The sequence below is a fragment of the Roseobacter litoralis Och 149 genome (assembly GCF_000154785.2).
GTDB classification, from domain to species: Bacteria; Pseudomonadota; Alphaproteobacteria; order Rhodobacterales; family Rhodobacteraceae; genus Roseobacter; species Roseobacter litoralis.
The window spans coordinates 1-93,578 of record NC_015741.1; the positions used below are offsets into that span (position 1 = coordinate 1).

Consider the following 93,578-nt stretch of genomic DNA (forward strand, 5'->3'; position numbering starts at 1 on the left):
GCGTTTTTTTCAAAACAAGCGTAAATCATAGAGTATAACGATTTTGCGTCCCCGCGGGGACAAGGCAATTCAGCAGTAAGAAAAAACACACAGGCAAGCGATGTTCACACATAAAGATCTGACCCAGTTGCAGGCGCAATCGCTCAAGATGCAGGGGTTCATCCGTCAGCAAACCTACAGCCCCCAGAACGAAAAGACGCTGCGGCGGTTCTCCAGCTGGGAGGTGGCGGAACTGGTCTTCAAGGTCAATCAATCGACGATGCGCGGGCGCTTGGCCGCGGACCCCACCTTGCCACAGGGCCAGGTCGAGGAAGACGGCCGCCAGCGTTGGTACAGCCTCGACGAGATCAACGAATTGCGCCGCCGTCTGAAATTCAACCGGCGCTCTTTGATGCCCTACCGCCCGGCTGGCAAACGGGCAATCCGCGCGGCGATTGCGAACTTCAAAGGGGGGGCGGGCAAATCCACGGTCGCGTTGCACTTTGCCCATGCGGCGGCCTTGGATGGCTACCGTGTGCTCTGCGTTGATTTCGACCCGCAAGCGACGCTGAGCCATTCGATGGGCCTCAGCGATGTGGCGGAGGAATACACCGTCTGGGGCATCATGGCGCGCGATCTCGCGATTGAAACGGGCCGTATGAACCGCGCAAGCCAGGGCGCGGAAAGCGGCACCGCCCTGCCCCAGCGTCGCCTGCCGTTGAGCATCAGCGACATGGGTCTGGCCGATCTGCGCGCAGCGGATTTCGTCAAGCAGACGAATTGGCCCACAATTGACATCGTACCTTCCTGCGCCAATGCGGCCTTCGTCGAATTTGCCTCTGCGCAGTACCGGCATATGAACCCCGAATGGTCGTTCTTTGCCGCCGTGTCGCGGTTCCTAGACCAGCTCCCGGCGGATGCCTATGATCTGGTGCTGTTCGATTGCCCGCCCGCCATTGGCTATCAGTCGATGAATGCGGTCTTTGCGGCGGATGTGCTCTATGTCCCCTCGGGTCCGGGGTATTGGGAATACGATTCCACCACGTCTTTTATCGGGCAATTGGGCGAAGCGCTGGAAGATCTGAGCCGCTTTTCGGGGCTTGTCCCCGCGGGGACAATGAACCTGCCCAAGGCGTTTCTGGATCTGCGGTTCCTGCTGACCCGCTTTGAGCCGAACAATGATCTGCACCGCGCGATGCAGCAAGCCTTTGTGAAAGTCTGGGGCGATAGAGTGGCCACACACCCGATTGAGATGACCCGCGCCGTTGAGCAATCAGGCCGGTTTTTGTCATCCATCTACGAGATCGATTACCGGGATATGACGCGGGAAACCTGGCGGCGCGCGCGGGCAAGTTTCGATCAGGCCTATGAGGAATTCCGCGACCATCTGGGCGTGGCTTGGGACCAATTGGAGGATGAGCAATGAGCAAACGGCGGGTTTTCGATATTGATTTTGACGATGCTGCTGTCCCTGAGGTGTCGGAACAACCAAGTGAAACGCGGCGCGGTCCGATGGCGGCTGCGATCACGGAAAACGCGGATGCCTTGGGTGTGCGTCAGCAGGCTGAGGCCGCGATAAGAGCGGAAAACGACCGGCTCGCGCACGAATATGTCGCGTTGAAAAAGAATGGGCAGATTGTCGGTCTGGTGGCAACGGACAAGATCAGCGCAACTAAGTTGTTGCGCGACCGTTCGGATCAGCGCGACGCCGAACTCGATGAACTCAAGGCATCGATACAGGCCGTTGGCCTGTCCAACCCGATCCATGTGGAAGAGGTCGAAACGGGCTTTGAGCTCATTCAGGGGTTTCGCCGGCTCAGCGCCTACCGCGAGCTTCTGGCGGAAACGGGCGATGAGAAATACGCGGCCATCCCCGCGACCTTGCAGGCGCGCGGTGCGCAGGTGGAACATCTGTATCGCCGGATGGTGGACGAAAACCTTGTGCGGCGGGATATCTCTTTTGCCGAGATGGCGCAGCTTGCGATGTCTTACGGGGGCCGGACCGGCCAGACGATTGGCTATGCGGGGGACCCTGTTGACGTGCTATTTGCCTCTGCCGGGCGTCAAAAGCGCAGCTACATTCGTCACTTTTCCTATCTGCTTAAGGGGATCGGTGATGCGCTGCGCTTTCCCGAAGCCATCCCGCGCGCGACTGGTCTGAGCCTTGTGAAGCTGATGGATGGGCACCCGCGCTTTGCCGGGCAGCTGCGCGCCATGCTCGAGGGCCATCCGGATCGGGACGCGGCGGCTGAATTGTCATTACTGCGCGGCGCGATCGCGGCCGGAGCAGCCAAGCCTAAAAAGGCCAAGGCGACGGCGCCTAAAACGTCTGCCCGCACGACTATCAAGTTGAACCGACCCGAAGGCACCGCACGGTGTACGGCTGCGGCGGGCAAGTTCGAGGTTCTGCTGGATCGCGATTTTGGTGCGGTCGATCCGCGCCGTCTTGAGCTTGCCGCGCGTGCGTTTCTGGATGCCCTCAAAGACTAATCGGACAGGAATGTCAGGATGAGCTTTGCAATTTCATCCGGGGCCTCTTCATGCGCCAGATGACCAAGGTGTTCAAGATGTATGACACGCGCATTCTGCAGGCTTTGTGCCGCTTTGTCCGACACGCTGGACGGAACCGTTGCGTCCTTGTCCCCGACAATGAACAGCGTGTGTGTCGTTATATTGGGCCGGTCGCGCAGCAGGTCGTCCAGCGTCCATTGCGCCATCATCATCAAAGTGGCATCCGCATGGTTCCGGTCGCTGATCAACCGTTGATAATAAGACAGCCCTTGGGCATCCAAATCAGAGCCTGTGCTGCGTATCAGAGCCGCTATTCGACCCGGAGAGGCAGATGCAGAGGCAAAGATCTGCGCGGTGAACGGCACGGCGGCCAGCAGTTTCGCAAGCACCGGAAACAGCACACCTGCAAGGCCTTTGAAATTGTCCAATGCGGGGTTGATGCCAACAACTTTCGGGGCCTGTCCCTGCGGGGACACAAGTTTTTCCGACAAGCGCAATGCAAGGGCGCCGCCTGCTGAGTGCCCAATTAGCGCATCCGGTTGCCAGCCTTCCTGCGCACACAAGGCCACGATATCCTCGGTCGTTGATGTGAGGCCGGATCTGTGGCGCGCGCCAAGTCGGGTGTAGCCCTGTCCCGGCAGGTCAAGTGCCACTACATGATGGTTTTGGGCAAGCGCTGTCGCCAGATCCCGAAACGAATGGGTGCTGCCGCCTGCCCCATGCAGCATTAGAATCGTCGGACCTGACCCGAACTGTTGCACGTGCCATCTGTGGGGATGGCAAAAGATTTGCTGCGAATGATCGGCATTTGGCCAGTCTTTGGGTGGTGGCCAGCGCATCTAACTGTCCAGCGCCGCGCTGACGGCCCCTGTGAGCCGCTCCGCGTCCGCGCGGGGCAAAGCAAGGTACGGCGCGCCCAGACGTGCTGACAGGGCCCTGAGCGGCTCTTGTGGGCGTTTGGACATATCAATTACCAATGCGGCAATATTTTGGGTCTGGATAAGCTGCGCCATCTGTTCTGAATCGGCCTGCGCTGCTGCCCGGTCTGGCGTGCCATCCAGCGCAATATTAGCGCGCCCGTCTGTCAAAACGACAACTGTCGGGGTCAGCCCTTTTGAGCGGCTCTGCTGGGCCAGCAGAGCGGCTTGTTGCAGGCCTGCGGCCAATGGGGTGCCGCCGCCGCCGGGCAAGCTGGCCAGACGGCGTTTCGTTTGCACCAGAGAACGCGTGGGCGGTAACAGTAATTCCGCGCCATCCCCACGAAAGGCGATCAGCGCCACATGATCGCGTGCGGCATAGGCCTGCGCGAGCAGCAGTTCGACGGCACCTTTGGCTTCGTTCAGACGTGACATGGCTGCCGACCCTGACGCATCGACAGTGAAAATGAGCAACCGGTCAGATTGTTCCTGATAGCGTTTCAGCCGGATGTCCGAGGGTCTGATGTGCAACCCTGTCCCCGCGGGGACAGCCTGTTTGCGCAACGGTTGCCACGGGGCGGCCGCACGCAGCGTTGCCACGAGATCAATGCGCGCGCGCCCATCGAGCCGGCCCGGACGGGAGGGCAGGGGGCGTCCACGACGGTTGCCTTTGCGTTTTTGCCCGGCCCCTGCGCCGCTTGTGCCGCGTGATGTCCCCACGGGGACAAGACCCGCCAGCAGGTCGGGTGGCAGCAGGGCTTTGACCGCCTCCACAAGCATGTCGCCTTCGGGCAGCGACAGGGTGTCGCTGTCGCCAGCCTCATCATCTTCTGGCGTATCGTCGGGCGGGGCAGGGGGCTCTTCGGCTGCGTCGGGTTCCTGTGGGACGCGCGTGGCGCGGTGCGGATAGGTCAGTTCAGCCGCCGCGTTGAGGTCAGCGTCGGTAACAGTGGTTCGACCGTGCAGCGCCGCATGGGCCCGAGCCACCCGCAGCGCCAATAAAGGCGCGCGCAAACTGTCGATACCAAAGACTGCGGCGATCTCGGCCAGCGCCTTGATATCCTGCGCGGTGGCTGTCACCTTTTGCGGGTCGATCAAGCCTGTCCCCGCGGGGACAGGTCGCCATCCCTCAGGCATACGCCCTTCGGGTTCGATGTGCAGCGCAAGGCGGTCCGCAAGGGCTGCGGGCGCATGTTCATCCGCTTCGGCCCCTTCATCGAGCGCGAGCAGCATGTGCCCTGCATCCCTGTCCATAACTTGCGCCAGTTTCGCGGCAAGCTCGGTGCCGCAGCGCTCTGCCATGACAAGTAAGGCATTCGTTTTTGTATGAAAAAATGACCTATTTTCAACGAGTTGCGAGTTTTCAAGCGTCGCAGCCAGATCAAGCCCCCCAAACAGTTGGTCATCGGTGATTGTGGGGTGGATTTTGCGCAGGTTGAGCCCCTGCAGCGCGGCCAGCACCTGATCCCGCGCGGGGCTGGCGCGCATGCGGATAACGGCCCCGCCAAGGTTTGCGTTTTCAACCGTCAGCAGCCGGAGCGCGAGGGTCGCGCGGTCCCAGCTGTCAGCATCATGGCTCACCCCAAAACCTCGGCCACGATGCGGTTGACGCGCGCGCCGGATCCTGCCTCGTCCAGCGGGTCGCGCCGCAGGCGGTGTGACAGGGCGGAGGGGGCGATATCGCGCAGATGGGCACGGGACAGAACCTTGTCGCCCTGATATGCCGCCAACGCGCGGGCTGTGCGCAAGAGCGTCAATTCGCCCCGCAAACCGTCAGAGCCAAGCGCGATGCACAGGGCGGCGCAGTCATGCAGAATATCATCGGGTGTTTTGATTTTTGCCAGCCGTTTGCGGGCCTTGAGAATCGTGTCGCGCACCTTGGTGTCTTCGGCGCTGTAATGGGCCATGAAGGTGTCGAAATTGCTCTCAAAGGCATCGCGGCGTTTGATGACTTCGACCCGTTCAGCCACGTCATTGGGGGAGCGCACCTCGACAGACAGACCAAAGCGGTCAAGCAGTTGGGGGCGTAATTCGCCTTCCTCGGGGTTGCCGGAGCCCACAAGCACAAAGCGGGCAGGGTGGCGGATCGACAGACCTTCGCGTTCGACCACATTCTCACCGGATTGCGCCACATCAAGCAGCAGATCGACGATGTGATCCTCCAGCAGGTTCACCTCGTCAATGTAGAGATATCCGCGATTGGCGCGCGCCAGCAGGCCCGGTTCAAACGCCTTTTCGCCACGCGTCAGGGCGCGTTCAATGTCCAACGCGCCGACCACGCGGTCCTCGGTGGCACCCAAGGGCAGGTCAATCACCGGAGTGGGGCGCGTCATAACCTTTTTCGACCCTAACTCGGCCCATTCCGGGCAGTCCGTTGTCTTTTCAGAATTCACGGGGCAGCTTTCGACGGCGCGAATAGGCGGCAACAGGGCCGCAAGCGCGCGCACGGCAGTTGATTTCCCGGTGCCCCGGTCGCCAAAAACCAGCACGCCGCCGATACCGGGGTCAACAGCCGTCAGCACCATGGCCTGTTTCATTTCATTCTGGCCGACGATCGCGGAGAAAGGGAAGGGGGTCTTCATACGTGTATGTCCAATTTTGCAAGAGGGCTTGCGCCCTCCCATGAACCTGTATCGCCCAATATGGCGAAACGGGCGTAGAGTTCTTCGGAAAACCAGTCCTCGTCGCGAACGGCCCGAATGGCGGAGGCATGTGGCCCGTTATGTCGCGCAAAGGCGGCCATGGCGTTGGCGTCCGGCCAGATCGAAAAGGTCACCTGATGCAGCAATGGCACCTCTCCGATGCCGATCTTGAAGGCCACATTGTTATCGCTGCCGATCATCTGGCTGATGTCAGGGACCCGTCGCCAGAACTTGAGCGCAAGGGATGGCTTTACGGTGGCGCGCGTCAAAGCTGCAAGCGGGCCGGTGATTTTCTGGCCAGTGGGGTGAAACGGCGTGTCCCCGGACCAGACGCCGCGCACAGAGCTGGTTTCGAGAAAAACGGTCCAGCTTTCGGATGCCTTGCTGCGGTATTTGTCGAAAATCGGGGCTCGGTCGATTTGCGTGCGCGCTGTTTGCTCGTCTGGCCAGGTGGCGAGGATTGCGAAAACGGCGGTGTTGGGCAGGGGGGTGAAACCTTCGCCACTGCCGGAGCCGCAGAGTTTCCAGAAACCGATTCCCGGAACCGAGGGCAGGGACAGGCGCGCCCGTCCCATCATGTACAGTGCCCAAATACGCGCCGTGATCCGCGAAAAGCGGAAAAAGCTGATGGTTACAACGGGTCGTTTGGTCATTTCGCGCACAGGTTCTTTCGCAAGTGTCAACTTAGTCTGACACCAATTCCGCCAAAATGGAAGATCACAATTGTCAAGTCAACTAGACACATCTACTGTGGGTATATGATGACACGTATTGATACTATCGAATCTGTTGAAAGTGGCGAACGCGCGGGCGCGCGCGCCATCGTGATTGGCGCGGGACTGGGCGGGCTGGCAGCGGCCATGCGGCTTGGGGCGAAAGGCTACCGCGTTACGGTGATTGACAAACTGGACGTTCCCGGCGGGCGTGGTTCCGCGATCTGGAAGGACGGGCACCGCTTTGATCTGGGCCCGACGATTGTCACGGTGCCGCAGCTTTATCGTGAGTTATGGCAGGCCTGTGGGCGTGATTTCGACGCGGATGTGACGCTGAAACCGCTGGACCCGTTTTACGAAATTCGCTGGCCGGACGGCACGAAATTTGTCGCCCAGCAGGACACTGAAAAGCTGCGGGCTGAAGTGGCCAAGCTGGCGCCGGGTGATCTGGCGGGGTTCGACAAGTTTTTGGTGGATAGCTCGAAACGCTATTGGTTCGGGTTCGAAGATCTTGGCCGGCGTTCCATGCACAAGCTGTGGGATCTGGTGAAGGTGCTGCCGACGTTTGCGCTGCTGCGCGCGGATAAATCGGTCTATGCCCATGCCGCGAGCCGGGTGAAGGACGAAAAGCTGCGCATGGCGCTGAGCTTTCATCCGCTGTTCATTGGTGGTGATCCGCTGCACGTGACGTCGATGTATATCCTCGTGGCCTACCTCGAAAAGGAGTTCGGGGTGCATTACGCCATGGGCGGTCTGGCCGGTATGGCGCAGGCGATGGGGCGCGTGATCGAAGATCAGGGCGGTACGCTTTTGATGAACACCGAAGCGGACGAGATCGTGGTGCGCGATGGCACCGTCACCGGCGTCAGGCTGGAAAGCGGGCTGGAAATGGGCGCGGATGTGGTGGTGTCAAACGCGGATGCGGGCCACACCTATACGCGGCTGATGCGCAACCACAAAAAGAAACGCTGGACGCCTGCCAAGCTGAAAAAGACGCGTTATTCCATGAGCTTGTTCGTATGGTACTTTGGCACGAAGGGCACGCGGAACGACTGGAAGGATGTGGGGCATCACACGATCCTGAACGGGCCGCGCTATGCCGGATTGCTCAAGGATATCTTTATCAAGGGCAAGCTGTGTGACGACATGAGCCTTTATGTGCACCGCCCTTCGGTCACCGATCCGAGCGTTGCGCCTGAGGGCGATGATACGTTCTATGTGCTCAGCCCTGTGCCGCATCTGGGGCACGACAATGGGGTCGATTGGGCCGTGGAAGAGCCCAAGTACAAGGCCAAGATGCTGAAGGTGTTGGAAGACCAGCTGCTGCCCGGTCTGGCCGATAAGATCAGCACCGAGGTCGTCTTTACACCCGAGACATTCCGCGACCGTTACCTCAGCCCGCTGGGGGCGGGGTTTTCGATTGAGCCGCGCATCCTGCAAAGCGCGTGGTTCCGCCCGCATAATGTCTCGGAAGAGGCAAAGGGGTTGTATCTGGTGGGCGCGGGCACGCATCCCGGGGCAGGGGTGCCGGGGGTGATTTCGACCGCTGAGGTGCTGGGCAAACTGGTGCCTGATGCGGAGACAGTGAAATGATCGCGCCCGCGGATATGGAGCACTGCCGCGAGGCGATCCGTCATGGGTCTCTGTCCTTTCATGCGGCGTCCAAATTGCTGCCCGCGCATGTGCGGGACCCGGCCTTGGCGCTTTATGCGTTCTGCCGTTTGGCGGATGATGAGGTCGATCTGAAACAGGACAAGGTCGCGTCGGTCTTGCGGCTGCGGGATCGGCTGGATCAGGTCTATGCGGGGCGGCCCAAGAATGCGCCGACGGATCGTGCTTTTGCGGCCATCGTGGAGGAATTCGAGATGCCCCGCGCGTTGCCTGATGCCTTGCTCGAAGGGCTGGCATGGGACGCGGCAGAGCGTCGGTATGATACCCTGTCCGGTGTGAAAGACTATTCCGCGCGGGTGGCTTCGGCCGTTGGGGCGATGATGTGCGTATTGATGCGGGTGCGCGATGCGGATGCTCTGGCGCGGGCCTGTGATCTGGGCGTTGCCATGCAGTTGACCAATATTGCCCGCGATGTGGGCGAGGACGCGCTGGAGCGGCGCATTTATCTGCCGCTGGACTGGCTGGAGGAGGCCGGGATAGAGGTCGAAGCCTTTTTTGCCGACCCCGAGGCCACAAAGGCCGTGCGGGGCATGGTCAAGCGTCTGGTGATGGAGGCCAACCGCCTTTACATGCGCTCCGAAGCGGGTGTTGGCGCATTGCCGCGCGGGTGTCGTCCGGGGATCTATGGCGCGCGGTTCATCTATGCCGGTATCGGCAGCCAGTTGACGCGCATGGGCTACGATTCAATATCCGCGCGGGCGCGCACGAATAAATGGCAAAAGATCGGCTGGCTGGGTCAGTCCATGTTGCTGAGCGGTGCGAGCATGATCATGCCGAAATCCTCAGTGCTCTATGCGCGACCCTTGCCGGAAGTGCAGTTTCTGGTGGATGCCACGGCGGTGGGTGCGCCGCAAAGCTCACGCAGTGATGCACTGATTTCTATCCTTTCGACCCTCGAGTCCCGGCGTCAGGCGCAACGTGCCGAGTTGACAGGCTAAAGCGTTAGCCCTACCAGACAGTCATGTTCTGGCTTTTATTCAGTTTATTTCTGGTCGCCTGCGTTGGCGCGGGCCTCACCGGTGGGTTGTTCCCGCCGGGTCCGTGGTATCGAAAACTGGAAAAGCCGTGGTTTACCCCGCCCGACTGGGTATTTCCCGTTACTTGGAGCGTGCTTTATGTCTGCATCGCTGTGGCGGGCGCACGGATCGCGATGGCTGAAAACAACGCGGTGGCGATGGCTTTCTGGACCTTGCAGATCGCGTTCAACGGGTTGTGGACGCCTGTGTTCTTCGGGATCAGGAACATCAGGTTGGGCATGGCGGTCGTTTCTGTTCTCTGGTTTGTGGTGCTCGGTGGGATCATCGTGATGTGGTCTGTGGATCAGATCGCAGCCCTCTTGTTCATACCCTATCTGGTCTGGGTGACAATTGCCGCATCCCTCAACGCCGGTGTGTGGTGGCTGAACCCGGATGTGGCGCGCAACCCGCCACATGTCGCGACCTGAAACCTGCCAGAGCTGTGGTCTAGACAGCAAACAGCACGTGTCCCGCCCGCAGGTCTTTACGGTTAAAACCTGTAGGAAACGCCCAATACCGGTCCTGTTTGTTCCAGCTGGAAATCATCGCCGTCATTGTCCACGTTCAGATACCGATACCCGGCGCGCGCCGTCCAGTTTTCTGCGAATTCATAGTCGAATGTAACTGTGAACTGATAGGTCTCGCGGTCGTTGATGAAATTGCCGTAATCGGCAGAGATCGTGGTGCTCCATGTATCGGATAGCTTAAAACGTCCCATCGCTGCGATGATCGGGTCGGTCCAGCTGTTGTCGTCGCCGACCGTTCTTCCGGGCTGGGTGCCGGGGCGCAGCCGCAAGGTTGTATCGGTGTTGAAATACCTCAAGCCGCCCCCGAGGTGGAGCGAATACGTTGGTGCATCCCGCATTTTGTACAGCGCCAGAGCGTTGAAAACGGTGGTCTTGGAGGACGTGTCGAGGCGCGAAAACGCGTCACCCGGTGTGCTGTTTTCAAAGCCGAGGTTGAAATACATCAGATCCGCGATGAACGTCCACTGACCGTTGCTGGCCGCAAACGCGCCCATGCCTGCAAATTCCAGATTATCGAGCGCATCGGAAAAGCTGAGTTCGCCCTCGAGCCCGCCGACGTTCAGCGTCGTCTCCGAAGCGAAAAGATAGAACGACCCCTCGTAGGTCCAAGCACTGCCCTGCGCGACTGCGGGTCCTGCGGCGAGGGCCAGCAGTCCTGCTATGGTGCCGGCTTTGATATGATACATGTTCTGATCCTCAGGCTTGGGTCGGGTCGATTCAGTTTTGACGATCCAATACACCCTGAGTAGAAATTTTACATTAAGAGCGCAACCTGAGAGTTTCTAACGCTACCGAACGCCTGTCTTGCAGTGCAGGGAGGCCGGTCAGTCCCAAATCCAGTTTTTCCGGCGGGGCACGCGCACGGCGAGCATGGGTTTTAAAAGCGGGGATCGGAACCGGGTCAGATCAAGCGCTTCGTGCACGCCGGTTGTTTCCTCGCCGTCGATCTTCGTGCGCACGGCAGAGCGGGAATAAAACGGAGCGTCGAGCATGCTCATCACCTGATGGGGTTTATAGCCCGCATCGGCGCGCGTCTCGCGTTTCACGGCCCAGAGCGTTCGGCGAAACCCGGTTTTCGGGGGCATTTCAATATCGCGCGCGTTGCCGTCATGATCAAAGGCAAATCCTGCTGACAGTTCCGTGCCATCAAGACGCGTGGCGTCGTAGAAACAAGTGGCGCCCTTTGCGGTCGGGAACCGGCCCCATGTCCAATAGCTGAAGTCTTCTTCCAGCGCGCGGGATCCGAAATTTGCATCGAAATAGCCCTCGCCCTGCCATTGCCAGCCGGGGCGGTCGATATCGACGCTGATGCGTGCGCGGGGCGCAAACGGTCGCCAGATGTGGGCACCATCCGGCGTCAGGGGCAGTTCGACATTGGTGATGGCCGAAGGGGTGACGCGAATTTCGCCCTTGATGCGGTTGATCAGGGGCGGGCTGGACACCTCGTTGATTTCAATGACCAGATCGTTGCCATCCCAGCGCATCATCGACGGGCCGACCTGCAGCCGGGAGGCGGTCTGGCGCAGCGCGCTTTGCCCCCGGTCGGTCATGGTGAACCGTCCGCCGGGCCCGTAGGTGGCGACATTGATGCAGACGTGATCCTGCGGGCATTTGCGCCCGGACCAGCGATACCACGGCGAAAACACCGATCCGATAAATCCGATGACGGAAACCGCGCGCGTGCCGCAATCGCTCAGCCCGTCGACATACCACCAGGCGTAGCCGTTGGGGCCGACAGCGACGTTGAAGTTTGGGCGCGCAAGATCGCCTCTGCCGCGTGCCGGGCGGAGAGTGTCGCCATCGGGACCCCCGCGCCCGGATGCGTGCCGCCCCCCGCGAGCCAAAGCCCCGCGATCGGTGTCTGTGCCGTCGGACGCTGAAGCGCTGCCGTCAGCCCATGCGGCGTCTGGCCGTAAAGCGCGCCGAGCGTTTCGGGAAAGAGCGTCGCGAAGTCCTGCGGCGTTGTGAGTGTCGCTGTTGTCGGCATCGGTGTGAAAGTCACGCCCATATCCGCCATCTGTCGCATGATCTGCTGGTGCCATTTTTCAATCTCCTGTGGGGGAGTGTGTTTGTCTGTTGCGGGAGCGTTCGAGATCATCTCGAAACGCTCAAGGTTGGGGATGTCTGCGCCGTGACCTCGGTCTTCGGCACAGAGATACAGTGTGGGATCCGCGGGCATGCGGCCTGCCATCAATTCGGTAAACTCGCGATCCGGGTCTGCTGCAAAGAAGACATTGTGATGGGCCAGATCATGGCCCTGCGGGGTTGCCGCAAAGCTGTGGACACGGGCCGAGAAAGATCTGGGCAGTTTGGCGGTTTGTGGGGCGACGACCTTTAGGTCCGTACCCATGCTGCCAGTGGCCAAGGCGCGGGGGTCGCCTGCATAGAGGATGGCGTCGGCTTCCAGCAGATAGGTGCCGTCGATTTCAACGCCCACGGCGCGCCCGCCCACTGTTTTGATGCGGTCCACGTGGGTGTTGTAGCGGATGTCGACACCTGCGTGTCGCGCCAGTTTGGCGATGGCGTGGGCCAGTTTGTGCATGCCGCCCTCAACCACCCAGACGCCTGCGGCCTCTGCCTGCCAGATCAGCGACAGGATCGCCGGGCTGAGATGCGGCGCACCGCCCACATATGTGGCATAGCGGCCAAAGAGTTGTGAAAGCCTTGGGTCGCTGAAGGCGCGGCCCAGCGATGTTTTCAACGTCGACAGCGGGGCCATCGCGGCAATCAACTGCGGTTGTTTGAGGACATGCGGGACAAGTTCACGCATCTTGGGCGTGGGCGCCTGCATCATCGGCGCGTCAAACGCATCAAACAGCTGTTGGGTGCGTCTGTTGAAACGCATGAATTGATCTGCGGCCTTGTTTCCGGCGAAGGCGGCTATGGCGTCGCGGGTCAAAAGCGGGTCTGCGTGCAGGTCCAGCTTGCTGCCATCGGGCCAGAAGTGCCGCGCGAGGACGCTTTGTGGCACAAGCGTCACATGGTCCTTGAGCCGCGTGCCCGCGCAGGCGAACAGATCATCAAAGACGTGGCGCATGGTCAGGACGGTGGGCCCGGCATCAACCGGTCCTGCCGCACTGTGTACGGTTCTGATTTTCCCGCCGGGGTGGTTGTGCCGCTCAAGCAAAGTGACCTGCATGCCGCTGGTCGCAAGGCGCAGCGCGGCGGCAAGACCTGCGATGCCCGCACCAATCACGATGGCGCGTGGCCTGTCGGGAATAAGGGGGGCTGTTGAAACATGCATAAGGGATTGTTGACTCGAATGACGAAAGTGTCCAGTATGATTTACACTTTAGTGTCGGAAAAAACTGACACTTGCGCTCGAAAGGATCTCCACATGGGCATGAATTCGCGAATTGAAGCCGCCATTGCGCAAGCTGTCGCCGTTGGGCAGGGGCGGGGGGCTGTGCCTGTCAGGCTGTCATCCGCGCTTGGATATGCGACTGCGCCGGGGGGCGCGCGCATCCGGCCGACGATTCTTACGTCCGTTGCGATGGCCTGTGGCGATGATCAACCCAAGCTGACAGATGCGGCTGCTGCTGCGCTGGAACTGATCCATTGTGCCAGCCTTGTGCATGATGACCTGCCTTGTTTTGACGACGCGGATATGCGCCGCGGCAAGCCCTCGGTGCACAAAGCCTATTCTGAGCCGCTGGCGGTGCTGGCGGGTGATAGTCTGATCGTGCTGGCTTTCGAAATTCTGGCGCGCGAGTCCGGCCTTGCGCCCGACCGTGTGGCGCAAATGATTCTCATTCTTTCACAACGCACTGGCATGCCGGGCGGCATCTGCGCCGGGCAGGGCTGGGAGAGCGAGGCGGAGATTGATCTGTCCGCCTATCATCAGGCCAAGACCGGGGCACTGTTCATTGCGGCGACGCAGATGGGGGCGGTGGCTGCCGGTCAGGACGCTGAGCCATGGTTTGAACTGGGTGCGCGGATCGGTGAGGCCTTTCAGGTCGCAGATGATTTGCGCGACGCTCTTTATGACGCCGAAACACTGGGCAAGCCTGCCGGTCAGGATGATCTGCATGGGCGGCCCAATGCGGTGACGCTCTTGGGTGTTCAGGGGGCGATTTCGCGGCTCAAGGATATTCTGGGTGGGGCTATTGCCTCCATCCCATCCTGCCGGGGCGAGGCGCAACTGGCCGATATGGTGCGCAGATATGCAGAGCGTCTGACGCCTGTGGCCCCGAATGTTGCGGCCTCGCGCAGTAATGTCTGACATAGCAAGGCCGGACCATGCGCAGGACATGCCGGAGTGGCGCGGCGGTTGGCTGAACCGTCTGGTTGCCAGCCCCGGTTTTCAAAGTTGGGCGAGTTGGTTTCCGCTGACACGCGGACAGGCGCGCCGGGATGGTGCGATCCTTTTCGATGTGGTGCAGGGGTTTGTGCAAAGCCAGGTCTTGATGGCTGTGGTGGAGCTTGACTTGCTGCGTCGTCTGCGCGGTGGGCCGCAATCGGCGGAGGTGCTGGGGCGGGCGACGGCGATCCCGCCCGAACGGATGCAGGTCTTGTTGCAGGCCGCAGCCGCGTTGAAATTGCTCAAGCGGACGCGGAACGGGCAATATAGTTTGGCGCGCAAGGGCGCGGCTCTGATGGGGGTGCCGGGGTTGGAGGCGATGATTCGTCATCACCGGGCCTTTTACGCAGACCTGAAAGATCCCGTCGATCTGCTACGCGGACCGGAGCGCACGGAGCTGTCCGAATTCTGGCCCTATGTATTCGGCGCGCGTGGTGAGATCGACCCGCAGGTGGCCGAGGCCTATTCCGATCTGATGGCGCAGAGCCAGCTTTTGGTGGCGCAGGATACGTTGCGCACGGTGTCACTGAAAGGCGTGCAGCATTTGCTGGACATCGGTGGGGGCACGGGCGCGTTTTTGAAGGCGGTGGGGGATGCTTATCCCCGCCTGAAAATGTCCCTCTTTGATTTGCCGCAGGTCACACCCGGCGCCACGGCGCGGTTTGAACTGGCGGGGATGATGGATCGTGTCACCCTGCACCCCGGTTCGTTCCGCGATAACCTCTTGCCGGATGGGGCAGATGCGATTTCCCTGATCCGGGTTCTGTATGATCACGCCGATGACACGGTGGCGACGCTGCTGGATGACGTCTTTGACGCGCTGCCGGATGGCGGGCGGCTGATCATCTCGGAACCCATGGGCGGCGGCGCGCAGCCGGATCGGACGGGGGATGTGTATTTCGCCTTTTACACAATGGCGATGCAGACAGGGCGCACACGGTCAGCCGAAGAGATCACAGCGCTGTGTCAGGCGGCTGGTTTTACCGACATCCGCTGCCCCCGCCCGGCGCGTAATTACGTGACGCGGGTGATCTCGGCACGCAAGCCAAATCAATGACGCAAAATGTGTCAATTATAGTTGACACACTGACGTGTAAGTTTAAACTGACATGTAACGAAGCCAGAATCTGTGAGTCTTGCTGGACAGTATTTGCCCCAGGACTCAGCCGGAAGGAGCCAAACCAGTGGACACCACAGCCGTTCTTCTGAAAGGTCCCAAAGACCTCGATGTTGACACCCTGCAGCTACATGCGCCGGGTGACGGGGATCTTGTGGTCGAGATTGAACACTCCGGTATTTCAACAGGCACGGAAAAGCTTTTCTGGTCCGGAGAGATGCCCCCATTCCCCGGCATGGGTTATCCGCTTGTGCCCGGCTATGAAGCGGTGGGCGAAGTGGTTGAGGCCGACAAGGCCACAGGGTTCAAGGTTGGCGAACGTGTGTTTGTCCCCGGTGCGAATTGCTATGATGGTGCCTTTGGTCTGTTCGGGGGGGCGGCGTCGCGTGTCGTTACCGCGTCGGATCGTGTGACCCGTATTGATGCGGGGCACGGTGCAAGCGGCGCGCTTCTGGCGCTGGCCGCGACGGCGCGCCATTCCATGGCCGGTCTGAACAAATCCGTCCCCGACCTGATCGTGGGTCACGGTGTGCTGGGCCGTTTGCTGGCGCGTCTGACAATTGCCGCCGGTGCGCCTGCGCCGATGGTTTGGGAAATTGACGAAAGCCGTCGCAAGGGTGCGCAAGGCTATGAGGTGATCGCGCCCGAAGACGATCCGCGCCGGGATTATACATCGGTCTATGATGCTTCCGGTTCGGTTGAGGTGCTCAACGATCTGGTGGGGCGTCTGGCCAAGGGCGGTGAAATCGTGCTGGCGGGGTTTTACACAACGCCGATCAGCTTTGCCTTTCCGCCTGCCTTTATGAAAGAGGCGCGGTTCCGTGTGGCGGCTGAGTGGACACATGACGATCTTGCAGCGACGCGCGCACTTGTCGAGGGCGGATCGCTCAGCCTCGATAATCTTATTACACATCAGGCCAGCCACCTGAATGCACGGGCGGCCTACGCTCAGGCATTCACGGACCCGGACTGTCTCAAGATGATATTGAACTGGAAGGACGTGGCATGAAAGATGAGGTTCCAAACCTGAAGGACTTCGACAAACGTTTGCGTGACGAAGCGCAGGCTGAGCCTACGCTGGAAGTCCCGCAAGGCGAGCCCACATCCAAGACGCAGATCATCGCGATCTACGGCAAGGGTGGTATCGGCAAATCCTTTACGCTCGCAAACCTCAGCCACATGATGGCCGAGCAAGGCAAGCGCGTCCTGTTGATCGGCTGCGATCCGAAATCTGATACGACCTCGTTGCTCTTTGGGGGCAAGGCCTGCCCGACGATCATCGAAACCTCGACGCGCAAGAAACTTGCAGGCGAAGAGGTCAAGATCGGTGATGTCTGCTTCAAGCGCGGCGGTGTGTTCGCGATGGAACTTGGTGGCCCCGAAGTGGGTCGCGGCTGCGGTGGTCGTGGGATCATCCACGGGTTTGAGCTGCTGGAAAAGCTTGGCTTTCATGACTGGGATTTCGACTACGTCCTGCTCGACTTCCTCGGCGACGTGGTCTGCGGCGGCTTTGGTCTGCCCATTGCCCGCGACATGGCGCAAAAGGTGATCCTGGTTGCCTCGAACGATTTGCAGTCTCTCTATGTGGCGAACAACGTCTGTTCCGCCGTTGAGTACTTCCGCAAGATGGGCGGCAATGTCGGTGTTGCAGGACTGGTCATAAACAAGGATGACGGCTCAGGCGAAGCGGCGGCCTTTGCCAAAGCGGTCGACATTCCGGTTCTCGCATCCATCCCGCAGGACGATGACCTGCGCAAGAAATCTGCAAACTACCAGATCGTCGGCACCAGCAAATCCCAGTGGGGCGATATGTTCGCAGCCTTGGGTGATAATGTTGCTGTCGCCCCTCCGGTTCGGCCAACGCCGCTGGATCAGGACGGATTGCTGGACCTTTTCGACGCCTCTGAAACGGGGGGCGACTATGTTCTTGTCCCGGCCACGGATGTGGACATGCGCGGCAAGAACGCTGAACCCAAGCCTTCGCTGGAGGTTGTCTATGACGATGCGTGAGCGCTTTGCAAAATCGCAGCGCGCAATTGATCGCGGACATTTGCGCGGGGTCAAATCCCTTTGCATGCATGAGGTCGCGCAGGAAGCCATCGAACAGACCCGCGAATTGCTAAGCAGCGTTTCGCAGATGGGCATTAAGCTAGAGGAAACCGGCAAGTGAAAAACGAAGTCACATATGACGATGCCGCCGACGTGGAGGTGATCAAAGGTCACCCGCATGGTGATGTGTCCCGTGTGGCAAGCGACGCACCTGCCGATGCGATGGGCTGTCATTCCGGTGGCGACATGGCGGAGGCTGCGCGCAATGCCGGCCAGTCCGAACTGCTGGACAAGTTCAAGGCGGATTACCCTGTTGGCCCGCATGACAAACCACAATCCATGTGCCCGGCCTTTGGCAGTCTGCGCGTTGGCCTGCGGATGAAGCGCGTGGCGACAGTGCTCAGCGGCTCGGCCTGCTGTGTCTACGGCCTGACGTTTGTGTCCCATTTTTACGGCGCGCGCCGCTCGGTCGGGTATGTGCCGTTCAACTCGGAAAGCCTTGTGACCGGAAAGCTCTTTGAGGACATTCGTGATAGTGTCCACGAGCTTGCCGATCCTGATCGCTATGATGCGATTGTTGTAACCAACCTTTGTGTGCCGACAGCCAGCGGTGTGCCGCTGCGTTTGTTGCCCAAAGAAATCAATGGTGTCCGGATCGTCGGAATCGACGTGCCCGGATTTGGAGTTCCCACACATGCAGAGGCCAAAGATGTTCTGGCCGGTGCAATGCTGAACTATGCCCGCGCTGAAGCGACAGCGGGGCCGGTGGCGGCACCCGTGGGTGGGAAATCTGCACGTCCAACCGTCGCCATGCTGGGGGAGATGTTCCCCGCTGATCCGATGATGATCGGTCAGATGCTGGCGCCGATGGGGCTTGCAGCAGGACCGGTGCTTCCTTGTCGGGAGTGGCGCGAGCTTTATGCAGCACTCGATTGCGCTGTGGTGGCCGCGATACATCCATTCTACGTGGATACGGTCCGTGAATTCAAAGCCGCCGGGCGGCCCGTCGTGGGCTCTGCCCCGGTTGGTTATGACGGGACGGCGGCGTGGCTCAAGGCCATTGGCGAAACACATGGCGTGTCTGCCGAAGATATCGCTGCGGCGCAGAACGCTGTGCTGCCTGCGATCAAGGGCGCGCTTGCCGCAACGCCGATTAACGGGACGATCACGCTGTCGGGCTATGAAGGTTCCGAACTGCTGGTCGCGCGTTTGCTGATCGAAAGCGGGGCGAATGTTCCCTACGTCGGCACCGCATGCGCCAATTCACCCTGGTCTGCGGATGACGCGGCATGGCTGGAAGCCAAGGGCGTCAAGGTGAAGTACCGCGCATCACTCGAAGATGATTGCGCGGCCATGGAGGCGATCCAGCCCGACCTTGCCATCGGGACAACGCCTGTTGTGCAAAAAGCCAAACAGCTCGGCATCCCCGGACTTTACTTTACCAATCTGATTTCGGCGCGGCCCCTGATGGGTGTTGCCGGTGCGGGATCGCTCGCGACAGTCATAAATGCGGCCATGAGCAACAAAGAGCGCATGGCGCATATGAAGGAATTCTTTGAAGGTGTGGGCGCAGGCGATACCGCCGGTGTCTGGGAGGGCGCGCCAAACCTGCGCCCCGACTTCCGTGCGCAACACCAGAAGAAAATCGACAAGCTTGCGCGTGCCGCCAAAGCGCAGGAGATGATTTAGTGACTGCGCAAAATTCATATTTTGCGCAGAGTGCGCGGCAGTGGGTTTTGATAAAAACCCGCGTGCGCACCCCGTTGATCGGAGGTGGCTCGTGCTAGTCACAGATCATGATCGCGCGGGCGGCTATTGGGGCGCGGTTTACGCCTTTTGCGCTGTCAAAGGATTGCAAGTTGTTATCGACGGTCCTGTGGGCTGCGAAAACCTGCCCGTCACATCCGTCTTGCATTACACCGATGCCTTGCCACCCCATGAGTTGCCCATCGTGGTAACCGGTCTGGGCGAAGGCGAAATGGGTGCCGGTACGGAAGAATCCATGAAGCGCGCGTGGGAGACACTTGATCCTGCACTGCCCGCCGTCGTGGTGACCGGATCAATTGCCGAGATGATCGGCGGTGGCGTAACGCCACAAGGCACAAACATTCAGAGATTTCTGCCACGCACCATTGATGAGGATCAATGGGAAGCGGCAGATCGGGCGATGACCTGGATCTTTACCGAGTTCGGTATGACCAAGGGTCGGATGCCGCCCGAGAAAAAACGCGGGGATGGTGCGCGTCCTCGCGTTAATATCCTCGGTCCGATGTATGGCACGTTCAACATGCCATCCGATCTGGCCGAGATACGGCGACTGGTCGAAGGGATCGGTTGCGAGGTCAACATGGTGCTGCCTCTGGGCGCCCATGTGGCCGAAATGAGAGATCTGGTAAATGCGGATGTGAACATCTGCATGTACCGCGAGTTCGGGCGCGGGTTGAGCGAGCTTCTTGCCAAGCCGTATCTACAAGCCCCGATAGGGGTCGAGAGCACTACGAAATTCCTGCGCGCACTGGGGAATTTGGTGGGCCTCGACCCCGAACCTTTCATCACGCAAGAAAAGCATTCGACCATTAAACCGGTCTGGGATCTCTGGCGTTCCGTCACGCAGGATTTCTTTGCCACCGCCAGCTTTGGCATCGTGGCAAATGAGACCTACGCCCGTGGCATTCGGCAGTTTCTTGAAGACGACCTTGGGTTCCCTTGCGCCTTTGCGGTCGCCCGCATTGCTGGCAAGAAGACCAACAATGAAGAAGTCCGCGCGATGATTGGCCAGAAAAAGCCATTGATCGTGATGGGGTCGATCAACGAGAAAATGTACATGGCCGAGCAAAAGGCGGGCTTTGGCCCGGCACCGGCCTTTATCCCGGCGAGCTTCCCGGGCGCGGCGATCCGCCGTCATACGGGAACGCCTTTCATGGGCTATGCGGGGGCCACCTATCTGTTGCAGGAGATTTGCAACGGGTTGTTTGACGCACTTTTCCACATCCTGCCGCTTGGCACGGAGATGGATGCAACGGATGCGACCCTGACACCGCTGCGGCGCGACTTCCCCTGGGATGTGGACGCGCAGGCGATGCTCGACTCGATCGTCGAGACGCATCCGATTTTGACACGAATTTCAGCTGCAAAAACATTGCGTGATGCAGCAGAGAAAGCGGCATTGGCCGCAGGCGACGAACGTGTGGTGCTCAGCACTGTGCGCGCGTTGGACCCGGCAATAGCCGGCCCTGATTTGGAGGATCAGACATGAGCGATATGACATCAGACATGATGGACACCACCGTGCAAGCCCCCGCGCATTCGCGCGAGCATGTGAAGCGCAAGAATGGCGTCGAATTCAGCGTCTATTTCGCAATTATTTTCGTGGCGACCTTGCCGCTTGCGACCCTGACATGGGCCATGCACGCGATCAAGTCCCGCAGCTTTACCGACAAAGGCCCAATGGCCCGCGCGTGGAGCCAGGCCCGGATCATCACGCCGATGATCTTTTCGGCCTACTAAAACTTTTCGTTTGGATTGCATGGCAAGCATGTGATCCGACCCGAATTCTCGACATGTGTGCGCCTGTCGAGTCCAGAGACTGGAACCCTGGGAACAGGTTTTCAGAGCCCGGAGGGAGGCAACTCCCAAAGGACCCAGCCGTGGGGTGCACGGCGTCAGCATAACGTTCCGGAGGAATATTTATGGCTGATAATACCGACCTGTCCTTCACAGGTCTTACAGACGAACAGGCGCAAGAATTGCATTCTGTCTACATGAGCGGGCTTTTCCTGTTCGCGGCAGTTGCTGTGGTCGCTCACTTGGCGACTTACATCTGGCGTCCGTGGTTCGGTTAAGGAGAGAAAGATATGGCAAAGTTCTATAAGATCTGGCTGATCTTCGACCCCCGTCGCGTTTTCGTGGCACAGGGCGTTTTCCTCTTCCTTTTGGCAGCGATGATCCACCTTGTGGTACTCAGCAGCGGCCTGAACTGGTTCGAGGCGGCAGCCGCCGCAGGCGGTCAGTAATCTGGCGGCGCATCGTAAGATGCGCCACCGGAATACCGGCTTTCAGACTATCAATGCTGCGGGCGGTCTTGTGTATGCGTTACACGCCCGCAGCGAACTCGTAACTTAATTTATCGACGGCCTCCGCCTTGGATGCATGTCGACAAAGCGGTCCCTTGCGCATCTCGCGCAGCCCTTTGTCGTACCGGTTCGAAACAGGCGTGCCGCACACGCGGAGAATAGAAGATGGCGTTGCTCAGCTTCGAAAGAAAATATCGCGTCCGCGGAGGGACGCTGGTCGGAGGCGATCTGTTCGACTTCTGGGTGGGGCCTTTTTACGTTGGCTTCTTTGGAGTGACGACCGCCTTTTTTGCACTACTCGGGACAATCCTGATTTTCTGGGGCGCTTCCCAGCAAGGGACGTTCAACCCCTGGCTTATCAATATCGCCCCCCCCGACCTGAGTTACGGTCTGGGTCTGGCACCGCTGCTTGAGGGTGGGTTGTGGCAGATCATCACGATCTGTGCGACAGGCGCGTTCATCAGCTGGGCGCTGCGCGAGGTTGAGATTTGCCGCAAGCTCGGCATGGGCTATCACGTGCCCTTCGGTTTTGCCGCAGCGATCATCGCTTATATGACGCTCGTGATCTTCCGCCCGTTGTTGATGGGTGCCTGGGGACATGGTTTCCCCTATGGGATCTTCAGCCACCTCGATTGGGTGAGCAACACAGGCTACGCCTATCTGCACTTCCATTATAACCCGGCGCATATGCTGGCCGTGACGCTGTTCTTTACCACGACACTGGCCCTTGCGCTGCATGGCGGCCTGATCCTGTCAGCCTGTAACCCCGAAAAGGGCGAAGAGGCCAAGACGCCCGATCACGAAGACACGTTCTTCCGCGACTTCATCGGTTATTCGGTCGGCACACTCGGCATTCACCGCGTCGGTTACCTGCTGGCCATCAATGCCGGTCTTTGGTCGGCGGTTTGTATCATCATCTCTGGTCCCGTCTGGACGGCTGGTTGGCCCGAATGGTGGAACTGGTGGCTGGATATGCCGATCTGGGGTGAACCCATCGCTATCGTAGGGGGGATGTGAAATGATGTATCCTGACTATCAAAACATCTTCACGCAGGTTCAGGTCCGTGGCAAACCCGAAATGGGCATGGACGACGCTGGCAATAACATGCACGAAGAACGGGTTGGAAAGCCATTCTTCAACTCGCTTGCCGGTCTGATCGGCAACGGGCAGATCGGGCCTTATTACTGGGGCTGGACCTCGATGGTCGCTTTCGGCACCGGTTTGGCATGGTTCGTGATCGTGGGCTTCAACATGCTGGCACAGGTCGGCTGGTCGATCCCACAATTCATCCGGCAGCTGTTCTGGCTGGCACTTGAGCCGCCCTCGCCTGAATATGGGCTGACCATGCCACCGCTGAACGATGGCGGCTGGTACATCATCGCCAGTTTCTTTTTACTGGTGTCGGTCATGACGTGGCTGCTGCGCGCGTATCTGCTCGCCGAACAGCACAAGATGGGGAAACATATCTTCTGGGGCTTTGCGGCTGCGGTCTGGTTGTTCCTCGTGCTGGGCCTGTTCCGTCCGATCCTGATGGGGTCCTGGTCTGAGGCGGTGCCTTACGGTATCTTCCCGCACCTTGACTGGACGACAGCGTTTTCGATCCGCTACGGCAACCTTTACTACAACCCGTTCCACTGTCTTTCGATCGTGTTCCTTTATGGCTCTGTCCTGCTGTTCTGTATGCATGGCGGCACCATTCTGGCGGTGACCCGTTACGGCGGCGACCGCGAGCTGGAGCAGATCTATGACCGTGGTACAGCCACCGAACGTGCGGCATTGTTCTGGCGCTGGACCATGGGCTTTAACGCCACCATGGAAGGCATCCACCGTTGGGCATGGTGGTTCGCGGTTCTGACCCCGATCACCGGCGGTATCGGAATCCTGCTCACCGGCACAGTCGTGGACAACTGGTTCATCTGGGCACAAGAGCACCATTTCGCGCCAATGTATGACGGTTCATACGGCTACGAAGACTACGGCTCCTACGAAGCCTTTATCGGTAAGGAGAACTGATCATGTTTCCCAAGTGGTTTGACAAATGGAACGCGGATAACCCGACCAATATCTTTGGTCCGGCCATTCTGGTCGGTGTCCTTGGGGTCGCTGTCTTTGGTGCCGCTGCGATCGTGAGCATCGGCAATCCTGCACAGACGGCCAGCATGCAAACTGGCCCACGCGGTACGGGCATGTCGGTACCGGAATTCAATGTGGCCCGGTTTACGCCGGACCCCACGATTGAAGGCTACTACACCGAAGAACCCTATATCCCCGAAGGTGGCGAAGATCTGGCCAAGGACATTTACGAAAATGTTCAGGTGCTGGGTGATCTGACAGAGGATAACTTCAACCGTGTCATGACAGCCATGACGCAGTGGGTGTCTCCAGAGGAGGGCTGTGTCTACTGCCATGGTGAAGGTGATCTGGAAACCTATGGTGCGGATGACCTTTATACCAAGGTCGTGGCGCGGCGCATGATCCAGATGACCCAGAACATCAATGAAAACTGGGATGGTCACGTGAATGCCAACGGCGAGGTCGGTGTAAACTGCTACACCTGCCACCGCGGGGAAAACGTGCCCTCAGAGATCTGGTTCAACATAACGCCCGTGACCGAAGCGACCGCCGGTTGGGCGTCGGTTCAAAACCGCGCCACCTCACTGAGCCAGTCCACATCATTGCCGTCAAACGCGTTGGAAATCTATCTGACGGAATACGAAGCGGTGAATGTGCACGATCTGGAAAGCCGTGTGGCCGGTGTGCCCAACGACATCGAAGTCGCGTCGATCCAGAAGACCGAGATGACGTTCTCGCTGATGAACTACTTTTCCAACAGCCTTGGGGTGAACTGCGTGTTCTGTCACAACAGCCGCGCGTTCTATGACCCTGAACAGCATACGCCCCAATGGGCGACGGCACTGCTGGGACGTCAGATGGTGATCGAGATGAATCAGGAATACCTGATCCCGCTCGAAACCGAATATCCTGAAGATCGCCTTGGACCGGTCTATGCAGATGCGCCCAAAGCGGCCTGCAAGACCTGCCACAAAGGCTATCAACAACCCATGCAAGGCATGAATGCCATTGCAGACTGGCCCGAACTCGCGACCACCGAAGCGCCAGTTTACGAATAAGAGGTTGGGCGACCGCGTGGTTGCCCCCTTTTAGCCTCGCACGGACCATTGGCTTCCTTGGTCCGGGCACGGGGTCTCAACACCCCGGTTCCCTTCCTGTTGGCTACAGGAACCTGGGGTCGTAGCGGGCTTATTCTCGATGCGACCCCTTCCTTCTTCCCCGGTGCGGTATACGGGCTTTGGCAAGAGCCTCCTGCGCCGAACACTCAGGAGACGTGCGCTATGACCGATACAAAAACCCCAACATTAGACCGTGTCGCGGGACCTGCCGATTTACGCAGCATGAGCGATCTCGAACTGCGCACTGTGGCTGATGAGCTGCGCGCCGAAGTTGTCGAGGCGGTCAGTCAGACCGGTGGGCATCTTGGTTCAAGCCTCGGGGTTGTGGAACTCAGCGTTGCGATCCACGCGGTGTTCGACACGCCGCGCGACAAACTGGTGTGGGATGTGGGGCATCAGTGCTACCCGCATAAAATCCTGACGGGTCGGCGCAAGCAGATGCCCACCCTGCGGCAGGGCGGGGGGATCAGCGGTTTCACCAAACGGTCGGAATCTGAGTATGACCCATTCGGTGCGGCGCATTCCAGCACATCAATTTCCGCCGCACTGGGGTTTACCGTCAGCCGCGATATGGGTCAGCCGACAGGGGATGCGGTCGCGGTCATCGGTGACGGATCGATCAGCGCGGGCATGGCCTATGAGGCGCTGAACAATGCAGGCCACGAGGGCCGACGCATGTTCGTGATCCTGAATGACAACGAAATGAGCATCGCGCCGCCTGTTGGCGCGATGTCGTCCTATTTATCCAGCCTTTCCGAGCTGTCGCGCGTGGGCCCCTTTGGTGGCCTTGTCGCCATCGCGGAAGGCATGGAGCAGCTGGCACCAAAACCCGTGCGTGATGGCGCCCGGCGCGCCCGTGAGCTGGTGACGGGGCTTGAGAGCCGCGGTACGTTTTTTGAGGAACTCGGCTTTGATTACATCGGGCCGATTGATGGCCATGATATGGAGCAGTTGCTGAGTGTCCTGCGCGGGGCCAAGGCACGCGCGACCGGACCGGTTCTGATCCATTGCTGCACCGTCAAGGGCAAGGGCTATGCGCCCGCCGAAGGGTCGGCAGACAAATATCACGGCGTCAGTAAATTCAATGTGGGCACCGGCGTTCAGGCCAAGGCCAAAGCAAACGCGCCCTCTTACACGGCGGTGTTCGGGGATGCGCTCACATCACTGGCCGAAGAAGACCCTTCCGTCGTGGCGGTCACGGCGGCGATGCCCTCGGGCACAGGGGTTGACCGGATGGCCAAACGGTTCCCGAACCGGGTGTTCGACGTCGGTATTGCCGAACAGCATGGCGTGACATTTGCCGCTGCGATGGCGGCAACGGGGCTGAAACCGTTTTGCGCGATTTACTCGACCTTTTTGCAGCGTGGCTACGATCAGATCGTGCATGATGTGGCACTGCAGGGTCTGCCGGTGCGCTTTGCCATAGACCGGGCGGGTCTTGTGGGCGCTGATGGGGCAACCCATGCGGGGTCTTTCGACATCGGGTATCTTGGTGCCTTGCCGGGGATGGTGGTGATGGCCGCCGCAGATGAAGCAGAGCTTGTGCATATGGTCGCCACGGCGGGCGCGCATAACGATGGCCCGATTGCCTTTCGCTATCCGCGCGGCAATGGGACCGGCGTGCCGCTGCCCGAAATGGGCCGTGTTCTTGAAATCGGTAAGGGGCGCATGATCCGCGAAGGGGATGGCGAAGTTGCGATCCTGTCGCTGGGCACTCTGCTGTCGGATTGCGAGGCGGCGGCCCGCATGCTTGAGGCCGAAGGGATCAATGCCACCATCGCGGATGCCCGTTTTGCCAAGCCGCTGGATATGGAGTTGATCGCGAACCTTGTTCAAAACCACAAGGCGCTCATCACTGTCGAACAGGGTGCCATGGGTGGCTTTGGCGCAATGGTGTTGCAATCCATGGCCGCCGAAGGACTGCTGGATCTGGGCTGCAAATTGCGCACCATTTGTCTGCCGGACCGCTTCATTGATCAGGCGTCGCCAACGGAGATGTATCGCGAAGCGGGCCTTGATACGCTTGGCATTGTTGAACAGGTCACCCGCGTTTTGGGCCGGGACCTCAAGGTTGTGAACCTCAACGCAAACCGCACTTAAGGCGCAGACAAATCCTGCCAGCTTGGTAGCAGATCACCCGGCTTTGGCGTCGCGGCGTACACAGCGCGGGCAATCGCGCGGGCCAGACAAAGCGCTGCGCCATGGCCGATCAGGCTCAGATCCGGCAATGGATTTTTCAAGGGCTTTGCACCCATAGCCGCCGCGAAAACCAGATCACCATCCATGGGCGTATGGCTGGGCACAACTGCGCGCGCCATCCCATCATGCGCGGCAATCGCCATGCGCTGACATTGCGCTTTATCAAGGGCCGCATCGGTCGCGACAATCGCGATTGTGGTATTCGCACCCTCGCCGGTGCCATGCATCGTTTTGGTCTGGAATGGTAGGCCGTGCCCCTTGGTGGGGTCTGGGCCCAGCCCTGCGAACTCGTCACCCATTTCATAAGGCGCAGCAAAGAAATGGCGACTGCCGGGTGTCGTAACAGCACCAAATGGGTTCGCCGCGACCAGTGCCCCGACTGTTATGCCATTGTCCATCACGAGGGATGCGGAGCCAAGACCCCCTTTCAGGGTGGCCGTTGTTGCGCCGGTCCCGGCACCGGTCGTTCCGATCTCAAACAGGGCGCTTGCGGTTTCTAGCGCACGGCGGCCCAAAGCGGAGTAGGGGTTAGTGTCCCAGTCTTTCGCCCCGCCATTCGTCAGATCAAAGAGGATCGCACCCGGAACGATCGGCACGATGGCGGACCCCAGCACAAAGCCGCGCCCCATCGCGCGCAAACCCTCAACAACGCCGCTGCACGCCTCAAGCCCAAAAGCGGAGCCTCCGGAAAGGACCAGCGCATCGACCGATGCGACAGATTTATCCGGGGCCAGCAGGTCGGTTTCGCGGGTGCCGGGCGCGCCGCCCATCACATGAACAGATGCGGTAAACGGCGCGTCAGCCGTCAGGACGGTCGTTCCTGATTTCAACCTGTCGTCCTGCGCATTGCCGACCCGCAGGCCAGCAACATCCGTAATCAGGTTGCGGGGGCCGGGCCGCATGTCAGATGTGCGGCTTGGCGGCAGCGGTGGCAGGATCGCCGGTATTTGGCTCGCCCTTGGGTTCGATCAGCAGCACGTGACACTCTGCTTCGGCACGGGGGCGATGCATCACGCCTTTGGGCACAACGAAAAGCTCGCCCGCTTTGACCACATGGGAAGCGCCCTCAAGGTCCATGGTCATCTCGCCCTGCAACACCAGAAAGAAATCATCCGTGTCTTCATGCAGATGAAAAGGAAATTCACCCTGAAACCGAACGACCATGACATCGTTGTCGTTGTACTGCGTGACCACATGCGGGTCCCAATGAGAGGTGAACTGTCCCAGTTTCTCGGCCAGATTGATGGGCTTCATATGCAGCGACCTCCGTCGACTTCCATTGCAACACCAGTGATCATGGACGCCTCGTCCGAGCACAGATAACAGGCCGCATTGCCCATATCCTCCGGTGACGAAAAACGTCCCAAGGGGATCGTGGACAGAAACTTGGCGCGCATCTCTGGCGTGTCTTCGCCCAGAAAGGTTTTCAGCAACGGCGTTTCTCCGGCAACCGGGTTCAGCGCGTTGACGCGTATGCCGTTGGGCGCAAGTTCGACCGCCATGGTTTTGGTCGCGGTGATCATCCAGCCTTTAGAGGCATTGTACCAGTTCAGGTTTGGTCGGGGCGACACGCCAGCGGTGGACGCTACATTCAGGATAACCCCACGACCGCGCGCTTTCATATGTGGCACGAAGGCTTTCGCGGTCAGATAGACAGCCTTTACGTTGACGGCCAAAACCCTGTCGAAATCGCTTTCGCTCACGTCTTCCATCGGGGCGGGCAAATGGGTGACGCCCGCATTGTTGATCAGGATATCAACATCACCCCAGACCGCGCGCGCAGCCTCGGCCATGGTATCGACCGAAGCGCCATCAGACACATCGACCTGTTGCGCCACTGCGTTCTCGCCCAGTTCAACGGCCATTTCGGCGGCGGCGTCGCCATTGATATCGGCGATTATGACGCGGCAGCCCTCTGCGATGAATTTACGTGCAATACCCGCGCCAAAACCCGAAGCGCCCCCGGTAATAATGGCGGTTTTTCCAGACAGTCGCATGAAATACTCCTCCAGTTACAACTGGTATTTCAGCACGATCCTGTCATGTCCATCGCTTTGTGGTGTCGCGGGGGCATCCCGGTGATGGGTAAACCCTTCGCGATGCCAGAACTTGAGCGCGCGGGGATTTGCCGCCAAAACCGCGAGTTTGAGCAGAGCGATACGCCGTTCACGCGCTCTTTTATTGATGTCTGACAAAACTTTACGCCCAACACCTTGGCCGCGAAACGCCGGATCAAGCAGCAACAGCCCGATCCACCAGTCATCGGGGAATTCATATCCCTCGGCGATGCAGATTATGCCCACCATCGCAGGACCTTCCATGATCCCGAAATGCATGAGGCAGTCCGGTTCCAAGTCTGGTGGCACGGCGGTAAAAAAATCAAGGATATACGCGTCATCAGGGGCATGCCCTACCTCAAGCGTGGCGTAGTCCGCAGCCCGCATGGCAAGGTCCAGCGCATCCTCGCTGTGCTGTGCCTGATTGATAGGTTTCAGGATGATTTCATCCCGCATGGGTCCCGCCTTTCGTGGCTGCCATTTCAGATTGGCGTGACGCAGCATCGATGCTTGTTTTCGCTTATTAACGTTTCAGAATGGTAAACACCCTTTCACCCCGCTCTGGGCTGTGTCGTTTTGATATAAAGGCCAAATGCGAAATCGTAGTCTGATATAGTGTCATGATCGTATCAAAGGGCGGCTGTTTCAGCATGTTTGACAGGATACTGCCAAGGCTTTCCGTGTTGCGTATTGTTTCCCGGGCTTGCAGAGCCCGTGCTGCGTGTTAGCTCAGACGGATGACTGCGCCGCGCCTGATAGGAGCCGAGATCTTTCGACACTCGAGCTATGGACGCTGGCATCCTTTGCGGGTGCCGCGTGTGTCGACGGTTATGGACTTGTCGCGTGCGATGGGCTGGCTGCCGCCCGAACAATTCATCACCGCGCCAAGGGCCAAGCCCAAAGCGCTGCTGGCATGGCACACGGCGGAATATATTGCCGCCTTGCAGCGGGTAGAGGAGACGCAGGAACCGACACCGCAGGATACGCAGCGCCATGACATCGGCACGGTCACCAATCCCGTTTACCCCGAAATTTTTCGACGGCCCGCGACGGCGGCCGGGGGCTCCCTGCTGGCGGGCGAATTGCTGCGCGACGGGGGCATCATCTATAACCCGCCCGGGGGGACGCATCACGGGATGCCGGATCGGGCGAACGGGTTTTGCTATCTCAACGATCCGGTGCTTGCCATGCTGAGCCTCAGGCGCAATGGCGTGCAGCGCATTGCCTATGTGGATATTGACGCGCACCATTGTGACGGCGTCGCGGCTGGTTTTCATGGCGATCCACAGTGTCTGATGATTTCGGTGCACGAAGAACGGCTTTGGCCCAGAACCGGGTTGTTGGATGACACAGCAGGGGGGGCTGGCCTGAACCTGCCGGTGCCGCGTGGCCTGAACGATACGGAAATGGCCTATATCCGCGACAGGTTGATCATTCCGCAGGTTGAGGCGTTCAGGCCTAATGCGGTGGTGCTGCTGTGTGGTGCGGATGGCGTGGAAGAAGACCCGCTTGCGCATCTGAGCCTCAGCAACAATGCGCATTGGGCCATAACCAAAGCCTTGATAGGGATCGCGCCGCGCATGCTTGTGCTGGGAGGCGGTGGATATAACCCGTGGTCGGTCGGGCGGCTTTGGACCGGGGTTTGGGCGACGCTCAACGGGCATGACATTCCGGATCACCTGCCGAACGAGGCGGAAGCCGTACTGCGCGCTTTGCGTTTTGACGGGAACCGTCGCGGTAAAAACCCGCCACAGCACTGGTTCACGACGTTACGGGATGAACCCCGTCCCGGGCCGCTCAGGTCTGAAATAACGGATCGGGTTGCAGAGCTGTCACGCCGCGCCGCGTCTCTGCGCCTGGATGTCTGATGATGGGACCGACGGATGCTATTCGCGGGCCGACTTCGCACTATCGACAGGTCGGATTAGCGGACTACAGCAGCCATTCGCACCTGTTTGGATTGGGTCAGACCGGCATGTTGTCGAACATGTCGTCCAAGGCTTCGTCTTTCAGCGTGTTGTTGATCCGGCGCAAACGGCCGCTCACGGGGGCACCACGCATTGCAAGGGTGCTCAGCACGCGGTCGATCTGGGGCTGTAACATCATACGTTCAGCGTGAGTTGCCTTTTCAGCCCGATCTGCAAGTTTAGAAGCCTGGATTTCAAGATCAGTCATCGGTCTCTCCCATTGCACACTATCAAATCCGTCTCAGTGCCTGGATTGATCGCAAAGCGACTCACTAAGACCTTAGTCGTAAGTATACCATAGAGGACAACGGTATTCACGCTATAGTTGAGGAAATAACAGGCACGTTTGCCAAAATGGTCAGATTTTGACCAATCAATCGATGCGTTATGTTTAGTTTAGCGGTGGGCTCGCGTCAGAAGTCGAAGCTGACGGCAATAAAGGGGCCTTCCATTGTCGCATCGATCAAAACCTGATCGTCGTCAAAATCCAATGACAGATACCGATATCCGGCAGAAAAGCTGGTGCGCTCTGTCCACGGCCAGTTGACTTGTGCGATCGCCTCAACCTGACGGTCAGATCCGAAGTTGCTGCCGCCAATATTGGCCAGCCCGTGGAAACTGAAGCTTTGTCCCAATGGTGTTTCCACGCGTACACCAATCATCGGATCAACGAATGTGCTCGTTTTTGAGGCTTTCAGATTGGACACTTCGGTCGATGTCTCCAGATCCCAAGCCCTGATGCCACCGATGGCTTCAATGCGTGTGTCGGACTCGTCGTAAAAGGCATAGCCCGCTGCCAAAGATACCATTGTACCTTTCATGCGCCATTCGGCACGGGGGTCTGTCGGCGCAATGCCAAAATCGTCAGAAAGGTTTAGGTAATTGAATTCGCCCAGAAACGACCAGCGCCCTCTGCGCGCCTGACCCTGCAACAACAGCGCCCCATCCAGAACGTCGAGCATGGATACATCGCCGCTGACCGGCGGATTGGGCCCGACATCAAGATTCAGATCAAGCGCGGGTGCCCAGATGTAAGGAGTGATCGTGTAGTCCCAGTCATCGGATAGTCCGGGGGTTGCGAGCACGATCGCGAAAGGTATGCCGAGTATCGTGGCGCGAAAGAGATCTTTCGTGCGACGGCGCTTGTTCTTGAACGAATTTGGCCACTCCATCATTGGAATCAGGCCCTCTCACTTGTGTTCTTTGAAAAACGATAAACGAACCGGATGCAAAATAAAGGCTTTAACATAGCAAATTGAAAACACTTTGTCATCTTGGCGCGTTGCCGAGGCCTGCACGGCACGCCCTTCAGTCGCAGTGAGACTGGTGTTTTCCGTCGTATCAGGCCATATGCCAGCGCAAATATGCCTCACCCGGCGATCTGTCGGCTGTTGAACGTGGATTTATGTCAAAACCCTTGGTATTGGAACGGAACATGCAATCGGAGATGCGCGGATGAGTGCGACCGCCAGACAGACAGCCCCCATGCCTGTGGACATAAAGTCCCGCAAAGGCGGCGAACCTATCGTGAGTTTGACGGCTTACACCACCCCGATGGCGCAGATGATGGATGCGCATTGCGACATCGTTCTGGTCGGGGACAGCGTGGGAATGGTGTTGCATGGGCTGCCGTCGACGTTGGAAGTGACGATGGAGATGATGATCCTCCACGGTCGCGCCGTGTCCCGTGGGTTGAGCCGCGCGATGATGGTGATCGACATGCCATTCGGCAGCTATGAACAAAGCTCTGAGCAAGCCTTTGAAAATGCGGCGCAGCTGATGCGGGAAACCGGGGCCGGCGCGGTCAAGCTGGAAGGCGGGCAGCACATGGCGCAGACCATTGAATTTCTGGTGCAACGTGGCATTCCCGTGATGGCGCATATCGGGCTGACCCCGCAGTCCATCAACACCTTGGGGGGCTACAAGGTGCAGGGACGCGGCCCGCAGGCCGATGTGCTGATGCAGGATGCCAAGGCCGTCGCAGCGGCGGGTGCTTTTTCGGTTGTGTTGGAAAAAACACCGCAGGGCTTGTCAGATGAGATCACGGCAAGCATCGACATTCCAACGATTGGGATTGGAGCATCAGCGGGATGCGACGGGCAAATTCTGGTGGTGGATGACATGCTGGGCCTTTTCACCGCCTTCAAGGCGAAATTCGTCAAACGTTATGCTGACCTTGGCGATCTGGGCGAGGCAGCGATTGCCGCCTATGCCGCCGACGTGCGGGCACGCAGGTTCCCGGGACCCGAACATGTCTTTGCGGACGCAGCGCCCAAGGTTAAAGCGGCACAATGACGGTCCCCATATTACGAACTTTGAGCGCGTTGCGCAGTGCGACGCGAGAGTGGCATGCGGCAGGCGAGACGATTGGCGTCGTGCCGACGATGGGTGCCTTGCATGACGGACACCTCAGTCTCGTGGCTGCGGCCAAGGCAAGCTGCGATCGGGTGATCGTGACGATCTTTGTGAACCCCAAACAGTTCAACAAGGCCTCTGATCTTGCGAGCTACCCGCGCACCGAAGAAGATGATGCCCGCAAGCTGGCCCGATTTGATGTGGATGCGGTCTATGCGCCTGATGTCAGTCAGATTTACCCGGAGGGATTTTGCACGAACGTCTCTGTGGCGGGCATGACGGATGTGCTGTGCGGGGCGCACCGGCCCGGCCATTTTGATGGTGTTGCGACCGTCGTGACCAAGCTCTTTACCCAGACGTCAGCAGACAAGGCATTCTTTGGCGAAAAGGATTTTCAGCAGTTGATGGTTGTGCAGCGCATGGCGCGTGATCTGGATATTCCGATTGAAGTTGTTGGCTGCCCGACCATCCGCGAAGAAGATGGCCTAGCGATGTCCTCGCGCAATCTGTTGTTGTCGGACCGCGCGCGCACCATGGCGCCCCGGATGAATGAGATCATGCAGGAGGCTGCCACTGCCTTGTCACAGGGTGTGCCCTTTGATGCGTTGCAGGCCACGGCGCTCAGTCGGTTGACCGGCGCGGGGTTCATCGACGTGGATTATTTCGAACTGCGCTCCTGTGCGACGCTATCGCTTCTTGATCACGCATCCGAACCTGCGCGCCTGTTTGCTGCGGCATGGCTCGCAGGGGTGCGGCTGATCGACAATATCGACGTGCCGGTGGCGCGCTAAAGCGTCATGCGAAAAACCTGAATCACGTTACGCTGCCTGAAATCATAGATTTCAACGTGTTAAGTAATGTTTCAGGTATTTCGTCAGACGCGCTAGCCCTTGCCCGTCAACAGCGTGACCAGCGATTGCGCCATCACCTGCGCGCTGTCGATCATGTCATCGACGCCGACATATTCATCCGGCTTATGCGCAAGCTCAAGAATCCCCGGCCCATAGGCGATGCAGTTTTTCAGCTTGCCGATCCGGTCGATGTGTTTCTGATCATAGGTGCCGGGGGAGGCCACGTAGTCCGGGGCCTTGCCGATCACCTCTTCAATCGCCTGTGCCACGACGCGAACAATCGGCGCGTCCCGGTCGGTCATCGAGGGCAGCACAGAATTGATTTCCGTCAGCGTATACTCAAAATCCGTGCGCGTTTGTTTCAGGTTTTCAAGCAGGCCGGTGACTTCGGCACGGACCTGATCCAGCGGCTCTTCCAACAGGAAACGGCGGTCAATCACGATACGGCAACTGTCCGGTACGCAATGCGCGGGCAGCCCGTCAAAATCGGCATCCTGCTCGGCTTGCCCGCCATGGATCGAATTGATGTTCATCGTGGATTGCCGTGCGCCATCGGGCACAACGGGCATATCGGTCCGACGTAGGGCCATGGCGGGGAACAGCTTGTCTTCGAATTCAGACAGCACTGCACCCATATGGCGCACGGCACAATCGCCCAGGAAAGGCATGGAGCCATGCGCAATTTCACCATGGGTTTCGATCTCTGCCCACCAGCCGCCCCGGTGCCCAAGGCAGATGCGGTCCTTGTTCAAAGGTTCCGGGATGATCACATGCTGCACACGCTGCGGGTCGAAATACCCCCGCTCTGCAAGATAGGCGACACCGCCATATCCACCTGATTCCTCATCCGCCGTGCCTGAAATTTCGATGGCACCGGCGTAATCGGGGTAGGTGTCGATGAAGGCTTCAACCGCGATGATCGACGCAGCAAGCCCGCCCTTCATATCACAAGCGCCACGGCCATATATCCGACCATCCTGCAGCGTGCCGGCAAAGGGGTCATGGGTCCAACCCTGCCCCACCTCGACCACATCGATATGGCTGTTGAAATGCACGCACTCACCCTGCGTGGCCCCTTCGTGCCGGGCTACAACGTTCCACCTTGGGTATGTGTCACTGTCGCCGGGTGTTCCCCTGGCGCGGATCATCTCAATGGCAAAGCCGCGCGCCTCAAGACGGGACGCGATAAACTGGCAGATCGTGTGATACTCACGGCCCGGCGGGTTCAGCGTCGGAATGCCGATCAGCGCCTGTGTGAGGGCGATCAGGTCGTTTCGTCTGTTTTCTATCGTTGCGGCAAGTTCAGTGTGCATGACCTTAGTCTTGGCCGTTGCTGTTGAAATGGCAAGCCTACTTGGCTCCGGCGGCGATATCTTTCATGGCCGCCAGAAAGGCCGAGACCTCGGTGAGGGTGTTGTAATGGCACAGCGAGACGCGCACCGCTGACGTCAACCCAAGGGGGGACAGAATGTTGCCCGAATAGTGATCCGTCTTGCGAATATGCGTGCGGATGCCCTGCGCATTCAGCTTTTCGACGATCTCAACTGCCGGGACGTGATCCAGCGCAAAGCAGACAAGCCCCTCGCGCTTTGGATTGTCCGCCCCGCCAAGGATCGTCACCCCCGGCAGTTCCGCAAGGCCGGGCAGATTGCCGGTACCCTGCAGCATCGCGTGGGTCAAAACCTGTTCATGGGCATGGATCGCGCCGCCTGCCGCCTTGATCCGCTGCTGCCTGTCGTCGCTGTCGGTATGTTGCGTGCCAAGCCATTCGAAATACTGCACCACATCGGAAAACGTCGCATAGGCCCCGGTGTCCCGCGTGCCCATTTCCCAAGAGGCGCGCGGCCCGTCGATCAGTTGTTCAAGCGGCAGGGCGGTCATGCGATCTGACACCCATGCCACGCCATAGCCATGCCGGGAAAACACCTTGTAGGGTGAGACGACATAGCCATCTATGTCATACCCGGCGATATCAATCCGCCCATGGCTGGCGTGCTGAATACCGTCAACGATGATAAAGGCATCCGGGGCCACCGCGCGGATGGCTGAACTGATGCCTGCCACATCATTTGCAATCCCGGTCACGGGAGAGGTGTGCAGGATGGTCGCGACCCTGATATCCGGGGTCATCAGCGCCGCGTAGGCTTGCGGCGTGACAGCCCCCGTCACATCGTCATGCGGCACCGAGATATAGGGTTTGTCCGCCTGTTCCGCCCAATGCCTGGCCGCTGAACGTGAAGCGGGATGCTCAACCGTGGACCCGATGATGGACCCCGCACCGCTGCCCATCGCCGCCGTGCGGATCAGGCGAAAGGTCAGTTCGGTGCCGCTTTCCCCGACAAAGAACTGTCCCCCTTGTGCGTTGAAAAACAGCGCCATATCGGATTTAGCACGGTCGATAATCTTGACCAAAGCATGCGCTGCCGGATTGTCACGCCCCTGATTGTCGGGAATGGCCGCGAATTTCGCCGAAGTCTCAACAGCTGAATTGAGGGTCAGCGCGCCGCCTGCGTTCTCGAAAAAAACGCGCGGGCCCTGAAAGGGGCAGGCATCTACATGAGCAAAGCGGCTGCGAACTTCTTGCATAAGACCGGGGGTGAATTCAGGCATTATACTGTCCTTGTGGAAACTATTTTTGACTGCTTGAGCGGCAAACAGGCCTGCGTCAAGTCGCGTTTACCCAAGCAAAGTGGATTTAACAGAGGGACGTGTGCGCACGAGGATCACACACCCTAAAATTCAAAGGGATGTGGGATGCAACTGCTTAGACACAAAAGACGCAATCCATGGTAGAAATCAGGGCATTTTCCCTTTAGGTTCGCAGGGTAGGGTCGCGCCCTTTATTGCGAGATCGCCCGCAGTACATTTCTGAATTTGCTCAGTTTTATGTGTGCTGGTGCTGCGCCGTTTTTGATTTGTGGCTGCGCTGAGAGGATAAAGAAAAATGATATCACGGATTTCAGTTGGCCTGCTTGGCAAAGCGCTCTTTGCTGCAGTCGGACAAGTCGGACGCAGCAATCTGGCGCTGATCGCGGCTGGGGTTGCGTTTTATTCCATGCTGTCCATTTTCCCGGCGCTTGCGGCCTTGATTGCCGTGCTGAGCCTGATTGCCGACCCCGAAGTGGTCATCGTGCAACTGTCAGAGTTACAGGAGCTTATGCCGGATGATGTCTATGACATTCTGAATGCGCAGATCGTCGGGCTTGTCAGCACAAGTTCGGACACGCTGGGATGGACGGGTATTGTATCGGTACTCGTCGCGCTGTGGTCCGCGCGCGCAGGCGTGGGTGCGATGATGCATGGGTTGAATGTGGTCTATGCCACCGACAGCCGGGGCACATGGCGTCATTACCTGCGCGCTGTCTTGTTGACCATCAGTCTGGTTGCCGTCGGGATCGTCGCGCTATTGGCGCTGGTCATTGCGCCGGTCATTCTTGCGTTTCTTGCGTTGGGTGGGTTCACATCCGTGATCATTGACCTTTTGCGTTGGGGCCTCGGGATTGCGGTGATCTTTGCGGGTATCGGCATGCTCTATCGGTTCGGACCGAACCGGCGGCCTGAAAACACCAGATTTCTGACACCGGGGTCGGTTTTCGCGGCAGTATCCTGGGCGGCGCTTTCCATTGCGTTTTCGTATTACGTCACGCATTTCGGAAATTACAACGAGGTCTATGGATCAATCGGGGCGGTCATTGCGATGCTTGTCTGGCTCTGGATCAGCAGCTTTCTGGTGCTTTTCGGCGCCGCGCTGAACGCCGAAATCGAGGCGCGTACGGAGCCAACCCCGGACGAACCCGTCGCCGAGAATCCTGTCGAAAACCCAGATGCCGCAGAACTTGCACCCACAAGCTGAGCGCACAGGCTCAGGTGGTGAGTGTTTCAGTCGATGAGAAAAACATCGCCTGACTGACGGAGGACACGACCTGATCCTCTGCATAGGGTTTGGAAATCAGGAAGGCGGGTTCGTGTTTTTCACCGGTCAGCAACCGCTCCGGGAAAGCCGTGATAAAGATGACCGGACGCTCGCCCAAGGCTTCAATCAGGTCGTTTACCGCATCAATACCCGACGAATTATCCGCAAGCTGTATGTCAGCCAGAATAAGGTCCGGTGCATCGGCCTTGCCCAATGCGACAGCTTCCGCGCGGGTCGAGGCAATGCCGGTTACACGGTGGCCCATTTCGGACACGATGCTTTCCAGATCCATGGCAATGATCGCTTCATCCTCGATGATCATCACCGAGCCAGAGGCCGCATCTGCCATTTCACGCCGCGCGATGGAGACCAGCGCCTCGGCCTCCATTTGTTCAATTCCGATGATATTTGCAATCTGGTCAAACCCAAACCCCTCAAGCGTGTGCAGCAAGAGCGCTTCGCGGCTGTTATCGGTCAGCTTGGCCATGTGTTTTTGCGCCCGCGCCTTCAAGCCACTTTCGGCATCATCAACAGGCGCGCCGGCACTGGACCAGATGCGATACAATACCCGGAACAGCCCGGTTTTGACGTCACTGCCATCAAGGACCGATCGGTCGGTCAGGATCGTCTCCAGAGCAGCCGCTGCAAACCGGTCACCGCTGGACTGACTTCCGGTCATCGCACGGGCAAAACGGCGCAAATAAGGCAGATAATTCGCCAACTGGCTGCTGATATCTGTGGTGTCTGAAGGATTTGACATAAACCGTGTCCTTTTTTTCGGCGCAACGTGAACCATATAGAGAGTTGTGGTGTTTAGATACTGCCGGCAGCAATAGTTGCAACCGCTTTAGGGAATTTTGATCAGTATGGCTCAGTCAGGTGCGCAGCGGAAACGGGATTCGATCATCGACCAGTCCCTCAAGCAGGCCTATGAGCAGGTCATCGACGAAGGGGTCCCCGACCGTTTTCGTGTCTTGCTGGATGCGCTCAAGGAACAGGAGCAGCAACAGGGTCGTTCCAAATGAACGCTGCCGATCCACGCTCTGCGCTGTTGGATCATTTGCCCGCCATGCGCGGTTTCGCCACCAGCCTGACCCGCGATCCTGTAGCCGCAGATGACGTGGTACAGGACGCCGTGATCAAGGCGTGGACACATTTTCATCAGTTTCAACCCGGGACCAATCTGCGTGCCTGGCTTTTCACGATCCTGCGCAATACGTTTTACTCCTCTCAGCGTAAGTCCGGGCGAGAAGTGGCCGATGTGGATGGCGTACACAGCAGCGCGCTGGCTGAAAAACCTGCGCATGACGGGCGGTTGCAAATGACGGATTTCCACACTGCCTTCGCGCAATTGCCTGATGAGCAACGCGAGGCGCTTTTGCTTGTGGGCGCATCCGGGTTTTCCTATGAAGAGGCAGCCAAGATGTGCGGCGTTGCCGTAGGTACCGTCAAAAGCCGCACAGGTCGCGGACGTCAGCGTCTCGCAGAATTGATGCAACTCAGCGATGAGGACGCGCTTGAAATGACCGATGACGCGACGCTTTCTGTTTTGACGGCGGCCAAAGCCGCAACGTTTTAAAATGACGGGCGGATTTCTGGACGGTGATGTTTTTCGCGGCCTCGCGTTCAGAATTCTTGTGTTTCTGACGCTGGCCCTTTTGCCGTTCGGATTAATTGCCGTTTTCCAAACGCGTGAGATTGCACGACAAGCCAATTCAAATTCCGAGTTATCTCTTCTGGCGCTCACGGATCAGGCTGCCAGTGCAGAACGTTCGATCTTTCAGGAAGCCTTTGGGGCGGCGGAAGCGCTGAGCGCGCTGACGCAATTATACGCAAGCGATGCACGGGCATGTTCGTCTTTTCTAAGTGCTTATCGCCGCGCCGTTGGGCTCTATTCCTTCATCAGCTATTTGCCCCCTGACGGGATCGTGCGCTGTTCATCGGCGGGTGGGTCCTATGATTTCAGTGACGCGCCCGGCTTTGCAAGGGAACTGGAAAACCCCAGACGCCAGATTACCGCCAACCCAAGCGGCGAGATCAGTGCAGAACCTGTGCTGGTTCTGTCGCAACCGTTTTTCACCCGCGCAGGGTTTGCCGGGTTCATTACAATGTCGGTGCCGCTGTCGGTTTTCAGTGCCGGCATGGCGACCCCGCTGGATGGGATGCCGGCGCATCTGGTGACATTCAATGCAGACGGGAAAATTGTGCGTTCCGATCGCACGGATGACGTGACCAAAGTGGACTTGCCTGCGGATAAATCCCTGCAGGCATTGGTCGGGCAGGAGTCCGTTGTGTTTCAGTCTACCAACACCATCGGCGAGGCGCGCATCTATGCGGTTGTGCCCGTGGTCCCGGATGTCGCCTATGCGATGAGCATTTGGCGGCCCGATGAAATGGAGGAAAGCCTGCAACAATCCATCGGGCTTAGTCTGGCATTGCCGGTGATCATGTGGTTGGCCAGTCTGGTGGTGGCATTCTGGTCGTTGAACCGTCTGGCTGTGCGCCACATCAAAAAGCTGGGTCGGCAGATGCGCCACTTTGCTTTTAACCGCCGCGTGCCGCGTACCACCCTGGGGCAGGGCGTACCGCGCGAACTTGCGGAAATACAAAATTCATTCGTGCGGATGGCAGATTCCATTGTGCGTGATGAGGCCGCGCTGGAAGACACGCTGCGCGACAAGAACATCCTGCTGAAAGAGGTCCACCACCGGGTGAAAAACAATCTTCAGCTGATCTCGTCCATCATGAACATGCAGATCCGGCGCGCAGAATCCGACGATGCGCGTCAGGTGCTGAAACGCTTGCAGGAACGTATTCTCAGCCTCGCAACGGTGCACAAGAACCTCTATCAGACGGAAAACCTCGATCGCGTCGATGCCGGTAAATTACTCGAAGAAATCATCGGTGAATTACTGGCGATGGGGCTATCTGCAAGTGCTGGTGTGCGTGTGACGCAGCACTATGCCTCGATTCAAATGGATGCTGATGATGCCGCACCTTTGACCTTGATGGTGTCAGAGGCGTTGACGAATGCGCTCAAGTACCTTGGAGAGCCAGAAAGCGGTGGGCCTGCGCGGCTCGACATTACCTTTGAGATGAGCGCGGAGAACACCGCATGTTTCCGGATCGCAAATTCCACCGCCGGCGCGCAAGGCAGTGCGGGCACCGGTCTGGGCACGCAGCTGATCAGTGCCTTTACCCGGCAACTCAACGGTACGGTTGAGGTAGGGTATCAGCAGCAAGAACATTGGCTTGAGGTCAGGTTCCCTTTGAGAGAGCGTGTAAAAGGCACTTACGATTTCTGAACCAATTCCGGCTAGCGTGATCAGGTGAGCATCAATCCAGCGGAGTTAGGAAACATGACGATCGAGATTTTTGCAATAGGATCCAGCGGTTTGGCACTGGTTGTCGTCATGCTGATGGTTGCGACAAGAGGTGATGTTGCCATCCCCAGCGATGTCAAGAAACACCGCGCCGGGAAATAGGCTGAATTAAAAACCCGGTGCCGCGAAACTTGCAGCATCGGCACGATGCCACCGCGTGCGGTAATCTTCCAGAACCGGGGAGCCTTCTTGATTGTTCTGTAAGAAGCCTTCGGGCAGATAGGCAAAGATATCGCTGGCTTCGGCCATTTTCTTGTCGCCAAGTCTCAGCATCATATGCTGTGGCATGAAACAACCGGGGTGCTCCAATCCGGCGGCGCCTGTCATTTCTCCCAATGCCTTGAGCGTGTTGCGATGATACCGGGCCACGCGTTCTGATTTTGACCCCACATCGAGAGCGCGGGCGCGCAAAGGGTCCTGTGTGGCGACGCCCACGGGGCAGTGGTTTGTATGACACGCCTGTGCCTGAATGCAGCCGATGGCAAACATGAACCCACGGGCCGAATTGCACCAATCCGCCCCAAGCGCGAGTGCCCGCGCCACATCAAAAGCGGAAACGATTTTACCCGCCGCCCCTATCTTGATCTGATCCCGCAGACCCGCCCCGCGCAATGTGTTGTGCACGAACGCGAGGCCCTCAACCATTGGCATTCCGACATGGTTGGAAAACTCTACAGGTGCCGCACCCGTACCACCCTCGGTGCCATCCACGACGATAAAGTCCGGCACGATCCCGGTCTGCAACATGGCTTTGACCATACACATGAACTCACGCCGATGACCGATACAGAGTTTGAAACCGACGGGCTTACCGTTCGACAAGGATCGCAGTTGCCCGATGAATTCCATCATTTCAAGCGGGGTTGAAAACGAAGAGTGTGCAGCAGGGGACACACAATCAATCCCCATCGGGATGCCACGCGCCTCGGCGATCTCTTCGGTGATCTTGGAGGCTGGCAACATGCCGCCATGCCCCGGTTTCGCGCCTTGGCTTAACTTGACCTCGATCATCTTGATCTGATCGAGGCTGGCCGTTTCGCGGAACTTATCGGGATTGAACGTGCCATCTTCATGCCGGCACCCGAAATATCCCGACGCCACCTGAAAAATCAGATCACCGCCACCGATCTTGTGATATTTGCTGACCGACCCTTCACCTGTATCATGCGCAAAACCGCCCATCTTTGCGCCCGTGTTCAGCGCTTCGATGGCATTGCCGGAAAGCGAGCCAAAGCTCATCGCCGAAATATTATAGATGGATGCGCAATAAGGTTGCTGGCACTTTGGCCCGCCGATGGTGACACGAAAATCCGTGTCTGCAATGTGGATCGGGTTGACCGAATGTGTCACCCAGGCATAGCCCGCGTCGTAAACCCGCATGCGGGTACCGAAGGGACGTTTGTCTTCCTGACCCTTTGCGCGCTGATAGACCAATGAACGTGCATCCCGCGAAAACGGTTCCTCATCCTGATCGGATTCGATCAGATACTGGCGGATTTCAGGCCGAATGCCTTCGAACAGAAACCGCATATGCCCCAGAACCGGATAGTTGCGCAAAATCGAGTGGTGCGGTTGGCGCAAATCATGAACGCCCAGCAAAGTCATGGCCGCAAAAACGAGAAACGGAACGATCAACCAGGCGCTCCAGATCATCGCCGCGAGCGCGCATGCAACGGCCAGCGCCGCCACAACAGCCATTGTCGTGAAGCGCAGCATCGGTTCAAGAAAGTGCATCCGTTTTCTCCGTTTTCGGGCATCGTTGTTTGGTCGCGGATCGTATAGCTGTTTTTGATCGTGTTCTATTGTGCGCAGTGAAGCAAGCCGTTGTGTGCCCGAATAAATTCAGCGGCACTACACAACGCTTCAACAATTGCTGATCTGGCGTAGGGAGCCGTGCAAATGGAAAAACTCAGGCAGGAAAGAGACCGGGAGTTGAAAAAGATTGCCGTTGTCACCGGTGCTGCGGGTGGTTGGGGGTACGTGATGCAACCTGCTGAAGTCGCCGCTTGGGTGCACGTTCCGGTATCACCGGCGGGCGATACCTCAGGCGGGAATGTCATCATCCTCAATCGGGGACGAGACGTGCGCTAATCGTACCATTCGGGCGCCTTTCGCAGTTTTGGCCATTGTTCAGGGCAGTGACCGAATATCACCATCGCCTTGTCGTTGTGTGCCTGTGTCATCAACCGGTTTGCATGGTGGCGGGCCAGGTCAGCATCCCATGCACCGGTAAAGTCGCTTTCCAACTCTGACGGCCTGCTGATCGCATCCGAGGTTAAAACTACTGGGCCGGTCTGGGGCAGCTCCAAGGCAAAAGCCAACTGTCCCGGTGCATGACCCGGCACCAAAAGCGCATCAAATCCCGGGCCCAACCGGGTGTCGGATTCCAGTTCGATATACTTAGCCTCGGGCCATTCCATCGTTAGTTTCCCGGACCAATACACCGGACGGGGCAGGGCGCGTTCAGCGGCGGCAATGACAATAGGCACGCCGGGGAAGCCTCCCATAAAACCTACATGGTCGATATGTGTATGACTTTGGATCATCAGGTTAATATCGCTGCGCGCCAACCCAAGCTGGGCGAGCTGCGCCGGGGCAAGGTTCGACTTGCCCAGCGACAGAACCTGACCAAAACCGGCAAGCGCGTCTTCGTCAGTCGCCGCCGCGCTATTCGCGCCGTATTTGGCAGGAAACCCCGAATCAATAAGAATATTTTCACCGGCCGTTGTCTGGATGAGATAGCCGCAAATGCCAATGATGCGGCCATCCTCATGCACCTGAAACAACCCGTAATCAAGGATCGCCAACCGCGCGGGCCGGCCATGAAGGAGGGGTTGCATATATAAACCAAGGCCTCTTTGGTTGCCCATGAACTAGAGCGGATGGGCCCGATGAAAGTCAAGATACACAGGCTGTTTGAATATCTGTTGGAATCGACGCAATCCAAGCCCGAGGCGATTGTCGGTTTTTTGCCTGTCGGCCTCACCCACCTTTGGGGATTTCATTGCTGATATTGATCCATCCCTGTCACTGGATTGGAACAACCGTGACTTTCGCGGCTTGCCAGAGTTGCCCTGCGCCCTGATCGGCTGGAACCGGCTCTGCAAGATGCACGCATTGCGGGCGCTGCAAATCTTGCCCGGCTCACAACATGGCTTGATGCGGAGGCGCAGTTAAGCTGGGTTGTGCCAAGGGCGGGGCGATCGGGCTGGGACGCTTGCCAATCGGGTGCGATAGTGACGCATTTGCAAAGCGCTTGCTGGGTGATCCCTACCGCACTTTTGTTTTGCCGGGCAGCGCTTACGGGCAGCCACAGCACATCAGGTTGGGTGTCGGTGGTGGCGCAACGGTCAACCTTGAAAAGGGCCTTGCCCGCGTGTCACAGGCGTTGCGCGACGGGTCGGCCTAGCGCAGACCGTTGCGCGCGATAAATACAGCCAGATCAAGAATGATCTGCCCGCGCGCTGATGCAATGGCCGATGGCCCGGCCAAAGGATCAAAAGCCACCGCCAGATCGAACAGCCCCGACCGTTCCCGACGGCCATCGGGGACTGCCACGAAATACTGGCCCGCCGCGCGGTACTGACCGTCGTCACCCGCTACAAGCGTTTCAAAGCGCACATCAAGGCGGGCATCGGGCAGGGATTCAAATGGCCAGGGCGAGGACGCCACACGTGCACGCGTGACCTGCGTCAGATACCGGCTCAGTTCCAGCGCTACGGCGCGGTCAGGTGTGTCGGCCCACAGCACGTCACCGGCGCTCAGGATGCGGCCATCCGCTGCCTGAAGGGTGATTTCATCATCAGCAGCATAGGCGGGCAGGGACACGTCACGCACTTCGACGGCGCGAAAGGCGATGGCCTGTGTTTGCGTCACTTGCGGCGATGTCACAGCATATCTGTCCGACACAGCGCCACAGGCCGAGAGGCAAATCAACACGCTCAAAAGAAAGGGAAAAGGTCTCATTTATCGTCCTCTGATCAGAGCGCTGGGATTGCGTTCGAGCAAACGTGCCAAGGCAGAAATAGCATTGGAGGCCTGCGAGATATCGCGCATGGCCGCCTGTGCATCCCGGCTGAGGACTTCGCCCTTGTTATATCCTGCGATTGTGGCGCTGGCCTCGTCAAAGACCTGCGTGATGCGATCCACCAGATCGGGCAGATCCTGTGTGGACAAGGCCACCGCGTCCGCTGCATTGCGCGCAGAAAGCAGTGTTGCATTTACGTTATCCACAGCACCCCCCTCGCGCAGTTCGGCAAGGGTGCGGTTCAATTCATCCAAAGCACCAGCAAGTGAGGCTGGCAGTTCCTGCATCGCTGGCGCGCTGACAACTGCGTCCGCCGACGCAAGCACGTCCGTGACCTGCTGGGTCAAATCCTTTAGGGGCAAACTGGCCGCCTCGGCCGCAACGCCTGCCAGTTCCGTCACCAGTTCTGGCAGCCCTTCGACCGACGTACCAACCGCGGTTGCCGCGGAGGTGGCTGCATCTATGGATGCAAGAATGCGCGCCACGCCCTGTTGTTCTTCAATCTGGGCGAGGATACCATCGAGCCTACCAAGGGCAATGTTCAGCGTGACCGGTATGTCCTGCACAGTCTGAGACGTGATCACACCGCGAATATCCCCAAGCAAACCGCGTAAATCTTCGGGCGCGGCCCTGATGTCTTCGCTCGACAGTAAATTCTCGGCCGATTGCAGAAATCCCATGACGCTGATCATGACTTCCTCGATGGGCAGGCTGTTGATCCGGGTGAAAACGCCCTCGACCGAAGCCGATGCATCAGAGATCTCACTGGGGGCGGATGGCATGCGGGGAATGGACCCTTCGGAGATCTCAACCCGGTCCGGCGGCGCATCGGGCAGCTGCACAAGTTCTATCTTCAACCCGCCGGTCAGAATACTGGTTGAGGCAAGCCGCGCGCGCAAGCCATTGCGCACCTGTTCTTCAAGGAGCATCAGCGCGGCTTGCGGCGTGATCTCTTCGGGCAGACCAAGGCGCGCAGGCTGGATGCCAAGAACAACGGCAAGTCTGACACGGCTATCCCCGTAGGTTTCAGGGTCCACAACACCTGACAGGTTCTCAACAGAACCGACGCGCAAACCACTCAGTTCAACCGGGGCGCCAAGCGTGAGGCCGGAGATATTTTCATCAAAGATCACCCGCACCTCAAGCAAGTCGACTTCGGAGGCGTTAAACACACTGTTGCGCGCATCGGTCTCAGACGCAAATACCTCAAAAACGGAGCCATCCCCCACCTGCTCGCCACCGGACACAAAAGTATCGAATGTTATGCCACCACCGAGCAATGACGCAACGGACGTAAAATCAATCTCGGCCCCTGCAGGCCCAATGGAAAAGCTGAAACCCGACGCGTCCCAAAACCGCGTGGATGGCGTGATCAATCGCCCGTGAGGTTCGTAGATAACCGCCTCGGCAATTGCGAAATTGCCTTCGGGCGAAATGCGGGCCGGGCCCACACGGCCGATTTCTATCCCGCGAAACAGGATGGGCGTATCAGCACTCAGGGTGCCGCCGGGCAAAGACCTGAGCGCGATCTGCAAATCTTCAGTGCCGGAATGATAAAGTGGCGCGCGCTCCAGACCTTTGAACTCGCTATTGGAAGGGCCGATGATACTGTCCCATGATCCTTCTACGAACACCCCGCTCAACACGGTATCGAGACCGGTTATGCCGCTGGCTGAAAATTCAGGTCGAACGATCCAGAAAGAGGCCGTTGAATCGACATATGGTGCAACTGATTTGTCCATGCGAATTCTTGCAACAACACTGCTCAGCCCCTCGCTGAACATCACCTCCTCGACGACGCCGACTTTGACGTCACGAAATCGCACTTCGGTTTCGCGTGGTACGATGCCTGCCGCATTTTCAAATTCGACCGTGATCATCGGGCCGCGCGCATTGTAGGTTTGAAATGCCACAAACAACGCCGTCAGCAACGCCAGAACCGGTATTATCCAGACAATGGACAGGCTGCTGAGGATGGACTTTTGCTCTTTTTCGATGAGGACCGGCGGGGCGTCACTCATTTTTCGTTCCCTCGTCCTGCGCGTTGATCTGATCCCATATCAAGCGGCTATCAAAAGACTGCGCGGAAATCATCGTGAAAATTACGGCAGAGGCAAAAAATATACTGGCCGCACCGGGATTTATCGTCACAAGCAGCTGAAGCTGCACCAACGATGACAGGATGGCCACCACAAAGATGTCGATCATTGACCATCGTCCGATGTATTCGACAATCTCAAAGAGCTTTTGTCGCTGGTGATTAGAAACCGTCGTTGGGCGGTGTATCGATATTGCCAGAAACGCAATGGCAAGGAATTTTCCAATCGGGATAGCCACAGATGCAAAGAGGATCACAAGGGCGATCCCGACGCTGCCATACTCGATCAATTCAACGGCACCGCCAACAATCGTGCTGTCTTGCACATAAAACAGCATACGCGTTTGCAGCATGGGATATATATTGGCCGGAATGTAGCACATCAGGCCGATCACCCAGAACGCCCAGACCCGTTGCAGGCTTTTTGGGTCACGGCTTTTCAACGCGTGTCCGCAACGGCCACATTTTGGCGTGCCCTCAGGCCAGACCTGATGACAGCGAATACAGCCCACCAGCCCCAGTTCGCGCGCGGTTAATATCTTTTCGGTCGGCTCAATGCGTTCCATACGGACCATCTACAGATTATATTTTCCTGCACAACGACAAGCAGCACAAGTGCGCTGAACAGCCAGAAAGCAGGCCCGAAAGTCACGTGAACCAGAGCGCTGACCTTGATGAGCGCAACGGCACAGCCAATTGCAAAAACCTCCGCCATGGACCAGGGCCGCAAGGCTTCGGCGACCCGAAAAGCGTCTGTCGCATAGGGCGCGGGCGCGCGATCGCGGACAAGCGGCACAATAACATACAGACAAAGCAATACCCGCAGCAGCGGAATAAAGAGGATCAGCGCCGCCGTTGTCAGAGATAGCACCGCCAATGGCCCATCGCTGAACACCAAAGCGGTTTCGAGGATCGAAACTGAATTGCTGATCCCGACGGCATCCACCGACAGAAATGGGAATACCGCCGCCGTGGAAATTAGGATCACGATCGACAGTGACAATGCGATAATCTGAAGCCCGGCATTTCGACGTGGCGTGATCAAAACCGTATCACATCGACTGCAAATTGCCTTTTCGCCATGCCCGGGTCGGGCAAGGGAAAACACGGCATCACAATTGGGGCATATGATGAGGTCCGTGCGGGGCAATGGCTTTGTGGCTTGTGTCATCGCGGGCAAGATAGCCTGTTTATACCAGTACTAAAACGCCTGTTTTTCGCCATGACGCCGCACGCGCATGAGATCCTCCTGCTGCGCGCAACATAAAGTACCAACGCAAAAGAGGGCATCTGTTGCAGCACGATCATTTGCAAGCCGCGCGCGCCGTTCCCTGTGTCAGATAAATGATGACGGTGCGCCGACCGGCTGATGGCCCAGCGTGGCAAACCACCTGCGACGCTGCGCCTATTGCGTCGAATGTCGGATTTCCCGATAATTTATCGTGTGACATGGTCGCCGCCCGATCCAGTCGCAAGGAGCAGACCTATGACAAATGACGATCTGATTGCAAAACTCAAAACCATCGCTGGTCCCCGGCATGTTTTGACGGGGGATCGCCAAACCGAACGATACCGTAAAGGATTCCGGTCGGGGGAGGGGGACGCAATCGCCGTGGTTGTACCGGGATCGCTGGTCGAGATGTGGGAGATCCTCAAAGCCTGCGTGGCAGCGGACAAGATCCTGATCATGCAGGCTGCCAACACCGGTCTGACCGAAGGCTCAACGCCAAAAGGGACGTATGACCGCGATGTTGTGATCCTGTCCACGTTGCGACTGGATCGCATCCACCTGCTGCGTGACGGACAGCAGATCGTCAGCCTGCCCGGTGGCACGCTTTTCGGCCTAGAAAAACAGCTTGCGCCCTATGGCCGCCAACCCCATTCCGTGATCGGATCGTCCTGCATTGGCGCGTCCATCATGGGTGGTGTGTGCAACAACTCCGGTGGTTCGCTCGTGCAGCGGGGGCCTGCCTATACGGAACTGTCGCTCTATGCGCAGATCACCCATGAAGGGCAGCTTGAACTGGTCAATCATCTCGGCATCAACCTCGGCAACAGTCCTGATGAAATTCTGACGCGGATCGACAATGGCGCATTCAGCGACACGGACCTCAGCGAGGATGCGGGCCGCGCCTCGGATGCAGGCTACCCCGAACGGGTCAGCGATGTGGACGCCGATAGCCCTGCAAGGTTCAACGCCGATCCCCGCACCTTGCACGAAGCCTCCGGATGTGCCGGAAAGCTCGCGGTTTTTGCGGTGCGGCTGGATACCTTCCCCATCGCGACAGGTGAAAAGGTATATTACGTCGGCACGACTGATCCCGCGCAGCTGACCGAATTGCGCAGGCGGGCCCTGACGGAATTACCAGAGCTGCCGATCAGCGGTGAATATCTGCACCGCGAGTGTTTCGATATTGCCCGCAAATACGGCAAAGATACGCTGCTGATGATCAACTGGCTGGGGACGGATTTTCTGCCCAGGATTTTCGCCATGAAGGGCGCGATGGATGCGCGCTTTGCCAAGGTTCCGTTTCTGCCCGCGAATCTGGTCGATCGGGTGATGCAGATCGCCTCGAACATCCTGCCCGAAGCCTTGCCCAAACGGATGATGGATTTTCGCGCGCGCTTCGAACACCACCTGATCCTCAAGGTCAGCGCGCACAGCATCGCCGGGACCGAAAGCATCCTAAATGACACGGTTGGGCCTGACGGCTGGTTTGCCTGCGATCCCAAAGAGACCAAGAAGGCGATGTTGCATCGGTTTGCCGCTGCGGGCGCCGCGATCCGGTATCATGCGGTCCATCCCGGCACGACGGAGGATATTCTCGCACTTGATATCGCGCTGAAACGCAACGACCGTAACTGGGTCGAGATGCTACCGCCCGAAATCGAGGATCAATTAGTTGCCAAGATGTATTATGGCCATTTCTTCTGCCACGTCTTTCATCAGGACTATGTGGTCAAAAAAGGGTGCGATCCTAAGGCGCTGAAAAAACAGATGCTCGCCCTGCTGGACACGCGCGGCGCCGAATACCCGGCAGAGCATAACGTCGGGCACCTTTATGCGGCGAAACCCGCGCTGGCCAATCATTACAAAACGCTTGATCCGACGAATTCGTTCAATCCCGGTATCGGAAAAACCTCGCGAGAGCGATACTACGGCGCGCCTTGCGGCTGTGGCGCGGATCACACGGCGACGGCTAAGTAAATTAGACGTTTCCCATCCACCCCTTCACAACAGCTAACGGTTGTCGTGGCAGAGATTATGTACCACCATGGCGTTGAGAGCGTCTTGGCAAGAAGACGTTCGCAGCGCGCAATCAGGAGCCGTCCATGACAAACAACCGCGGTCCCCACGTCGGGTTTTTCGTAACCTGCATCGTGGATTCCATGCGCCCCAATATCGGGTTTGCAAGCCTCAAGCTGCTGGAGGACGCCGGATGCATTGTCGAGGTGCCAACGGCGCAGACCTGCTGTGGCCAACCTGCCTTTAACAGCGGCGATGACGCCACAACCAAGGCCATCGCCAAGCAGGTGATCGAAGCCTTTGAACCCTATGACTATCTCGTGGTGCCGTCCGGGTCCTGTGCGAGCATGATCCGCAGCCACTACGCGGAGCTTTTTCAGGATGATCCGGCGTGGCAGAGCCGCCAAAAGGCGGTCTGCGCGAAAACATGGGAAGTGCTCAGCTTTCTGAGCGACGTAATGAATTACACACCCAAGGCCACCTATCAGGGCACCGCCACCTATCACGACAGCTGCTCGGGTCTTCGGGATCTCGGTGTGCACGATCAACCGCGTGCGCTGCTTGCTCATGTACAGGGGCTGTCCGTTGTTCCCTTGGAAGGCAACAACGAATGCTGCGGCTTTGGCGGCACATTCTGCGTAAAATACCCCGAGCTTTCCACAGCGATCGTGAGTGACAAAACCGACAAGATCAAAGCGACACAGGCCGATACGCTGCTCGGCGGTGACATGGGTTGCCTGATGAATATGGCTGGAAAGCTCAGCCGGGAAGGGCGCGATGTGCGGGTGTTTCATAGCATTGAAGTTCTGGCTGGCATGGCAGATGGGCCGGGCATCTGTGCGCCCAGACTGAAATAGGGCATTCAGATGGAACAAACCTCTCACCACTTTAACGAAAACGTCAGGCGCGCGCTGGCTGAGCCGACGCTGAAAACCGCCCTTGATCGCACCACAACGCTGCTGCGCACCCGACGCGCAAAGGTCATCGATGCGTTTCCCCAATACGCCAAGGCCCGCGAAACGGCGCAAAAGATCAAAGACCACACGCTGGACCATCTGGGCCATTATCTGCGCCAATTTGAGGAAAACGCGCGGGCAAATGGGGCGCAGGTGCATTGGGCGGCAACACCAGAAGATGCGCGCCGGATCGTGACCGACATTTGCCGGGCTGAGAACGCCAAGACTGCCACGCGCGTAAAATCGATGCTGGGCGAGGAAATCGGCATCGCGGAAGCCCTCACCGAAGCCGGGGTTGAGCGGATCGAAACCGATCTTGCAGAACATATTATCCAGCTGGCCGGTGACCCGCCGTCTCATATCGTGATGCCAGCGATGCACAAAACACACGAACAGGTTGCCGAGCTCTTTGCGCAAAAGCACCAGGATCCGGGCACCAAGCAAGACATTCCCTCGCTCGTTGAAAGTGCGCGACGCGAATTGCGCCCCAAGTTCATGAATGCCGATATCTCGATTTCGGGTGCAAATTTTCTGATCGCGGATACCGGATCCTTTGTGACCATCACCAACGAGGGCAATGCGGAGCTGACCACGACGCCCCCAAAAACCCATATCGTCACCGTCGGTATCGAAAAAATGGTGCCCAGCCTGAAACATGCTGCCGTTTTCATCAGGCTGTTGTCCCGTGCCGCCATTGGCACTGAAATCACGCAATACACGACCTTCTATAATGGCCCGAAGCGGGCAGGCGACCGGGATGGCCCCGAGAACCTGAATATCGTTCTGGTGGACAATCATCGCTCAGACATGCTGTCAGACTTCCTGCGACCCATGTTGCGATGCATTCGCTGTGGGGCCTGCATGAACCATTGCCCGGTCTATGCGACCGTGGGCGGTCACGCTTATGGCGCGGTCTATCCGGGGCCGATGGGATCGGTGCTGACACCCGCCATGACGGGTTTGAAGGGGTCGAAAGACTTACCTAATGCCTGTACGTTGAACGGCCGTTGCAAAGAAGTCTGCCCGGTCAATATACCCCTGCCCGACATGCTGCGGTCCTTGCGCGCGCGCCAGTTTGAGAGCGGAATGGTGACGCCTAAAGCCAAATGGAGCCTCAAGCTCTGGGCGATGTTGGCGACACGGCCTGCACTTTATCATTTTTGTACGACGATCGCGAATATCAACTTGCGTGTTCTGGCGCGCGGGCAGGGAAAAATCAGTGCAGTGCCTTTCGCCGGTGGCTGGACCCGTACCCGCGACTTACCACAGCCCGAGGCGGGCACATTCATGCAGCAATATCGCAAGCAACAGAGGTAAAGCATGTCGCGCGACAGCATTCTGGCCAAAATTGACGCAGCAACGGAAGCGGGGTCCAAAGCGGAGATTGACGCCCTCGCCGCAGAGCTGATTTCCGAGCCCGACGGATATCGCGCGGAAATAGCGCCACAGCCCTTAGATGCACGTTTCATCGAAAAAGCGACCTCCGAAACTGTGACGGCCACCGTCGAAAAACTATCGTCTCTGTCAGATATTCCCACGGCAGTTTCTGCCTACCTGACAGCCAAGGACCTCAAACCAAAAATTGCGGTGCAACCCAAAGGGTGTCTCACAAACCTGGACTGGTCCGGTCTGGAAACCGTGGATCATGCTCAGATGAACGAGCCTGTCGCTATTACTTTTGCAGACGCCGGGATTGCCGAGACCGGCTCACTCGTGTTTTTCACCGGACCCGACGCACCCGTCCTGTTGAACTTCCTGCCGCTCCACCATTTGGCCGTTGTACGCAACAGTACAATCAAGGCCTATATGGAAGACATCTTTGACACCTTCGGAACAACCCGCACAAAACAAGGCCGGAGTTGTAACATCATCACAGGCACCAGCGGCACCGCTGACATCGAGGCGCGGAACGTACGCGGCGCGCATGGCCCGCGGTTCATGCACATCCTGCTTATTGCTGACTGAGGTCAAGAGCGGGGAAACTACTGGCAGACCGCAAGCTCCAGAGCCGCTCGGAACAAAGGCCACGGTCGCAGTAGATTATAGCGGGCGTGCTATGATTTCGTCCCGCCTCCGCCTTTTGGCATTTCATAACATAATGTTCATTACAGGCTAACACTCTCGGCTGTCACTCCCACTTACCGGCAGTGTGCTGGTACTTAAAAACCCTGCATCAGCATATCGACCGCAGCCGTAACTTTCTCAAACTCTTCATCGAGTTTTCCAACGGCGGAATTAAGCATGCTGGTCGGTACAGCCGCCATAAACTGTGTGACCATGACCACTGACTTACCATCAAGCTCAAAGACAGGGTTCAGTCTCGTCGCCGGTTTTGGTGCTTTTGACGGTGGGAGCAATGGCACCACCACGCGGGTGTTCAGATCGCTGAGCAGATCCGTTTGGACATCTAATAAATAGCCGTCGCCGGATGGGCTGGGATACACATCATATTTGGGCATCAGAACTGGCGGTATCGATCAAGTGGCAAGCCATTCTTCTCGACGTATGCGTTAGAGCTTCGAATAGCGGCCGCATTCTCAACTTTCCATTGTTCCGACTTAGCTGCTGAAACTGCACTTCGAACCCCGTCCTCTGCCGCGCGAGACAGATTGACTTTCAGCGCCTTGGCTTCTGCAAGCAAAGCAGCGTCCAACGACAGATTTGTAGGCTTCCGTGTATGAGAGTTCATGTGATGGCCTCCTTGAATGAAATTACACTTAATAAATATACCCGTCAATTATGCGCATATAATATGCTTATAGAGTTCATCTTAGGTTAAGCCAGATACCCGCTCTGGGTTGTCGCACGGGCAAGTACCGGAGTAGCTTCTAGCATTGGGTTATGCTGCAAAAAAGTGGGAAGCCTTTGACCTGTTGGCTTTGTCCACATTTCCGATTTGATTGGCGTTGTGCGCTGATTTACGCGATGTATCTGCGAGACGGATTCGGACCGGACAGATGCTCCTATGGCGACACCCTCTTCTCACAAAGATCTCAGCCTGAAGTGGCTTGAGCTTTTCCAGACCTATGCACGGACACATTCTTTGCAGGCGACGGCCAATGAGACGGGGTTGTCTGTCAGCACGGTTTCCCATCATTTGCGCAGCCTCGAAGAACATCTCGGCGTAGCCCTGTTTGATCACGCCCGCAGGCCGATGGTTTTGACGCCGACGGGCCGTAACTTTCTGCGCAATATTGCTCAGGCGATGCAGGGTATTCGCAAGGCAACGGCAGAGGCATCTTCGGGCAATGTTGCGGATGCTTCTTATCTGCGCGTCGGCACGATCGAGGATCTGGACAGCGATGTCACACCAGAACTTGCTGTTCATCTTTCCCAGAAGATGCCCGACTGCAACTTCCTCTACCATACCGGCACCAGCCATGAGATCGTCAAGATGCTGCGCCATCGGGAGTTGGATCTGGGCATTGTAACCTCGCCCGCAAAATCCTTGAACGACCTGATCGACTGGCCACTGCTGCGTGACCCTTTCGTTGCGGTTTTACCAAAGTCCGCGGAGTCTTCTCTGCCTGATATCGTTGCCGGGCACACCAAGCTGCCGTTCCTGCAATTCTCGAGTGACCTGATCATCGCGGCTCAGATCGAAGCACAATTGCGCCGCTTGGGGGTCGAATTGCCCAACAAATTTGAATGTGGGAACAACCAGACACTAATGGCGATGGTCGCGGCGGGTGCCGGTTGGACCATCACGACACCTTTGCTGTTCTCCCGTGCAAGACGGTTTCAGCCCAAGCTGCAAATGCACCCTTTTCCGGGCAAGAGTTTCGGGCGCACCCTGTCCTTAATTACCAGCCCGGATTGTGCCCGGTCCGTCATCGATCTGGTCAGCCACAAGCTGCGCAGTGAATTGAGCCAGCAGGTGATTGCACAGACGCATCGCGCCATTCCGTGGCTCAAGGATCAGTTCACTCTGATAGACCAGGTTTAGTCCAGCAAGATGTTGAAGCGCGCTTTGATTTCGCGCTGCTGATCCGGTGACAGGTAAGCGGGCTTATGGGTGCTCAAAACCGCGCGCACGTGCTCATTGGCCACGCTCCATGCATCCTTGGCCCCGTTTTCCGCCCAAGTGCGCGGCTGTTCACGGTCGGCATGTGTCGGGTAAAAGTAGTCTCGCTCCATCGCCGCCAAGGTTTGTGCGCTGCCCAGAAAATGCCCATCCCCAAGCACCGCCTCCAGAATGGCGTCGTATCCGATGTTGTCTGTCGACACCTCGATACCCCGCAACGCGCGGTAGGTGTTCGAGTGCATTTCATCATCCAGAATGAACGCCTCAAAACTGACCCCCAGCAAGGATGCCGTCATACCTGAACTCTCGTAAATCAAATTGCCCCCCGCGAGGGCTGCCGCCATGGATGTCAGCCCCTTTTCAGCGCCGTATTGGGCGTCGATGGCTTTGGCATCTGTCATGGAACAGGCCACGCCAGACACCAGCCCCAGCCAGTTGGACAGTTGCGCAGAGGCGGCATTCAGCACCGCCGTTTCCCCACTGCCGCCCGCGAATGCACCGGTACGCAGATCAATCACCAAAGGCCAATTGGAAAAGATCATCGGATATCCGGGTTGGATCGCGTGGACCATCACAAGGCTGGCAAGAGTTTCGGCCAGCGATTGCGCCAAAAACCCCGCCATCGTGGCAGGTGCCGTCGCACCGGCTTGGGCAGCGGTGATGCAGGACATCGGGATGTTGTGTGCGATGCATTCATAGACGACATCAACCGCGTCTTCACCAAACCGCATGGGCGAAATGATCGGGCTGATGTGGGCCTTCATGAAGGGCCGTTTGGCGAATTCGCCAGCACCGCCCGCCGCAATGTCCAACATCTCGACGATGGGGGCGACATGCCCGGCCAAGGTAAAAGACGTCGCGGTCGGTTTGGTTGTGTTCTTCAACAGGGCGTAGACGGTGTTCACGTCGAGATCAAAACTATCCGCGATATCTGTTGCCACGCAGCACCGGGTGTACCAGCTGATATTGGGCAAAGTGTCTTGCAAGCGCGTAAAATCATGCAGGTCTTGGAGCGTCGAAGGGCGGTAGAGCCGACTGTCCAGATCCAGTGTTTGCACCGCAGCCCCGCCAGTCCCGAAATGCACCGCCTCATCGCCCACCGTAATCGAGCGGGCCGCGTCACGACCATGAAGGACAAAAGAGGTTGGTGCCTGATTGATCGCTTCTTCGACAAGCCGGGGCGGGAAGGTGATGCGACCGGGTGCACCATCCTTGGCACCTGCTGCCAAAAGATCGATGCGCAACCGCTCTGGCACCTCCCCCAGACCAAGATTTACGAGGAGTTTCAGCGCAGTATCGTAAATGCTCTGCAGTTCATCGTCGCGCAGTGGTTTATAGGTGCCACCGGTTTGCCCCGGCGGACAAGGGTCGACCACAGGCTTAGCTGCACGTTGTGCCAGCCGCTTTTGGCGTCCTGCGCGCGTTGTCGCACTGCACATGCTGTTCAGTCCCCGATAACCTGTTTCAGTAGAACACCCTGTTGCGATGTTTGCCGCAACAGAACTGTCATAAATTCGGATTAATCGAAATTGATTTCCTATTTTATGAGATTAGATGCCCGAATCTTGTATCAGGACGGAAATTATTGCTCTGTTCCATCGCATTAAATCTCAGGGGACAGACATGAAATCACGCACGAAGGTTGTGGTCATCGGTGGCGGAATCGCCGGATGCTCAACACTGTATCATCTGACCAAAGAGGGCTGGTCCGACGTCGTTCTGATCGAACGCGATGAGCTGACCTCGGGCACTACATGGCATTCAGCGGCGCAGGTGACAAACTTCGGCATGAACCAGACGATGGTGGGGCTCAAAACCCACTCCATCCAGTTGTATAAGAAACTGCGCGACGATCCTGAGTATCCCGTTGGCTATCACCACGGCGACGGCGGCATCCGGCTGGCCAATACACCCGAACAAATGCAGGCCTACCGTCATTTTGCCTCAATGGCGAAGGGCATGGGCACGACCTTTGAAGTGATCGATGCTGAGGAATGCGCCCGCCGCCATCCGCTTATTTCAACGGACAACCTGTTGGGCGGTCTGTGGGATGGCGAAGACGGTGACATTGATCCCGCGCAGCTGTGCCAGGCGCTGGCCTTTCACGCGCGCAAAGCCGGTGCAGAAGTCTATCGCCATACGAATGTCACCGCGCTGACGCAGCACAAAGATGACACGTGGACGGTTGAGACGGACAAGGGCAGCATTGATGCTGATATCGTCGTGAACGCCTGCGGCTACCGCGTGAATGAAGTTGGCGGCATGATGGGTGTGCATCACCCCGTCGCCTCCATGGAACATCAGTATTTCGTCACCGAAGACATCCCGGCCATCGCAGAGGCCGGCCACCGCATGCCGCTGCTGCGTTGCCCGATCTCTGACTATTATTCGCGGCAGGAAAAGAACGGCCTCTTGGTAGGTTTCTATGAACAGGACTGTAAAACATGGGGTATGGATGGCATCAGCCCGAGCTTTGCCAATGATCTGTGCCCTGACGACCTTGACCGCGTGATGGACGTCCTTGAGGGTGCGTTTGAACGGATGCCTGCCTTGGCTGAAGTTGGCATCAAACGCGTCGTGAACGGCCCGATCACCTATACCATCGACGGCGCGCCGTTGGTCGGTCCAATCCCCGGCAAGCGTAATGCCTACTGTATCATCGGCTTGCGCGCGGGTGTGGGCGAAGGGGGCGGCCATGGTTGGCTGCTCGCGCAACAGATCGTGCATGGCGAAGCGCAATACGACACATGGGTCATCGACCCGCGCCGCTTTACCGGACATACCAATGTCGAACTGACGGCATTGAAGGCCATTGAGGACTATCAGAACGAATTCCGCTTTCACTTCCCGCATGAGCATCGCCCTGCCGGTCGCAATGCCAAAACGACGCCGCTGACGCCGATCATGGCGGCGGAAGGAGCAGAGTTCACGGTTGTGAATGGCTGGGAGCGGGTCGACTACATCAAGCCGTCGCCGGACTTCCACCCGACCCTCAGCTTCAATTTTGACGAAGCCTTCGACGTCATCGGTGAAGAAGTCCGCAATGTGCAGGAAAATGTCGGCCTGTGTGAGGTCAATGGTTTTAACCGTTTCGAGATCACCGGTGCGGACCGACACCGCTTTTTGGATCGGATGTTTTGCGGTGCAGTCACCAAAAAGGATGGCCGGGTCGGCCTTGGCTATCTGCTGAACCACCACGGCAAGATCAAGGGTGAGGCGACTGTTGCCAATATCCCCGCCTCTGACCGGGGGCCTGCGCGGACTTGGTACGGGTCGGCGGCGGCATCTGAATATCACGACATGGATTGGCTGACCGCGCATTTGGGTGCCGACGAAGACGTGCAAATCAGCAGTCTGACCAACGATCAAACGATCCTTGTGCTGGCAGGTCCCAAAGCGCGTGACGTGCTGTCAGCCTGCGCGCGCGGCGATTGGTCCAAAGCCGCCTTTCCATGGTTGTCGGTGCGCGAAGCTTTCATCGGGTTCTCTCCGGTCACCGTTTTGGGCGTCAGTTTCTCGGGCGAGCTTGCCTATGAAATCCACGTGCCGAACGCGTCGCTCTACGCCGTCTATCTTGCGCTGCGCGCAGCGGGACAGCCGCATGGCCTCACGCTCTTTGGCACACGTGCGGTCGACTCGATGCGGATGGAAAAGGGTTTCATGCATTGGAAAGCGGACCTTCTTACCGAATTCGATCCGTTTGAGACGGCGCTGGACAGGTTCGTGAAACCAGAAAAGGGCCCGTTCATCGGTCAGGAGGCTTTGCAAAAGCGCATGGCACACGGACCCACCCGCAAACTTGTGACCCTAAAGATCGGCAGCACGACGACACCAGCCCATGGCGGCGCGTCTTTGATGCAGGGCGATACGGTTGTCGGCACCATTACCTCGGGTGATTGGGGCTATCGCGTGGGCCTGAATCTGGCCTATGCCTTTGTCATGCCGGACATGGCCGAGATTGGCCGCGTCATGCAACTGGACCTCTGCGGTGAACTGGTCGCAGCCGAGGTCATCACCCCATCACCCTATGATCCCGACCACGCACGGATGCGGGCGTGAACAGCGTGACGGAAAGCGCGGATGACGGCGTTGTCATCGTCCGCAACCGGTGGAAGATCTTGGGCAACAGGACTGAAGAGGCACTGTTATATTGAGTATGCGACGGCATGTGGTTTAGGTCATGTCCCATTGAGACATGTTCAAGCAGCGCTGCTTTCCGAAGGGTGTGATCCTGCTGGCCGTATGCTGGTTCTGCAGATACCCGCAGTCATGCCGCCATGCGCGCGATCTTCCGTGGCATATGGATAAAAACATATATCCGAGCAAACAGCAGATGGTGCTACCTTGGGCGGGCTGTCGATCATCTTGCTCAAATGATTGATTCCGGCTGACAGCCCGAAGTGCTGCAAGGGCCTTTATGCGCCAGACAAGTGATGCCGTCCGCTACTAAAAGCCCGTGACGGTTATTTCTGACAAAGCCAATAGCCACGCAAAGGTGATCGAAGAGGTGGATTTTGGAGACGGGCCTGACGACCGAAACGTAGCTTTCGAAGGCTCGCAACGGCCAGGAAACTCAGTTAATGCAACCGTTGCGTCTGAAGGCGAACGGGAGCCGAAGGAATGTGGGCGTCAAGTTTCCCGGACCCTCCGGCGCGCGCCAATTCGCACCGATAAACCACCGCCACCATCCGTTGGGATCGGCGCGCAAGGCCCTTTCGACTGTGGTCACATAGCCCGTTACTTCAACGAAAGCTCTGAACCGGGCTGGTGACTTCGATACGACCGATCATGAAAGGGTCGACGGCCACCTCTGCTACAGGGAGTTCTTCACGGTACTGCCGGTCTGATCCCATCTGAAAAGTGCCACGCTCCATTAGGATCAATTCCGTCGCAAACGTGACCTTGGCGACCGTCCAGCTAACCAGAAGAGCGATAGACATAGAAGTCTTGCGAGCGCGCATCCCAATGCCGACCCGGCGTTCGACCTCCATCGTTCCATTCACGTTGGATTATCGGACTTTTCATCAATCGTCCAATGCGGCTCCCTGTGTCATCTGCACGTTGTGAATAGTGCCATCGAAGGCGAAGGGACGGCTTTCTTCATAGCTCAAAGACACGGGCGAACCGAGGTCGCGACCGACATCGAAACTCTCGGTCGCGGTGAAGGCTGCCGGCACGGTGCGTGGCACCTGAACCGTGGCCGCCTCTTCGCCATTGATCTTGATGAGTACATCCGCCGCCGCTGCGGGTTTCGCGATTGTCGTGTCGATAATGATCTTGTGCCGACCTGCCGGAATCGGATCGGTCTTTACCTGCGTGTTTTCGATGATGAGCATGTTGTACTCATAAGTCAGCACACCATCCTCGACATAGACGGACAGGCCGCCGCCAGCGCCGCCGACTGCGTAGAGCACGCCGTTCGCGGCCTCGCCGAACTCGGCATCGATGATCACGCGGGTCGACTGACGACCGATGCCCGGTGCTGCGAACTCGGGCATCCGCTTGGTCTCGGGTCCGAAGGTCCAGCTGTCATAGGCCGAGGTGATCCGATCCTCGGGATGGATGCGCAGCCAGTTGCCCGCCCCGATGGGAAAGTCCTTGTTGTCCTCCGCCACCTCCAGAAACCGGGCTTGCAGCTCGGCCAGCTTGTCCGGCATATCCGCCGCCAGATCATTGGCCTGACTGAAATCCTCCGTCAGGTTGTAAAGTTCCCAAACGTCGTTGTCGGAATCCCAATCAGCGATCCCGGCAGCCGAACCTGCGCTGTCCCATGGCGTGAAAGGCCCGAAGGTGCCCGCGAACCAGCCGTCCAGATAAATCCCGCGGCTGCCGTTGTTGTCAAAGAACTGTTCGGACTTCTGCGGCGCGGCCTTTGCATCCGTGAAAGTATACGCGAGGCTGACGCCGTCCATGGGCATCTGGGAGAAGCCATTGACGACGTCGGGATGCGGGATGTCGAGCAACTCGTAGACCGTCGGGGCGATGTCGACGACATGGTGAAACTGGGTGCGCATTTCGCCATCATGAACGACCCGGCCCGGCCAGTTGACGACCATCGGATTGCGTGTGCCGCCAAAATAGGCGCCCATCAACTTGGTGCCCTTGAACGGCGTGCTCCCCGCCCAGGCCCAGCCCGCATGGTACATGTTGTCGGTGCGCGGGCCGCCCAGCTCCTCGATCCCGCCGATCTGATCGAGCGCCTCTAGTTGCTGTTCGATCGTGTTGGGAACGTTGTTCTGCGCCAGAAGTTCACTGATCGAGCCGCGCTGACCTTCGGCGGAGGATCCGTTGTCACCGAAAATGTAGAAGATCAGGGTATTGTCGCGCAGGCCCCGGCCATCCAACCCGTCGATCAGCCGACCGGCCTGCGTATCAGTATGCTCAACGAAACCGGCGAAGATCTCCATCAACCGCGTCTGGAAGTCGTGTTGATCCGCAGGGATATCGTTCCAGCCTTCCAGCGTCTTGTCGCGCGGGGTCAGTTGCGTGCCCTCGGGGATCACACCCATCTCCAGTTGCCGCTGGAACGTGGTTTCGCGGTAGGCGTCCCAGCCGTCGTCAAACTGGCCGTCATATTTGTCAGCCCATTCGGGGAAGATGTGGTGCGGGCCATGCACGCCGCCCGGTGCCCAGTACATGAAGAAAGGCTTATCCGGATCGAAGGCGCGGTAATCGTCTAGCCAGCGCAGCGCGTCGTCCACGAGGTCCTCGGTCAGGTGATAGTCGGGGTCGCCCACGGGCGGTTCGACCGCATCGAGGTTTCGCGTCAGCCTTGGCTCCCATTGCGAGGTTTCGCCACCAAGAAACCCATAGAAATATTCGAACCCATATCCGGTCGGCCAGCGGTCCTTTGGCCCGATCGCCGTCGTCTCGATCGCGGGCGTGTTGTGCCACTTACCGAAGGCGGAGGTGTGGTAGCCGTATTCCTTCAAAACCTCGGCGATGGTCGCCGCCTCCTTGGGGATGACGCCGGTATAGCCGTCAAAGGCCACCGCACGCTCTGCGATGGTACCGGAGCCGACACGCGTGTGGTTGCGCCCCGTGAGCAGAGCGGCACGGGTGGGCGAACAGATTGAGGACGTGTGAAACTTGGTGAACGAGATGCCTTCAGCGGCAAGCGCGTCAAGCGTCGGCGTGCTCACCGCTCCCCCGAAGGTCGAAGGGATGCCAAAGCCCACGTCGTCCAGCATGACGATCAGGATGTTCGGTGCGTTCTCTGGCAGACGCTCTACAGGGTCGGGCCATTGCATCGTGCTGTCCTGAAGACGTCGGGCGGTTGTGCCTGCCATGGGTTGTTCCGGGAACGGCAAGACCGAGCCGTCGTTCTGGGTGCCTGCCTCCTGCGCTTGGACGGAGACGGCAAGGACCGTTGCGGCGATGGCCGAGAAAAGCGTGGGAACCGAGGTTAGATGAGACATCGGGTGGTCCTTTGATCAGAAAGCATAGGAAAGGGACAACATGTAGAGATTGCCGGACAGCCGGTCCTTGGCGTCGATATCAAAGAGCGCCTTGGCGGTGACTCCGATAGAAGTGCCTCCGACGGGCACATTCCATTGCGCTACCGGACCGAGGCCGTAGCTCCAGGCTTTGATGTCTGAGGCGTCCAAGGGGCCGACCACGTTGCCCTCGTCGGCTTCGACTTGGGCGTAGAAGTATCCACTGATGCCAGCGGTGAAGCTCTTGGAGACATGTTGTGCGACGGTCCAGTCGAGGTGAACTTCTTCACCTGTTCTATAATCTGTATCCGGGTTTTCCCAGTTATGAAGATACCCGAAATTCGCGGAGACTTCGAACCCGGATTGAGGATTGAACCAGCTATAAGCGCCGCCGATTTCGGCCGTCCAGTAGTTGCGACTGGTGTTCAGCGCCTTGTCCGGGTCAAAGCTGCCAGTCGGCGCGTAGGCACCAAGCTTGAACGTGAAATGATGCTTGTCCTGCGACCAGTTCAAAAGGACCGGCGCGACGTAGAGATCGGCAAAGCCGGAGATGGACCTGCCGCGGGTAAAGCCGCCGGGGTCCGTCACGACCTGCCCGGAAATATCCGCGTCGAGCACATAGGTCAGAACAACAGACCCCCCATAACGCGCGCCGAAAACTTCGGTATCGGTCAGCCATGACAGCCGGGTCGTGTTGAGCCATGCCTGCTGATTGGCAGATCCTACCGCGAGACCGTTTCGCACATGGGCCCCGACATCGTAGTCGTAGAACCATGTGTCGTTGCGCAGGTAGACGCCCGCCGGTCCGAAGACGCCAAGCAGGAACTCGCCTTGTGTGCCGGGAACGTAGTGGCTGCCGCCGCCCTCGCCAGCGAAAGCGGGCGATCCACCGCCCACGACGCCCGCCGCCATGATCGCAGCGATGGCAGGTTTACGCATGACGCTGGGCATCCTGCCTGTCAGGCTGTGGCGGCATTGTGTAGGATTATCATACGTCACGGGTTGGACCTCTCCACGGCGGGCGGCGCCCATGTTCCAGTTGCCAGACCGTCATCCGGGCCATAGAGACGCAGGTTCATGTAAAATCCGCCCTCCGGCGCCGGCAACCAGTTGGATGTGGCGCTATCCCCTTCCGGCGCGGTGTTTTGAATGGTGATGGTAAGGGAGCCGTCATCGCCGTAAACCAACCCCGGTGTGTAGGTGCCGATGGAATAGCGGTTGGTGGGGTTGGCCACAAACGCGCCATTGCCCGCGTCGTACATGGACAAAGACCAGAAGGCGGACACCCCGGGCAAGGCGTCTCCTTCAAACCGGAGGGTGTAGCTGTTCGCCCCGTCAAACGCGGCCCCGTCCGTGTCTGTGCGACCGTCCATGTAAATCGCTTCGTCGGGCCGATTGCCGCCGGTGAACCATTTGGCCCAGGTCGCCCGGAACAGGTAATCGGTGCCCATGATCCCCGACGTCCGGCTCCAACGCCAGCCATTGATCTCTTCGCCCGTTGTGGCTGCGTTCACATCCATCAGATGATTGGCAAAGAGATAGGCTTTTGCAAGGCCCGACCGTTCCGCGTCCAACAACATCGTCGGGTCAAAGCGGGTGTTGCCATCGGTGAAACCTATCTGTGCCAGACTGTCAGCGAAGACGGCATCTTGCTGCGGCTTGGGCGGCGTGAATTGCAGTGCATGGGCCAACTTGTCGTAAAAGAGCAGACGATCCGGCAAATCCGTGGGCGGGGCATAGGCGACACGCGACTGCGAAAACGCCGTGTTAACGGGCACCTCGGTATCAGAGGGATAGGCGCTCAATGGGGTGATCCACATCCCGTCCTGTATCTCATTGGCGCGGGCCACATCGCCCGGACCTTTCACACCAATGCGCCCCCAATACACCGCATTGTCATAGGGGCTGTCGATCCGTGGCAGACCGTCAGGCAGCGTGCCCGTCCAGTTCGGACCCACAAGCGCATAAGCCCCCGCGTCGGTCCCCGTCGTCAGTGTGCCCACATAGTCAAAGGTATCGCCGTTTGGATCCCAAAGCTGGATTGCATAATAGCGATCATCTTCAACGTCCGGCACGCTCAGCACCATGGGTTCATTGCTGAGGTCCATGAAGGATTGGATGTAAAGCGTGTCGTTATTGGGGGTGGCAATCTGCGTATATTCGGGGCCGCGCAACTGCCGCACGCGGGCCAGTTCATTCACCTGTGATCCCGGGTTGCCGGTTTTCTCCTCAGCATCCGGGGCCGCGCGCCCCCGCATAAGATCTTCGAAAAAGACCACCGGGTAGCCCCAGATGACGGCATCAAGCGCAAGGTAGAAGGCTTGGGCTTCTTCCCCCTGCAAGCCTGACAAATCCGGCAGCGGCAATGTGCGATCATCGGCGCTCACGATGGGCGGCAGACCGAGAAGAGCAAGCATAACAGCGGCGATTACAAATCTTGTTCGTGTCACGGCAGCGTCCTTGTCTCGTCGAACTTCAAAGCCCGAGATCTTTGGGCGGGAACAGGCGGAAGGTAGCGGCATGGGCCTTCATTTCGGCGCCGAGCGAGGCAGTCCATGCATTCATGCGGTGGCCGACGGGGTATTCCTCTTTCGGGTCCACGTAGAGGTTAAAGAGCCAGGGCGCGAGGCCAGTGGGCACGACCGTTGCCATGTCGATCCAGAGAAATTTCTCTTGCGCCAGTGCCACATGCAAATGGGCCTTGTATTCACGCATCCGCATCGCAGCGAGGGTCGCGCCAAGCCAATTGTAAACATGTTCGCGCCTGCTTTCGCCATCATCAACCAGAAGAAAGGAGCTTTGATCGACCCCGTCCCAGTAGCGGTCTGTCGGCAGCCCGTTCGCATCGACACCCGCCAGCGCCAGCGACGTGTCGAAAAGGTCCATCAGATCGAAAAGCCCGTCCGACACCCGGCCCGGCGCGATCATACCGCGCCAATAGGCGATGCCCGGAACGCGCACCCCGCCTTCCCAGGTCGTACCCTTGGCACCCCGGAACGGCGTATAGCCACTGTCCGGCCAGCTATCCATTTGGGGTCCGTTGTCGGAGGTGACAAAGATGAACGTATTGTCGAGCGCGCCGACCTCTTCAAGGGCGTCCACGATTTCGCCGATGTGGCTGTCTACCTCGACCATATTGTCACGATAGGGAAATTTCGAGGCGCTGGCGCCTTTGAACGCCTCGGACGGAAAGTTATCAGCATGTACCTTCATGAAGGAATGGCTGATGTAGAAGGGCTGGCCACCCTCGGCCAACGCGCGAATGCGCTGAACGGTGTAGTCTTTCAGCCGCGTGTCACCCTCGGCCATCTGCGCGGGCGAGGTAATGGTTTCGATGGTTTCGGTCGTGCCGTCCGCCAGCCCGTAGATCAGATCGTTGTTCGATCCTATGGACTGGTATCGGTCAAACTTGTCCTGATCGAGCACAAGGTCCGGGAAGCGCCGTTCGTCATAGGCTTGCGTATATTCTTTCTGCGCCTTGTAGAAGCCATAGAACTCGTCAAAGCCGACATCATGCGGACGCATGCCCTCGGTTTCACCGATATGCCATTTGCCCACAAGCATCGTGTGATAGCCCGCATCCGAGAGGAGCCCCGCGACCGTTAACTCACCCTCCCACGGGTTCACGCTGATCTGGTCACCGGCAAGGATCGGTCGGATCAAACCGGTGCGGGCAGGCAGGCGACCGGTATAGACAGACGCACGCGTCGGCGTGCAGGTGTATTGTGCGTAGGTAGACGTCAGCTTAAGCCCCTCAGCGGCAAGCGCATCCATCTCTGGCGTTGCTGCGCCGATCATCTCGCCGCCGCCGAACGCGCCCGGATCGCCGTAGCCCATGTCATCGACGATGAAGATCAGGATATTGGGTTTCTGGCCGACCCGCGCCTCAAAAGCCGCGAGTTTTTCGACCGCCGCCTGCTCTTGCCCGGCGCGCGGGATCGCGGGTTGGCGGTTGGCGGCACGCGCCTCGGCGCGGCTCAAAGCCGAAGCGGGACCGGGAATGCCCTGAGCGAGGGCCTGAGAGCAGGCGAGGCCCGCTGCAACGATGGAAATGAGGAATAGGCGCAAGTCAGCCTCCTGTTGGAAAAAGGAATTTTACGGTGACGCCGACGGTGTCGCGCGGCGCTACCCCATCGTCATAGAAGTTGCGTTCATAGCTGAACTGATACTGTACCGGCACGCGACCCGCACCGGGGTGGGTGAGCTTTGACAGCTTTACCCCCAAGGGAAGGGACGTGAATTTATTTGCATCCCAGTCGTAGACGAAGGTCATATCCGAGAACCCGGCGGACCACCCCTGACCCATCGGTACGTTCATAATCGGTTGGATGGTTGACAGGTTCACGTCCGGGCGGTCGTCATCGCCGGCGACCGTCAAGAGGTTCTGGTTGAAGATCCCCCAAAGCCCCCAGGCTGGACTCGCCGTGAAACCGACTGCGGGACCAAGCCCCCATTTCTCGGCGCTCAGCCCCTCTTTGCCAGTCGGCAGCAGTGCGACCGCACCGACGCCCCACCGCCCCCATGGTTGGTCGAAGACGGTCAGATTGAACAATGTCGCATCAGATAGACCGCTTTGGCCTGTTGGCGTATCTGTCATATAGGGCAGCGTGAGCCGCGCGATGTTGTTCGTCGACCCGAGGATGAACGGGATCGCCGCCCGAAACTGGAGAGTGTTCTGCGTGGCGTTGCTCTGGTTGTGAAAGTCGGAAACGTAAAAGTCCTGCAGTTGGAAAGACATCAGCGACGCCGTCGGATCGTTGGCCGCCGATGCCAGATCCTGTCCGCCCGACTGTGCAAAGGCAGGTGCCGCTGCCACCGTTGCAAAGATCAAATTCAAACGCATACAGGCCTTCATCACGCAACCGCCATTGTTGGTGATCCGGATGGTGCGAGGCGACAAACTTCTGGTGCGGCAACTTCAACCGGCGCAGCCTACTGGATCACGGTACTGACATGATAGTCTCTTTCGCTCACGTCATTGTCATCGTATGTACAAACCATGGCATTACAACAAGATATTCAGGCTGGCGCGTTTGGCGGCGGTCTATGGCTGCGCACCCTTCCCGCGACTGTGGTGAAGACCTTGGAAAGCTCAGCCCAAACCCTTGAGTTGAAGGCCGGACAGCGGTTCAGTGAAATTGGTGATACGGCGCATTGCCTCATCGGTGTTAACCGGGGCGTTCTCGCGCTGCATACTGACGACCAAGAACGACATGACGTCATCGGCCATGTGTTCTGGCCGGGTGATTGGTTCGGCGTTGCGTCAGTCCTGATCGACACACCGCGTTTTCTTGGCAGTTCAGCACTCGTTGACGCCCGTGTCGTGCTGATCAACAGACGGTCAATCGAACGCATTGCGCAGGAGCAGCCGATCCTTTGGCGGAGCGTTGCGGTTCTGGCGGCGCAAAATGCGATGCTGGCGACCCGCATCGCGCGGGATAACCTCTTGCGGTCTCCGACTGAAAGATGTGTGGCGACCTTGGACCGGTTGGTCGGTCGTCAATCCCTTCCATGCGATTTGCCCGTCACCCAGGGAAAATTCGCCGAGATTTGCGGTTTGTCCCGGGGCGCGGCCGCAAAGGTGCTCGCCAGGCTCGAGAGCACGGGACAGATTTCGCGCGGATATGCGGCAATCAAGGTCGAGGAGAAATTTCACGGTTCGGCTAATGAACGATAAACACCTGCGCACGGTCTACGGTGTCCAGATTATCCTTGATGGTATCTGCGGCTTTCTGAGCGCCGTTGCCACCATGGCGGCGGGTGTCATGCCGCCGAACCAACTTATACGAAAGTTCGCTTCATACCCACGCCAGCACGAACTGGCCGTAGCCTTACCGGACATCCGACGCATGAAGCGAACCTTGTTCATCATCGAATGGCTGCACGCCGTTGACTTACAGCGCCGTGCCCAAATCGGTCTGAGAAAACGCGCTGCGGATTAGACGTCGGGGTGACGTCCGAGAACGCATCACCGCAGGCCAGAACTGTCAAATGGTCAGGTTAAACCTGCTGGCCGCGATCATCATATCGTGGAACAGAAAACGCCTCGGTATAGCTGCTAATGCCCAAAAACGCGCCGGCCAAAGCCGAGAAAATGACCAAGCGCACTTTCGCGACCGATATCCGCAGCAATACCAGATTACGCCGTCGAACAGATCTGATCAAAAAGACGCGCTTATCGCTGCTGGTTACAGCAGGGCGAGTTCCCCGAAAATCGTCGCCGCGTGATCCCTCAGGTAGATACGCAGCCATGGCGTATATCTGTCGGGGTGTTGCGCAACTTGCTCCACCAGATCATCAAAACGCACCCATTCGACCGCCATAACCTCATCCGGGTTCGGCAACACGGCGAGGGTTTCATCAGCGTCAGCGACATAGACATCCACGACTTCGTGCTCAATCAACCCGCCGCCTACATCCGCGCGATACTCGAGATGATGACGGTGCTGCGGGTTCAACCCGCGTACGCCAAGCTCTTCATCCAGACGGCGCACAGCACAGACTTCGGGGGCCTCATCCCATTCAGGATGCGTGCAACATGTGTTCGTCCACAGACCCGGTGTATGGTATTTGCACAACGCCCGCTGTTGCATCAACACCGCGTCCCCTTTGACGACAAAAACCGACACAGCCTTGTGCCGAAGCCCTTTTACATGGGCCTCCAGCTTTTCAACAGGTGTCAGTGTGCCATTTACCCAGGCCGGGATCATGATCGTCATACGCGTGTCGTTGCCACAAGCCCTGTCAGGTGTGCAAGGTTTTTGATACCGATCTTCAGGTGGGCCATGGGCCGCGCACGCACCAGTTTCTTGTTCATATAGGCTTCGAACGTGAGGCGCTGGACATCCACATCATGGCACAGCGACACGAAACGCTCGCGGCGTTCGTCGCTGCGGTAATATGCGTTCTGCATGGAACCAAGCACCCGAAAGACCATCTTGTGTTCTTTCATGAACAACTGGCGCGCCAGCCGCAAATCTTTGACACGATCGGATGCCAGCGTGGCGGCGCAAGCGGTTGCGGCCACGCGTCCCCCAACCATCGCATAATAGATGCCTTCGCCGGAACTGGGGGCCACGACGCCGGCGGCGTCCCCGGCCAACAGCACGTCCTTGCCATTGTCCCAGCGGTCAAGCGGACGCAGGGGGATCGGGGCCCCCTCTTTGCGGATCGTTTCGCAGTCGGTCAGCCCCGCCGATTTACGCAATGCAGCGGTAGCCTCTTTGAGGTTCACGGATGAGAGTTCCGTGCCCATGCCGACACTTGCGCTGTTGCCATGGGGGAAAACCCAGCCATAGAAATCCGGCGAAATCGCGCCGTCATAAATCACGTCGCAGCGTTCAGGGTCATAGATCGCGGATTTTGGCGGCGCTTTGATAATCTCGTGATAGGCAAACACCAGCGGCACCTTGTCCGCATCCTTGACCTCGGCCAGCCCGACGCGTGATTTTGCGCCATCCGCACCGATGACCAGCTTGCAGGGCAGTGCGCGTTCTTCCTGCGTGGCCTTGTCGCGGTAGATCACGACCGGCGTGCCCTCGGGCCGTTCGATCCGCACGAAGGTGCCGGTGAAGTATTCAGCCCCCGCATCCGCCGCGCGTTTGCGCAGGAACGGGTCAAAATCCTTGCGATCCACCATCCCGACAAAGCCGTTTTCAATCGGGATATCCACTTTGCGCCCCGTGGGCGAAATCATTCGCGCGGTGTTCACCTTGGCCAGCAGCTGATCATCACCGATATGGAAATCCTGCATCAGTCGCGGTGGGATCGCGCCACCACAGGGTTTGATCCGCCCTTCGCGGTCCAAAAGCGCAACCTTATGTCCGGATTGAACCAGGTCAAGCGCGGCAGTCGCCCCTGACGGACCCCCGCCTATCACAACAACATCATACATCCGTTTATTCTCCCGGCATCATGGCGGTGCGCGCGCTTGCGTCCGCATTAGGTGAAGTCAGCCGCAGGGCGAGCACCGCTGCGACCAAGAAAACAAGTCCTTCAATGGCAAAGACACTGCCGTAGGCGATCGCATCCTGAGGCGTAATCCAGCGCATCACATCAACCATCGCCGTCCCTGCAAAGGAACCAAGGCCAAAGGCGATTGCCTGCGCGGCCCCAAAAAGCCCCATCCGCAAGCCTTCGCGCCCGTCACCGCCCTCGCGGGCAAGCCCCATCATCGCGCCGATTGCGGCAACAGCAAACGAGCCATTCGCCAGACCCAGCACAAAGATGTTCAACCCAATCGGCCAGGTTGCCGCGTGCAGACCCCCATAGGCCAGCCCGACCAGCGAGACGCCTGACAACAGGCATCCGCCGACGACCCACACACGGGTGGGCACAATAAACCAACGTGACAGGACGGTACCGCCCAGCAAAACCGCGATCATACCCATCAGGGCACCACCGTGGTGCATGCCCCCCAGTTTGGTGCTTTCCCCAACCGTCAGGCCAAAGACATGGCCCGCGAAGGGTTCGAGGATCAGATCCTGCAGATTATAAGCCAGCATCGAGGCAAAGACGAAGATCGTGAAAATACGCACCCGCGGGTCAACCCAAAGCTCGCGCAGAATGGCGCGGAAATCTTCGTTCCGCTTTTCAACGACGCGCTTTTCGCCGCGCTCCTGACCCCATATGCCAAGGCAGGTCAGCGTCAGGGCGACAGCCGACACACCCAGCGTCACCGCAACAAGGCGTCCATGAGAATAGGGATCAAGAAGTTGCCCCGCAGTGATCCCGGTCACCGCAAGCCCGAAGATCATCATGATCCAGACAAGGCTGCCTGCCGGTGCCTGCCGCTCGGCACTCACACGCGTGGACAAGAGCGCCAGCAGGTTCGTACCCGCGGCCCCGATGCCAAGGCCGATCAGTAGGAACGATGGAATAGCGGTGGCAATACCGACCCATGCGGCCTTTTCCATCAACCCGACGGAAAGCGCAGCACCAATCGCGCCTGCGGCCAGCAAAGCCACACCACCGATGATCCAGGGCGTGCGTTGACCGCCCTGATCCGCACTGTGGCCAAAGCGCGGACGCAAAAACTGTGTGCCATAATAGAGAGAAACCAATAGCCCCGGCAGGATCGCAGGCATCGCCAATTCAACCACCATGACCCGGTTCATGGTCGCCGTGGTCAACACCACAATCGCGCCCAGCGACATCTGCACGAGGCCCAGCCGCATAATCCCAAACCAACTGAGCATCAGGCGAGCCCCCTTAGCGCAAAGGCTGCAATCATCATGCCGCTGATATAGAGCAACACGCCGGTACCGTTATACCATGGCGCCTTGGCCTTTGGATCTTTGAACATGATTGTCATGGCCCAGAACTGCACAAACAGCACGGCGCAGACACCGGCAGCGTGCAGCGGCTTGCCCCACGAAAACAGCAGGAAGACAACGACAACCTGGGGCGCGGACATGACGGCGCAGGCAACCTGCGCTGCGCGGTGCGGACCCAAGGTGACGGGCAGGGAATTGACACCCATCTGCCTGTCGCCTTCCAGCGCCTTGAAGTCATTCAATGTCATAATGCCATGCGCGCCGATACCATAAAGGACGGCAATCACGATGACGGGGAGGCTCGGTGCGCCCGCACTCAACACGGCAGCGCCTGTAAACCATGGCAGTGTCTCATAACTCAGGCCGACCAGCCCCGGACCCCACCAGCCGGACCGCTTGAGACGGACCGGTTCCGCCGAATAAGCCCATGCAGCCAGCACACCAATGACTGTCGCACCGAACCCCCAAGGGCCCAGTTGCCAGCCAACACCAAGCGACAAAACCGACATGGCCAGTGCGATCCACAGACCCCAACGGCCCGGGATGCGGCCCGACGGGATCGGCCTGTGGGGTTCGTTGATGGCATCCACATGGCGGTCGCACCAATCATTGGCGGCCTGACTCATCCCGCAGACGATGGGACCGGCCAGAACGACACCCAATAAGACCAGCGTCCAGTTTCCAACGGGCGACACACCGGACGAGACAACACCGCAAAGATAGGCCCACATCGGCGGAAACCATGTGATCGGTTTGATCAACCTTAACGCGGCTGCGGGCTCGGGGAATCTTCGGGTATGTATGTTTTCAGTTACAGCCATGTGTAAACTATGCCTTACACTTTGAGTCGGTGCAAGAGGCAGGATAGCGTAAGATCAGCCGTTTTTATTAAGCAGCCCGTACTTACGCAGTTTCACATAGAGGCTTTGGCGCGACAGGCCCAACATCTCTGCCGCGGCGACGCGGTTGTTGTTGGTCAACTCGACCGCGGTTTCGATGCACATCTTTTCGACAACATCGGTTGTCTCCGCTACAATATCTTTGAGGGCTGCCGAGCCGACAAGATCCATCACGTTACGAGCAGGCTCTGCTGGTGCCGTGTTCGACATATGCCCGCTGCTGCCACCCCGTGCAGTTTCCGTCCGGCTGACATCGCGGATCATGCAGCCAATGGCCGCCACATCCGCATCCGCCAGATGCGTGGCGGAGATCTCGACCGCCAGACGCGTACCCAGATCGTTCACCAGTTTGGTGGCATAGATGCGCATATGACCCGACCGCTGCGGCTGCTCTGTCAGAACCGCCAGATCAATCTGCCCGCGCCCGAGGAAATCACCAAAGCTGCGACCGACGACATCCGACAGATGCGCGGCACCAACAAGGTCAAGGAAACTCTCGTTCACCGAGATGATGACACCTTTGGGGCCCATGAACAGCATCGCGTCACTGCCAGCGCGGAACATCGCCAAGGCATGGTCTGCTGCGGCATCCGGCGTTGCGGCCTTGCTCGCCGCTGTCTCCAGACGGCACATCAGGATACGTTGCCCGCCAGCCCGGAAAACAACCGGATGCGCGATCACGGAAGCTTGCGTCCGTGTTGCGGTCAATGTCACCTGACCTTCTTCTTCGGCCAGCGTTGCATTCATCAGGCTTTCGGTCAGCTCAACGTTCGAGCGATCCATGAAATGCTGTGCAAAACTGCTGGAACGCAACGCATCTGCATTCAGACCCAACAGGGCGGCGGCAGCTTCGTTTGCGTCCTCAACACGCCCGCTCTGCACAGAAACAAAGACCACGGCCTGTTTGGTGTTGGCCAGCAAAACCCGGTAGCGCGCATCAAATTCACGCCGCGCCTCATAGCCCTGTTCAAGCGCAATCTGCGCCTGAACCAACTGCTGCTGCGTTTCGGCGATCGGGCGCAAATCCCGACCCAAAAGCAGTGCCGCGTTTTCATGCCCGAACCGATGGAACGTATAGCGCACCGGGTATTGCCACACGGCATTGTCGCTATGGTTCAATTCCAGCTGCTTTTTCGGGACCTCTCCCAAAAGATAGGCCGCATGGGCTCTTTCGAATTTCGGAATCGATTCCCGTGTCAGAAATTCGGAAACGGGACGATCTTCCCAATGCCGAAGGTTCCCAAAGGACTCACTGTGCGAATTTACGACGACGGAAAGAATGATACCTTCGGCTGAAACAACCAATGCAATATCTGACGCAGCCGCGATGATGCTGCTCAGAAACTCGGGCTCAATCAAAGGAACAGAGCCACTGGACCAGAATGTATTTCCGCCGGTTGTCATGACGTGCTTGTTGAGTTGACGTGTTTCAGGCAATGCGCCACGGCTTCTTCGGCAACGCTTGTCACGATATCAGCACCCGTTAGTTCCTTCACGCGTTTTTTATTGACCTGACATGCCCCCCCGACTGCAAGCATCGGATCGCTTCCGACAGCTTTCCGGATGATCTGTATTGTATTGGCAACACTTGTCAGGGTTTCGCGCCGACCACATGTGATCAGGATCAGATCGGGAACGTCGTTGATCAGCCGCACCGTCAGGGCACCGTGATCTTCGTCATAGGACATGGCGACTTCACAGCCCAAGCGGCGCAATTGCGCAGCCACAACGCTGGCCCCCAGAAAATGCTGTTCATTCTGAGGGATCACAACGAGCGCATTCAACCGCACTGCACCCACCTTGTGATCTACGTGGCTGGCCCCCGAGGCATCTGCCAACAGTGCCTGCAGGCGCATCGTTCCGATTGTCACATCTGCAAAACTGATTTTGTCATCCACCCATTGCTCGCCAAGCAGGCGGGCCGTCGCGGGGACATACAGATCAATTATCGCGTCCACCGAAAGGCGATAGCCACGCAGCTCCGCAAGAATGACGTCGGGCGCGAAATGTTTCTTACTCAGAACCCGGGACAGAGTTTGATCCAGCACGAACTGGCGCAACCCTTCGCAGGACACAGCTTGGCGATCGCGCAGCACAGAAATGACCGTAGATGCCAGAACATCTACATTGTCGGGTCGGTTGCGCATAACGCCACGCGGGTCTGCTTGATCATCCGTCGACATGGCTCTTTCCCAACGACCCTTCATCTTTAATCGCGCGAGCACAGAGGTCCCCGCAGAGTCGATATATATAAAAGGTCTACCCTTGACAGCAAAATGTCAAATCAAATTGACAGTTTTTACCGCTTAAAACAGCCAATCCTCAAGAATCTGGGCATAAAAATTCAAGTTTTTATGGCTTGTGCTGAATTTAGGGCAATTTCGGCCTGACAGATAAATGTAAACTATGCGTTTCTAGGGTGTAAGTTTTAGTTGACACTTTTCGCCGAAAGCCGCTAGTTTCGGTAAAGATGGCAGGAAAGGCGACTCCCAAAATGAACGGACACACGTCCAGGACATCGGCCCCAACAGGCCTTTATTCAGCGGAAGAGCGCGTCCGGCGTGATGAAACCGTCTGGACGACGATTCAGGGTGTGCTTGCTCCGTTCCAATTCCTGGTCTTTTTGATCTCTTTGGCGCTGGTGCTGCGGTATCTTTGGAACGGCGAGGGCTATGCGCTTGCCACATGGTCCATCGTCCTCAAGACAATGGTGCTCTACCTGATCATGGTCACGGGCGCGATCTGGGAAAAAATCGTTTTCGGTCAATATCTTTTCGCCCCCGCCTTCTTTTGGGAAGACGTGTTTTCCTTTGCGGTCATCGCGCTTCACACGGCCTATATCTGGGCTCTTTTCAGTGATGCCATGACGGCCACCAACCTGATGATTTTGGCTCTGACGGCCTATGCCGCCTACGTGATCAACGCGGTCCAGTTTATTCTGAAACTCCGTGCCGCAAGATTGCAGGCCGCCGAAACTTCCAACACGACGCCAGAGGTGGCAGCATGACAGAACTTCCCCGCATCCCGACGCAAGGTGGTTGCAGCAACGAACCGATTCTCAAGCAGCGCGGCCAGCGTGAAGTCTTTTGCGGGCTGACCGGAATCATCTGGTTGCACCGCAAAATGCAGGACGCGTTTTTCCTTGTTGTCGGCAGCCGCACCTGCGCGCATCTTTTGCAATCCGCCGCAGGCGTGATGATTTTCGCCGAACCGCGTTTCGGCACCGCAATCCTCGAAGAAACCGATCTGGCGGGTCTCGCCGATGCGCAGACCGAACTCGACAAGGTCGTGGACCAACTGCTCGCCCGGCGCACAGATATCAAACAATTGTTCCTCGTCGGGTCCTGCCCCTCTGAGGTCATCAAACTGGACCTGTCCCGTGCCGCAGAGCGCATGACAGAGAAATACGCACCCTCCGTGCGGGTTCTGAACTTCTCCGGCTCCGGCATCGAAACCACCTTTACGCAAGGCGAGGACGCCTGCCTCGCCTCCATGGTGCCGGTCCTGCCGAAAACGGATACACGCCAGCTGCTTCTCGTGGGTGCTTTGCCTGACGTGGTCGAAGAACAAGCCGTTTCCCTGCTCGAACAGATGGGCATTGGCCCGATCAAGGTGTTGCCAGCCCCGCGCGCCGATACCGATCTTGGCATTGGCGAAAACACCGTCTTTGCACTCACGCAACCCTTCCTGGGCGATACACATGGCGCGCTTGAACGGCGCGGTGCACGGCACTTGCCCGCACCCTTCCCCTTTGGCGAAGAAGGCACCACCGCTTGGCTGCGCGTGATTGCCGATGAATTTGGCGTCGATGCGGACACATTTGAGCGCGTGACAGCCGCCCCTCGTGCCCGTGCCCGCAAGGCCATTTCGCAAGCCTCTGAAGCACTGCGCGGCAAGACAATCTTCTTCTTTCCCGACAGCCAGCTTGAAATTCCGCTGGCCCGCTTTTTAACCCGCGAATGCGGCATGGAAGCGATCGAAGTCGGCTCGCCTTTCGTGCACAAAGGCATCATCGGGTCCGACCTTGAAATGCTCGCACAAGGCCCCGTGATTTCCGAAGGGCAAGACGTTGACTTGCAGCTTGATCGCTGCCGCGCGGCGCGTCCTGATCTGACGGTCTGTGGGCTTGGTCTTGCCAACCCTCTCGAAGCTGAAGGGCTGGCCACCAAATGGGCCATCGAGCTCGTGTTCACCCCTGTGCATTTCTACGAACAGGCGGGCGATCTTGCCGGGCTCTTTTCGCGCCCGGTGCGCCGTGCCGGATTGCTTAAAGTGGAGGCCGCCGAATGAAACTGACGGTCTGGACATATGAAGGCCCTCCCCATGTTGGCGCGATGCGCGTCGCCACGGGTATGAAAGGGCTGCACTACGTGTTGCATGCGCCGCAGGGCGATACCTATGCGGACCTGCTGTTCACGATGATCGAGCGACGCGATCACCGCCCGCCGGTGACTTACACGACCTTTCAGGCGCGTGACCTTGGCTCTGACACGGCCGATCTGTTCAAGCAAACGCTGCAGGACGCCTATGACCGTTTCAAACCGGAGGCGTTGATTGTCGGGGCCTCCTGCACGGCGGAACTCATTCAGGATGATCCGGGTGGGATGTCCGAAACCATGGGCATTCCGATCCCCGTAATCCCTCTGGAACTGCCCAGCTACCAGCGCAAAGAGAACTTTGGCGCGGATGAAACATTTTTCCAGATCGTGCGGACACTGGCCAAGCCAATGGCGCGCACCAAACAGATCACCTGCAACCTGATTGGCCCGACCGCTCTTGGGTTCCGGCATCGTGACGACATCACGGAGCTGACAAGCCTGTTGTCCGATATGGGCATCAGCGTCAATGTCGTGGCCCCGATGGGTGCCACACCAACCGACATCACCCGCATGGGTGCCGCGCATTTCAATGTTCTGATGTATCCCGAAACGGCGGAAACCGCCGCGCGCTGGATGGAACGCGAGCTGGGCCAACCCTTTACCAAAACCGTCCCTATTGGTGTCGGCGCGACACGTGATTTCATTGCTGAGGTTGCGGAAATCACGGGTTTGGACCCCTATCTTGATGACAGCCGCCTGCGCCTGCCGTGGTATTCCAAATCCGTGGACAGCACGTATCTGACCGGCAAACGCGTGTTTCTCTTTGGCGATGGCACGCATGTGATTGCTGCGGCGCGCATCGCACGCGATGAGATGGGTTTCGAGGTCGTCGGCCTTGGCTGCTATAACCGTGAAATGGCCCGACCCCTGCGTGCTGTGGCGAAAGACTATGGTATCGAGGCCCTCATCACCGATGACTACCTCGAAGTCGAAAGCCGGATCGAAGCGCTTCAGCCTGAAATGATCCTCGGCACCCAGATGGAACGCCATATTGGCAAACGCTTGGGCATTCCCTGCGCGGTCATCTCAGCACCCGTACATGTTCAGGATTTCCCCGCACGCTATTCACCCCAGATGGGCGTTGAGGGCGCAAATGTCATCTTTGACACTTGGGTCCATCCGCTGGTCATGGGACTTGAAGAACACCTGCTGCACATGTTCCGCGATGATTTCGAATTCAACGACGCCGCCGGCCCTTCCCATCACGGCGGGCATTCGCCCAAACCGCAAGCCGCAGGCGAAGTCGCACCACAGGACGCGCCACAGCCGGAAATCGCTGGCACCTCGATTGAGGTCGTCTGGCTTGCAGACGCGGAACGCGAGCTGAAAAAGATCCCGTTCTTTGTACGTGGCAAGGCGCGGCGCAACACCGAAACTTTCGCCTCAGAGCGTGGTGTCGGTGAGATCAGCGTAGACACGCTCTATGAAGCAAAGGCCCATTATGCGCGATGATATGAGCATAAACGGGCAGATGCCCGGATATCGCGTGGTGGTTATCACGCTGGACAGCCATGCAGCAGGTCCCGCCATGCGCGCAGCGGAACGCCTTTCTGCGGATTATCCCGGCCTTGATGTTTCGATTCACGCAGCGGCGGAATGGGGCGAAACGCCCGGCACCTTTGAAGCCGCGAAAGAAGCGATCGAAAACGGCGATATCATCATTGCCAACCTGCTTTTCCTCGAAGAGCATTGTGCGCGCATTCTGCCCAGCCTTGAGGCCCGTCGCCCCGATTGTGATGCGATGATCGGCGTGATTGCCGATGCCTCCATCGTCAAGCTGACCAAGATGGGGTCGCTCGATATGATGGCGCCAAAGTCGGGCGCGATGAAACTGATGAAAAAGCTGCGCGGCTCGTCCAAGCCCTCCAGCTCAACAGGCGCGGACAAGATGGCGCTGCTGCGCCGTTTGCCAAAAATCCTGAAGTTCATTCCGGGCAAAAGCCAGGACCTGCGCGCCTGGTTCATGAGCATGCAATACTGGCTGGGTGGCTCAGACGACAATGTCGAAGCGATGATGCGCTTTTTGCTCAACCGCTACGCCAAAAACACCGGATGGGCCAAAGCGCCCGACGCACCTGCGCCAATCGAATACCCTGACGCGGGCCTCTATCATCCCGACCTGCCGACACGGATTACAACAGATCTGAGCGACCTGCCCACACCCAACGGCGCAGCAGCAACGGTCGGGCTGTTGATGATGCGGTCCTATGTGCTTTCCTCGGACACGGCGCATTATGATGCTGTCATTCGCGCTTTCGAAGCGCGCGGTATTGCGGTGCGCGCCGCCTTTGCCGGGGGCCTTGATGGTCGGCCCGCAATCGATGCCTATTTCCGTGATCAAAACGGTCCGCAGATTGATGCGATGGTCTCTCTGACCGGGTTTTCACTGGTCGGTGGCCCTGCCTATAATGACAACGACGCCGCCATCAAAGTTCTGAAAGATCTTGATGTCCCCTACCTCGCCGCGCATCCGCTGGAATTCCAGACGCTGGATCAATGGGCCTGCTCGACGCAAGGGCTTGGACCGATCGAGACGACCATGCTCATCGCGCTGCCCGAACTTGATGGCGCGACCAACCCGACCGTTTTTGCCGGTCGCCACGGCACAGCAGGGTGTCACGGCTGCGATCACGACTGTAAAATGACGTCAGATCACAAGGCGATGGCCCCCTGTCTGGAGCGGGTCGACAGCCTTGTTGAAAAGACCATCCGCATGACCACATTGCGGCGCAAAACCAACGCGGAAAAGAACATTGGGATTGTTCTGTTCGGGTTTCCACCCAACGCGGGGGCCGTCGGCACTGCTGCCTACCTCAGCGTTTTTGAAAGCCTTTTCAATACGTTACACCGCCTCAGAGCAGATGGATACGACGTAGAGGTTCCCGAAACCGTCGATGCGCTGCGCGACAAGGTGCTGGCGGGCAACGCCAAGCAATACGGTCAGGAAGCCAATGTCGCAGACCACGTGAGCGCTGACACCATCGTCAGAACAACGCCGCCACTTGCCGAAATCGAAGCCGTCTGGGGCCCAGCACCCGGACGCATTCAATCGGACGGGCGCGGTGTGTTTATCCTTGGTGCCCATTTCGGCAAGGTCTTTGTCGGCGTGCAACCGGCCTTCGGATACGAAGGTGACCCGATGCGGCTCCTGTTTGAAAAAGGGTTCGCGCCAACCCATGCCTTCACGACGTTTTATCTATGGCTGCGCAATACACTGAAAGCAGACGCGATCCTGCATTTCGGCATGCATGGCGCGCTTGAATTCATGCCGGGCAAACAGGCGGGCCTTGGGGCGCGCGACTGGCCCGACCGCCTGATTGGCGAGATGCCGAACATCTACCTTTATGCGTCGAACAACCCCTCCGAAGCGTCCTTGGCAAAACGTCGTTCCGGTGCGGTCACGATCACCCATCTGACGCCGCCTCTGGCGGCCTCCGGGCTCTACAAAGGGCTTCTGGACCTCAAGGACAGCCTGACCCGCTGGCGCGCGATGGAAAAAGACGGGGCTGAGCGGGATGAGTTGCAAGACCTCATCGCCCAGCAAGCGGATGCCGTGGACTTGGGCAATATCAGCCCGGATCAGCTTTGGCTCAAACTGCTCGAAACCGAAGATGCGCTGATCCCGGATGGCCTGCACATCATTGGCAAACCGCTCTCCGACGCGGCACGCGCGGAATACCTCAGCATCATGGATCACGCAGATGAAGAAACCCGCGCGCGGGTGGATGCGCTTTTGCAACAGGAAACCGAACTTGACGCGATCTGCCGCGCCCTGTCTGCACATTACATCGAACCTGTGCCGGGCGGTGATCTGATCCGCTCAACGGATATCCTGCCGACCGGGCGTAATATCCATGCCTTTGACCCCTTCCGCATGCCGACGGCGTTTGCCTGTCGGGATGGCGCAAAACAAGCGCAACTGCTGCTGGATACACATGATGCGGTGCCGCGGACTGTGGCGCTGGTGCTTTGGGGCAGCGACAACATCAAATCCGACGGTGGCCCGATTGCACAGGCCTTGGCCCTGATGGGATGCGTGCCCCGCTTTGACAGTTTTGGGCGGCTGGCTGGTGCAGATCTGATTTCCTTGGAAGACCTCGGACGCCCACGCATTGACGTGATCATGACCCTGTCAGGTATTTTCCGCGACCTCCTGCCCTTGCAAACGCGCATGCTCGCTGAGGCCGCACAGAAATGCGCGATGGCGGATGAGCCGATTGAGATGAATTTTGTCCGTGCACATGCGCTGGCCTACGTTGAGAAAACCGGCTGCGATATCACTGAAGCCGCGTTGCGTGTGTTCTCGAACGCCGAAGGTGCTTACGGCTCAAACGTCAACCAGCTGGTGGACAGTTCCGCCTTTGGCGACGAAGACGAACTTGCCGATGCCTATCAGGCCCGCAAAAGCTTTGCTTATGGGACAGACGGCAAGGCGTCCTCCAATGCCGCACTGCTGCAGTCCCAACTGGCCGAGGTCGATGTGGCCTATCAGAACCTCGAATCTGTTGAGCTGGGCGTGACCACGGTCGATCATTATTTTGACACGCTGGGCGGGATCGCACGGGCGGTCAAACGCGCCAAAGGGTCCGAAGCCGCCGTTTACATCGGGGATCAGACCCGCGGGGCCGGCAAGGTCCGCACCCTGAAAGAGCAGGTCGCTCTGGAAACCCGCAGCCGCAGCCTCAACCCGAAATTCTTTGAGGGCCTGCTGAAACACGGCGCCGAAGGCGTACGCCAGATCGAAGCGCAGGTCACCAACACGATGGGCTGGTCCGCCACCACAGGTCAGGTTGATCCGTGGGTCTATCAGCGCCTGTCCGAAACCTTCGTGCTGGATGAAGAGATGCGTCAGCGTCTTGCTGACCTCAACCCGACCGCATCAAGCCGCATGGCAAACCGCCTGCTTGAAGCACATGACCGTAATTACTGGAGCCCCGACGCAGAAACGCTGGCCGCCTTACAGGATGCAGCCGATGCGCTTGAGGATCAACTCGAAGGGATCGCAGCACAATGACCCCTTCACGCGACATGAACAGGGCAGCGCGCCCCTTTGAAAGGACGATGACATGAGCCCACTGGACAGAACACCGCCAAGCCTGCGTGGTCAGGACGGCGAAGGATCCGTACAAGTCCATCAGGACGACACCGCCAAAATCGAAGGGGCCAAGGTCTTTTCTGTTTACGGCAAGGGTGGCATTGGCAAATCCACCACATCCTCGAACCTGTCAGCGGCATTTTCCATGCTGGGCAAACGCGTGTTGCAGATCGGCTGTGACCCCAAACACGACAGCACCTTCACGCTGACCGGCACCTTGGTGCCCACGGTGATCGACATCCTGAAAGAGGTGGATTTCCACCCCGAGGAACTGCGCGCCGAAGATTTCGTCTTTGACGGCTTTAATGGCGTGAAATGCGTCGAGGCGGGCGGCCCCCCAGCGGGCACCGGCTGCGGCGGGTATGTCGTCGGGCAAACCGTTAAGCTATTGAAACAGCACCATATGCTGGAAGACACGGACGTCGTGATCTTTGACGTGCTCGGCGATGTGGTCTGCGGCGGCTTTGCAGCCCCCTTGCAGCATGCGGACCGTGCGCTGATCGTCACGGCCAATGATTTCGACAGCATCTATGCGATGAACCGGATCATTGCTGCCGTGCAGGCCAAGTCAAAGAACTACAAAGTGCGCCTCGCAGGCTGCGTTGCGAACCGCTCCAAAGACACGGATGAGGTTGATCGCTACTGCAAAACGGTTGGGTTCAACCGCATCGCCCATATGCCGGACCTAGATGCGATCCGCCGCTCACGTCTTAAGAAAAAGACGCTCTTTGAGATGCCCGACGATGAAGAGATCGTACAGGTCCGCAAGGAATACATCCGTCTGGCCGAAACGCTGTGGAACGGGACAGAGCCGCTGGCCCCTGCCCCCCTGCCCGACCGGGAAATCTTTGAACTTCTGGGGTTTGATTGATGCGCGACGAAGTAACCCTTTCCAATGGTGCACCAACTGCCGGGCGCGATGCTTCGCGGCCGGGGTACAGCGCCACTTTGGGCCGGGTAGAGACGTATTTCGACAAGACCGCGACCCGCACTTGGGAGCGGCTGACCTCTGACGCGCCGGTTTCGAAAATCCGCCAGACAGTCCGGCAGGGCCGGGACCGGATGCGCGATCTGATGCTGAGCCGCCTGCCCGCCGATCTGACGGGCCACCGCGTGCTCGATGCAGGCTGCGGTGCCGGGCAGATGACGATTGAGCTGGCCGCGCGAGGTGCCGAGGTGCTTGCCACCGATATCTCCCCCTCGCTGGTCCAGATCGCCGAGGCGCGCCTGCCCGAAGCTTTGCGCAAACAGGTCACCTTCACCTCTGGCGACATGCTTTGTCATACGCTGGGCCAGTTTGATCATGTGATCGCGATGGACAGCCTGATTTATTACGATGCCAACGACATCGGGCGCGCCCTTGCGGCCCTTGAGACACGCACCGGCGGGTCGATCGTGTTTACCGTCGCACCACGCACCAAGGCCCTGATGGCCATGTGGTACGCGGGCAAACTCTTTCCCCGGTCTGACCGCAGCCCGGTGATGATCCCCCATGACGCAGGCAAACTGGCGCAGGCTGCCAGCACGCAAGGCGTGTTGGGGCAGGTCAAACCCATCGAACGCGTCACATCCGGGTTTTACATCTCTCAACTGATGGAGCTGCGCGCATGAATGTGGCCGGTCTGAAACGCCTGTCGCTCAAAGCGATGCCCTTTGCCGATGCGGCGAGTGACGGATTGCCCTTGCCGCAATTGCTGCGCCTGTCGTTGTTCCAGATTTCCGTTGGTATGGCCGCCGTGATGCTTCTGGGCACATTGAACCGGGTCATGATCGTTGAATTGACGGTGCCTGCAATGGTTGTCGCGGTCATGATCGCCCTGCCGGTTCTGATTGCCCCTTTCCGCACGCTTCTGGGCTTTCGCTCAGACACGCACCGTTCGGCCATCGGCTGGAAACGGGTGCCCTACATCTGGTTCGGCACATTGTGGCAGTTCGGGGGGCTGGCCATCATGCCCTCGGCGCTCTTGGTCCTTGGGGGTGATGTCTATATCGACGTCCCCTTTGCCGGAGAAATCCTCGCGGCACTGGCCTTTGTCATGACCGGTCTCGGCATGCACATGACGCAAACCGCCGGTCTGGCGCTGGCCTCGGATCGGGCGACGGATGAAACCCGTCCGCGTGTCGTGGCGCTGCTTTACGTGATGTTCCTCGTGGGCATGGGCATTTCGTCGCTGATCATCGGCTTTTTGCTGCGGGATTTCACCCCGCTGAAACTCATTCAGGTGGTGCAGGCCACTGCTGTTATCACCGCCGTTCTGAACCTGATCGCCCTGTGGAAACAGGAAAGCCTGCAACCCATGAGCCGGACAGAGCGCGAAGCGCCCCGCCCAAGGTTCAAAGACGCATGGGAAGATTTCATCAAGGGCGGACAAGCCGGGCGACTGCTTGTGTGCATCTTTGTCGGCACCATGGCGTTCAACATGCAGGATGTGCTGTTGGAACCCTATGGCGGCGAAATTCTCGGCCTTTCGGTGTCCTCCACCACCTTGCTGACGGCGATGTGGTCGCTGGGCGCGCTGCTCGGCTTTGCCTTGGCGGGCAAACGGCTTGCCGACGGCTCGGACGCGTTCCGGCTTGCGGCTGGCGGCATTCTGGCCGGGGTTGGCGCGTTCTGCATGGTGATCTTTGCCGCCCCTCTGAATTCGCCTGCGCTGTTCTTTTCCGGCGCGGGCATGATCGGTTTTGGGGGCGGCCTGTTTGCGGTCGCAACTTTGACCGCCTGTATGACCCTGCCCGAAACCGGCACGGCGGGTCGGGGTCTGGCTTTGGGCGCATGGGGGGCAGCACAAGCGACCGCTGCCGGCCTCTCAATCGCCATTGGTGGCAGCTTGCGTGACTGGACAGGCTCCATCGCCATGTCAGGAGCTTGGGGAGAGGGCCTGGTTTCCCCAGCTACCGGCTATTCAGTCGTATATCATCTGGAGATCGTACTTCTGTTCGTAACTCTGGTGATCCTTGGACCGCTTGTGCGTCGGCGCGTTTACCACACCTCAAGAGAAAGCGGATCACGCCCCATGGGCCTGGCCGATTTCCCAACATGACCCCGTTTCAGGAGGAAACGAAATGACTGCAGCGTTCTTTGGCGAATTTGATCTGGCGAGCTTGTCTCTCTGGTTATTCTACATCTTCTTTGCTGGGCTGATCATCTACATCCAGCGTGAAAACATGCGCGAAGGCTATCCGCTCGAAGACGATGAGGGGAACCCTTCTTCCAACCCCAGCATGTGGCCGATCCCCTCGGACAAGACCTTCAAACTGCCCCACGGTCGCGGTGATGTCACCGTGCCAAGCGGGCAGACACCGGAACGCGCAGACATTGCTCTGAAACGCACAGGGCCCGGCAATGGTTTCCCACTGGAGCCCACGGGCGATCCGATGCTCGACGGAGTCGGCCCTGCCTCATGGGCGCCGCGCCGCGACGCGCCGGAACTGGACGGTCACGGGCATCCGAAAATCGTGCCTATGTCTGCTGCCGAAGGCTTTATCGTCTCGGCCGGACGTGACCCGCGCGGCCTGCCCGTGATGTCAGGCGACAAGGAAATCGTCGGCAAAATCACGGACATGTGGATTGATGAACCGGAACAACTCGTGCGCTTTCTTGAGTTCGAACTGGAAGGCAAATGGGGGTCAGGCACGCGTCTGGTGCCAATGACATTCGCCAATATCAAGTCAAACAGCGTCAACATAGCGGCCCTTTATGGCGAACACTTTGCCAATGTGCCGACAGTTGCCTCTGCGCGTCAGATCACCCTGCTCGAGGAAGACAAGATCGCGGGCTACTACGGTGGTGGCAAACTCTATGCCGGCAACCGTCAGGAACCCAAACTCTGACGATCCCTCCGCCACGCGCACCTCTGCGGGACCAAGACCCCGCTGGGGCGCTCATTAAGTCGAAACCACAACCAAGGAGATACTCGCCATGTCTCATGACGATTTTGAAATAGAGCCCGTTGAGGGGCTCCCCGCCGAGCCCCCGAAGGGCGAAAATATCCTCTGGCAAGGCCGTCCCGACTGGTGGCGTCTTGCAGTGGAATCTCTGAACGTGAAATGGGTTGCGGGGTATTTCATCCTGCTGGCCGTGTGGCGGTTCGTCTCACAACTGGATCTTTTGCCACTGGGTCAGGCAATCGGTGCGGCAGTGCCCTTTTTGATACTGGGCCTTGTGACCTGTGGCATGCTGACACTCGTGGCCGTCGCCCAAGCGCGCGCCACGGTCTACACCATCACCGATGCGCGCGTTGCCATGCGCATCGGCGCAGCCCTGAATGTGACACTGAACATTCCCTACACACAGGTCGGCAATGCGATGCTGGATCTGCGCCCCGGTAAAACAGGGACCATCGCGCTTGAAACCATCGGCGAAACCCGCCTGTCCTACCTGACCTGCTGGCCGCATGTGCGCCCCTGGCATTTCCGCGAAGCGCAGCCTGCCCTGCGCTGCATCCTCGACGCCGAACATGTCGCGCGGCTGCTGTCGGAGGCCGCAGAGGCGCGCGTCTCTGTCCCCACTGTCACCCGTGCCCGGCCCCAAGCGGCCCAGGCCGTCGCAGCGGAGTAGAGCCAATGACAACTCAAACCCAACCCCGCATCCACGCCAAGCAAGAAGACCTCGTACCGCGCATCATGGTCCGCATCATGTTCGGACTGGTCCTGACCATTCTGGGCATCGTCACCGTGGCGACACTCACCGGCCGCGCCCCAGACAGCCAGCCCCCCGTTGGGGCCTTATTGACGGAACGCGCGATCTTTCTGTCCGGTGACGCCTCAGGCGCCGCCCGCGTCCTTGATGAAAACGGGACCCTGCTGGCCGACTTCACCCCGCAAACAGGCGGGTTTGTCGCAGGCATAGAACGCGTCATCGCCCGCGAACGCGGGAAAAGCGGGATCGACATGTCGGCCCCCGTCCTACTACAGTTACGGGAAGGCAATCGCCTCTCGATCACGGACCCCGTCACCGGATGGTCAGCCGAGCTTATGGGCTTTGGCGCCACCAACTCCCGCACCTTCGCCAGGTTGCTGGATAAACCCTAACCCAGAAAGGAAGCCACCTCATGGGACTACTGACAAAGGACTTCGAACGTGCCCCCTGCACGGTTGAAATCAGCCACAAATTCGAAAGCCTGCACGCGCATGTGAAATTCAACAACGGGGCAGTGATCTACCCCGGCGACGAAGTGCAGGTACATGGCGGCGAAATCATGGCCCCCTTCGGAGAAGTGATCTCTGAAGACCGCGAAGCCACGATCATCCGCGCCAGCAAGCTCGAACGCCTCTGGACCCGGCTCACGGGCGATTTCGAGGTCATGGAGCTTTGCGAATTTTCATTCTCTGAGGAGGTCACGCTGTGAACATCCAGAACCCGCAAAAAAGCGACGTCGCCCCCGCTAAACACACGTCCGAAATCACCGACGCCGAAGAAAGCCTGAAGCTGCAGGAAGCGCAATCCGTCGTGGACAGCGAAAGCGCCACCGAAGTCGCGATGCAGAACACGCTGCTGACGCCGCGTTTCTATACCACCGACTTTGATGAGTTGGACGCGATTGATGTCACGCCTGTGCGTGAAGACTGGGACAAGCTGATCGCGCAGATGGTGTCCGACCCCAACAAAGGCCACTTCAAAAAGAACGAAGACTGGGACCATGTTGACTGGGAAAATATGGAGCCGACGCTGAAAAAGGAATTCCTCGATTTTCTGATCAGCTCCTGCACGGCTGAATTCTCGGGCTGCGTACTTTACAAAGAGATGAAACGCCGCGGCAACAACAAGGACATCACGCAACTGTTCCAGCTGATGGCCCGGGATGAGGCCCGCCACGCTGGTTTCATCAATGACGCCCTGCGCGAAGCAGGCGTCGCCGTGAACCTCGGATTTCTGACGCAGAAGAAGAAATACACCTACTTCCGCCCCAAGTTCATCTATTACGCGACCTATCTATCCGAAAAGATCGGCTACGCGCGCTACATCACGATTTTCCGCCATCTGGAAAAGCATCCCGAGCACCGCTTCCATCCGATTTTCAAGTGGTTCGAGGAATGGTGCAACGATGAATTCAGCCACGGCGAAGCCTTTGCCCTGCTGATGAAAACCGACCCCAAACTGACCAGCGGCAAGAACGTGCTGTGGATCAAGTTCTTCCTCACGGCGGTTTATTCAACGATGTATGTGCGCGATCACCAGCGCCCGGCCTTTCACAAAGCCCTTGGCGTGGACCCGGATTGGTACGCCCATGAGGTCTTTACCAAAACCTCTGAGCTGACCAAACAGATCTACCCGATCACGCTGGACATCGAGCACCCCCGCTGGCAGCGCGGCCTTGAGAAAATGCAAAAAGCCAACGCTGATCTGGCGGTTGCGACCAAGGATGGCAAATTTTTTGCCAAGATCGGCGCACAGGCCCGTGCGGTCAGCGCGTTCATCTCACTGATCACGATCCCGGCGAAAAAGCACAAGGTCCCGACCGAGACCCTCATGCGGCCCGCCTACTGAAATGAGCATCTGGTCCGCCGCCCTTCTAGCCCTTTTCGTGTGGTGGTTTTCCACCGGCGCGATCCTGTGGGTGGTCAAGGTGGCGGACCGCAAAGGCGGCAGCGCAGGCTGGCTCGCTACGCTCTGGGGCCTGCCGATGCTGGCGCTCGGCGTGTACGGTTTCCTGAGCACCCTTGGCGACATGTCCGCGCAGGGCGCAGTGCTTGCGTTCCTCTCCGCACTGGCAATCTGGGGCTGGATCGAACTGGCGTTCCTGACAGGTGTCATCACCGGCCCCAACAACTACCCCCTGCCCCCGAATACGCCCGAATGGGAACGCTTCATCCGCGCGTGGGGCACATTGGCCTATCACGAAATGCTGCTGGTTTTCACATTGATCAGCATGTTCCTCGTCGAATGGAACATGATGGCGGGCAATAAATTCGCCACATGGACCTTCGCGGTACTGTTTTTCGCCCGTATCTCGGCAAAACTGAACCTGTTCTGGGGCGTGCCTCGGATCAACGTGGACTTCCTGCCGACGGCGCTTGCGCATCTTGCGACCTATTTCCGGATCAGACCGCTCAACTGGCTGTTTCCGATCTCCGTTTCTGCCCTGACCTTCGCGACCGCCTGCTGGCTGGAGCGGATGCACGGGGCCGAGACCCAAGGCCAGATCATCGGCTTTGCCCTGCTGAGTGTCATTACCGCACTCGCACTTCTTGAACACTGGGTGATGGTTCTGCCGATCCCGGACGAAAAGCTCTGGCGGTGGATGTTACCTGCCCCAAAGCAACCAACACCAAAAGCAACGACACTAAAAGGGGGACATCATGGACTTTGATGCACTGTTCCAAGCGCAGCTGGACACACTCAAAGAAGATGGAAATTATCGCATCTTCGCAGAACTTGAACGGCAGGCGGGTCAATTCCCCCAGGCGAAATGCTATAACGAAGACAGCCCCGATCAGGTGACCGTCTGGTGTTCCAATGACTATCTCGGCATGGGCCAGAATCCGACCGTCATCAACGCCATGAAAGATGCGATCGACAGCTATGGCGCCGGTGCGGGTGGTACGCGGAATATCTCCGGGACCAACCACGCGCACAAACTGCTTGAAGCCGAATTGGCGGACCTGCACCAAAAGGAAGACGCGCTGCTCTTTACCTCCGGCTACGTCTCCAACTGGGCGGCATTGTCCACGCTGGGCAGCCGTCTGCACGACGCGGTGATCCTCTCGGATGAGCTGAACCACGCCTCCATGATCGAAGGCATCCGCCATTCCCGCGCCAACAAGGTGCTGTGGAAACACAATGATCCCGAAGACCTCGACCGCAAGCTCTCCGCCCTGCCCGCCAATTGCCCCAAGATCGTGGCCTTTGAATCGGTCTATTCCATGGATGGTGACATCTGTCCCATGAAAGAGATCGTGGAAGTGGCCGAAAAGCACGGTGCCATGACCTACCTCGACGAAGTCCACGCCGTCGGCCTTTATGGCGCGCGTGGTGGCGGCATCTCGGAGCGTGAGGGCCTGCAGGACCGCATCACCCTCATTGAAGGCACGCTGGGCAAGGCCTACGGCGTTGTGGGCGGCTATATCACCGGCTCAGAGGCGATGTGCGACTTCATCCGCTCCTTTGCCTCCGGCTTCATCTTTACGACCGCCCTGCCCCCGGCTGTGGCGACTGCGGCACAAGCGTCCATCCGGCACCTCAAGCAATCGGATCAGGAACGCAAGATGCAACAAGAACGCGTCGCCTATCTTCGTAAACGTCTGGACATGGAGGGAATTCCCCATCTGGAAAACCCCAGCCACATCATCCCTGTGATGATTGGTGATCCCGTCAAATGCCGCATGATCGCGGATTACCTGATGCAGCAATACGGTATCTATGTGCAGCCCATCAACTATCCCACCGTGCCCAAAGGCACGGAGCGGTTGCGCTTTACCCCGGGGCCGCTGCACAGCATCGAGGATATCGAACATCTGGTGCTGGCGCTCAAGGAACTTTGGAAACAATGCGCCATTTCACACGCGGTTGCATAAGATTGCAGGGTTGTGAGTGTTGACTCTCGCGTTTAAGTCCTAAGATGTAAGGCAAGCAACCAAGGAGATAACGATGACACGAACTTTAGCAGTAGTACTCGCAATGACATTCTCGGCAGCACCGGTATTTGCCGAAGGTGACATCGAAGCAGGTGAAAAAGCATTCAACAAGTGCAAGTCTTGCCACCAGATCGTTTCCGATGCTGGTGATGAAATCGTCAAAGGCGGTCGGACAGGCCCGAACCTCTATGGGGTCTTGGGTCGTCAGGCGGGCACTACCGACTTTAGATACGGTGACGACCTCGTTGCCGCCGGTGAAGCCGGGCTTGTCTGGGATGCCGCAAACTTCGCGGAATATGTTCAGGACCCACGCGCCTTCCTGCGCACGTATCTGGATGATTCCAAAGCGAAATCCAAAATGGCATATAAGCTGAGAAGTGGTGGCGAAGACATCGCAGCCTATCTTGCGTCGGTGACCGGTAGCTCTAGCTGATACCCGTTCGCTCGATCACTCTGTCAGAAAACGCCGTCCCACATCGGGGCGGCGTTTTTGCTTTGCCGTGACAAGCACAGAGCAGCGTTTCCTGTATAACTTCGACAGCCCGCGCCACTTTTTGAATATGCACCTGCGTTAGCGCGCGCGGGTATGGCTAAAGCGTCATGCGAAAAACCTGAACCACATAACGCTGCCTGAAATCAAAAATTTCAACGCGTTACGTGATACTTGATGTGTCAGGTATTTCGTCAGACGCTCTAAAAACCAACCTTCATGTCAAAGAGACGTTGCGTTCCGCAGTCGTTCAGCGACAATGCTGGCTCGACAGATAAAACGCAGGCCACCAGATGGACAATCGCAAGCTCACCTCCCTTTTCGAAACCACAGGCTCGGTGTCAGCGATGGTCTATGCCGTTCTGATCGCCTCGAACACCGGTAATGAAATCCTCGGGTTTTCCCTGCTGCTGATCTCCGCCAGTCTGTTTGCCGCCTGGGCTGTCATCGACCGACGCTGGACCTTCCTGCTGTTGCAAGCTTTCTATGGCGGCTCTGCAATTCTTGGATTGATCCGCTGGGGGTAACCCACGGCGCGGTGCGTCAGATCACGACCCGTACCTCGGATACGGTGCTGTCGATTTCACGCAAGGCGACAAGCACCCGTTTTTCCAGATGAGTCTGAACATAGGCTGCATGAAACCGGGACGGCGCGCGCAATGTGACACGCCCCCCTGCCCTTTCGATCCTGTCTAACGCCGCCATCCATGAGGCATAGGTCGCCGGGTCTTCGGCGTGCAGCAGCGCTTGCGCCAGTACCCATTCCGTCCCTGTTGAAATGTCGGGCTCCGGCACCACGCCCTTCTGCGGCAAGGGCACAACCTTGGGCGTGTCGGTATTGCTCATGCGCAGCTCGAAATCAGGCCCCACAGCGGACCACTGCGGTTCTGTGTCGGACAGGATCTGGTCAATACCCAAAGCATATTCGCTCACACGCCCCCGTGCGCCCTGACGCTTGACGATCAACCAGCCCCGCGCACGCAGCAGGGCCATCTCACGCTTGACCGTGCGTTGGTCTACTGACCACAGGTTGGCGATTTCCCGCTGCCCCACGGCCAGTTCATCGCGTATCCAATTGTACCGTGCTGTGATGAGGGTCATCAGCCTCAATACGCGTCGCTGATCATGCTTGTCTCGGGAAAGCGCAAAGGCGCCCATCGCTGTCAAAAGATCATACTTTCGCGCAGAGGATCCGCGACCCACAGGTTTTGTGGAATGCATCATCTGCCCTTCTGGTTCGTTTCGCAGGGTTTCCTGCGGTGCCTCATCGCCGGACTGATTGTTCAGCCTCTTGTCAGGTCAGGATAGCGCTATTGAGACGTTTTTCCAAGCCCTTCCCTGATTTGCGTCCGCTTGCCCGATTCTGTCAAGCACGCAGTTCAGTTTTGGGGTTCTCTCATCAAACTCAGAAAAGATATTTAGGTATTAATGGTATTGGGGGACATCCTGTCTGACCCCCAATTGCACTGTTTTGTCCCCCAATAGGTGCAGATGCCGGTGAAGGTGTCCCCCATATTTTGTGCCCTACTCTAAAAGACGCGGCGGCTGACTCTGAAAGCACGCACCGAATCGTTTGCCGCTCTATCTGTTTCATAGACATGTGGGACAGGGTTTGCCTGTTTTGCTGTCCGAGTATATTCCCTTTT

90 protein-coding genes and 1 pseudogene are annotated in these 93,578 nt (G+C 58.4%); 53 read left to right on the plus strand and 38 right to left on the minus strand.

The genetic code is table 11. The features are described 5' to 3' along the window. Positions 1-100: 100 nt before the first annotated feature. Together RLO149_RS21635 and RLO149_RS21640 are read left to right on the plus strand one after the other, a co-directional pair. On the plus strand, positions 101-1,405 hold the full coding sequence (locus RLO149_RS21635) for an AAA family ATPase (protein ID WP_013984556.1): 1,305 nt from the start codon (positions 101-103) through the stop codon (positions 1,403-1,405). Further along, on the plus strand, positions 1,402-2,469 hold the full coding sequence (locus tag RLO149_RS21640; protein ID WP_013984557.1) for a ParB/RepB/Spo0J family partition protein: 1,068 nt from the start codon (positions 1,402-1,404) through the stop codon (positions 2,467-2,469). The genes RLO149_RS21635 and RLO149_RS21640 overlap by 4 nt, the downstream gene beginning before the upstream one ends. On the opposite strand, the gene bchO is transcribed toward RLO149_RS21640, so the two are convergent. From bchO to crtA, 4 genes are read right to left on the minus strand one after another with little or no spacing between them, the layout of a single operon-like run. Next, positions 2,466-3,329 carry an alpha/beta fold hydrolase BchO gene (gene bchO / locus RLO149_RS21645; RefSeq protein WP_013984558.1) on the minus strand — a complete coding sequence of 288 codons (864 nt, stop codon included), beginning with the start codon at positions 3,327-3,329 and terminating at the stop codon, positions 2,466-2,468. The two genes, RLO149_RS21640 and bchO, sit on opposite strands and share 4 nt — an antisense overlap. Next, complete coding sequence (locus tag RLO149_RS21650; protein WP_013984559.1) at positions 3,330-4,988, minus strand: magnesium chelatase subunit D; 1,659 nt, start codon at positions 4,986-4,988, stop codon at positions 3,330-3,332. Continuing rightward, entirely contained in the window at positions 4,985-5,989 is a 1,005-nt protein-coding gene (bchI, locus tag RLO149_RS21655; protein WP_013984560.1) for a magnesium chelatase ATPase subunit I, read from the minus strand. The genes RLO149_RS21650 and bchI overlap by 4 nt, the downstream gene beginning before the upstream one ends. Next, positions 5,986-6,702 carry a spheroidene monooxygenase gene (crtA, locus tag RLO149_RS21660; protein ID WP_044025794.1) on the minus strand — a complete coding sequence of 239 codons (717 nt, stop codon included), beginning with the start codon at positions 6,700-6,702 and terminating at the stop codon, positions 5,986-5,988. The genes bchI and crtA overlap by 4 nt, the downstream gene beginning before the upstream one ends. Positions 6,703-6,807: 105 nt before the next feature. Here crtA and RLO149_RS21665 point away from each other — a divergent pair, with 105 nt between their 5' ends. Genes RLO149_RS21665 through tspO form a run of 3 tightly spaced genes read left to right on the plus strand, consistent with a single transcriptional unit; the run spans position 6,808 to position 9,877 of the window. Beyond that, complete coding sequence (locus RLO149_RS21665; protein WP_013984562.1) at positions 6,808-8,355, plus strand: phytoene desaturase; 1,548 nt, start codon at positions 6,808-6,810, stop codon at positions 8,353-8,355. Continuing rightward, complete coding sequence (gene crtB / locus RLO149_RS21670) at positions 8,352-9,371, plus strand: 15-cis-phytoene synthase (RefSeq protein WP_013984563.1); 1,020 nt, start codon at positions 8,352-8,354, stop codon at positions 9,369-9,371. Before RLO149_RS21665 ends, crtB begins: the two co-directional genes overlap by 4 nt. Before the next feature lie 23 nt (positions 9,372-9,394). Beyond that, positions 9,395-9,877, plus strand: a complete 483-nt coding sequence (gene tspO, locus RLO149_RS21675) for a tryptophan-rich sensory protein TspO (protein ID WP_013984564.1) — start codon at positions 9,395-9,397, stop codon at positions 9,875-9,877. A 62-nt stretch (positions 9,878-9,939) separates the two neighbouring features. On the opposite strand, the gene RLO149_RS21680 is transcribed toward tspO, so the two are convergent. The 3 genes from RLO149_RS21680 to crtD all read right to left on the minus strand — a co-directional run bounded on the left by RLO149_RS21680 (position 9,940) and on the right by crtD (position 13,220). After that, positions 9,940-10,662 carry a porin family protein gene (locus RLO149_RS21680; RefSeq protein WP_013984565.1) on the minus strand — a complete coding sequence of 241 codons (723 nt, stop codon included), beginning with the start codon at positions 10,660-10,662 and terminating at the stop codon, positions 9,940-9,942. A gap of 138 nt (positions 10,663-10,800) precedes the next feature. Beyond that, entirely contained in the window at positions 10,801-11,673 is an 873-nt protein-coding gene (gene crtC / locus RLO149_RS21685; RefSeq protein ID WP_044025795.1) for a carotenoid 1,2-hydratase, read from the minus strand. Then, positions 11,670-13,220: a 1-hydroxycarotenoid 3,4-desaturase CrtD gene (gene crtD / locus RLO149_RS21690; RefSeq protein WP_013984567.1), complete on the minus strand. Its 1,551-nt coding sequence runs from the start codon at positions 13,218-13,220 to the stop codon at positions 11,670-11,672. The genes crtC and crtD overlap by 4 nt, the downstream gene beginning before the upstream one ends. Before the next feature lie 93 nt (positions 13,221-13,313). On the opposite strand from crtD, the gene RLO149_RS21695 reads away from it, so the two are divergent. From RLO149_RS21695 to dxs, 14 genes are all read left to right on the plus strand, one after another. Next, the gene (locus RLO149_RS21695) at positions 13,314-14,198 is read left to right on the plus strand and encodes a polyprenyl synthetase family protein (RefSeq protein ID WP_044025786.1); all 885 of its coding nucleotides are present in this window, start codon (positions 13,314-13,316) and stop codon (positions 14,196-14,198) included. 28 nt (positions 14,199-14,226) lie between these two features. Further along, a complete protein-coding gene (locus tag RLO149_RS21700) occupies positions 14,227-15,333 on the plus strand; it encodes a methyltransferase (protein WP_013984569.1) in 1,107 nt (368 codons plus the stop codon). A gap of 127 nt (positions 15,334-15,460) precedes the next feature. Next, on the plus strand, positions 15,461-16,402 hold the full coding sequence (gene bchC, locus RLO149_RS21705; protein WP_013984570.1) for a chlorophyll synthesis pathway protein BchC: 942 nt from the start codon (positions 15,461-15,463) through the stop codon (positions 16,400-16,402). Then, entirely contained in the window at positions 16,399-17,403 is a 1,005-nt protein-coding gene (locus tag RLO149_RS21710) for a chlorophyllide a reductase iron protein subunit X (protein ID WP_044025787.1), read from the plus strand. Before bchC ends, RLO149_RS21710 begins: the two co-directional genes overlap by 4 nt. Continuing rightward, positions 17,390-17,563 carry a hypothetical protein gene (locus RLO149_RS23885; protein WP_158308178.1) on the plus strand — a complete coding sequence of 58 codons (174 nt, stop codon included), beginning with the start codon at positions 17,390-17,392 and terminating at the stop codon, positions 17,561-17,563. The genes RLO149_RS21710 and RLO149_RS23885 overlap by 14 nt, the downstream gene beginning before the upstream one ends. After that, the gene (gene bchY / locus RLO149_RS21715; protein WP_013984572.1) at positions 17,560-19,131 is read left to right on the plus strand and encodes a chlorophyllide a reductase subunit Y; all 1,572 of its coding nucleotides are present in this window, start codon (positions 17,560-17,562) and stop codon (positions 19,129-19,131) included. Before RLO149_RS23885 ends, bchY begins: the two co-directional genes overlap by 4 nt. Positions 19,132-19,222: 91 nt before the next feature. After that, on the plus strand, positions 19,223-20,698 hold the full coding sequence (gene bchZ, locus RLO149_RS21720; protein WP_013984573.1) for a chlorophyllide a reductase subunit Z: 1,476 nt from the start codon (positions 19,223-19,225) through the stop codon (positions 20,696-20,698). Next, positions 20,695-20,949 carry a cytochrome PufQ gene (pufQ, locus tag RLO149_RS21725; protein WP_013984574.1) on the plus strand — a complete coding sequence of 85 codons (255 nt, stop codon included), beginning with the start codon at positions 20,695-20,697 and terminating at the stop codon, positions 20,947-20,949. The genes bchZ and pufQ overlap by 4 nt, the downstream gene beginning before the upstream one ends. Positions 20,950-21,131: 182 nt before the next feature. Beyond that, complete coding sequence (pufB, locus tag RLO149_RS21730; RefSeq protein WP_011566464.1) at positions 21,132-21,284, plus strand: light-harvesting antenna LH1, beta subunit; 153 nt, start codon at positions 21,132-21,134, stop codon at positions 21,282-21,284. Between the two features lie 12 nt (positions 21,285-21,296). Then, positions 21,297-21,455: a light-harvesting antenna LH1, alpha subunit gene (gene pufA / locus RLO149_RS21735; protein ID WP_013984575.1), complete on the plus strand. Its 159-nt coding sequence runs from the start codon at positions 21,297-21,299 to the stop codon at positions 21,453-21,455. A 225-nt stretch (positions 21,456-21,680) separates the two neighbouring features. After that, complete coding sequence (gene pufL / locus RLO149_RS21740; RefSeq protein ID WP_013984576.1) at positions 21,681-22,532, plus strand: photosynthetic reaction center subunit L; 852 nt, start codon at positions 21,681-21,683, stop codon at positions 22,530-22,532. 1 nt (position 22,533) lies between these two features. Beyond that, on the plus strand, positions 22,534-23,529 hold the full coding sequence (gene pufM / locus RLO149_RS21745; RefSeq protein ID WP_013984577.1) for a photosynthetic reaction center subunit M: 996 nt from the start codon (positions 22,534-22,536) through the stop codon (positions 23,527-23,529). 2 nt (positions 23,530-23,531) lie between these two features. Next, complete coding sequence (pufC, locus tag RLO149_RS21750) at positions 23,532-24,647, plus strand: photosynthetic reaction center cytochrome PufC (RefSeq protein ID WP_013984578.1); 1,116 nt, start codon at positions 23,532-23,534, stop codon at positions 24,645-24,647. A gap of 222 nt (positions 24,648-24,869) precedes the next feature. Next, positions 24,870-26,807, plus strand: coding sequence for a 1-deoxy-D-xylulose-5-phosphate synthase (dxs, locus tag RLO149_RS21755; protein ID WP_013984579.1), 1,938 nt, complete (start codon positions 24,870-24,872; stop codon positions 26,805-26,807). On the opposite strand, the gene RLO149_RS21760 is transcribed toward dxs, so the two are convergent. Genes RLO149_RS21760 through RLO149_RS21775 form a run of 4 tightly spaced genes read right to left on the minus strand, consistent with a single transcriptional unit; the run spans position 26,804 to position 29,419 of the window. Continuing rightward, positions 26,804-27,808, minus strand: a complete 1,005-nt coding sequence (locus tag RLO149_RS21760) for a P1 family peptidase (protein ID WP_044025788.1) — start codon at positions 27,806-27,808, stop codon at positions 26,804-26,806. The two genes, dxs and RLO149_RS21760, sit on opposite strands and share 4 nt — an antisense overlap. A 1-nt stretch (position 27,809) precedes the next feature. Then, positions 27,810-28,160, minus strand: a complete 351-nt coding sequence (locus tag RLO149_RS21765; protein WP_013984581.1) for a cupin domain-containing protein — start codon at positions 28,158-28,160, stop codon at positions 27,810-27,812. Continuing rightward, positions 28,157-28,903 (minus strand): SDR family oxidoreductase, encoded by a 747-nt coding sequence (locus RLO149_RS21770; protein ID WP_013984582.1) that lies wholly within the window; start codon positions 28,901-28,903, stop codon positions 28,157-28,159. Before RLO149_RS21770 ends, RLO149_RS21765 begins: the two co-directional genes overlap by 4 nt. A gap of 15 nt (positions 28,904-28,918) precedes the next feature. Next, positions 28,919-29,419: a GNAT family N-acetyltransferase gene (locus tag RLO149_RS21775; RefSeq protein WP_013984583.1), complete on the minus strand. Its 501-nt coding sequence runs from the start codon at positions 29,417-29,419 to the stop codon at positions 28,919-28,921. Positions 29,420-29,700: 281 nt separating this feature from the next. On the opposite strand from RLO149_RS21775, the gene RLO149_RS21780 reads away from it, so the two are divergent. Further along, the gene (locus tag RLO149_RS21780; protein WP_013984584.1) at positions 29,701-30,831 is read left to right on the plus strand and encodes an acetoin utilization protein AcuC; all 1,131 of its coding nucleotides are present in this window, start codon (positions 29,701-29,703) and stop codon (positions 30,829-30,831) included. A gap of 97 nt (positions 30,832-30,928) precedes the next feature. Here RLO149_RS21780 and RLO149_RS21785 read toward each other — a convergent pair whose 3' ends face one another. Both RLO149_RS21785 and RLO149_RS21790 read right to left on the minus strand, forming a co-directional pair. Next, on the minus strand, positions 30,929-31,138 hold the full coding sequence (locus RLO149_RS21785) for a hypothetical protein (protein ID WP_044025789.1): 210 nt from the start codon (positions 31,136-31,138) through the stop codon (positions 30,929-30,931). Between the two features lie 205 nt (positions 31,139-31,343). Further along, the gene (locus tag RLO149_RS21790) at positions 31,344-32,105 is read right to left on the minus strand and encodes a YfaZ family outer membrane protein (RefSeq protein WP_013984585.1); all 762 of its coding nucleotides are present in this window, start codon (positions 32,103-32,105) and stop codon (positions 31,344-31,346) included. Between the two features lie 280 nt (positions 32,106-32,385). Here RLO149_RS21790 and panB point away from each other — a divergent pair, with 280 nt between their 5' ends. Next, the gene (gene panB / locus RLO149_RS21795) at positions 32,386-33,225 is read left to right on the plus strand and encodes a 3-methyl-2-oxobutanoate hydroxymethyltransferase (protein WP_013984586.1); all 840 of its coding nucleotides are present in this window, start codon (positions 32,386-32,388) and stop codon (positions 33,223-33,225) included. Then, entirely contained in the window at positions 33,222-34,076 is an 855-nt protein-coding gene (gene panC, locus RLO149_RS21800) for a pantoate--beta-alanine ligase (protein ID WP_013984587.1), read from the plus strand. The genes panB and panC overlap by 4 nt, the downstream gene beginning before the upstream one ends. A gap of 92 nt (positions 34,077-34,168) precedes the next feature. On the opposite strand, the gene RLO149_RS21805 is transcribed toward panC, so the two are convergent. Further along, positions 34,169-35,449, minus strand: coding sequence for an acetylornithine deacetylase/succinyl-diaminopimelate desuccinylase family protein (locus tag RLO149_RS21805; RefSeq protein WP_013984588.1), 1,281 nt, complete (start codon positions 35,447-35,449; stop codon positions 34,169-34,171). Positions 35,450-35,486: 37 nt separating this feature from the next. Further along, entirely contained in the window at positions 35,487-36,746 is a 1,260-nt protein-coding gene (locus tag RLO149_RS21810; RefSeq protein WP_013984589.1) for an aminotransferase class V-fold PLP-dependent enzyme, read from the minus strand. Between the two features lie 334 nt (positions 36,747-37,080). On the opposite strand from RLO149_RS21810, the gene RLO149_RS21815 reads away from it, so the two are divergent. Then, entirely contained in the window at positions 37,081-37,989 is a 909-nt protein-coding gene (locus RLO149_RS21815; RefSeq protein WP_013984590.1) for a YihY/virulence factor BrkB family protein, read from the plus strand. Positions 37,990-37,999: 10 nt separating this feature from the next. On the opposite strand, the gene RLO149_RS21820 is transcribed toward RLO149_RS21815, so the two are convergent. Beyond that, positions 38,000-38,809, minus strand: coding sequence for a response regulator (locus RLO149_RS21820; protein WP_013984591.1), 810 nt, complete (start codon positions 38,807-38,809; stop codon positions 38,000-38,002). A 106-nt stretch (positions 38,810-38,915) separates the two neighbouring features. Between RLO149_RS21820 and RLO149_RS23890 the strand changes: the two genes are divergently transcribed. From RLO149_RS23890 to RLO149_RS24390, 4 genes are read left to right on the plus strand one after another with little or no spacing between them, the layout of a single operon-like run. Further along, positions 38,916-39,074 carry a NepR family anti-sigma factor gene (locus RLO149_RS23890; RefSeq protein WP_245538194.1) on the plus strand — a complete coding sequence of 53 codons (159 nt, stop codon included), beginning with the start codon at positions 38,916-38,918 and terminating at the stop codon, positions 39,072-39,074. Beyond that, the gene (locus tag RLO149_RS21825) at positions 39,071-39,628 is read left to right on the plus strand and encodes an RNA polymerase sigma factor (RefSeq protein ID WP_013984593.1); all 558 of its coding nucleotides are present in this window, start codon (positions 39,071-39,073) and stop codon (positions 39,626-39,628) included. Before RLO149_RS23890 ends, RLO149_RS21825 begins: the two co-directional genes overlap by 4 nt. A gap of 1 nt (position 39,629) precedes the next feature. After that, positions 39,630-41,354: a sensor histidine kinase gene (locus RLO149_RS21830; RefSeq protein ID WP_013984594.1), complete on the plus strand. Its 1,725-nt coding sequence runs from the start codon at positions 39,630-39,632 to the stop codon at positions 41,352-41,354. A gap of 54 nt (positions 41,355-41,408) precedes the next feature. After that, positions 41,409-41,534 carry a hypothetical protein gene (locus RLO149_RS24390; RefSeq protein WP_259650614.1) on the plus strand — a complete coding sequence of 42 codons (126 nt, stop codon included), beginning with the start codon at positions 41,409-41,411 and terminating at the stop codon, positions 41,532-41,534. Between the two features lie 6 nt (positions 41,535-41,540). On the opposite strand, the gene RLO149_RS21835 is transcribed toward RLO149_RS24390, so the two are convergent. Next, a complete protein-coding gene (locus RLO149_RS21835) occupies positions 41,541-43,166 on the minus strand; it encodes an FMN-binding glutamate synthase family protein (RefSeq protein WP_013984595.1) in 1,626 nt (541 codons plus the stop codon). 165 nt (positions 43,167-43,331) lie between these two features. Between RLO149_RS21835 and RLO149_RS24000 the strand changes: the two genes are divergently transcribed. After that, a complete protein-coding gene (locus RLO149_RS24000) occupies positions 43,332-43,523 on the plus strand; it encodes a hypothetical protein (protein WP_044025790.1) in 192 nt (63 codons plus the stop codon). Here the strand turns inward: RLO149_RS24000 and RLO149_RS21845 are convergent. Beyond that, entirely contained in the window at positions 43,520-44,272 is a 753-nt protein-coding gene (locus RLO149_RS21845) for an MBL fold metallo-hydrolase (protein WP_044025791.1), read from the minus strand. The genes RLO149_RS24000 and RLO149_RS21845 overlap by 4 nt on opposite strands. 377 nt (positions 44,273-44,649) lie before the next feature. Between RLO149_RS21845 and RLO149_RS24280 the strand changes: the two genes are divergently transcribed. Continuing rightward, positions 44,650-44,841 (plus strand): hypothetical protein, encoded by a 192-nt coding sequence (locus RLO149_RS24280; protein WP_245538195.1) that lies wholly within the window; start codon positions 44,650-44,652, stop codon positions 44,839-44,841. Here the strand turns inward: RLO149_RS24280 and RLO149_RS21850 are convergent. Genes RLO149_RS21850 through RLO149_RS21865 form a run of 4 tightly spaced genes read right to left on the minus strand, consistent with a single transcriptional unit; the run spans position 44,838 to position 48,728 of the window. Next, complete coding sequence (locus RLO149_RS21850) at positions 44,838-45,398, minus strand: PqiC family protein (protein ID WP_013984598.1); 561 nt, start codon at positions 45,396-45,398, stop codon at positions 44,838-44,840. The two genes, RLO149_RS24280 and RLO149_RS21850, sit on opposite strands and share 4 nt — an antisense overlap. After that, positions 45,399-47,480 carry a PqiB family protein gene (locus tag RLO149_RS21855; RefSeq protein ID WP_013984599.1) on the minus strand — a complete coding sequence of 694 codons (2,082 nt, stop codon included), beginning with the start codon at positions 47,478-47,480 and terminating at the stop codon, positions 45,399-45,401. Then, positions 47,473-48,132: a paraquat-inducible protein A gene (locus RLO149_RS21860; RefSeq protein WP_013984600.1), complete on the minus strand. Its 660-nt coding sequence runs from the start codon at positions 48,130-48,132 to the stop codon at positions 47,473-47,475. The genes RLO149_RS21855 and RLO149_RS21860 overlap by 8 nt, the downstream gene beginning before the upstream one ends. Further along, positions 48,090-48,728 (minus strand): paraquat-inducible protein A, encoded by a 639-nt coding sequence (locus RLO149_RS21865; protein ID WP_013984601.1) that lies wholly within the window; start codon positions 48,726-48,728, stop codon positions 48,090-48,092. The genes RLO149_RS21860 and RLO149_RS21865 overlap by 43 nt, the downstream gene beginning before the upstream one ends. A gap of 315 nt (positions 48,729-49,043) precedes the next feature. On the opposite strand from RLO149_RS21865, the gene dld reads away from it, so the two are divergent. The 4 genes from dld to RLO149_RS21885 all read left to right on the plus strand — a co-directional run bounded on the left by dld (position 49,044) and on the right by RLO149_RS21885 (position 53,725). Beyond that, positions 49,044-50,765: a D-lactate dehydrogenase gene (dld, locus tag RLO149_RS21870; RefSeq protein ID WP_013984602.1), complete on the plus strand. Its 1,722-nt coding sequence runs from the start codon at positions 49,044-49,046 to the stop codon at positions 50,763-50,765. 125 nt (positions 50,766-50,890) lie between these two features. Then, positions 50,891-51,661 carry a (Fe-S)-binding protein gene (locus RLO149_RS21875; protein WP_013984603.1) on the plus strand — a complete coding sequence of 257 codons (771 nt, stop codon included), beginning with the start codon at positions 50,891-50,893 and terminating at the stop codon, positions 51,659-51,661. 9 nt (positions 51,662-51,670) lie between these two features. Continuing rightward, a complete protein-coding gene (locus RLO149_RS21880) occupies positions 51,671-53,077 on the plus strand; it encodes a LutB/LldF family L-lactate oxidation iron-sulfur protein (protein ID WP_013984604.1) in 1,407 nt (468 codons plus the stop codon). Positions 53,078-53,080: 3 nt separating this feature from the next. Beyond that, entirely contained in the window at positions 53,081-53,725 is a 645-nt protein-coding gene (locus tag RLO149_RS21885; RefSeq protein WP_013984605.1) for a LutC/YkgG family protein, read from the plus strand. A 194-nt stretch (positions 53,726-53,919) separates the two neighbouring features. On the opposite strand, the gene RLO149_RS21890 is transcribed toward RLO149_RS21885, so the two are convergent. Beyond that, positions 53,920-54,219: a CcdB family protein gene (locus RLO149_RS21890; RefSeq protein WP_044025792.1), complete on the minus strand. Its 300-nt coding sequence runs from the start codon at positions 54,217-54,219 to the stop codon at positions 53,920-53,922. After that, positions 54,219-54,449 (minus strand): type II toxin-antitoxin system CcdA family antitoxin, encoded by a 231-nt coding sequence (locus RLO149_RS21895; RefSeq protein WP_013984606.1) that lies wholly within the window; start codon positions 54,447-54,449, stop codon positions 54,219-54,221. Before RLO149_RS21895 ends, RLO149_RS21890 begins: the two co-directional genes overlap by 1 nt. Before the next feature lie 276 nt (positions 54,450-54,725). Here RLO149_RS21895 and RLO149_RS21900 point away from each other — a divergent pair, with 276 nt between their 5' ends. Then, positions 54,726-55,706: a LysR family transcriptional regulator gene (locus RLO149_RS21900; RefSeq protein ID WP_013984607.1), complete on the plus strand. Its 981-nt coding sequence runs from the start codon at positions 54,726-54,728 to the stop codon at positions 55,704-55,706. Here RLO149_RS21900 and RLO149_RS21905 read toward each other — a convergent pair. Continuing rightward, the gene (locus tag RLO149_RS21905; protein ID WP_013984608.1) at positions 55,703-57,223 is read right to left on the minus strand and encodes a trimethylamine methyltransferase family protein; all 1,521 of its coding nucleotides are present in this window, start codon (positions 57,221-57,223) and stop codon (positions 55,703-55,705) included. The two genes, RLO149_RS21900 and RLO149_RS21905, sit on opposite strands and share 4 nt — an antisense overlap. A 184-nt stretch (positions 57,224-57,407) precedes the next feature. Between RLO149_RS21905 and RLO149_RS21910 the strand changes: the two genes are divergently transcribed. Further along, positions 57,408-59,843, plus strand: a complete 2,436-nt coding sequence (locus RLO149_RS21910; RefSeq protein ID WP_013984609.1) for a GcvT family protein — start codon at positions 57,408-57,410, stop codon at positions 59,841-59,843. Positions 59,844-60,526: 683 nt separating this feature from the next. Here the strand turns inward: RLO149_RS21910 and RLO149_RS21915 are convergent. The 6 genes from RLO149_RS21915 to RLO149_RS21940 form a co-directional block, all read right to left on the minus strand. Beyond that, complete coding sequence (locus RLO149_RS21915) at positions 60,527-60,724, minus strand: SUMF1/EgtB/PvdO family nonheme iron enzyme (protein ID WP_158308179.1); 198 nt, start codon at positions 60,722-60,724, stop codon at positions 60,527-60,529. Between the two features lie 84 nt (positions 60,725-60,808). Beyond that, positions 60,809-63,202, minus strand: coding sequence for an arylsulfatase (locus tag RLO149_RS21920; RefSeq protein ID WP_013984611.1), 2,394 nt, complete (start codon positions 63,200-63,202; stop codon positions 60,809-60,811). Positions 63,203-63,217: 15 nt separating this feature from the next. Further along, complete coding sequence (locus tag RLO149_RS21925) at positions 63,218-64,159, minus strand: SphA family protein (RefSeq protein ID WP_013984612.1); 942 nt, start codon at positions 64,157-64,159, stop codon at positions 63,218-63,220. A 56-nt stretch (positions 64,160-64,215) separates the two neighbouring features. Further along, positions 64,216-65,670, minus strand: coding sequence for a DUF1254 domain-containing protein (locus RLO149_RS21930; protein WP_013984613.1), 1,455 nt, complete (start codon positions 65,668-65,670; stop codon positions 64,216-64,218). Between the two features lie 25 nt (positions 65,671-65,695). Then, positions 65,696-67,288, minus strand: a complete 1,593-nt coding sequence (locus RLO149_RS21935; RefSeq protein ID WP_013984614.1) for an arylsulfatase — start codon at positions 67,286-67,288, stop codon at positions 65,696-65,698. Between the two features lies 1 nt (position 67,289). Beyond that, positions 67,290-68,063 carry a hypothetical protein gene (locus tag RLO149_RS21940; RefSeq protein ID WP_013984615.1) on the minus strand — a complete coding sequence of 258 codons (774 nt, stop codon included), beginning with the start codon at positions 68,061-68,063 and terminating at the stop codon, positions 67,290-67,292. A gap of 156 nt (positions 68,064-68,219) precedes the next feature. Between RLO149_RS21940 and RLO149_RS21945 the strand changes: the two genes are divergently transcribed. Next, positions 68,220-68,897 (plus strand): Crp/Fnr family transcriptional regulator, encoded by a 678-nt coding sequence (locus tag RLO149_RS21945; RefSeq protein WP_013984616.1) that lies wholly within the window; start codon positions 68,220-68,222, stop codon positions 68,895-68,897. 25 nt (positions 68,898-68,922) lie between these two features. Beyond that, positions 68,923-69,301 (plus strand): annotated as a pseudogene (locus RLO149_RS24285) (Tn3 family transposase); the annotation flags it as partial. 107 nt (positions 69,302-69,408) lie between these two features. On the opposite strand, the gene idi reads toward RLO149_RS24285, so the two are convergent. The 6 genes from idi to RLO149_RS21980 are packed head-to-tail and all read right to left on the minus strand — an operon-like array spanning position 69,409 to position 75,577. Next, entirely contained in the window at positions 69,409-69,939 is a 531-nt protein-coding gene (gene idi, locus RLO149_RS21955) for an isopentenyl-diphosphate Delta-isomerase (protein ID WP_013984618.1), read from the minus strand. Beyond that, positions 69,936-71,114 (minus strand): geranylgeranyl diphosphate reductase, encoded by a 1,179-nt coding sequence (locus RLO149_RS21960; protein WP_013984619.1) that lies wholly within the window; start codon positions 71,112-71,114, stop codon positions 69,936-69,938. The genes idi and RLO149_RS21960 overlap by 4 nt, the downstream gene beginning before the upstream one ends. A gap of 4 nt (positions 71,115-71,118) precedes the next feature. Continuing rightward, a complete protein-coding gene (locus RLO149_RS21965) occupies positions 71,119-72,417 on the minus strand; it encodes a BCD family MFS transporter (protein ID WP_013984620.1) in 1,299 nt (432 codons plus the stop codon). Beyond that, positions 72,417-73,316: a chlorophyll synthase ChlG gene (chlG, locus tag RLO149_RS21970; protein ID WP_013984621.1), complete on the minus strand. Its 900-nt coding sequence runs from the start codon at positions 73,314-73,316 to the stop codon at positions 72,417-72,419. Before chlG ends, RLO149_RS21965 begins: the two co-directional genes overlap by 1 nt. Positions 73,317-73,370: 54 nt before the next feature. Beyond that, the gene (ppsR, locus tag RLO149_RS21975) at positions 73,371-74,798 is read right to left on the minus strand and encodes a transcriptional regulator PpsR (protein ID WP_013984622.1); all 1,428 of its coding nucleotides are present in this window, start codon (positions 74,796-74,798) and stop codon (positions 73,371-73,373) included. Further along, complete coding sequence (locus RLO149_RS21980; protein ID WP_013984623.1) at positions 74,795-75,577, minus strand: cobalamin-dependent protein; 783 nt, start codon at positions 75,575-75,577, stop codon at positions 74,795-74,797. The genes ppsR and RLO149_RS21980 overlap by 4 nt, the downstream gene beginning before the upstream one ends. 311 nt (positions 75,578-75,888) lie before the next feature. Between RLO149_RS21980 and bchF the strand changes: the two genes are divergently transcribed. The 16 genes from bchF (at position 75,889) to RLO149_RS22060 (ending at position 92,459) form a co-directional block, all read left to right on the plus strand. Next, on the plus strand, positions 75,889-76,401 hold the full coding sequence (gene bchF / locus RLO149_RS21985; RefSeq protein WP_013984624.1) for a 2-vinyl bacteriochlorophyllide hydratase: 513 nt from the start codon (positions 75,889-75,891) through the stop codon (positions 76,399-76,401). Then, positions 76,398-77,684, plus strand: a complete 1,287-nt coding sequence (locus RLO149_RS21990; RefSeq protein WP_013984625.1) for a ferredoxin:protochlorophyllide reductase (ATP-dependent) subunit N — start codon at positions 76,398-76,400, stop codon at positions 77,682-77,684. Before bchF ends, RLO149_RS21990 begins: the two co-directional genes overlap by 4 nt. Beyond that, positions 77,681-79,225: a ferredoxin:protochlorophyllide reductase (ATP-dependent) subunit B gene (gene bchB, locus RLO149_RS21995; protein WP_013984626.1), complete on the plus strand. Its 1,545-nt coding sequence runs from the start codon at positions 77,681-77,683 to the stop codon at positions 79,223-79,225. The genes RLO149_RS21990 and bchB overlap by 4 nt, the downstream gene beginning before the upstream one ends. Continuing rightward, positions 79,215-82,787: a magnesium chelatase subunit H gene (locus RLO149_RS22000; RefSeq protein ID WP_013984627.1), complete on the plus strand. Its 3,573-nt coding sequence runs from the start codon at positions 79,215-79,217 to the stop codon at positions 82,785-82,787. The genes bchB and RLO149_RS22000 overlap by 11 nt, the downstream gene beginning before the upstream one ends. Before the next feature lie 52 nt (positions 82,788-82,839). Further along, positions 82,840-83,739, plus strand: a complete 900-nt coding sequence (gene bchL, locus RLO149_RS22005; RefSeq protein ID WP_013984628.1) for a ferredoxin:protochlorophyllide reductase (ATP-dependent) iron-sulfur ATP-binding protein — start codon at positions 82,840-82,842, stop codon at positions 83,737-83,739. Further along, positions 83,739-84,479: a magnesium protoporphyrin IX methyltransferase gene (bchM, locus tag RLO149_RS22010; RefSeq protein ID WP_013984629.1), complete on the plus strand. Its 741-nt coding sequence runs from the start codon at positions 83,739-83,741 to the stop codon at positions 84,477-84,479. The genes bchL and bchM overlap by 1 nt, the downstream gene beginning before the upstream one ends. Continuing rightward, complete coding sequence (locus RLO149_RS22015; RefSeq protein ID WP_013984630.1) at positions 84,476-85,909, plus strand: PucC family protein; 1,434 nt, start codon at positions 84,476-84,478, stop codon at positions 85,907-85,909. Before bchM ends, RLO149_RS22015 begins: the two co-directional genes overlap by 4 nt. Before the next feature lie 22 nt (positions 85,910-85,931). After that, positions 85,932-86,699, plus strand: a complete 768-nt coding sequence (gene puhA / locus RLO149_RS22020; protein WP_013984631.1) for a photosynthetic reaction center subunit H — start codon at positions 85,932-85,934, stop codon at positions 86,697-86,699. A gap of 88 nt (positions 86,700-86,787) precedes the next feature. Next, positions 86,788-87,426, plus strand: a complete 639-nt coding sequence (gene puhB, locus RLO149_RS22025) for a photosynthetic complex putative assembly protein PuhB (RefSeq protein ID WP_013984632.1) — start codon at positions 86,788-86,790, stop codon at positions 87,424-87,426. 5 nt (positions 87,427-87,431) lie between these two features. Beyond that, positions 87,432-87,899, plus strand: coding sequence for a photosynthetic complex assembly protein PuhC (gene puhC, locus RLO149_RS22030; RefSeq protein ID WP_013984633.1), 468 nt, complete (start codon positions 87,432-87,434; stop codon positions 87,897-87,899). A 20-nt stretch (positions 87,900-87,919) separates the two neighbouring features. Then, positions 87,920-88,216 (plus strand): hypothetical protein, encoded by a 297-nt coding sequence (locus RLO149_RS22035; protein ID WP_013984634.1) that lies wholly within the window; start codon positions 87,920-87,922, stop codon positions 88,214-88,216. Further along, complete coding sequence (acsF, locus tag RLO149_RS22040) at positions 88,213-89,355, plus strand: magnesium-protoporphyrin IX monomethyl ester (oxidative) cyclase (RefSeq protein ID WP_013984635.1); 1,143 nt, start codon at positions 88,213-88,215, stop codon at positions 89,353-89,355. The genes RLO149_RS22035 and acsF overlap by 4 nt, the downstream gene beginning before the upstream one ends. Position 89,356: 1 nt before the next feature. After that, on the plus strand, positions 89,357-90,178 hold the full coding sequence (gene puhE, locus RLO149_RS22045) for a putative photosynthetic complex assembly protein PuhE (RefSeq protein ID WP_013984636.1): 822 nt from the start codon (positions 89,357-89,359) through the stop codon (positions 90,176-90,178). After that, positions 90,168-91,382 carry a 5-aminolevulinate synthase gene (hemA, locus tag RLO149_RS22050; RefSeq protein ID WP_013984637.1) on the plus strand — a complete coding sequence of 405 codons (1,215 nt, stop codon included), beginning with the start codon at positions 90,168-90,170 and terminating at the stop codon, positions 91,380-91,382. The genes puhE and hemA overlap by 11 nt, the downstream gene beginning before the upstream one ends. A gap of 73 nt (positions 91,383-91,455) precedes the next feature. Then, complete coding sequence (locus RLO149_RS22055; protein ID WP_013984638.1) at positions 91,456-91,875, plus strand: c-type cytochrome; 420 nt, start codon at positions 91,456-91,458, stop codon at positions 91,873-91,875. 350 nt (positions 91,876-92,225) lie between these two features. Next, entirely contained in the window at positions 92,226-92,459 is a 234-nt protein-coding gene (locus RLO149_RS22060) for a hypothetical protein (RefSeq protein ID WP_013984639.1), read from the plus strand. Positions 92,460-92,475: 16 nt separating this feature from the next. Here RLO149_RS22060 and RLO149_RS22065 read toward each other — a convergent pair whose 3' ends face one another. Beyond that, positions 92,476-93,153: a hypothetical protein gene (locus tag RLO149_RS22065; RefSeq protein ID WP_013984640.1), complete on the minus strand. Its 678-nt coding sequence runs from the start codon at positions 93,151-93,153 to the stop codon at positions 92,476-92,478. Positions 93,154-93,578 lie beyond the last annotated feature (425 nt).

Bases quoted from the DNA above. Each gene is read 5' to 3' on its own strand.
- panB (WP_013984586.1), top strand. From the start codon at position 32,386: ATGAGTGCGACCGCCAGACAGACAGCCCCCATGCCTGTGGACATAAAG.
- RLO149_RS22055 (WP_013984638.1), top strand. From the start codon at position 91,456: ATGACACGAACTTTAGCAGTAGTACTCGCAATGACATTCTCGGCAGCA.
- RLO149_RS21925 (WP_013984612.1), bottom strand. From the start codon at position 64,159: ATGCGTAAACCTGCCATCGCTGCGATCATGGCGGCGGGCGTCGTGGGC.
- RLO149_RS21960 (WP_013984619.1), bottom strand. From the start codon at position 71,114: ATGTATGATGTTGTTGTGATAGGCGGGGGTCCGTCAGGGGCGACTGCC.
- RLO149_RS21875 (WP_013984603.1), top strand. From the start codon at position 50,891: ATGACAAACAACCGCGGTCCCCACGTCGGGTTTTTCGTAACCTGCATC.
- RLO149_RS21865 (WP_013984601.1), bottom strand. From the start codon at position 48,728: ATGACACAAGCCACAAAGCCATTGCCCCGCACGGACCTCATCATATGC.
- bchO (WP_013984558.1), bottom strand. From the start codon at position 3,329: ATGCGCTGGCCACCACCCAAAGACTGGCCAAATGCCGATCATTCGCAG.
- RLO149_RS23885 (WP_158308178.1), top strand. From the start codon at position 17,390: ATGACGATGCGTGAGCGCTTTGCAAAATCGCAGCGCGCAATTGATCGC.
- puhB (WP_013984632.1), top strand. From the start codon at position 86,788: ATGTCTCATGACGATTTTGAAATAGAGCCCGTTGAGGGGCTCCCCGCC.
- RLO149_RS21990 (WP_013984625.1), top strand. From the start codon at position 76,398: ATGACAGAACTTCCCCGCATCCCGACGCAAGGTGGTTGCAGCAACGAA.
- RLO149_RS21640 (WP_013984557.1), top strand. From the start codon at position 1,402: ATGAGCAAACGGCGGGTTTTCGATATTGATTTTGACGATGCTGCTGTC.
- tspO (WP_013984564.1), top strand. From the start codon at position 9,395: ATGTTCTGGCTTTTATTCAGTTTATTTCTGGTCGCCTGCGTTGGCGCG.
- crtB (WP_013984563.1), top strand. From the start codon at position 8,352: ATGATCGCGCCCGCGGATATGGAGCACTGCCGCGAGGCGATCCGTCAT.
- puhC (WP_013984633.1), top strand. From the start codon at position 87,432: ATGACAACTCAAACCCAACCCCGCATCCACGCCAAGCAAGAAGACCTC.
- pufA (WP_013984575.1), top strand. From the start codon at position 21,297: ATGGCAAAGTTCTATAAGATCTGGCTGATCTTCGACCCCCGTCGCGTT.
- RLO149_RS23890 (WP_245538194.1), top strand. From the start codon at position 38,916: ATGGCTCAGTCAGGTGCGCAGCGGAAACGGGATTCGATCATCGACCAG.
- RLO149_RS21825 (WP_013984593.1), top strand. From the start codon at position 39,071: ATGAACGCTGCCGATCCACGCTCTGCGCTGTTGGATCATTTGCCCGCC.
- RLO149_RS21980 (WP_013984623.1), bottom strand. From the start codon at position 75,577: ATGTCGACGGATGATCAAGCAGACCCGCGTGGCGTTATGCGCAACCGA.
- RLO149_RS21835 (WP_013984595.1), bottom strand. From the start codon at position 43,166: ATGCACTTTCTTGAACCGATGCTGCGCTTCACGACAATGGCTGTTGTG.
- RLO149_RS22065 (WP_013984640.1), bottom strand. From the start codon at position 93,153: ATGCATTCCACAAAACCTGTGGGTCGCGGATCCTCTGCGCGAAAGTAT.
- dxs (WP_013984579.1), top strand. From the start codon at position 24,870: ATGACCGATACAAAAACCCCAACATTAGACCGTGTCGCGGGACCTGCC.
- pufM (WP_013984577.1), top strand. From the start codon at position 22,534: ATGATGTATCCTGACTATCAAAACATCTTCACGCAGGTTCAGGTCCGT.
- RLO149_RS21780 (WP_013984584.1), top strand. From the start codon at position 29,701: ATGACTGCGCCGCGCCTGATAGGAGCCGAGATCTTTCGACACTCGAGC.
- RLO149_RS21890 (WP_044025792.1), bottom strand. From the start codon at position 54,219: ATGCCCAAATATGATGTGTATCCCAGCCCATCCGGCGACGGCTATTTA.
- pufQ (WP_013984574.1), top strand. From the start codon at position 20,695: ATGAGCGATATGACATCAGACATGATGGACACCACCGTGCAAGCCCCC.
- RLO149_RS21900 (WP_013984607.1), top strand. From the start codon at position 54,726: ATGGCGACACCCTCTTCTCACAAAGATCTCAGCCTGAAGTGGCTTGAG.
- RLO149_RS21855 (WP_013984599.1), bottom strand. From the start codon at position 47,480: ATGAGTGACGCCCCGCCGGTCCTCATCGAAAAAGAGCAAAAGTCCATC.
- bchB (WP_013984626.1), top strand. From the start codon at position 77,681: ATGAAACTGACGGTCTGGACATATGAAGGCCCTCCCCATGTTGGCGCG.
- pufC (WP_013984578.1), top strand. From the start codon at position 23,532: ATGTTTCCCAAGTGGTTTGACAAATGGAACGCGGATAACCCGACCAAT.
- bchM (WP_013984629.1), top strand. From the start codon at position 83,739: ATGCGCGACGAAGTAACCCTTTCCAATGGTGCACCAACTGCCGGGCGC.
- RLO149_RS21815 (WP_013984590.1), top strand. From the start codon at position 37,081: ATGATATCACGGATTTCAGTTGGCCTGCTTGGCAAAGCGCTCTTTGCT.
- RLO149_RS21680 (WP_013984565.1), bottom strand. From the start codon at position 10,662: ATGTATCATATCAAAGCCGGCACCATAGCAGGACTGCTGGCCCTCGCC.
- hemA (WP_013984637.1), top strand. From the start codon at position 90,168: ATGGACTTTGATGCACTGTTCCAAGCGCAGCTGGACACACTCAAAGAA.
- RLO149_RS21905 (WP_013984608.1), bottom strand. From the start codon at position 57,223: ATGTGCAGTGCGACAACGCGCGCAGGACGCCAAAAGCGGCTGGCACAA.
- crtA (WP_044025794.1), bottom strand. From the start codon at position 6,702: ATGACCAAACGACCCGTTGTAACCATCAGCTTTTTCCGCTTTTCGCGG.
- pufL (WP_013984576.1), top strand. From the start codon at position 21,681: ATGGCGTTGCTCAGCTTCGAAAGAAAATATCGCGTCCGCGGAGGGACG.
- bchL (WP_013984628.1), top strand. From the start codon at position 82,840: ATGAGCCCACTGGACAGAACACCGCCAAGCCTGCGTGGTCAGGACGGC.
- RLO149_RS21850 (WP_013984598.1), bottom strand. From the start codon at position 45,398: ATGAGACCTTTTCCCTTTCTTTTGAGCGTGTTGATTTGCCTCTCGGCC.
- RLO149_RS21805 (WP_013984588.1), bottom strand. From the start codon at position 35,449: ATGCACACTGAACTTGCCGCAACGATAGAAAACAGACGAAACGACCTG.
- crtD (WP_013984567.1), bottom strand. From the start codon at position 13,220: ATGCATGTTTCAACAGCCCCCCTTATTCCCGACAGGCCACGCGCCATC.
- RLO149_RS21710 (WP_044025787.1), top strand. From the start codon at position 16,399: ATGAAAGATGAGGTTCCAAACCTGAAGGACTTCGACAAACGTTTGCGT.
- RLO149_RS24000 (WP_044025790.1), top strand. From the start codon at position 43,332: ATGGAAAAACTCAGGCAGGAAAGAGACCGGGAGTTGAAAAAGATTGCC.
- RLO149_RS21695 (WP_044025786.1), top strand. From the start codon at position 13,314: ATGGGCATGAATTCGCGAATTGAAGCCGCCATTGCGCAAGCTGTCGCC.
- chlG (WP_013984621.1), bottom strand. From the start codon at position 73,316: ATGGCTGTAACTGAAAACATACATACCCGAAGATTCCCCGAGCCCGCA.
- RLO149_RS22015 (WP_013984630.1), top strand. From the start codon at position 84,476: ATGAATGTGGCCGGTCTGAAACGCCTGTCGCTCAAAGCGATGCCCTTT.
- RLO149_RS21700 (WP_013984569.1), top strand. From the start codon at position 14,227: ATGCCGGAGTGGCGCGGCGGTTGGCTGAACCGTCTGGTTGCCAGCCCC.
- RLO149_RS21945 (WP_013984616.1), top strand. From the start codon at position 68,220: ATGGCATTACAACAAGATATTCAGGCTGGCGCGTTTGGCGGCGGTCTA.
- RLO149_RS21915 (WP_158308179.1), bottom strand. From the start codon at position 60,724: ATGTCTATCGCTCTTCTGGTTAGCTGGACGGTCGCCAAGGTCACGTTT.
- RLO149_RS21760 (WP_044025788.1), bottom strand. From the start codon at position 27,808: ATGCGGCCCGGCCCCCGCAACCTGATTACGGATGTTGCTGGCCTGCGG.
- RLO149_RS22035 (WP_013984634.1), top strand. From the start codon at position 87,920: ATGGGACTACTGACAAAGGACTTCGAACGTGCCCCCTGCACGGTTGAA.
- RLO149_RS21895 (WP_013984606.1), bottom strand. From the start codon at position 54,449: ATGAACTCTCATACACGGAAGCCTACAAATCTGTCGTTGGACGCTGCT.
- RLO149_RS21665 (WP_013984562.1), top strand. From the start codon at position 6,808: ATGATGACACGTATTGATACTATCGAATCTGTTGAAAGTGGCGAACGC.
- RLO149_RS21885 (WP_013984605.1), top strand. From the start codon at position 53,081: ATGTCGCGCGACAGCATTCTGGCCAAAATTGACGCAGCAACGGAAGCG.
- RLO149_RS21820 (WP_013984591.1), bottom strand. From the start codon at position 38,809: ATGTCAAATCCTTCAGACACCACAGATATCAGCAGCCAGTTGGCGAAT.
- puhE (WP_013984636.1), top strand. From the start codon at position 89,357: ATGAGCATCTGGTCCGCCGCCCTTCTAGCCCTTTTCGTGTGGTGGTTT.
- RLO149_RS24390 (WP_259650614.1), top strand. From the start codon at position 41,409: ATGACGATCGAGATTTTTGCAATAGGATCCAGCGGTTTGGCACTGGTT.
- dld (WP_013984602.1), top strand. From the start codon at position 49,044: ATGACAAATGACGATCTGATTGCAAAACTCAAAACCATCGCTGGTCCC.
- pufB (WP_011566464.1), top strand. From the start codon at position 21,132: ATGGCTGATAATACCGACCTGTCCTTCACAGGTCTTACAGACGAACAG.
- RLO149_RS21775 (WP_013984583.1), bottom strand. From the start codon at position 29,419: ATGCGGGATGAAATCATCCTGAAACCTATCAATCAGGCACAGCACAGC.
- RLO149_RS21940 (WP_013984615.1), bottom strand. From the start codon at position 68,063: ATGCGTTTGAATTTGATCTTTGCAACGGTGGCAGCGGCACCTGCCTTT.
- RLO149_RS21880 (WP_013984604.1), top strand. From the start codon at position 51,671: ATGGAACAAACCTCTCACCACTTTAACGAAAACGTCAGGCGCGCGCTG.
- RLO149_RS21860 (WP_013984600.1), bottom strand. From the start codon at position 48,132: ATGGTCCGTATGGAACGCATTGAGCCGACCGAAAAGATATTAACCGCG.
- RLO149_RS21965 (WP_013984620.1), bottom strand. From the start codon at position 72,417: ATGCTCAGTTGGTTTGGGATTATGCGGCTGGGCCTCGTGCAGATGTCG.
- ppsR (WP_013984622.1), bottom strand. From the start codon at position 74,798: ATGACAACCGGCGGAAATACATTCTGGTCCAGTGGCTCTGTTCCTTTG.
- RLO149_RS21785 (WP_044025789.1), bottom strand. From the start codon at position 31,138: ATGACTGATCTTGAAATCCAGGCTTCTAAACTTGCAGATCGGGCTGAA.
- RLO149_RS21790 (WP_013984585.1), bottom strand. From the start codon at position 32,105: ATGATGGAGTGGCCAAATTCGTTCAAGAACAAGCGCCGTCGCACGAAA.
- RLO149_RS22060 (WP_013984639.1), top strand. From the start codon at position 92,226: ATGGACAATCGCAAGCTCACCTCCCTTTTCGAAACCACAGGCTCGGTG.
- RLO149_RS21810 (WP_013984589.1), bottom strand. From the start codon at position 36,746: ATGCCTGAATTCACCCCCGGTCTTATGCAAGAAGTTCGCAGCCGCTTT.
- idi (WP_013984618.1), bottom strand. From the start codon at position 69,939: ATGACGATCATGATCCCGGCCTGGGTAAATGGCACACTGACACCTGTT.
- bchF (WP_013984624.1), top strand. From the start codon at position 75,889: ATGAACGGACACACGTCCAGGACATCGGCCCCAACAGGCCTTTATTCA.
- panC (WP_013984587.1), top strand. From the start codon at position 33,222: ATGACGGTCCCCATATTACGAACTTTGAGCGCGTTGCGCAGTGCGACG.
- RLO149_RS21845 (WP_044025791.1), bottom strand. From the start codon at position 44,272: ATGCAACCCCTCCTTCATGGCCGGCCCGCGCGGTTGGCGATCCTTGAT.
- RLO149_RS22000 (WP_013984627.1), top strand. From the start codon at position 79,215: ATGCGCGATGATATGAGCATAAACGGGCAGATGCCCGGATATCGCGTG.
- puhA (WP_013984631.1), top strand. From the start codon at position 85,932: ATGACTGCAGCGTTCTTTGGCGAATTTGATCTGGCGAGCTTGTCTCTC.
- RLO149_RS21635 (WP_013984556.1), top strand. From the start codon at position 101: ATGTTCACACATAAAGATCTGACCCAGTTGCAGGCGCAATCGCTCAAG.
- bchI (WP_013984560.1), bottom strand. From the start codon at position 5,989: ATGAAGACCCCCTTCCCTTTCTCCGCGATCGTCGGCCAGAATGAAATG.
- RLO149_RS21770 (WP_013984582.1), bottom strand. From the start codon at position 28,903: ATGCGACTGTCTGGAAAAACCGCCATTATTACCGGGGGCGCTTCGGGT.
- RLO149_RS21920 (WP_013984611.1), bottom strand. From the start codon at position 63,202: ATGTCTCATCTAACCTCGGTTCCCACGCTTTTCTCGGCCATCGCCGCA.
- RLO149_RS21910 (WP_013984609.1), top strand. From the start codon at position 57,408: ATGAAATCACGCACGAAGGTTGTGGTCATCGGTGGCGGAATCGCCGGA.
- RLO149_RS21765 (WP_013984581.1), bottom strand. From the start codon at position 28,160: ATGAAGCCCATCAATCTGGCCGAGAAACTGGGACAGTTCACCTCTCAT.
- RLO149_RS21830 (WP_013984594.1), top strand. From the start codon at position 39,630: ATGACGGGCGGATTTCTGGACGGTGATGTTTTTCGCGGCCTCGCGTTC.